Here is a 113,359-nt window from a genome sequence, read left to right on the forward strand (position 1 = left end):
ATGAATCACTTCATAAACCTGACTTACTTTAGTGTGAGACTCTTGATACTTTCGCTATCTGATCCGAGGATCAGCTCGCTTTCATCAAGCGCCCACACTTATCGGCTGTTAATTTTTAAAGAGCATTTCTGCGAGAAACTTCGTGTTTCTCAGCAGCGCTGCGTTTTCAGCAGCAGAGAAGCGAGATTATGAACCGTGTTTCGCAGCTCGTCAACAACTTTTTAAACTACATCGTTGCGACTGCGGGGCTCAACTTCCAGGCCAGCTGTGCGCCTCAGACTCCAGCACACCACCCACCTTGCTTCCCTTCTCCCGCGCCGCGTTTCCGTTAGCGCGAAAGAGGCGTGATTGTAGGCAGCCTCTTCGATCTGCGCAAGGGGTTTCTCAAAAATATAAGGCCCCGCACGCTGCCGCGTGCGGGGCCTTATATATAGAAGCAGCCGAACCGTCAGGCCGCGCGCACCTGGCGCGCGACGATCTCCATATAGTGATCGAGATCCGGCGTCGCCTTGCCTGCTTCCTTCGCCGTATCGTCCCAGCGGCGCAGACGCAGCGCGTCCTCGGCGAATGGGCGCTGCAGGAACGCCGCCGTCTCCTCTTCACTGAAGATGCCGCCCTGCAGCGCGAGGCTGCGCACCGAGTCCGGCGACAGGCTCTCGAAGTAGCCGGCGTCCGTGCGGCACAGGCAGCGCTTCGCGTCGACGTGCAGCCGGATCGGCTCCAGCACCGCGTCGGAAAACAGCGGCCGCAGGAACGGCAGCACGTAATACTGATGCAGATCGTCGATCCCGCGCGCGCTCGGCGTCTCGCCCTGGCGATTCAGCAGATGCCCGAGGTCATGCAGGAATGCCGCCGCGACCAGCGCTTCGTCAGCCCCCGCCTCTTCCGCCAGCAATCCGCTCTGCAATGCATGCTCGAGCTGCGTGACCGGCTCACCGCTATAGGCCACATGGCCATGCTCGCGATACAGCCCGTGGATCTCTTCCATCGTCAATGCCATTCGTTCACTCCCAAGGCAGCGAAAACGTCTTCAGGTTCGTGAAGCTCTTCATGGCCTCCTGAACGCCTTCCTTGTAACCGAGCCCCGAATCCTTGATCCCGCCGAACGGCGACAGCTCGATCCGGTATCCGGGCACTTCCCAGACATTCACCGTGCCGACGTTCAGCTCGTTCACGAACCGCACGACCGCCGCCGTGCTGTCGGTACAGACGCCCGACGACAGTCCGAACGCCGTCCCGTTGCTGATCCGGATCGCGTCGTCGATCGTATCGAACGTGATCACCGGCGATACCGGCCCGAAGGTCTCCTCGCGCACGATCGTCATCGATGGATCGACGTTGTCGAGCACCGTCGGCGCATACAGCGCGCCGCGCCGCACGTTGCCGGTCAGCAGGCGCGCGCCCTGCGCCACCGCCGCTTCCACGCGCGCCTCGAACAACCGCGCCGCGTCCTCGTCGATCACCGTGCCCATTTCGTTGGCGGGATCGAACGGATCGCCGTATTTCCATGCGCGCGTCTTCTCGACGAGCAATTCGGTGAACGCGGGCGCGATCGAGCGCTGTACTAGCATCCGCTTGACCGCCGTGCAGCGCTGGCCCGAATTCCGGTACGAGCCGAGCACGGCCAGCGACGCCGCGCGTTCGAGATCCGCATCGTCGAGCACGATCAGCGGATCGTTGCCACCCAGCTCCAGCACGATGCGGCGGTAGCCGGCCCGCGCGGCAATCGCCTTGCCGATCGCCACGCCGCCCGTAAACGTAATCAGCGACGCATGCGGGTGCGTGACGAGTTCGTCCGCGATCTCGCGCGGCTCGCCGGTCAGCACCTGCAGCATCGGCTCCGGCAGCCCGGCTTCATACAGCAGATCGGCCAGGTAGAACGCCGACAGCGGCACCTTCTCCGACGGCTTCACGATCACGCGGTTGTTGGTCGCGATCGCCGGCGCGATCTTGTGCGCCACCTGGTTCATCGGATGATTGAACGGTGTGATCGCGACGATCACACCGTCGAGCGGCTGCCGCTGCGAGAACACGCGGCGCGCCTTGCCGTGGGGCGTCAGGTCGCACGAGAAACTCTGCGCGTCGTCGCGCAGCGCCTCGACCGCCGCAAACTTCAACACGTCGGCCACGCGGCCGATCTCGTAGCGGGAGTCCTGTTTCGACAGCCCCGATTCGAGCGTGATCAGGTCGGACGCTTCCTCGGTGCGCTCGCGCAACAGTGCGGCCGCACGCTCGAGGATCTGCGAACGCTCGTACCGCGTGAGCTTCGGCCGGTACGCCATCGCGTAGTCGAATGCCGCGCGCACATCGTCGACGCTCGCCAGCGGCGCCGTCCCGACGCGTGTACCCGTGTAAGGGTCCATGACGTCGAGCGTGCGTTCCCGCGTCGCGCGCGTGCCGCACCAGCGCAGCGCCTCCGCGCGAAACGCCGGGTGATCGTGTCGGGGATGAGCCATCATGTCGCGACCCGGTTCAGCACGAAATCGAACACGTCGAAGTTGCGCGGCCGACGCGCAGGATCGGCCGGCTCGATACGGCGATTGAACAGCAGCGGCACTTCCTGCTCCGACACGCCGCCATGCGAACGCAGCGGCACCGTGAGGCCCGACAGATCGTGTTCGCGCTCGCGCGTGCCGAGCGTCATGTCGCGGCGGCCGATCACGACGAGATCGCCGATCCGGTCGGCCGGCAGCTCGAAACGGGCGGCGGCTTCCGCGTTGTCGAGCACGAGTTCGACGCCGTCGAGGTCGCCGACACGCCACATCGCCTCGGCCCGGTCGACGCCCGGCGCTAGATAGATGGTCGCAAACGAGCCGAGCGCGCCGTGATGCACGACGTACGGATCGGTAATCGGCAGGATCACGCGCGCAGCCTGCGCGCCGTACCAGCCGTCGAATGCGTCCTGCAGATAGATGACGTTCGGCCGGCCCGTCGCGGGATCGTGCTTCGCGTTCATCCCGTGGTCGGCCGTCAGCCCGATCGCCCAGCCGAGCGCGTCGAGCTGCGCGAGGTAGCCGTCCATCATCGCGTAGAACGCGTTCGCGCCGGCACTGCCCGGCTCGCACTTGTGCTGCACGTAATCGGTGGTCGACAGGTACATCAGGTCGACCTGACGCGTCTGCGCCAGCCGCACGCCGGCCGCGAACACGAATTCGGACAACGCCGCGCTGTAGACGTCCGGCGACGGCAGGCCGACCCAGTCGAGCACGTCGACGATCCCGTTTTCCGCGAGATTCGCCTGCGCGGCCTTCTCGGCCGAAAAGCAGATGCCGTTCAGCTGCCAGCCGAGCAGCCGGCGCAGCTTGTCCTTCGCCGTCACGACGGCGACCCGCGCACCGGCGTCGGACGCCGCCGCGAGCAACGTGCCGGCCCGCAGGTAGGCCGGGTCGTTCATCATGACTTCGGCGCCGCGCCCGCCGTCGGCGGCCGGATCCCAGAAGTAGTTGCCGCAGATGCCGTGGACCGACGGCGGCACGCCGCAGACGATCGACAGGTTGTTCGGGTTGGTGAAGGTCGGCACGACACAATCGGCGCGCCAGGCCGTGCCTTCCGCGATCATCCGGCCAATGAACGGCGCGACGCCCGCTGCCACCGCCCGTTCGAGATAGTCGTACTCGCAGCCGTCGACGCAGACGACCACGGTCGGCTCGACCGGCAGCCGGTAGTGCCGGCCGTTGACGTCGACGGAACGCCCCGCAAGCCCCGTCGATGCGCCGGCTGCCGACGCTTCGCCAGGCTGGCGCAATGCGAACGCGGCGTTCATGATGCCACCCGCTTGCCGCGCGGCACGCGCGCAGCGATCAGCAGCAGCGCCGCGAGCGACGCGCCGAGCATCAGCAGTGACAGTGCCGATGCCGGAAGGTAATACCCGCGCTCCACCTGGCCGATCACGACGATCGGCACGGTGGCGAAGCCGGGCGGATAAACCGTCAGCGTCGCGCCGAGCTCGCCGAGCGACAGCGCAAAACCGAGCGCGAGGCTCGCGCGCAGCGCCGGCACGAGCTGCGGCAGCAGCACGCGACGCAGCACCATCGCGGGCGGCGCACCGAGGCTCGCCGCCGCTTCGCGCAGCACGGTCAGTTCCGGACGCAGCGCAGCGGCCGCGCAGCGATAGCAGAACGGCAAAATCAGCGCGAGCTGCACGAGCACTACGATTGCCGCCGAGCTCGACAGGTCGACCGGCTTCTGGTGATACGCGATCAGCACCGCGAGCCCGAGCACGACACTCGGCACACCGTTCGGCACCATCACGAGCGCATCGACCACCGCGCCGAGGCCGCGCCGGTCGCGCCCTTCGAGCGCCAGCGCAAGCCACAGCCCGAGGATCGTGCCGACTGCCGACACGCCGAAGCCGATTTCCAGGCTCGTCAGCAGCGCGTCGTATTCCGGCGACCCGAGACGCTCGAACCAGCGCAGGCTGTAGCCGGCCGGCAAAATCGTGCCCGACCACTGCGTCGACACGCTCGACAGCGCGACGACGATGACGGGCAACACGAACAGCCAGAAGCACGCGAACGCGGCCAGCGCGAGCGCCACACGCGACGCATGCTTGAGCACCGTGTCGCCCCAGCCGATCTGGTGGCGCGGCACGGCTTGCCCGATACGAAATTCAGCGGACATCGTTTCCTCCCGTCGCACGCCGGTTCACGCGGCGATAAACCGCATACAGCGCCAGCGACAGCGCGAGCATCACGACCGCGCCGGCCGACGCGGTCGGCAGGTCGAGGTCGACGGTCGCGCTGCTGTAGATCGCAACCGGCAGCGTCACGAGCCGTGCGCTGCCGAGCACGAGCAGAATCCCGAATTCGTTCAACGTCAGCAGGAAACACAGCACGGTACCGGCGGCGATGCCCGGCCACGCGATCGGCAGCACGACGCGGCGCGCCAGCATCCAGCCGGACGCGCCGAGGCTGCGCGCGGCTTCGATCAGCCGCAGGTCGAGCGTCGCGAACGACGCGAGCGTCGGCCGCACGACGAACGGCGTATAGAACACGGTCTGCGCGAGGATCACGCCGCCGATGCCGAACAGGAAATCGAGCGGCGGATTCTCGAGATGGAACAGGTGCTGCAGCGCGATGCTGATCGAGCCTTGCGAGCCGTACAGGAAGATCAGCGTGAACGCGACGAGGAACGACGGGAACGCGACGTACAGTTCCAGGAAACGCGTGACGAGCGATGCGCCCGGAAACGGCTTGAAGAACAGCAGCGCGGCCAGCAGCACGCCGAGCACCGACGCGGTGCCGGCGCTCGCGAACAGCACACCCAGTGTGGTCAGCAGCACGCTGCGCGTATCGGGGTTGCCGAAGAACGTGCGGTACGCGGCGAAACTCAGCCCGTGGTCGCCCGACACGCTCAGCAGCACGAGCCGCACCAGCGGATAGACGACGAGCGGGCCCAGCAGGACGATCGCGAGCGCGGCCAGGTGCAGGTCGCCCATGCGCTTGCGGCGCCGCGCGGCGGCGGCGTGCGCGGCGGCCGACGCGAGCACGTGCGGCGGCAGGCCGGCTTCAGGGCTCGATAAGGACGACATCGTCTGCCTCGCAATGCAGGGAAACGCGCGCACCGCGCTCGGGAGCCGCACCGCGGCCGCGTTGCATCGTGACGCGCACGGGCTCGTCGGGGGCCGCATCGATCGTGACCGCGATCGACAGGTCCGCGCCCTGCCATTCGACGGACGACACCGTGCCGTGCAGCCCGCCCGCGGCCGGCGGCATCAGGGTCAGGCGCTCGGGGCGCACGCAGGCCACCTTGCCGCGCACTTCGTGGCGCGGATCGCCGAGCGGGAAGATCACGTGCGGCGGCAGCAGGTTCGCCGGACCGAGATAGCGTGCGACGTAGCCGTCCTGCGGCGCGTCGTACAGCTGCTGCGGCGTACCGAGCTGAGCAATGTGGCCGTCGCGCATCAGCAGCGCGCGATCGGACAGCACGAGTGCGTCGTCGCGGTCGTGCGTCACGCAGACGACGGTCAGGTTCGGCAGGCGCTCGTGCAGCGCCTTCAGTTCGCTGCGCACCGATGCGCGCAGGTTGGCGTCGAGCGCCGACAGCGGCTCGTCGAGCAGCAGCACGTCCGGCTCGATCACAAGCGCGCGCGCCAGCGCGACGCGCTGCTGCATCCCGCCCGACAGTTGCGCGGGCAGGTGATGGCCCGCATCGCCGAGCTGCACGAGCTTCAGCGCGTCGGCGACGCGGCGCGTCACTTCCGACGACGCCATGCCGCGTGCGCGCAGCCCGAATGCGACGTTCTCGAACACCGTCAGGTGCGGGAACAGCGCGTAATTCTGGAACAGCAGACCGAGGTTGCGCTTGTGCGGCGGCGCATAGGTCAGGTCGCGTCCGGCCACGGTCAGCGTGCCGGTCAGGCCGTCGGCCTTCACGAACCCGGCGATGAAGCGCAGCAGCGTGGTCTTGCCGCAGCCGCTCTTGCCGAGCACGGTCAGAAATTCACCGGCACCGATCGACAGCGACAGATCTTCCAGCACCGTGCGTGCGCCGTAGCGCACGCTCAGGTGTTCGATCTGCACGCCGCCCGGCGCGCCGGACCGCAGCGTTGCCTGCGGTTCGGCGGCGCCGAATGCGCCGGGATGGGTCAGGGTGGTTTCCACCGGGTTCATCCTCTTGCTCACAAATACAGGCGGCGTGCGCCGATCACTTCGGCTTGACGACGTCGAGCTGCTTGCCCGAGCTGCCGATCACGTCCTTCTTCCAGCGCTCGATCCACACCGGCTTCTTCGCCATCACCTGGGTCCAGTCGACCGGGATCAGCTTCACGCCCGCGATCGCCTTCTTGACCGCTTCGCCGTTCTTGCCGGCCAGCGGCACGTCCGTGCGGCCCGGGATGCCGTACATGTCCGGCACCTTCGACTGCACGTCCGTCGACATCAGGTAGTCGATCAGCTTCTTGCCGGCATCCTGGTTCGGGCCGCTCTTGATCAGGCCGATGCCGTACGGGAGCTGGAACGTGGTCGGCTGGTCGCCATCCTTCGCAGCCAGGAAGATCGGCTTGACGGACAGCGCGCCGTGTTCGGCATCGTCGAGGTCCATCTGCAGGTCGCCGTTCGCGACGCTGATTTCGTTACGCGACAGCAGCACGTTCAGGTAGCCCGTGCCCTTCGTGTGGAACTTCACGCTCTGCGACAGTTTCGCGAGGTAGTCGAACGCCTTGTCCTCGCCCATCAGCGACGTCGTCAGGATCAGCACGGCCATCCCGTCGCCGGCGGTGGCCGGGTTCGAGTACGCGACCTTGCCGGCATAGGTCGGCGCAAGCAGATCCGCGAACGTCTTCGGCTGGCTCTTCACGACGTCCGGGTTGATCGCGAACGAGAAGTAGTTGTTCACGAACGTCGCCCACGTGCCGTCCTCGGCCTTCGCGATGGCCGGCACGTTTTTGTAGTTCACGCTCTGGTACGCCTGCAGCAGGCCCATCTGGCCCGCTTGCTGAATGAACGGCGGCAGCGTGACGATCACGTCGGCCTTCGGGGAGTTCTTCTCGATGTTCGCGCGGTTGACGACTTCGCCGCTGCCCGCCGTCACGATGTTGACCTTGACGCCTTCCTTCTTCTCGAAAGCCGGCAGCACATCGCGATAGAGGTTCTCGAGACCGTCTGCCGTATACAGCACGACCGCGCTCGCCGCATGGGCGGGCAGCGCGGCGCCCATCAGACCGGCGACGCTGGCGGCCAGCGCAAGCTTGCGGAACGCGCCGGCAGCGGCGCGCGAGGGTTTCTGCAGTGTCATCTGACTTCTCCGTAGGCGGAACACCAAATGGCCGGGGCACGATCCGGCTCTCCTGTTATCTCTGGGCGGGGCCGCTCGACGGCCCGCCTCGCTGCCGCGCCGAGGTGAGGTTTCGCGCGGCAAGCGAAGGATCACAGCGTTCGATGACAAACCCGTGACGAATGCGGCAATTTCCAAAAAATGACACATTTTGCCAATATCATGCAAGTCATTCAGAAATGCCGCCCGGCGTTTCTTCCGATCTTTGCAAGGGAAAAGCCATGTCCGATCCGATTCTTCTTACGCCCGGCCCGCTCACCACGTCCGCCACAACGCGCCACGCAATGCAACATGACTGGGGCTCGTGGGATGCCGCCTTCAATCAGTGCCGATGCAGGGCAGCGGCACGTTCTCGGTCGAAGCCGCGCTCGGCACGCTGGTGCCGCGTGACGGCGTCGTGCTGGTGCCCGACAACGGCGCGTACTGCGCGCGCATCCTGAAGATCCTCGGCCGGCTCAGTATCGAAGCAATCGCGTTGCCGTTCGGCGAGGACGCGGCCGTCGATCCGGCCGCGCTCGAAGCCGCGTTCGTGCGCGAGCCGCGCATCACGCACGTCGCGCAGGTGCATCTGGAGACGAGCGCCGGCATCCTGAACCCGCTCGACGACATCGCCGGCGTGTGCCGGCGCCACGGCAAGCGGCTGATCGTCGACGCGATGAGCTCGTTCGGCGCGCTGCCAATCAAGCTGGCGGGCAGCGGCATCGATGCGCTGATCTCGGCGAGCGGGAAGTGCCTGGAAGGCGTGCCGGGGATGGGGTTCGCGATCGTGCGGCGCGACGCGCTCGACGCGAGCGAAGGCAACTCGCCGTCGCTCGCGCTCGATCTCCACGATCAGTACGCATACCTGCGCAAGACGGGCCAGTGGCGCTTCACACCGCCGACGCACGTGATCGCCGCGCTGCGCGCCGCGCTCGACCAGTATCTCGCCGAAGGCGGCCAGCCGGCGCGTGGGGCGCGCTATGCGGACAACTGCCGGACGCTGGTCGAATCGATGCACGCGCTCGGCTTCACGCCGTTCCTCGATCCGAGCGTGCAGGCGCCGGTGATCGTCACGTTCCACGCGCCCGACCACCCGGCCTACGATTTCCGCCGCTTCTACGACGCGGTGCGCGACGCGGGCTTCATCCTGTATCCGGGCAAGCTCACGCAGCTCGAGACGTTCCGTGTCGGCTGCATCGGCGCGATCGACTCGAACGATATCCGGCGCGCGGTTGCGGCAATTGCGCAGGCGGTCGAATCGCTCGGCATCGCGGTGCAGCGCGCGTAAGCGCCGTACCACGCCAGCCGGCTCAACCGCCGGCGCGCGCACGCAAAAAAGCCCGGCGGCCTTGCGGCTGCCGGGCTAACGCACAGGATCTGCGTGGAGCCGATGCTTACAGCTCGATCCGCTTGATGTCGCCGACCACGAAGATGTACGACGCGGCACCGATCAGCGCGATCACGCCGATGAACACGAGCGCGCCGACGAACGACCCGGTCGACGCGACGATGAAGCCGACCACGAGCGGCGTGACGATGCCCGCCAGGTTCGCCGCGAAGTTGAAGATGCCGCCCGTGACGCCGAGCAGGCCGTCCGGCGCGATGTCCGACACGAGCGTCCAGCCGAGTGCGGCCATCCCCTGCGCGAAGAATGCGACCGACATGATCGCGATCACGGCCTCGTTGCTCTGTACGTAGTTCGCGAGAATGATCGTCGACGCGAGCAGCAGGCCGGCGATGATCGGCAGCTTGCGCGCGAGGTTCGCGGACTTGCCGCGACGCAGCAACCAGTCGGAGAAGATTCCGCCGAACATCACGCCGACCGACGCGGCGATGAACGGCATCACCGCGAAGAAGCCGATCTTCAGCCAGCCCATGTGGCGTTCGGTGGCGAGGTAGGTCGGGAACCAGGTCAGGAAGAACACGAGCGTCGAGTTGCCGGCGAACTGGCCGAGGCAGATGCCCGCGAGCTGGCGCTTCTTCACCAACTGGCCGACCATCGACCAGCTGAACTTGGCCTGCGCCGGCTTGTCGCCCTTGTCGCCGCTCTTGCGCGCACCATGCACGAGACCGCCGCCCGCCTCGATATAGGCCAGCTCCTCCGAATTCGCACCCGGATGGTTGCGCGGCTCGTGGTAGAACTTCCACCAGACCAGGCCGAACACGATACCAACCGTGCCGACGACCCAGAACAGCGAGCGCCAGCCGAACGCACCCATCAGCGCGAACAGCACCGGGCTGAAGAACGCGAGGCCGATGTACTCGCCGACGGTGTAGGTACCCGTCGCCATCGCACGCTCGTTCTGCGGGAACCACGTCGCGACGACACGGCTGTTGGTCGGGAAGCACGGCGCTTCCGTCACGCCGAGACCGAGCCGGCAAGCGAGCAGCGTCGCGACGCCCGGCACGAAGCCTTGCAGGAACGTGCACAGCGACCACAGCGTCATCGACCAGTAATAGGTGATCTTGCTGCCGAAGCGGTCGAGGAACAGGCCGCCGGGAACCTGCATCGCGACATACGTCCACGAAAACGCGGAAAACATGATGCCCATCACGGCCGCGTTGATGCCGAGCTCCTTGGTGAGCTGCGGCGCAGCCACCCCCAGCACGGTGCGGTCGAGATAGTTGATCATCGTGCCGATCGCGAGCAGCGCGAGAATCTTGTAGCGCGCCGAAGTGCGCCGGACGGTGCCGGACGCCTGCGCCGGCGCGGCGCTCGTGTGGGTGGTGTGCTGCATGGTCGTCTCCTGGTCTCTTTCTGTGTCTGTAAGGGGGTCAGCGCGCGACGAGCGACTGAAAGTGATCGAACATCCGCTCGGCGTCGGGCGTGCGTCCGGTGAAGATCTCGAACGCGTCGACCGCCTGGTAGACGGCCATCCCGCCACCCGGCAGCGTGGCGCAGCCGGCCGCGCGCGCCGCGTGGATCAGTTCGGTTTCGAGCGGGAAGTACACGATGTCGGCCACCCACATGCCCGCGTGGAGCAGCTCGGCCGGCAGCGGCAGGCCCGGATGCTTGGCCATGCCGGTGGGCGTGCAGTGGATCAGGCCCGTCGCGGCGCGCATCGCGCTCGCGAGATCGCCGCCGGGCGCGACCCGGGCCGCGGGAAAGCGCTCCTGCAGTTCGGCCGCAAGCGCGGTGGCGCGCGTGCCGTCGACATCGAAAATCGTCAGTTCGGCCGCGCCCATCTGCAGCGCCGCATGCGCCACGGCCGCGCCCGCACCGCCCGCGCCGAGCTGGACGACGCGTTCGAGCGACGCATCGGGCAACCCGCGGCGGAACGATTTCGCGAAACCCGACCAGTCGGTGTTGTGGCCGATCCGCTTGCCGTCCTTGAACAGCACGGTGTTCACCGCGCCGAGCGCGCGCGCATCGTCCGACAGTTCATCGAGGTGCTCGATCACGCGCTGCTTGCACGGGTGCGTGATGTTCAGGCCGTTGTAGCCCATCCGCTGCGCGGCATCGAGCAGTTGCGGCAGTGCGTCGACGGTCAAGCCGAGCACGTCGAGATCGATGCGCCGGTAGACATAGCCGAACCCCTGGCGGAACCCTTCTTCCTCGTGCATCGCGGGCGACAGCGAGCCGCCGATGCCCTGGCCGATCAGGCCGATCAGAAACGACGGGCGGCTCATCGTGCGGCCCCCTGCGCGAACAGCGTCGCCAGACGCTGCAGCGCGAACACGTAGCCTTCGGTGCCGCAGCCGCAGATCACGGCTTCGGCGAGCGCCGACACGTAAGAATGGTGACGGAACGCCTCGCGGCGATGCACGTTCGAGATATGCACTTCGATCACCGGCTTCGCGATCGCGGAAAGCGCGTCGGCCAGCGCCACCGACGTATGCGTATAGGCGGCCGGGTTGATCACGATGCCGTGCGTGTCGTGACGCGCGGCGTGCAGCCAGTCGATCAGCTGGTGCTCGGCGTTCGACTGGCGGAAGTCGATTTCCAGCCCGAGCGCCTCGCCCGCCGTACGGCAGCGCTGCTCGACATCGGCGAGCGTTTCCGCGCCGTAGATATGGGGCTCGCGCGTCCCCAGCAGATTCAGGTTCGGGCCGTTCAGCACCAGCACCTTGTGCTTGCTCATGGTGATTCTGCTCCTAAAACAGGGGCGGACCGTGACCGGCATCGCCTCGAAAACATCGGGATTTGGCGCTAGTGTGCGCCCGGGAACGCGGGCTGTCTTTTCGGGTTTTCGCTAATTTGTACCACCTAGTTAGTTTGTACAATACGTATCACTAGCCCAGTAAATTCGGGATATGGCGTTCGCCGGAAGTACAACGACTGGTTCATTCAGGGTCGATTCAACCGACGCCATGCCCCGCTCATCCGCAGGAATCGCCCATGCAGCGCTCGATCGCCACCGTGTCACTGTCCGGCACGCTCGCCGAGAAACTCGCCGCCGTCCAGGCCGCAGGCTTCGACGGCGTCGAAATCTTCGAAAACGACCTCGTCTACTTCGATGGATCGCCGGCCGACGTCCGGCGCATGGCCGCCGATCTCGGCCTCGACATCGTGCTGTTCCAGCCGTTTCGCGACTTCGAGGGGGTAAGCGCGGCCCAGCTCGCCCGCAACCTCGACCGGATCAAGCGCAAGTTCGACGTGATGCATGCGCTCGGCACCGACCGCATCCTGGTGTGCAGCAACGTGTCGGCCGACACGATCGCGGACGACGGGCTGCTCGTCGACCAGCTCGGCGCGCTTGCCGAAGCCGCACGGCAGGCCGGCGTGGTCGCCGCGTACGAAGCGCTCGCGTGGGGCCGCGTCGTGAAGCGCTACGGCCATGCGTGGAAACTCGTGAATGCCGTGAACAGCCCGCATCTCGGCCTGGCGCTCGACAGCTTCCATACACTGTCGCTCGACGATTCGCCGGACGCGATCGCCGACATCCCCGGCGACCGGATCGCATTCGTGCAGATCGCCGATGCGCCGAAGCTCGTGATGGACGTGCTCGAATGGAGCCGCCATTTCCGCTCGTTCCCGGGCCAGGGCGACTTCGACCTCGCACGCTTCACCGCGCGCGTGATCGAGTCGGGCTATACGGGGCCGCTGTCGCTCGAGATCTTCAACGACGGCTTCCGCGCGGCGCCGACCGCGATCACGGCTGCCGACGGCCATCGCTCGCTGCTTTATCTGGAAGAACTGACGCGCGAACGGCTCGCGCAGGACGGCCGCGCGCCGGCCGCCAGCCAGCCGCTGTTCGCACCGCCGGCACCGCCCGCGCACGTCGGGTTCCAGTTCATCGAATTCGCGGTCGATGCGCAGGCGGCGGCGACCGTCGGCGAATGGCTCGGCCGGATGCGCTTCCGGCTCGCGGGCCGCCATCGCTCGAAGGACGTGACGCTGTTCCAGCACGGCGCCGCGTCGATCGTGCTGAACGCCGAGCGCGACTCGTTCGCCGATGCGTTCTTCCAGCAGCACGGGCTGTCGCTGTGCGCATCGGCATTCCGCGTCGACGACGCGAAAGTGGCGTTCGAACGTGCGGCCGGCTTCGGCTATGCGCCGTTCTCCGGCCGCGTCGGGCCGAACGAGCGCGTGATGCCGAGCGTGCAGGCGCCGGACGGCAGCCTCGAATACTTCGTCGACGAAGCGCCGAACGCGCCGACGCTGTACGAATCGGACTTCGTGCTGACCGACATCGACGGCCCGAGCGAAGTCGGCCCGCTGACCGGTATCGACCACGTGTGCCTTGCGCTGCCGGCCGACGCGCTCGATACGTGGATCCTGTTCTTCAAGACGGCATTCGGCTTCGAGGCCGAGCGCAGCTGGCTCGTGCCCGACCCATACGGGCTGATGCGCAGCCGCGCGGTGCGCAGCGCCGACGGCTCGGTGCGGATCGCGCTGAACGCGTCGGTCGACCGGCACACGGCGGTTGCCGAATCGCTCGACCGCTACCACGGCACGGGGCTGAACCACGTCGCGTTCCGCACCGACGACATCGTGAAGACGATCGCCGCATTCGCGGCCGACGGCATTCCGTTCCTGCGCATTCCGCCGAACTACTACGACGATCTCGCCGCACGCTATGCGCTGCCGGACGACCTGATCGACACGCTGAGCACGCATCACCTGCTGTACGACCGCGACGAGCACGGCGGCGAATTCCTGCATGCGTATACAGAACTGGTCGACAACCGCTTCTCGCTCGAGATCGTCGAGCGGCGCGGCGGATATGACGGCTACGGGGCGACGAACGCGGCCGTGCGGCTCGCCGCACAGGCGCAGCGCAGGAAATGACGACAGGGCGCTGATCAGGATCAAGGAGCACATCACATTCGCGGCCCGCGGCGACTTCGAAGGGCCGCACCCGCGCGCACCATCGTGGTGAATCTCCCGGGCCGCGCCCCTGCCCGCACGGCTCGCCGCGATCGGGCGGGAAACCGCATTCCATATGGCGTTACATCCGGTAACCCGTACCGCAGCGCAGCATCCCGTCACCCGCCCTGGTTTTAAGAATCGCTTAAGTCTTCGACGGCACCATCCGCAACCAGTACCCGATGGTTATCTCGAAAAGGAGGAAAGCGATGAGCGCCGTAGAAGCACCCGCGGGCCGCCCGGCCGCGCCCCCTGCAAAGAAGACGATGCTGCGCCGCCTGCTCAGTCATCATGAAATCGCGACGCTGCTCGTGCTGCTGCACGCACCGATCGGCGCCAATGCCAAACCCGAACTGCCTGCGCTGCAGGAAGCCGGTCTCGTCGAGATGGTCAAGCTCGACACCGAAACGGCACCCAGCTTCCGGCTGACCGAAGACGGCACCGCCGTCCTGAAAGGGCTCGGCTACCGCTGAGCCGCCGTTTTCATCCCTGTCCCGTTTTCCCGCATCACCCCGATCCCAGCGACCCGCCGGCCCTTTCGGCGTGTCGCGTCACCCTGCCCGCTCCTGCAGCATCAACCGGTATTCCGTCGGCGTCACGCCGACCGTCGCCTTGAACTGGCGCGTGAACGCGCTGTGGTCCGTATAGCCGCATAGCGCCGCGACGTCGGTCACCTTGTCGTGCGTGACGAGCAGCGCGGTGGCCGCATCGAGCCGCGTCTTCAGCAGCACCTGGCGCGGCGTCAGGTGGAACACCTTGTGGAAATAGCGCTCGAGTTGCGCGACCGACATCCCCGCCATCTGCGCGAGATGCTTCAGGTTCAGCGGCTGCACGTAGTGATCCTGGATGTGCTGGACGACGTCGGCGAGCCGGCTGTACGCCGGGTGCGATCCCTCGTGCGCCTTCAGGTCGCGCGAGATGCCCGCGAGGCCGATCACCCTGCCCGCGGCGTCGCGCAGCGGCTCCTTGCAGGTCAGGCACCAGCCCGGCTGACGGCCCGGATACAGGTGCAGCTCGAGTTGGTCCACCAATTGCTGGCCGGCGTTGATCGTCGCCATGTCCTGCTCGAAATAGCTGCGGCCGAAGCGGCGCGGAAACACTTCGTCGGCCGTCTTGCCGAGCAGGTCGCGCTTGTCCTTGTAGCCGCAGCGCATCGCCAGCGTGCGGTTGACGATCGCGTAGCGGCCGCTCGCATCCTTCACGAAGAATGCGACGTCCGGCAGTGCATCGAACACCGGTTCGAGCAGGCGGAAGTGCGCAAGCATCGCGCCGAGATCGGCGTTGTCGGGCTGGTAACGCAACGGTTCGGACAGGCTCATGGGCGGTACGGCAAGCAAGGGCGTCATCCCGGCAACCGCAATGCGAGTGGCAGATGGCGTCGATTATAGAAGCGCCCCTTCGATCGCGTCGCGTCGATCGCAAAGGCGGGCAAGTTGGCGGCGGCCATCGCAACGCGCCGCCGATCGGCCGGCATCGTCACGCGACATACGTTGCGTGCGCAACCACTGCGCCGAGCGTGCGGCGGCCGGCCGCGAATCCGCTTGCGTCGATGCAACCCCCACGCGTGCGCCGGGGCCTGCATGCCGCGCGCGGACTGGCGCGTTCGCATACCGGCACCGCACGCCCGAACTCGCCAGCATAAAAATGCGAACGTGCAGCGTCTTGGCGCGTTTGCGCATTCGGCGTGACGATTTCGGCATATATCAGGGTTATCGACGATATGCCGATATCGTCGCCGGCCGCGCATCGAACGCGCAAGACGCACGCATTTTCGCTATCTAGACTTCGCTTCACGGTCACGAGACGACCTCACGCCGCGGCAGCAATCGGCATGCATGGCCTGCGGCATCGGCCATCAGGTGCGCCGATTTCGGCACAGCCCGGACAGCACGCGGCAAGCGCGCACGGCCCTCGCATCGGCCTGCCGACCGAACCGTCTCGCCCGGTTTACCGGCGCCGGCCCACCAGCCGGCGGCGGCCCAACCACGCCATCAAGGGGAAGTGAAAGTGAAGCTGAAGGTATCGCACGTCGCGCTGGCCGCTGCCTGCGCACTGTCGGGCGCGCACGCCATCGCCGCCGACGTCGTCAAGATCGGTTTCGCCGCACCGCTGACCGGCCCGCAGTCGAACTACGGCACGGACATGCAAAAGGGCGTGCAGCTCGCGATCGCCGATTTCAATGCGACGCGTCCGACGATCGGCGGCAAGCCCGTCACGTTCCAGCTCGACTCGCAGGACGACCAGGCCGACCCGCGCACGGGCACGACCGTCGCGCAGCGGCTGATCGACGACAACGTCCGCGGGATCATCGGACACTTCAACTCGGGCACGAGCATTCCCGCGTCCGACCTGTACGATCGCGCGGGGCTGCCGCAGATCTCGATGGCCACGTCGCCGCAATACACGGCGCGCGGCTACAAGACGACCTACCGGCTGCTGACGAGCGACGCGCAGGCGGGCCGCATCGTCGGCACGTACGCGGTGAAGACGCTGCGCTTCAAGCGCATCGCGATCATCGACGACCGCACGGCCTACGGCCAGGGCATCGCCGACGAATTCGCGAAGGCCGTCGAAGCGGCGGGCGGCACGATCATCAAGCGCGACTTCACGAACGACAAGGCACTCGATTTCTCCGCGATCCTGACCAACCTCAAGGGGATGAACCCGGACGCGATCTTCTACGGCGGCGGCGACGCGCAATCGTCGCCGATGATCCGCAAGATGCGCCAGCTGGGGATGAAGTCGGCGTTCGTGACGGGCGAGATGTCGCGTTCGCCGACGTTCCTGAAGGTCGGCGGCGACGCGGCCGAAGGTGCGATCGTCTACATGGGCGGGCTGCCGAAGGAAAAGATGCCCGGCTTCGCCGGCTACGCGGCACGCTACAAGGCGCGCTTCAACGAAGACGTGATCACCTACTCGCCGTACTCGTACGACGGCACGATCGCGCTGCTCACCGCGATGAAGGATGCGAACTCGACTGACCCGAAGGTGTACACGCCGTATCTCGGCAAGGTGTCGGTCAAGGGCGTGTCGGCCCCCAGCATCGCGTACGACACGAAGGGCGACCTGAGGGATGCGCCGGTGACGATCTACAAGGTCGAGCACGGCGCGTTCAAGCCGGTCGATACGATCGCCGGCAACTGATACGCGAGACCCTGCCCCGCGCGGCGCGTCAGCGGCTCACCGGCCGCCCGCGCCGCGCGCGCTTTTGCGTCTGCGTCTGCGTCTGCGTCGGCTTCGGCTTCGGCTTCGCGATCCGAACCGCTCCCTGGCGCGCGCCCACGCGCGTGCATTTCGCGCTCCTGTAGAATCCCCCCACCCGCTTTGACGCTTCGTCTTCGCCGCGCCCCATCCCGGTGCGGCGGTGCATGTTTCGTGCCTCACCCGGCACGCGCCACGCTTCGACGAGGCAAGCCGCGCCTTGTCAGTCCATGCCGAAAAGCGGGCCCTGGAGACGCAGCACCGACAACTACATTCGAAAACCGATCGTCCTGACCATGCAAGCTTCCGAATTGAGCGGCGTGCCTCGCGCCGCCGAACGCGCGCTCACGCGCAGCGACTACAAGACCCTTGGCCTTGCCGCACTCGGCGGCGCCCTCGAGTTCTACGACTTCATCATCTTCGTGTTCTTCGCGCCGGCGATTGGGCAACTGTTCTTCCCGCACGACATTCCCGACTGGCTGCGCCAGTTGCAGACGTTCGGCATCTTCGCGGCCGGCTATCTCGCGCGCCCGCTCGGCGGCGTGATCATGGCGCACTTCGGCGACCTGTTCGGCCGCAAGCGGATGTTCACGCTGAGCGTGCTGATGATGTCCGTGCCGACGCTGCTGATGGGCCTGCTGCCGACCTACGACACGATCGGCATCCTCGCGCCGGTGTTGCTGCTGCTGTTCCGCGTGCTGCAGGGCGCGGCCGTCGGCGGCGAAGTGCCGGGCGCATGGGTGTTCGTGTCCGAGCACGTGCCGTCGCGCCACATCGGCTATGCGTGCGGCACGCTGACCGCGGGCCTGACCGCCGGCATCCTGCTCGGCTCGCTGGTCGCCGCCGGCATCAACAGCCGTTACTCGACCGCCGAAGTCGGCGCGTTCGCGTGGCGCATCCCGTTCCTGCTCGGCGGCGTGTTCGGCCTGTTCTCGGTGTACCTGCGCCGCTGGCTGCACGAGACGCCGGTGTTCGCCGAGATGAAGGCGAAGAAGGCGCTCGCGGCCGAGATTCCGCTGAAGGCCGTGCTGCGTGACCACGGCCGCGCGGTGATCGTGTCGATGCTGCTCACGTGGATGCTGTCGGCCGCGATCGTCGTCGTGATCCTGATGACGCCCGCGCTGCTGCAGAAGCAGTTCCACCTGACGCCCGCGACGACGCTGTTCGCGAACAGCGTCGCGACGCTGTGCCTGACGGCCGGCTGCATCACCGCGGGTTCGCTCGCGGGCTGGATCGGCGCGAAGCGTGTGCTCGGCATCGGCGGCATCGGGCTGGCCGCGTGCTACTACCTGCTGTTCGCGCAGGTCGCGGCCGACGCGTCGACGCTGCCGCTCTACTACGGGATCGCAGGCTTCATGGTCGGCACGATCGGCGCGGTGCCGTTCGTGATGGTCAAGAGCTTCCCGGCCGTCGTGCGCTTCTCGGGCATCTCGTTCTCGTACAACGTCGCGTATGCGATCTTCGGCGGCCTCACGCCGGTGATCGTGTCGCTGATGATGAAGTCGAATCCGCTCGCACCGGTGGTGTACGTCGCCGCGATCTGCGTGCTCGGCGCGATCGCCGTGCAGTTCTCGAAGGATGCGAAGGACGTGAAGGCCACGCACTGAGCGCCGGCGCGTACGCGCGCTCCATGAACAAAGGGCCGAATCCCGCGACGTGCGGGATTCGGCCCTTTTGTCTTGCTCGGCGCCGTAGCGCGCGTTGCTCAGTTCAGCGCAGCACGCCGTACGACGAACTCGGCCGGCGCAGCGCGTCGATGCTCGCGCCGCCGGCGCCGGTGACGAACAGCAGCAGGAACCCGCCGGCGATCGCGACGTTCTTCCAGAAGTGAATCACCATGTCGTGCTGGACGGCGGCGTTCGTCGCGTCCCAGAAATTGTGCCCGACCATCGCGGTCGCGATCGTGTAGACCGCCAACAGCAACGCGAGCGGCCGTACCTTGTAGCCGACGATCAGCAGCAGGCCGCCGAGCCCCTCTATCGCGACGACGATCGGCGCGACGACCTGTTGATAGGGCACGTTCATCCCGTGCAGATACGCGACGAAGTCGCTGTAGCCGAGCAGCTTCATCACGCCGCCCCACAGGAACAACGCCGCCAGCGCCAGGCGCGCGAAAAAAATGACGCCGGAATCGACGGAACGCGTCATGCCTCTCTCCTCGTATGCAATTCGGCCGTCCGCGCGGGGCGCGCCCGGGCGGTTCGGCGCCGCGCGCCCCTGCGGGGCCCGCGGCAAATGGGCCAGCATAGACAGAGTTTCGGCCGTGTCCAAGAAAAAGGTTGTAGCAAATCTTTACACGGCGGCGGCCGCGAGGCCCGAAGGCGGCGGGATCGAAAGGCGTTTAGCCCGCGTCGCTCAACAACACGCCCTTCTTGAAGATGAAGCAACCGTAGCCGCGCAGCTCGCCGGTGACGATCACCGCGTAAGCCTGCTGCGCGCGCTCGTAGAACGCGAACCGGTCGACACCCGTAAGCGGCACCGCGCGCCCTTCCGCGCGGTCGATCTCGGCCTGCACCTCGCGCTGCACGGGCGGCACCGCCGCCGCATCGCCGACGACTTCCATCCGCCACGCGGGCGTGTCGACGAACGTGTCGAGCGGCAGCACGGACAACACCGCACGCACGACGCGTGCCGAATCCGCGCCGTCGATCCGCAATGCGCGGCCGACCACCGTGTGCTCCGCGACGGATTCCGCCGGGAAGTTTGCATCGCAGATCGCGATTTCGTCGCCGTGGCCCATCGCGCGCAGCGTGTGCAGGATGTCGGCGTGCAGCAGCGGGTCGAGATTCTTCAGCATGTCGGCTAGTCTCCGGGATCAGGAACGAACCGCATAACGTTACCCGATCCCGGTGGCCGCTGCGCGTGCATCGCTCGCGTCACGACGCCGCGGCCGGCATTTCGTCGATGAAGCCCGTCACTGACGCGAGGCGGCCCGACGCGTCGACGGTGCCGAAGTCCGAACCCTTCACGATCGCCGCGCCATCGGGCGACACGAGCGCCCACGAGAAGCGCAGGTGCGGGCCGAACCCGTCGACGTCGGTCGTGCGGCGGAAGCGGAACGCGGGGAAGCGCGCCTGCACGGCCGCGATCATCGCGTCGATGCCGGCGTGGCCGTCGCCGGTCATCAGCGGATCGCGATAGGCCGCGTCGCTCGCGTAGGTCGCGTCGATCAGCGCGCGGCGACGCGCGACGTCGGGTTCGTTCCAGGCGTCGATGTAGCGGTCGATCAGGTCGGCGTGAACGGACGAAGCGGACGATGCGGATTGGGCGGTGTTCATGGCGAGGCTCCTTGGGTCGATGAGAGGACGATGTCGCGAACGTCGCGCGTTGCGTATTGCGTGTTCGCGTGCAGACATCGTCGCCGGCCTCGCGCGAGCGGTCGATTACGTGACAGGTAAGGAATTCGCACCCTCTGCGCGAGAGGTGCTGCGTGCACTGGATCGTGAATTCACCGCCGCAATGACAACGGGCGCCCGAAGGCGCCCGCATCGTTCGGCGGCAACGGCCGCGCGCGTCAGGTCACCGGCGCCGGGTTGAACAGCGTCAGCGCATTCGCGAGCTTCCATTGCTCGGCCCACGTGCGGCGCTTGCCGCTCGCGACGTCGAGCATCAACCGGAACAGTGCCCAGCCCGTGTCCTCGATCGTGGCCGCGCCGGTCGCGATCTGCCCCGCGTCGAGATCCATCAGGTCGTGCCAGCGGCGCGCGAGATCGCTGCGCGTCGCGACCTTGATCACCGGCACCTGCGCGAGGCCGTACGGCGTGCCGCGGCCCGTCGTGAAAATATGCAGGTTCATCCCGGCTGCGAGCTGCAGCGTGCCGCAAATAAAGTCGCTCGCGGGCGTCGCCGCATACAGCAGCCCCTTCTGCTTCGCTCGATCGCCGGGACGCACGACGCCGGCGATCGGCGCGCTGCCCGACTTCACGATCGAGCCCATCGCCTTCTCGACGATGTTCGACAGGCCGCCCTTCTTGTTGCCGGGCGTCGTGTTCGCGCTGCGGTCGACGCGGCCGCGCTGCAGGTAGCGGTCGTACCAGTCCATCTCGCGGATGATCTCGCGCGCCACGTCCTCGTTCGCCGCCCGTGACGTGAGCTGCGCGACACCGTCGCGCACTTCCGTCACCTCGGAGAACATGATCGTCGCGCCCGCACGCACCAGCAGATCGGCCGCGAAGCCGACGGCCGGGTTCGCGGTGAGCCCCGAGAACGCGTCGCTGCCGCCGCACTGCACGCCGACGACGAGATCCGATGCCGGGCACGTCTCGCGGCGGCGGCGGTTGAGCCGCTCGAGATGCGATTCGGCCATCTTCATGATCGAGTCGATCATCGAGTTGAAGCCGACGTGCGCGGCGTCCTGCAGGCACACCACGCCGCCGTTGTCGGTCGCACCGTCGGCCGCGACCGGAATCGTGCCGGGCGGCAGCAGGCGCTCGGGCTGCAGCTTCTCGCAGCCGAGGCTCACGGTCATCACCTCGCCGCCGAAGTTCGGATTCAGGCTGATGTTGCGCAGCGTGCGGATCGGGATGTCGGCGTCGGGCGCGTCGATCGCCACGCCGCACCCGTACGCGTGTTCGAGCCCGACCACGTCGTCGACGTTCGGGTAGCGCGGCAGCAGCTCGTCCTTGATCCGCTTCACCGCGTGCTCGACGACGCCCGACACGCACTGCACGGTTGTCGTGATCGCGAGGATGTTGCGCGTGCCGACCGAGCCGTCGGCGTTACGGAAACCCTCGAACGTATAGCCTTCGAGCGGCGGCAGCGGCGGCGCGGCGCGGGTTGCAAGCGGCAGGTCGTCGAGCCCCGGCGGTTCGGGCATGCGCATCGTGCGTTCGTTGACCCAGCTGCCGCGGCGCAGCTCGACCAGCGCATAGCCGATCACCACGTTGTAGCGGACGATCGGGTCGCCGGCCGCGAGGTCGACCAGCGCAACCTTGTGCCCCTGCGGCACGCCTTCGCGCAACGTCAGCCCGTCGGCGAACGTCGCGCCCTCGGGCAAGCCGCCGTCGTTGACGACGATCGCGACGTTGTCGTCCGGATGCACACGGATATAGAGCGGGGAAGCAGTCATCGGAATTCCTGGAAGCTGTCTGCGATATCGTTAGTCATCATACGACATTCAACCTCAGTCGACGATGCTGCGTAAACCCTTATCCGGAAAGACCCTACCCTTGACCCGCCAGCAAACCGCTTGCGCCGCTCTTTCTTGCGTTGTACGATGACATACAACGACATCGCCAATTCGGCTCGTATGCCGTTCCCGACGAACCAGCACTCGCGCTAGACGGACGACACCCACCATGACTTCACCGCAAGAACTCAAACAGATCATCTCCCACGGCCTGCTGTCGTTTCCGCTGACGGATTTCGACGCCGACGGCAGCTTCCGCCCGTCCACCTATGCCGAGCGCCTGGAATGGCTCGCGCCGTACGGTGCGAGCGCGCTGTTCGCGGCCGGCGGCACCGGTGAATTCTTCTCGCTTACGCAGCGCGAGTATTCGGACGTGATCCGTGTCGCGACGGAAACCTGCAAGGGCAAGGTGCCGATCCTCGCCGGCGCGGGCGGTGCGACGCGCGTCGCGATCGAATATGCGCAGGAGGCCGAGCGCCTCGGCGCGAGCGGCGTGCTGCTGATGCCGCATTACCTGACCGAAGCCAGCCAGGAAGGGATCGCCGACCACGTCGAGCAGGTGTGCGGTGCGCTGAAGATCGGTGTCGTGGTGTACAACCGCGCGAATTCGAAACTGAACGCCGACATGCTCGAGCGCCTCGCCGATCGTTGCCCGAACCTGATCGGCTTCAAGGACGGTGTCGGCGAAATCGAAAGCATGGTGACGATCCGCCGCCGCCTCGGCGACCGTTTCGCCTACCTCGGCGGCCTGCCGACGGCTGAAGTCTATGCGGCCGCGTACAAGGCGCTCGGCGTGCCGGTGTATTCGTCGGCCGTGTTCAACTTCATCCCGAAGACGGCGATGGCATTCTACGAAGCGATCGCGAAGGACGACCACGCCACGGTCGGCCGCCTGATCGACGAATTCTTCCTGCCGTACCTGAAGATCCGCAATCGCCGCGCGGGCTATGCGGTCAGCATCGTGAAGGCGGGCGCGAAGCTCGTCGGCCATGACGCAGGCCCGGTGCGTGCGCCGCTCGTCGACCTGACCGATGAAGAAGCGGCCGAGCTCGACGTGCTGATCAAGAAGATGGGCCCGCAGTAAGCGGCGTTCGCCGGCGGCGCGCGATCTTCATCGGCGCCGCACGCCGGCTCCCCCGCGTGCCGTATCCGCATCACGCAATGGCCGCGCGGCTCGACGAGCCGGCGCGGCCATTGCGTTACATCTGCGCGATCGCGCCGATGATCCGCTGACGCACGCCGGCGAGCGTGCGCTGCGTCTCGTCGATTCCCTTGCGCGCCGCGATCGGCCGGCCGCGCGCGGGCGACTCGGCACCCACGATCTGTTCCAGCACGTCGCGATCGACGACCGCATCGAAGAACCGCCCGACCGTCAACATCGCGTACTGCTTCGCGGTCGCGAGATGCGTGTTGGCCTGCGTCAGTTCTTCGGCGCGCTGCGCACCGTTGGGCTCGTCGATGCTGCGGCGGTGCTTCAGCGCGAACACCACCGCCTCCATGTCGTGCCTGAAACGCTCGACGGCCCTGCCGAAGGTCAACGAATGCGGATCGGAACCCGCGACGGGCCGCCCCTGGTTGATCGTCACATCGAATTCGCTGCCGCCCAGCTCGCGCTGCAGCGCGAACAGCGCGTCGGCCAGCACGCGCCCTTCGCTGTATTCGCCGATCTGGGTACGGACCGACTTCGCGACGTCGCCGATCGCTTTCCACAACCCGGCCGCGAACAGGTGGTCGCCACGTTTGCTGATGTTCATGATGCCGTTCCCTCTTGGTCTTTTTTCTGGATCTCTCAGGTTTCGCCTGCGGGTCGGTCGACCCGGGGCTCCGGTACTGTATGAGAAATTCCGGCGACACGGAAGACGGCGAGATCAACGACCGCCTTTGCCCACACGACGACGCCGGCGCTCGCCCCGGACACCGGACCCTCTATGCCGCCTCGGCACGATCCAGATTCATTGCACCCTCGGGTGCAGGCATCACCATCAGCATCAATTGATGCTTCGATCCTTTCCGGAGGCGCGCCATGCGCACGACCTTGTCCCTTGACGACGCCCTGCTTGCCAAAGCGCAGCAATTGACTGGCGTGACCGAAAAATCGGCCTTGGTGAAAGAAGCGCTGCGCGCGTTGATCGCCCGCGAAAGCGCCCGGCGGCTCGCCCGGCTCGGCGGCACCGAACCTGATCTCGAATCCATCCCGCGCCGCCCGTCGGAGCCAGCATGATTCTTTTCGACGGCTCGCCGCGCATCCTGCCCACTGACGCGGCGAGATCGGCACTACCCAAACCTGCCATGCAAAAAAGGCGGAAGCGGCTCACCGGCCACTTCCGCCTTTTCGTTTGTTGCAACCGGCAAGCACCCAGGCTCACCGGTCGCAATGGATCGCTCCCTCAATCGAAGTGCGTCATCACTCCGCCTTCCCGTCCCGCAGCCGCGGAATCGCGAGCGGATTGCTTTCCTGCAACCCTTCCGGCAGCAGATCGTCCGGGAAATCCTGGTAGCACACCGGCCGCAGGAAACGGTCGATCGCCGTCGCGCCGACCGACGTGACGGCCGGGTTCGACGTGGCCGGGAACGGCCCGCCATGCACCATCGCGTCGCACACCTCGACGCCGGTCGGGTAGCCGTTGACCAGCAGGCGGCCCGCCTTGCGTTCGAGGATCGGCAGCAGCCGGCGCGCGAGCGGCTTGTCGTCGGCGTCCATCTGCAGCGTGGCCGTCAGCTGGCCTTCGAGTGCTTCGAGCACGCGCGCGACTTCGTCGAGATCGCGACAACGCACGATCAGCGACGCCGGCCCGAACACCTCGTGGCTGAACGCCGGCTCGGCCAGGAACGCCTGCGCACCGACTTCGTACAGCGCGCCGCCGGCCTGGCAGTCGGTCTGCGCCGCCTCGCCCGCGCCGATTTCACGCACGCCCGGCAGCTCGGCCAGCTTGCCGCGGCCGTTGCGATACGCATCGGCGATGCCGCGCGTGAGCATCACGCCGGCCGGCTTCTTCGCCAGCGCCTGCGCGGCGACGGTTTCGAAGCGGTCGAGATCGGGGCCGTCGATTGCGAGCACGAGGCCCGGGTTGGTACAGAACTGGCCGACGCCGAGCGTCAGCGAATCGACGAAGCCCGTCGCGATCGCGTCGCCGCGCGCGGCCAGCGCAGCCGGGAACAACACGACCGGGTTGATGCTGCTCATTTCCGCATAAACGGGAATCGGCTGCGGACGCGCGTTCGCGTGCTGCACGAGCGCCATCCCGCCCTGCCGCGACCCGGTGAAACCGACGGCCTGGATCGCCGGATGGCTGACCAGCGCCGCGCCGATCACACGGCCGGGGCCGACCAGCAGCGAGAACACGCCGGCCGGCATGCCGGTTTTCGCGACGGCGGCGCGGATCGCGCGGCCGACTAGCTCGGACGTGCCGAGGTGCGCCTCGTGCGCCTTCACGATCACCGGGCAGCCGGCCGCGAGCGCCGACGCGGTATCGCCGCCCGCCACCGAGAATGCGAGCGGGAAATTGCTCGCGCCGAACACGGCGACGGGCCCGAGCGCGACTTTCTGCAGCCGCAGGTCCGAACGCGGCAGCGGCGTGCGCGCCGGCTGCGCGGGATCGATCGACGCGGCGAGGAAGCGCCCGTCGCGCACGACACGCGCGAACAGCCGGAGCTGGCCGACGGTGCGGCCGCGCTCGCCTTGCAGCCGCGCGACGGGCAGGCCCGTTTCGGCATGCGCACGCTCGATCAGCGCATCGCCGAGCGCGACGATTTCATCCGCGATCGCTTCGAGAAACGCCGCGCGGGCCGCGAGCGGCTGCGTGCGGTACGCATCGAACGCGTCGCGTGCGAGCTCGCACGCGCCGTCGACGTCGGCCTGCGTCGCGACGCCGAACGCCGGGGCCTCGATCGGCGCGCCTTTCGTCGGGTCGAACGCCAGCAAGGTGCCTGCCGAGCCGGCCACCGCTTCGGCGCCGATCAGCATCTCTCCTGTCAGTTGCATGGGATGTGCTCCGTGGTTCGGGAATGGATTGCTCATTGTAGCGCAACAGATACGATGTCTGCCGACAACATCGCATCATTCGCGCCGCCTGCGAAGGCGCCGACGATACACGCGCAAGCCTTGTCCGGCCAGCATATCGCGACTTTCCCACACTGTGACGACGATCCCCAAAGGGAAAACCCGAGGTTTATGAATCCGGGTATTCTCAATAAACTTTCGCTCATGTCATACGACGACGTACATTTAAAGTGAGCAATCAGACCTCCCCTCGCGAGCTGCCGCTCGACCTCGCGCGCACCGCGCGCCGGACCGCCGTGCGCTACTGGATCCTCGCGATGCTGTTCGTCGTCACGACGCTCAACTACGCGGACCGCGCGACGCTGTCGATCACCGGCACGCCTATCCGCAAGGCGTTCGGCATCGATCCGGTGACGATGGGCTACATCTTTTCGGCGTTCAGTTGGGCGTACGTGCTCGCGCAGTTGCCGAGCGGCTGGCTGCTCGACCGCTTCGGCGCGCGGCGCGTGTATGCGGCGAGCATCTTCCTGTGGTCGGCGTTCACGCTGCTGCAGAGCACGATCGGCCTCGGCGGCAGCGCCGCGTTCGCGGTCGCCGCGCTGTTCGCGATGCGCTTCGCGGTCGGCATCGCCGAAGCCCCGGCCTTTCCGGCGAACGCGAAAGTCGTGGCGAGCTGGTTCCCGACCGCCGAGCGCGGCACCGCGTCGGCGATCTTCAACGCAGCGCAGTACTTCGCGGCCGTGGTGTTCTCGCCGCTGATGGCGTGGCTCACGCATGCGTACGGCTGGCACCAGGTGTACCTGTGGCTCGGCCTCGCGGGCATCGCGCTCGCGTTCCTGTGGCTGCGGGTCATGAAGGATCCGGCCGACCATCCGGCCGTGAACCGAGCGGAACTCGAGCATATCGAGCAAGGCGGCGGACTGGTGCGCACCGCCGCGCGCAGCAGCAACGGCGCGCGCTCGGAGGGCAGCCGCGTGGCCGGCTGGTACTACGTGCGCCAGTTGCTGTCGAACCGGATGCTGATCGGCGTGTACCTCGGCCAGTACTGCGTGAACGTGCTCACCTACTTCTTCCTCACGTGGTTCCCGATCTATCTCGTGCAGGCACGCGGGATGTCGCTGCTGAAGGCCGGCTTCATGACGTCGCTGCCCGCGATCTGCGGGTTCCTCGGCGGCGTGCTCGGCGGGATGCTGTCGGACGGGCTGATCCGTCGCGGCGTGTCGCTCACGCTCGCGCGCAAGATCCCGATCGTCGGCGGGATGGCGCTGTCGATGGTCATCATCGGCTGCAACTACGTCGACAGCGAAGTGCTGGTGATCGTGCTGATGGCCGTGTCGTTCTTCGGCAAGGGGATCGGCTCGCTGGGCTGGGCCGTCGTCGCGGATACCGCGCCGAAGGAAGCGATCGGCCTGTCGGGCAGCCTGTTCAACATGTTCGGCAACACGGCCGGCATCGTCGCGCCGATCGCGATCGGCTACCTCGTCGGCGCGAGCGGCTCGTTCAACGGCGCGCTCGTGTTCGTCGGGCTGAACGCGCTCGTCACCGTATTCAGCTATCTCGTGATCGTGAAGGACATCAAACGCGTCGAACTGCGTCATCGCGACGCCTGACGCTCGGCTTCAAGACAAAACGACGGCGGCCGCATAAAACGGCCGCCGTCGTTGCATTCGACCGCCGGTATCCGCGGTCAGATCGACGAATGCGCGACGCGCAGCATGTCGTGCACGCCCGACGTCATCAGTGCAAGGAACGCGAGCAGGCCCACGTAGCAGAGCGCGTACGTCGTCTTCGTCTCGATCGACGTCGCGTAGTAAACGCGGTTCTCCGGCGCGTCGGGGTCGTAGCGCCACGCACGCTTCAGCTGCGGCAGCGCGAGGATCGCCATCACGATCAGCAACGGGCTCGGGCGGTACACGAACAGCGCGATCAGCACCGGCACGCCCGCGAACCAGATGCGCGGCGACAGCACCGCGGTGATCCGCCCGCCGTCGAACGGCGACAGCGGAATCATGTTGAACAGGTTCAGGAAGAAGCCCGTGTACGACAGCGCGAGCAGCAGGTTGCTGTCATAGTGGCGCGCGGCCGCGTAGCAGGCCAGCGCACCGAGCGTGCCGACGAACGGCCCAGCGAGCCCGACGTACGCCTCGGTTTCCGCGTCGTGCGGCATCTCCTTCAGCTGGATCCACGCGCCGACGAACGGGATGAAGGTCGGCAGCCCGACGTCGAGCCCGCGCCGCTGCGCGGCGATGTAATGGCCGGCCTCGTGCACCAGCAGCAGCGCCACGAAACCGGCCGCGAACCGCCAGCCGTAGAACACCGCGTAGACCGCGATCGACGCCAGCATGGTGCCCGCCGACACGAGCACCTTGCCGAGCTTGAGGCCGCCGAAGATCAGCAGCAACAGCTTCGTCATTCCTTGCGCTCCGTGCCGGATGCGTCGGAGACGCTGGATGCCTCGGCGACGGCCGGCACCGCGGCCGCCTTCGGCTTGCGCGCGAAGAAGCGCTTCAACGCCGCGCCGCCGGCCAGCAGTGCGACCGCGCCGATCTTGAAGAACTTCACCGCGAACGCGCCGATCAGCGCGAGCAGGCCGAGTTTCTTCGCGCCGACACCGACGATCAGCGCCGCAAGGCCGTACTCGGCGACGTGGTCGGTCGACTTGTTGAAATCGGCGTAGCGCTTGCCGTCGTTGAAGCGGATGTTCGACAGCAGCTCGTCGGCCGACGCCTTGTATTTCGGCAGATCGGCAAGCGTCGAAGCCATCGTCAGCGACAGGTAGCCGTCACGGCCGAGCACCAGCGTCCGGTAGTTCACGCCGTCGTTCTCGGCGTTCGGGGCCGCGCCCTTGTCGCGGATGATCGCGGACCACACGAGCCGGTGCGTGGCCGCGTCGTAGGCGGGCGCCTTCGCCCAGCCGACCACCTCGGTCTCCGGCAGGCCGCGCTCCTTGCGCCCCGGGTTGTCTTCCTCGGTGCCGGACTGCAGGCTCTTCAGCAGCTCGTCGGGTTTCCAGTCCTTTGCATCGTCATCGCGGATATAGCCGCTCGGCTCGAACGACACGACCGAGATCCAGTCGGCATCGGGATCATCGGGCAGCACGAGGCCGACCAGCTTGGATTCGTCGATCGAGTTGCCCATCGAGCGCAGGTAGCGGCCGGCTTCGGCGGCCGGCACGAACGATTCGCCGGCTTTCAGCTTCAGCACGGCTTCGTGTTTCACGTCGATGTCGGTCGGGCCCTTCACGACCGCGTCGTTGGCGGCCGCGGCGGCGGCCCTCATTTCCACCTGCGCAGCTTCGGTCTGCGCGTGGCCGGTGGTCGCGGCGAATGCAAGCGTCGCCACGCAGGCGAGCCGGACGGCAAGTTTTTTCATTGTTGGATTCCCCTGGAATGCCTTGTCGTAAATATGCACGGCACCGGCCCAGGCGCTTTCAATCGCGGGGCCGGCGTCGTCTCTCAGTTGGCACGGGGGCTATGGTAACGCAGCGCGGTGACACGTCCGGGGAACGGCGAGATGCTTACGTCGCAGGTAATGTCCATGGTGCGCGGGATTGCCTATCATCAGCACCATGAACCCGACCGCCGCCCTCCATTCGCCCTCCCCGTCCGCCGGCCGCGCGCCCGGCGTCGGCCCGCTGCTGCGCACGTGGCGGCAACGCCGGCGCCTGAGCCAGATGGCGCTTGCGCTCGACGCGGAAGTCTCCGCGCGCCACCTGAGCTTCGTCGAATCGGGCCGCGCGCAGCCGAGCCGCGAGATGGTGCTGCATCTCGCCGAGCGTCTCGACGTGCCGCTGCGCGAACGCAATGCGCTGCTCGTCGCGGCCGGCTTCGCGCCGCTGTTCCGAGAACGGCCGTTTTCGGATCCGCAACTGGATGCCGCACGCCATGCGGTCGAAGCGGTGCTGCGCGGCCACGAGCCCTACCCGGCGCTCGCCGTGGACCGCCACTGGACGCTGCTCGCCGCGAACCGGATGCTCGGCGCGCTGGTCGCGCAGGCCGACCCGGCGCTGCTGCAGCCGCCCGTCAACGTGCTGCGGCTGAGCCTGCATCCGGACGGGCTCGCGTCACAGATCGTCAACTGGCACGAATGGCGCGCGCACATCCTGCATCGGCTGCAGCGGCAGATCGATGCGAGCGGCGACCGCACGCTGCACACGCTGCGCGACGAACTCGCCGCATATCCGGCGCCGGCCGGCCAGCCCGACGACACGCAGGCGCGCACCGACTTCGCGGATATCGCCGTGCCGCTGCGGCTGCGCACGGCGACCGGCGAGTTGACGTTCTTCAGCACGACGACGGTGTTCGGCACACCGGTCGACGTGACGCTGTCGGAACTCGCGATCGAGGCGTTCTTCCCGGCGAACCCGGAGACGGTGGACGCGATGCGGGCGCTGGCGGACGCGTTGCCGGCGTAATGCGCGGCTAACCCGCCGCATCCAGAAACGTCACAGCCTGCCCTGTCGGCGCCCCGTTCAACGCGCCGTCGCGCACCACGACCTGCCCGCGCACGACCGTATGCACGGGCCAGCCTGTGACCGTGCACCCGTCATAGGGTGTCCAGCCGCTCACGCTGGCAATCCATTCGTCCCGGATGATGCGACGCGCACGCAAGTCGACGATGCTGAAATCGGCGTCGTAGCCCGCCGCGATCCGCCCTTTCCCCGCGATGCCGAAGATGCGCGCCGGCCCGGCACTGGTCAGGTCGACCAGCCGCGCGAGGCTCAGGCGGCCCGCATGCACGTGATCGAGCATCAGCGGCAGCAGCGTCTGCACGCCAGTCATCCCGCTCGGCGATTGCGGATAGGGCCGGCGTTTTTCATCGCGCGTATGCGGCGCGTGATCGCTGCCGATCACGTCGACCACGCCGTCGCGAACGGCCTGCCACAGCGCATCCTGATGATGCCGCTCGCGCACCGGCGGATTCATCTGCGCGAACGTGCCGAGCCGCTCGTAGCAATCGGGCGCGTGCAGGCTCAGGTGATGCGGCGTGACCTCCACGGTCACGCGATGCCGGTGCCGCGCGAGGAACGCCATTTCGTCGGCGGTGGACACGTGCAGCACATGCAGCCGGCGGCCCGTTTCGGCAGCCATCCCGACGATGCGCCGCGTCGCCGCCAGCGCGCTTTCCTCGTCGCGCCAGCGAGGATGATCCCGCACGTCGCCGCTCGCTTCCACGAGCGCCCGGCGCTCGCGCAACCGCGCCTCGTCCTCTGCGTGCACGGCCATGCGCCGCCGTCCGTTGCGCGCGATCCGGCGCAACACGGCTTCGTCGTCGGCCAGCAGATCGCCGAACGAACTGCCCATGAAGACCTTCACGCCCGCGCAGCCCGGCAGGTTTTCGAGCGCCGGCAGCCATTCGGCGTTCGCGGGCGAGCCACCGATATAGAACGCGTAGTCGCACCACGCACGGCCGCACGCGAGACCCAGCTTGGCCTGCAGATCCTGCGCGGTCAGCGTCAGCGGATGCGTATTGGGCATCTCGAAGATCGTCGTGACGCCGCCGAGCACCGCGCCGCGCGTGCCGGCCTCGAAGGTCTCCTTGTGCGTGAGGCCCGGTTCGCGGAAATGCACCTGGCTGTCGACGACGCCCGGCAACACATGCAGGCCGCCGGCATTCAGCAGGACGTCGGCGCGCCACGTGCCGTGCAACGCACCCAATGCGACGACACGGCCGTCCACGCACGCAATATCGATCTGCTCGGCCCCGTTGGGTGTCATCACCGTGCCGCCATGCACGAGCAGGTCGGCGTGACGTCGCTTCAGCGCGTCGCTCGCGCCTCCTTCACGTCGGTTGCGCTCGTCCATGACTCAGAACTCGTTCTGGATGTGCTTGTAGCCCAGCACCAGCGCATTGTTCGTACGTGCAACGTCCTCGGAGAAATCGCTCGCGTCGGCCGTCACCTGCGGCAACGCGGCGAGATCGGTTTCCGGCCCGATGCGCTCGGTCGAACGCACGTAGAAACCCGGCGGCAGATGACAGCCGTCGACGACCGCGTTGTAGCGCACCACGCAGCCGTCGTCGATGGTGCAGTTGAACAGCACGCTGTTGAAGCCGACGAACACGCCGTTACCGACCTTGCACGGCCCGTGGACGATCGCGCGATGCGCGATCGACGTGTTCTGGCCGATGGTGACGCTCGCGCCCGACTTCGAATGGATCACCACGCCGTCCTGGATGTTCGAATGCGCACCGATCACGATCGGCGCGATCCGGCCGCCGGCATCCGTTTCGTCGGCACGGATCACCGCGTACGGGCCGATGAACACGTTCTCCTCGACGATCACGAGCCCGCACAGAATGGCAGTCGGATCGACGAAGGCGCTCGGGTGAATCTGCGGCAGGTCGCCGCGCGGGTTCTTTCTGATCATCAGGATTCCTGCCTTGAAATGGGGCGGCCGCGCTTGATCCGCTCGAACAGGCCCGGATCGCGCCACTGTCCGGCGATAGCCGGCGCAAACACGATGTCGTCCAGGTCGATGCGACCCATGCGCGGGTTGAATGCATCGTCGCGAAAGCACTGCGCGTAACCGGTCTCGGTCTCATGAACGATGATCGAATGCAGCCGCACGCCGGCTTCGCCGTTCGACATGCGGGTGCAGGACAGCGCCGCATCGACGAGGCGAAAGAACACCCGTGAGAACTGCTCGGCGCTCGGCGACACGGGCAGCAGCACCCAGCGCTCGGAATGCCGGCGCATGCTCTCGACATAGCAAGGATCGTCGTCCGACCACAGCGTCACTGCGTGGTCGAACGCGTCGATCAGGTCGCGCACGTCGCCCTTGAGCAGCCCGAAGTCGTAGATCATCTGCCCATGATCCAGCGCGTGCGCTTCGAGCAGCAGCTCGACGCGATACGAATGGCCGTGGATCGAATGCGAGCAGCGCCGCGTGCTGCAGCCGCGCGCGACGTGCGCGTTCTCGAACCGGAACAGCTTGCGGATCAGCATGCGTCGGCGCCTTCGTGAACCGGCGCGGCCCAGGCCACCGCATCGTGCGGATGCAGGCTTTCCAGATGGCGCACGTGCACGCGCGGGGTCGCATGGTGGCCGTCCAGCGCGGCCTGGACCCGGCGCGCGGCATCCTCGACGAACATCAGGTTGCCGCCGTTCAGCACCGCGAATGCCTGCTCGTCCGCGCGCTTGACGGCCGTCTGCACCGGTGTGCCGAGCGCCTGCTCGATGCGATCGATCAGGTCGATCAGCCCCAGCGTCGCGCCACCGGCGGGCAACGCCACACTGACGACGGCTTCGCTGCGCTGGCTGTGCGGCGTGGCCGCCGTCGCGTGCCGTTTCAGCCACGCGGCGACCGCCGCCGGCTCCACGCGATCGTCGCGGCCGAACGCCGCCAGGAACGCCTGCTCGACCCAGTGCCGCGACAGCGCGGCGGAGCACGGGCACGTCGACGAATAGACGACCGTCACCTGCGCGCGCAGCTCGAACCGGGAGCCGGTCAGCGTCGCGTCGATCCGGACCGGATAGGCCTTCCATCCGGCCAGCCCGTCCGTCACCAGCGCGGCGCGGCGTGCCAGTAGGTCGAAGCGCAATCGTAGCCGCGCGCTGCGCGTGCCGCAGTCGCGATGGCTGTCGACCATCGCGTGCAGCACACGCTGCAGGCCGGCCGGCGACAGCGCCGCGCCATCGCCGAGCCCGTCGAGCAGACGGTACAGCCGCGACATGTGGATGCCCTTCACGTGCGGCGCAGGGAGATCGACCTGCACGTCGGCGCGCGCATGCACGTCGCGCCGGCAGCCGGGCTCGGCCACCGCAACGGGCAGGTCGATGCCCTGCATGCCGACCCATTCGAGCGGGCGGCCGCCCGGCGCGGCATCGGTCAGGGAAATATCGGGAAGGGGTGCGTTCATGCTCGGAATCCGGTGGAGCGCCTTCTCCATCCGGATCGATGCAGGAAGCGCGTTCAGGTCAGGGCCAGTCGCGAAACGGGTTGTCCCACGTGGTCCAGTGTTCGGGGCCGGTGGCCATCTCGGCGTCGGTCAGCAGACACCCGTCGAAGCGCGCGCGCAGCGCGGGCTCGTCCATGTCCATGCCGATCAGCACGAGTTCCTGCCGTGCATCGCCGACGTGCTCGTCCCAGCGCGCACGGATCTGCGCGACGGCTTCCGCGTCCTGCGGCCAGCGCTCGGGCGGCGTGGCCGCCCACCAGTAGCCCGCCGGCCCATGCCGCGCGACCGCGCCGGCCTGCGACCACGAGCCGGCGACGGTGGGGTGGGTGGCGAGCCAGAAGAACCCCTTCGAGCGGACGACGCCCGGCCATTCGCTTTCGACGAGATCGAAGAAACGCTGCGGATGGAACGGCCGACGCGCGCGATAGACGAAGCTGCGGATCCCGTACTCGTCGGTCTCGGGCGTGTGCGTGCCGCGCATCTCCTGCAGCCAGCCCGGCGCGCGCGATGCGGCTTCGAAGTCGAACAGGCCGGTGTCGAGCACGCGCTCGAGCGGCACCTTGCCGAATTCGGCGATCTCGATCCGTGCGCGTGGATTCAAACCGCGCAGCAGCGCGGCCAGCCGCTCGCGCGCGCTTGCGTCGGTCAGGTCGATCTTGTTGATCACGATCACGTCGCAGAACTCGATCTGGTCGATCAGCAGATCGACGACCGTGCGCGCATCTTCCTCGCCCATCGATTCGCCGCGCGACTGCAGGCTGTCGCGCGATGCGTAGTCGCGCAGGAAATTGAACGCATCGACCACCGTCACCATCGTGTCGAGCCGCGCGACTTCGCCGAGGCTGCGGCCGTCCTCGCCTTCGAACGTGAACGTCTCGGCCACCGGCAGCGGCTCCGAGATGCCGGTCGATTCGATCACGAGCTGGTCGAACCGCCCTTCGCGCGCGAGCCGGTCGACCTCGATCAGCAAATCCTCGCGCAGCGTGCAGCAGATGCAGCCGTTGCTCATCTCGACCAGCTTCTCGTCGGTGCGCGACAGCCCCGCGCCGCCGTCGCGCACGAGCGCGGCGTCGATGTTGACCTCGGACATGTCGTTGACGATGACCGCAACGCGCCGGCCCTCGCGATTGTTGAGGATGTGGTTGAGCAGCGTCGTCTTGCCGGCGCCGAGGAAGCCGGACAGGACGGTCACGGGAAGCCGCGTGGACGGGGGGAGTGCGGTGCTCATCGGGCGATTCCGGAAGGAGGGTGGGCGATCATCGAGTGATACATTGTATCGCAACGATATAACATATCATTTCAGACGTCCAGCATGCCGGTTAGGTTTTGTCCGGAGCGGACCGCGCCGCTCCGGCATCACGCCGATTACGCCGTCACGTATAGAGCGACGCCTGCGGCAACTCGCCCGTCAACGCGAACCGGCCCACGTCGCGCAGCCGGTAGTCGAGCGGATCGTGCAGCGTATGCGTGCGCGCGTTCCGCCAGAAGCGGTCGAGGCCGAGCGATGCAGCCGTCGCGCGTGCGCCGCACGCGTCGAACAGCGCCTCGCCGTTCTCGAGCGCCGCGCGCTGCGCGACGATCTTCGCCTCCGATACCGTGAGCGCCACCTCGGCGCGCTCGTCCGCCGTCAGCGCATCCTGCCGCGCCCATGCACGCTGCAACGCGGCGGCCGCGCGATCGGCCAGCGCCGCCGCGGCGATCGCCCGCACACGCATGTCGCCGAAGCGTTGCAGCGTGTACGGATCGTCGCTCGCCTGCGCGACGTCCGACTGAATCCACGGGCGGCCATGCTTTAGCACGTAGTCGCGCGCTTCCGCCAGCGCGCCTTCCGCGAGCCCGACGAACAGGTTGGTCAGCACGAGCTGCGACACGAGCGTGCGTAGCGTCGCGCGTGGTGTCGGCGGCGCCTCGGAACGGTGCAGCACTTCGTCTGCCGCCAGCGCCACGCCGTCGAAGCGCACGCTGCCGCTGTCGGTCTGGCGCTGGCCGATCGGATCCCAGTCTTCGTTGACCGTGATCCCCGTGCGATCGGTCGGCACCACGCCGAACACGGTGCGGCCGGTGTCCGGATCGTGCGCGGACACCGTCATCCGCTGCGAGCCGCGCGTGCCCGAACAGAAGCCCTTCACGCCATCGAGCCGGTAGCCGCCGTCAGGCGTCGCCGTGGCCACGAGCCGCGTGTCGAGCGGATTGACCGCATTGCCCCACCACCATTGCCGCTCGACCGTGCCGCGCAGATAGCGCTCGCGCTGCGCGGCGTTGCCCCACACGTCGACGCTCACCACCTGCAGGCACTGGAACCCGACGAGATGCGCGAGCGCGCTGTCGACGCGCGCGATCTGCCGGATCGCATCGTAGATCTCGGGCCATGCGGCTTCCTGCCCGCCGAACGCACGCGGCACCGCGAGCGTCAGCAGGCCGGCATCAGCGAGCCACTGCTTCTCCCGCGCCGCATGACCGCCCGCGCGGTCGCGCGCGGCGGCCGTGGTGCGCAACGCGTCGATCGCTCGCGCCAGCGCGGCGGGGTCGAAAGCAGGCGTATCGGTATCGGGCGCGAAGGTCGCCGGGCCGCGTGGATCGTTCATGCGACGGCTTCCTGCGCAACCGCTTGGCCCGACAGCGGGACGAGCGCGTCGAGCTGGCGGCCGGTCAGCCGCGACAGGATCTCGCGCCGCCAGTCGTCGTAGATCGCGCGGTATTCGGCGATATCCGCGCCGAACACGTGCGCGGTGTGCGCGTACTCGTCGTGCAGGTAATCGTCGAGCCGCGCCTGCGTTTCCTCGTCGGCCGCGATCACGCGATCGATCAGCGCGTCACGCTCGGCTACCGGCAGCGCCTGCAACGTGTCGAACCACCACTGGACGATCTGCACGCGATGCCACTCCTCGTCCGGCCGGATCCGGTTCTCGCCATGCTCGCGCATCGCGGAATCGCCGATACGGCCGGTCTTGCGCTGAATCCACAGCTTCGCGAGGATGTGCAGCTCGTAATGCCATTCGAACGCGAGAAAACCCGCGACGTCGCGCACCGCGATGTCGCCGATGCGCGCCCAGTGCGCGGCGACGAGCCGGTCGACTTCCGGCAGCGGGTCACGCCCCGTCAGTTCGGTCACGCGTTCGCGGCCGATCACCGCGTGCGCGCCGTCGTCGCCGAGCTGGCGCGACAGGATCAGCTGGAAATGCGGATCGTCGCGGAACAGCGTGTCGATCGCCTTCGCGACGACCTGCACGATGAACAGGTCGTGCGACGCCATCTTCGTGTAGTAGTCGGCGACGGCGGCCAGCTCGTCGCCGTGGCGCGGCTCGCGCGGCGGCGTGGCGAGTTTGTCGGGGAAGTCCGGACGATGGCGTCGCGCCACCTCCAGAAACAGCGCTTCCTCGAATTGTCCGTTCCATTCGCGCGGCGCGCCGATGGGCAAGGTCATAGTGTTCTTTCTCTCAGGATCATGAATGAAGCGAGCAGACGCTTGTGGCGTCGCTCAGGTACGCCGGGTCACGCGTCGGACCAGGCGGTCGCCCGTGATTTGCACGGCCGAGACGAGCGCGATCAGGATCACGATCACGGTCGCCATGACGGTGGTGTCGAAACGCTGGTAGCCGTAGCGGATCGCGAGATCGCCGAGGCCGCCCGCGCCGACGGCGCCCGCCATCGCCGTCGAGCCGATCAGCGCGACGACGGTAATGGTGAAGCCGCCGAGCATGCCCGGCAGCGCTTCGGGCAGCAGCACGTGCCAGACGATGTGGCGGCGCTTCGCGCCCATCGCGAGCGCGGCCTCGATCAGCCCGCGGTCGACTTCGCGCAGGCTCACCTCGGCGATCCGCGCGAAGAACGGGATCGCGGCGATCGACAGCGGCACGACGGCCGCCCAGACGCCGATCGTCGTGCCGATCAGCACGCGCGTGAACGGCAGCAGCGCGACGAGCAGGATGATGAACGGCGTCGAGCGGAACACGTTGACGAGCGCGCCGAGCACCGCGTTCACGCCGCGCCGCTCGTAGATGCCGCCGGGCGCGGTCGTCACGAGGATCACCGCGAGCGGAATGCCGATCAGCGCGGCGATCACGGCCGACGCGGCAACCATCGACAGCGTGTCGCGGATCGCGTCGAGCAGTTCGGGCCACCAGAGGTCAAACATAGCCGAGCACCTCCGCGTGATTCGCGTGGCGGCGCGCGCGTTCCAGCAGCGCCGCCACCGCGCCGCCGTGGGCCGTCGATTGGCTTACGTCGTCCGCACGCGGTGATGCCGCGATCACGAGCCGCCCTTGCGCATGCCCCTGGATGCGCTCGATCCCGCCGTGCAGGAACCGCACCGAGCCGCCGAGCGCCGCCGCGAGCGCGCCGACATCCGGCTCGCCGCCGCTCTCGCCCGTATAGCGGACGTCGAGCACGACCTGCGCGCCTTCAGGCAACGCGGCCTGTTCCGGCAGCGGCTGCACGCGCGCGGCCAGTTCGGCCGGCAGGTCGTGCACGAGCGTGCTGAGCAGCGCGCGCGTCGCGCCGTGGCGCGGATCGCCGAACACGCGCCACACGGGGCCCGTTTCGACGACTTCGCCCTGTTCGATCACCGCGACCGTGTCGCACACCGCGCGGATCACTTCCATCTCGTGCGTGATCAGCACGATCGTCAGCCCTAGGCGGCGGTTGATGTCGGCGAGCAGCGCGAGGATCGACTGCGTCGTTTCGGGATCGAGCGCCGACGTCGCCTCGTCGCACAGCAGCACCTCCGGATCGTGCACGAGCGCGCGGGCAATGCCGACGCGCTGCTTCTGCCCACCCGACAGGCTGGCCGGATACGCGTCGCGCTTCGCGGCGAGCCCGACGAGTTCGAGCAGCGCCTCGACCTTGCGCACGCGCTCGGCCTTTGGCACGCCGGCGATCTTCAGCGGCAGCGCGACGTTCTCGAACACCGTCTTCGCGGACAGCAGGTTGAAATGCTGGAACACCATGCCGGTGCGGCGCCGCAGCGCGACGAGCCCGTCCTCGTCGAGCGCGCCGACATCGACGCCCTGCACGCGCACGCGGCCCGAACTCGGCCGTTCGAGGCCGTTCACGAGCCGCAGCAGCGTCGACTTCCCGGCGCCGCTGCGACCGATGATCCCGAAGACCTCGCCGCGCCGCACGTCGAGCGTCACGTCGCGCAATGCAGCGGCCTGGCCGCGCGGGGTCGCGAACACCTTGCCGACCTGCTCCAGCGACACCGCGGCGGCGCCGGCGCGGGTCGATTCGGCCGACGCGGCCGCTTCGTCATGTGCCGTTGCCTCGTCGCCCGCACGTACTGCCGATATCTCGACGAAACCCAACGTATCGAACAATTGCGTCATCGCTTCGCTCCGTCACGTTCACGCATGCGCGGGATGCGCGGATTCGGCCACGGCGGCCGGACGGTGCTGCGCGCCCGTGTGCCACGCGGGCAGGCGCGGGCCCGCGCCGAACAGCTTCTCGCGCAGCGTCGGCGCGGGATCGTAGTCCTCCTTGTAGACGCCGCGGTTCTGCAACTCGGGCACGACCCAGTCGACGAAATCCTCGAACGACTCGGGCATCACGGTGCGCGTCAGGTTGAAGCCGTCGATGCCGGTCTCGTCGATCCACGACTGCAACTCGTCCGCGACTTGCGACGGCGAGCCGACGATCGGCGCATAGCGGCCGCCGAGCGACATCTGTTCGAGCATGCGGCGCACGGTCCAGGTGCCGGTCGTGCTCTTGCGCGAGATCGCGTCGACGGCCGACTGGATCGAATCGGTCTTCACGTACGATATCGGTTCGTCGAGGCCGTACTTCGCGAAGTCGATGCCGGTCGAGCTCGCGAAATGCGCGAGGCCGGCCTCGGCGCTCGCATAACGCCGGTATTCGTCGAACTTCTCGCGCGCGAGCCGCTCGGTCTCCGCCGTCACGACGCTCACGCCCGCGAAGATCCGGATCGATGCCGGGTCGCGCCCTTGCCGTGCAGCGGCCGCGCGGATGTCGAGTGCGGCCGCGCGCGCGGCGGCCTTGCTTTGCCCGTTCACGAATACGCATTCCGCGTGACGGCCCGCGAACTGGACGCCGCGCGCGGACGAGCCGGCCTGGTACAGCACCGGCGTGCGCTGCAACGACGGCTCGCTCAGATGAATCGCGTCGATCGAATAGAACGGCCCGTCGTGCTTCACGCGCCGCACCTTGCCCGGCTGCGCGAACACGCGCGCCTGCGCGTCGCGGATCACCGCATCGTCGTCCCAGCTCTGTTCCCACAGCTTGTAGACGACGTCCATGTAGTCGTCCGCGCGCTCGTAGCGGTCGTCGTGGCCGATCTGCTGCGCGAGGCCCATCCCGCGCGCCGCGCTGTCGAGATAGCCGGTGACGATGTTCCAGCCCACACGCCCTTTCGTCAGATGATCGAGCGTCGACATGCGGCGCGCGAACAGGTACGGCGGCTCGTAGGTCAGGTTCGCGGTCACGCCGAAGCCGAGATGCCGCGTGACCTGCGCCATCGCCGGCACGAGCAGCAGCGGATCGTTGACGGGCACCTGCACCGATTCGCGCAGCGCGGCGTCCGGGCCGCCGCCGAACACGTCGTACACGCCGACGATGTCCGCGAGAAAGATCCCGTCGAACTTGCCGCGTTCGAGCGTCTTCGCGAGGTCGGCCCAGTAGTCGAGATCGGTGTAGTGCGCGGAGCGGTCGCGCGGATGCGTCCACAGCCCGTGGTTGATGTGCCCGACGCAGTTCATGTTGAACGCGTTGAGCAGGATCTTCTTGCGGTTCGCCGTCGTCATGCCCGCCTCCGTCACCACGCGATCGCGTACAGCGAGCCGAACGCGTTGTCGAGCGCCTTGCGCACGGCCGGCGACTGCTGGTAGATCGCGATGAACTTGCGGATGCGCGGATCGTTCACGCTGTCCGGCCGCACGACCCACTGGATCGCGAAGATCTTGTTCTCGGTGCCGTCGAACAGCAGCGCGCTGTTCGGGTCGGTCGTGCCGGCGAGCTTGATGAAGCTCGGGTAGCCCTGCGCGAGATCAACGTCGTCGAGCGAACGCGCGAGCTGCGACGCTTCGAGCGGAATGATCTTCAGGTGCTTCGGGTTCGACACGATGTCGTGCGTCGTCGCGCGGTAGTCGGCGCCCGGCTTCAGCGTGATGAGCCCCGCGCGCTGCAGCAGCAACAGCCCGCGCCCGCCGTTCACCGGATCGTTCGCGATCGCGACTTTCGCGCCGTCCTTCAGCTCGCTGAAGCTTTTCACCTTCTTCGAATAGAGGCCGATCTTCATGATCGTGCCGGGTGCGATCGACACGAAGTTGTAGCCGCCCTGCTTGTTCGCGTTCTCGAGGAACGGGATGTGCTGGAAGTAGTTGACGTCGATGTCCTTGTTCGCGAGCGCCGCGTTCGGCGTATTCCAGTCGGTGAATTCGACGATCTTCACGTCGAGCCCCTGCGCCTTCGCCTCCTTCGCGGCGACCTTCAGCGCCTCGATCTGCGGGCTGGTCGAGATGCCGACCTTCAGCGGCGCGGTGTCGGCGTGCGCGCCATTGAGCAACACGACGCCAAGCACGGCGGCAGCCAGCAGACGCGCGACGCGGCCGGCGGAAAAGCGGGCGGAAAAAACGGCATGCAGCATGAAACCACTCTCCTGTCCAAAGACGGTATCGACGGATGAGCGACGCCGCGGCGAACGCGCGGGCGTTCTCCGGACAGGGGTCATCGCATCGGAAAAGGATCAGCCGATGATAGAGAGCGGCGCGGGGGCGGTCTACGAAGCGATTGTGCGAAGAAAATCGCGCGCGACGATATGGCGGGCGGCCATGCGGAATCGGGGGCCTGACCGGGCGCCCGGCCGAAATCTCGGCCTGGGCGCCGGGCGAATTCCGAAATCTCGGCCAGCCGAGCGGGTCGCCCTTTCCGCAGACGAAACAAACCCCTTATAAATCAATGCATTAAAAATATTCCGACAGACCGGATTTCTGGCACGTGGGTTGCGTAATAGACGGCACACGATGCCGCGAAGCCATGCAGGCATACCAACATCAGGAGACACGTCTTGCAGACCTCTATCCATACCCCGTCCCATCCGGAGCCGGTTTCCGACGCCGTCGCCGCCCCGCGCGAGCGCTTCTGGCCGGAAGGCTGGTGGAAACTGATGGAAATCCGCATCGGCATCATTCCGCTGCCCGTCTACTTCATCCTGCTCGCGCTGATCGTCGGCTTCTCGGTGACCGGCAAGGTGCCCGGCGAGATCTCGATGGCGATCGCGGTGCTCGCGTTCTTCGGCTTCACCTGCGCGGAACTGGGCAAGCGCCTGCCGCTGCTGCGCAACATCGGCGCGGCCGCGATCTTCGCGACCTTCGTGCCGTCGGCGCTCACGTACTACCACGTGCTGCCCAAGCCGGTGCTGAACCTGACCGTCGAGTTCACGAAGTCGACCAACTTCCTGTACCTGTTCATCGCGTCGATCATCGTCGGCAGCATCCTGAGCATGGATCGCCGCGTGCTGATCCAGGGCTTCGTGAAGATCTTCATCCCGCTCGCGGCCGGCTCGGTCGCGGCCGCGATCGTCGGCACGGCGGTCGGCACCGCGCTCGGCCTCGGCGCGCGCCACACGCTGCTGTACATCGTCGTGCCGATCATGGCGGGCGGCGTCGGCGAAGGCGCGATTCCGCTGTCGATCGGCTATTCGGAACTGATGCACCTGCCGCAAGGCGAGATGTTCGCGATGGTGCTGCCGCCGGTGATGCTCGGCAGCCTGACCGCGATCATCCTGTCGGGCGCGCTCGACATGCTCGGCAAGCGCCTCCCGCACCTGACCGGCAACGGCCGCCTGCAGGTCGGCGAATCGGGCGACATGACGCCCGAGAACGAGGAAATCCGCGGCCACGTCGACGTCTCGCACATCGCGGGCGCCGGCATCACGGCCATCACGCTGTACCTGGTCGGCCTGATGGCGCACAAGCTGTTCGGCCTGCCCGCGCCGGTCGCGATGCTGTTCCTCGCGGTGCTCGTGAAGCTCGCGCGCGCGGTGTCGCCGCCGCTGCAGGAAGGCGCGTTCGTCGTCTACAAGTTCTTCTCGACCGCCGTCACGTATCCGCTGCTGTTCGCGATCGGCGTCGCGATGACGCCGTGGGACAAGCTGACCGCCGCGTTCACGATCGTCAACGTCGTCACCATCGTGTCGACCGTCGCGACGCTGATGGGCACCGGTTTCGTGGTCGGCCGCCTGATGAAGATGTACCCTATCGACACCGCAATCGTGAACGCCTGCCACAGCGGGCAAGGCGGCACCGGCGACGTCGCGATCCTGACTGCCGCGAACCGGATGCAGCTGATGCCGTTCGCGCAGATCGCGACGCGTATCGGCGGCGCGATCGTCGTCACGGTCACGCTGATCCTGATCGCCCACTTCGGATGACGCGCCGCCGCGCGCACCGTCGCGCAGGCCGCTTTGCACGCGCCGCCGCCGGCCTAGCCGGCGCGCGGCGCGTGTCGTTCGGGGCGTCGTTTCGGGCGTCGCGCCGGGCGGACGATTGCGGGCTTCGATGAGGGCGAACGTGCAGAAGAGCTTCAAGGGAATCCCGTGGTGGGGCTGGGCATCGGCCGGCGTGCTGTACGTATGCGTGGCGGCCGCGGCCGTCGATTTCGCGTGGGAACGCGCGATCGACGCGCTCGAGGAAACCGGTGCGCACCGGCTCGACCTGTATGCGTCGAGCCTGAAGAGCGAGCTCGGCCGCTTCGAGATCCTGCCTGGCCTGGTCGCGCGGCAGGACGGTGTGCGCACGATGCTGGAAGCCGCCCCGCATGACGCCCCCGCGCTCGTGCACACGGTGAACACCTACCTCGAAGCCGTGAACCGCGACGCGGGCAGCGGCGCGGTCGACGTGATCGACCTGCAGGGCAACGTGATCGCCGCCAGCAATTGGAACGAGACGCTCAGCTTCGTCGGCACCAACGTGTCGTACCGGCCGTACTTCAAGGACGCGCTCGCGCGCGGCAGCGGCCGCTTCTTCGGCATCGGCACCAACACCGGCGTGCCGGGCGTCTACTTCGCCAGCGCGGTGCGCGACGGCGGCGTGCCGATCGGCGTGGCCGCCGTGAAGATCAGCGTCGATCCGCTCGAATCGGCGTGGCGCGCGCCGGGCGTCGCCGCGATGGTCGTCGACAGCAACGGCGTGGTCGTGATCTCGACCGAACCCGCATGGAAATTCACCGCGCTGCGCCCGATCACCGCACAGCAGCAGCGCGACATCCAGGCGTCGCGCCAGTACGCAGGCCGCACGGTCGACGCGCTGCCGTACCGCCATATCGGCGACCGCAGCGCGGCCGCGTGGTTCGGCACCTTCCCCGATACGCACCACAGCGGCCGCACCACGCGCTATCTCGTGATGTCGCGCCCCGCGCCGCAGGCCGGCGATTCGCTGATGGTGCTGCTCGACATCGCGGGCGCGCGGCGCCAGCAGCAAACGGCCTTCGTGTTCGTCACCGGCGCGTTCCTGATCGCCGCGCTGCTGGCCGGCTACGCGATCCAGCGACGCCGGGCGATCGTCGCGCGACTGAACGCGCAGGACGCGCTGCGGCGCGCGAACGACCAGCTCGAGCTGACCGTCGCACAGCGCACGGCCGCGCTGACGGCCGCGAACGAACGGATGCAGCGCGAGATCGTCGAGCGCGAGCGCACCGAGCAGCGGCTGCGCGCGTCGCAGCAGGAAGTCGTGCATGCGGGCAAGCTCGCGGTGCTCGGGCAGATGGCCGCCGGCCTCACGCACGAGCTGAACCAGCCGCTCGTCGCGATCCGCACGCTGTGCGACAACGCGCGCACGTTCTTCGAGCGCGGTCAGCCCGCGCCGGCGCTCGCCAATCTCGAACGGATCGGCAAGCTCGTCGATAGCATGGCGGTGCTCACCGGCGAGCTGAAGACCTTCGCGCGCAAGCCCGACGTCGAACGCGTCGCGGTGTCGCTGAACGAGGCCGTCGCGCATGCGCGGCTCATCTACGATGCGCGGATCCGCGACGAAGGCGTGCAGCTCGACGTGAACATCGCACCCGGCACAGCCGTGTCGGCCGAATCGAGCCAGTTGCAGCAGGTGATCGTGAACCTGCTCGGCAACGCGCTCGACGCGGTGCACGACGCGCCAGTGCGCCGCATCGTCATCGAGGCCGCCGGGCCGGACGAAGCCGGCCGCGTGCGCTTCACCGTCGCCGACAGCGGCGCGGGCATCGCGCCCGAGGTGCTGCCGCACCTGTTCGAGCCGTTCGTCACGACCAAGCCGCGCGGCCAGGGCCTCGGGCTCGGCCTCGCGATCACGTCGCGCATCGTCGAGGCGTTCGGCGCGAAGATCGCCGCGACGAACCGCGACGAAGGCGGCGCGCAGTTCAGTATCGAATTCGCGGCGGCCACGCTGCAAAGGACAGAGCATGGAAGATGAGATTCGGGTGCTGGTCGTCGAGGACGATGAAAACGTCCGGATCGGCGTCGAGCAGGCGGTAGCGCTTGCCGGCTTCGCAGTGGACGCGTTCGCCTCGGCCGCCGACGCACTGCATCACGTCGCGCCCGGTGCGCCGGTCGTGATCGTGTCGGACGTGCGGATGCCGGGCATCGACGGGCTGCAGCTGCTCGATCGCGTGATGGCCATCGACGCGCAGATCCCGGTCGTGCTGATCAGCGGCCATGCCGACATCTCGACGGCCGTCGGCGCGATGCAGGTCGGCGCGTACGACTTCATCGAGAAGCCGTTCTCGTCGGACGTGATCGCGGGGCGCGTCGCGCGCGCGGTCGAGAAGCGCCGCCTGACGCTCGAGGTGCAGGGGCTGCGCGCGGCGCTGAACAACTGGCAGGGCATCGAGGCGTTCGTGCTCGGCAAGTCGCCCGCGATGGCCGACGTGCGCAAGAAGATCCTGCGCCTCGCCGATACGTCGGTGTCGGTGTTGATCACCGGCGAAACCGGCACCGGCAAGGAACTGATCGCGCGCAGCCTGCACGATTTCGGCGGCCGGCGCGACGCCCATTTCGTCGCGCTGAACTGCGGCGGTTTGCCGGAGCAGGTCTTCGAGAGCGAACTGTTCGGTCATGAAGCCGGCGCGTTCACCGGCGCGATCAAGAAGCGCATCGGCAAGATCGAATGGGCGGACGGCGGCACGCTGTTCCTCGACGAGATCGAGACGATGCCGATTTCGCTGCAGGTCAAGATGCTGCGCGTGCTGCAGGAGCGCGTGGTCGAGCGGCTCGGCGCGAACGAGCTGATTCCGGTCGACTGCCGCGTGGTCGCCGCGTCGAAGGCCGATCTTGCCGAGCTCGCGGCCGACGGCCGCTTTCGCGCGGACTTGCTGTATCGCCTCAACGTCGCGCAGATCGAACTGCCGCCGCTGCGCGAGCGGCGCGAGGACGTGCCGCTGCTGTTCGAGCATTTCGTGCTCGCGGCCGCGCGCCGCTTCGGGCAGCCGGCACCGGTCGTCACGGCTGCGCAGGTATCCGAACTGATGACGCATGCGTGGCCCGGCAACGTGCGCGAGCTGCAGAACGTGGCCGACCGCTTCGTGCTCGGGCTGACCGGCGACAGCCTGCTGTCGTCCGGCGGCACGCCGGCCGCGGGCGGCACGCTCGCGGAACAGCTCGCGTATTTCGAGCGGATGCTGATCGAGGACATGCTGCAGCGTCACAACGGCAACGTTGCGGACGCAAGCGAAGCGCTTGGCATGCCGAAGAAAACGCTCTATCACAAGCTGCGCAACCTGCGGATTCCCGCGCGCGGCGACGCGGCGGCCGATGGCGGCGAATGACGCGAACGAGGACACGCACTCCAGCATGGATCGCATCGACATCACCGAACACGGCCGCGTCACTGGCCACCTGATCCGCGGCGTCACGCACGCGCAGAAGACCTTCCGCCCGAGCGACTGGCCCGAGCGCCTCGCGGGCGTCATCACGCTGTTCGTCGGCGAACGGCGGCCTGGCTATCCGTGCGCGCTGTCGCGGCTCGCGATGCCCGTCGTCGACGGCAACGTCAAATGCCTGTTCGTGTCGGACGAATTGCGCACCGTGTGTGCGGACGCGTTCGATTTCGCGATGCAGTTCGCGGCCGACAACGACCTCCCCGTCGTGCTTCAGACCGCGCCGGCGTTGACCGTGCGCTGACGCGCGGGCCGCTTTCGCGGCTCGCGTACCTGCTTCCCGTTTTCCAAAGGTGCCATGCGCGGATGCGCAGGTCGCCGCACGCCCTTTTCCGGCGTTTCCGGCGCCGCGACCAATCGTTAGACGATTGAAAGCATCGATACCCTTCCCCTTCCGACAAGGGTTTGCGGCGGAGCCATCAATAAAATTGATCGTGACGATGAAAATTATGCGTTTTCCTTGCAGGTCGCCGTGATGCATAGTTGCGTCGTGTTGACGCACCTTTGAGTCTTTCAGATGAACATGCGAATCGAGCCGTCCGTGCTCGCGAACCCCGACCTGCAATTTGCGACGCTTTCGTCAGGCATCAGCCTGCCGTATGTCGAGCGGGGCAGCGGCGCGCCGATGGTGTTCGTGCACGGCTCGCTGTGCGACTACCGCTACTGGGATCCGCAGCTCGCGTCGCTGTCGGCCCACTACCGCTGCATCGCGCCGAGCCTCAGCCATTACTGGCCGGCCGTCGAAGCGGGCATCCAGGACGAGTTCAGCTGGCAGAACCATGTGGATGAGCTCGCCGAATTCATCGACGCGCTCGATCTCGGCCCCGTGCATCTGGTTGGCCACTCGCGCGGCGGCAGCGTCGCGTTCAACGTCGCGCGCCAGCATCCGCATCTCGTCGAATCGCTGACGCTCGCCGATCCGGGCGGCCCGCTGCAACAGCCGGGCGTGCGCGAAGCCGCCATGCCGGCCACCGCACTCGCGCTGCGCACGAAGGCCGTGAACCTGATCGATCAAGGCGAAGTCGAAGCCGGCCTCGAAATGTTCGTCGATTCCGTGAGCCTGCCGGGTGCATGGAAGAAGAGCACGTCGCGCTTCCGCACGATGGCGATCGACAACGCGAGCACGCTGCCGAAGCAGTTGCGCGACCCGCTGCCCGCGTACACGCAGCACACGGCCGGCGACATCGCATGCCGCACGCTGCTGATCGACGGCCAGCGCAGCCCGAAGATGTTCCGCAACAACGTCGACACGCTGTCGCAATGGATCGGCAATGCGCAACGGCAGACCGTCGCCGGCGCGTCGCACGGGATGAACGCGGCGAGCCCCGCCGTGTTCAACCGCTTCGTGCACGAGTTCGTCACCGCGTAAGTGCTCCCGGGCGGCTTCTGCGCCGCCCGTTCTCCTCGCCGTTCAACGACGATGCGGATACACGCCGCATCGCCGCTTCGTCTGGCCGTTATCGGCAGGTCACGCGGACGGACGGCCCGCCCTGCGCAACGACCAGGTCGCGGCCATTGTCGTCGCTGCCTACACCCGTTTCGGTGTATGAGTAGACGGGCTGGTACGTGCCGCCGTCGTAGCGGTAATACGTCGCCTGATGCTCACCCATGCTGATCCGGGCCATCGTCTTGAGGTCGGGCCACCCGTTGCAGGTGGTGTCGAGCACACCAACCGGGCCGTCGTCGATACCCAGCAGCGGTTCGAACCCGCGCTTGCGCGCACGGTACAGCCATTGCTGCGCGTTGACCTGGTTCCCGCTCATCTCGCAGCTCACGAATAGCATCTTGCCGTGCGGGCCGTCGCAGGTTTGCGCGATCACCGCTTCGTCGCCGCATTCGCGGGCAAGTGCTTTGCGTACACGTGTGCCGAGCGGTGCCAGCGCGCGATCGGCACGCGCATCGACCGGAGCGTTCGTGCACAGGCCATTGCCGCGCGGCCACACGGGATGCGCATGCAGGTACAGCGGCGACAGCGCACCGATCACGGCATCCAGTTCGCGATCGAGACATCGCGTGTCCTTGCAGCGCCCGATTGCCCGGTTCTGCGCATCGATCTTCTCGTCGATATTCCACGGGTCGTCCACCACGGCAAGCGTCGCGTACTGGAGAAACCGCGCGGCGAACACCTTCTCCGCCAACGCGGCGATGTCGCAGGTGCCGGGCGGCAGCGCGGCACGCGCGGCGGCAGCCGCCTTCAGCAGTTCGTCATCCGGGTCGTCGCTCAGCTTGCGCACGTCGACGCACGGCTTGAGCAGCAATTGCGTCGAGGCGTAACCGTTATCGGCCTGTTCGCTGCGCGGCAGCACACTCGGCCCTTCCGCTTGCGCGGACGATGCAATGAAGAATGCGCCGGCAAGCCATGCCACGCAGGATATCGACGTCTTTCGAATGCTCATCGGTTTGAACGGCCCGCTCGGGCACATGAGTCGCGACGGAATACCGTCGGGCATGCGGCCCGCACGCCCGAACGATGTTTTGCGCGATTGTAGCGGCTGCCTGCGGACGCGCCGCGCCGTCGCTCACCAGACCGCCGGCTCCGCCTTGCGCGTGACCGTATCCGGCAATCCGAACACGCTGTCGAACGCCCAGTTGTACGTGAACGTGAAGATCGGGAAGAACACGATCAGCACCGCGTCGTACAGGAACGCCTGCAGCAGCGACACGTCGAGCCACCACGCGATCAACGGAATCAGAAACGTCACGAGCGCAACCTGGAAGCCGATCGCATGCAGCACGCGGCGCCCGACCGTGCGCGTCGTCGCCGCGCTTCTGCGCTCCCACGCCTCGAACGCGAGGTTGTACAGGAAATTGACGGTGACACCCGTCGTCGAGATCATCACGCCCATCGCGCCGCTCGTCGCCACGCTCGCGCCGCTCAGCATGCCGAGCACCGACGATGCGATCAGGATGCCGAGCACTTCGAACACCACGACGTAGACTATGCGTCTCTTCCACCCTTGCATGACCATCCACCTTCTATCGAACGAGGTGGCGAGACTATCAGCGGGTAGCGTGTCCGCAAAAGTCAGGTCCTTTCAATTTTTCTGACAGGAGGCCAGTGCATGCTGACCAGCGACCACATCGACATGCTGCTGACCGTCATCGACAAAGGCTCGTTTTCCGCCGCCGCGCGGGCGCTGGGCCGCACGCCGTCCGCGATCAGCATGGCGATCGCGAACCTCGAGGCCGAACTCGACCTCGTGCTGTTCGACCGCGGCACGCGCGAACCGACGCCGACCGCCGCGATGGCCGCGCTGCTGCCCGACGCGCGCTCGATCGCCGAACGGCTGCACGCGCTGCGTGCGCATGCGCAGCACCTGTCGGAAGGCGTCGAGGATACGTTGCGGCTCGGCCTCGCCGCCGAACTCGATGGCGCACCCGTCGCCCGCGCGCTGACGGCCGTCGCCGCGAAATACCCAGCGCTCGCGATCAGCATCGTCACGGCGCCGCAGGACGTGATCATCGATGCGCTGCATCGCGGCGCCGTCGATCTCTGTGTCGCGTATGGTGGGCTCGACCTGCATCCGCAGGAGCAGATCCACGGACTGTGGACCGAGACGCTCGTTGCGGTCGCCGCGCCGAGCCATCCGGCGATCGCCGAATGCGCGCAACCCGAGGCGATCGAGCGGTTGTCGGGCTTCCGGCAGATCGTGATCGCCGATCCCGAGCGGCCGCTGACCGACGTGCGGCCGTTGATCGGCAACCGCACGTGGAAGGTGACCGACATGGCGACCGCAATCGCGCTCGTGAAGGCCGGACATGGCTGGGCGAACCTGCCCGAATCCGTGACCAGCCGATACGTCGCCGACGGCGACCTCGCGCCGCTCGTGTTCGCGAACATCCGCAACGGGCTGTCGCTGCCCGTGTTCCTGAGGCGGCCGAAGCACACGGCGCTCGGCAAGGCGGCCAGCGAACTGGTTCGCGCGCTGCGGGCTGCAGGCGATGAAAAATGACCGGCGTGGCGGCGAGCGCCGCCACGCCGTCGGTCAACGCCGGACAGCTTGACCGTTAGTTGCGATCAGTGCGCTGTCGCCGCCGCGCTCTGGATCGAATCGACGAGCGACGCGTTGTCGTAGCGTCGTCCGGCAATACCCCATCCGCCATCGACCGCATGGACGACGTTCACCCACACCTGCGCGGGCGTCAGCCGCCCACCTGCCCAGCGCAGCACGATCGCCGTCGCCCGTTCGACGAATTGCCGCTGACGGTCGGGCGCCGCGAGCGCCACGGCGGGCAGCTTCAGCTCGACGAACGCGGCGGGTTCCGCGCGTCCATGCACGAAGGTCCGGTTTCGCGGCAGCACGTTGAGCGTGCCCACTACGTTCGGCGCCAGGAACGCATTCCCGGCCAATCCCTCGACTTCCAGCAGCGCATCGGTCAACTCGGCAAACACCGGCCCCTCGTCGTCCGGCGTGAAAACCCCTTCGGATACGGTCAGCGTAATCGGCATTGCACTTTCTCCTGTTCAGGTCATCGGTTGGGTGACGTGATATAAATACCAGTCACTCTCTATACATTAGACACTGATCGCTCTCTATGCAAGATAAAGAGTGATCGCTCTGAAGCGAGCCTGTCATGCGTTATTCCGTCGAGCACAAGCACGAAACCCGTACGCGCATCCTCAATGCCGCGAGCCGGCTGTTCCGCGAGGAGGGGTATGGCGGCTCCGGCATCGGTCCGCTGACGAAGGCGGCGGGCGTCACCAACGGCGCGTTCTACGGCCATTTCAAAACGAAGGGTGAAGCGTTCCGGCAGGTCGTCCTCGATGGCCTCGCCCAGCTCCGGCAAGGCGTCGCGACGCTCAAGGCCGAGCATGGCGCGCGCTGGCCGCGCCCGTTCGCGTCGTTCTACCTCGGTCCGCGGCGCACCTGCGAACTCGGTGAAAGCTGTGCGCTGCCGAGCCTGTCGCCGGAAGTGATGCGCGCCGATGACGAAACGCGCGATGCGTACGAGCAGGCACTGCGGCAGATCGTCGACGAAGTGTCGTCCGGGATGGACAACCCACCCGACGACGATCGCGCGATCGCGTTTCTTGCGCTGCTGTCGGGCGGCGTCACGCTTGCGCGCGCGGTGCGCGATCCCGAACTGGCGCAGCGCATCGCCGATGCGGTCGGCCGCTACGCGGTGGTCATCGCCGAACGCACGGACGTGAAACCGGAGCAACCGGCCTGACCGCCCTGACTGACCGCCAATAAAAAACCCCGATCCGCATCGTCACGGATCGGGGGTTCTTCGATCGACCGCCTGTTTCGGCGAGCCGGTTCGTCAACGCGCCGCCACGTCCTCCTTGACGGACGCCGCATCGCCCACCGCCGTCGGTGCCGGCCCCCATCCGCCGCCCAGCGCACGGATCAGGTTCACGGTCGACACGGCCTGCGCGCCGGTCAACTGGTTCGACTGCAATTGCGACTGCAGCACCGAGCGCTCGCTGTCGATCACGTCGAGATACGCGACCTCGCCTTCCTGATATTGCGTTCGCGACAACGTCGCCGCGCGACGCGACGCGTTGACGGCCGCATCCTGCGCGCGGATCTGGTCGTCGAGCAGGCGCAGGTCGGCGAGATTGTCCTCGACCTCGCGGAACGCGACGAGCACCTGCTGCCGGTAGTTCGCAACCTGCTCGTCGTACTGCGCGCGTGCCTGCTGCACGCCGGCCGCACGGCGCCCGCCGTCGAACAGCGGCAGCGTCAGCGCGGTGCCGGCGAACGGCCCGAGCAGGAACGTGCGGCTCGACCACAGGAACAGGTTGCCGAGCGTCGATGCTTCATAGCCGAACGCCCCCGTGATGTCGAGCTTCGGGAAGTACGCCGACTTCGCGAGGCCGATCCGCGCGTTCGCGGCCGCCATCGCCCGCTCGGCCGCCGACACGTCCGGACGGCGCTCGAGCAGCGCGGACGGCAGGCCCGGCGGCACCTTCACCGCGACCGGCACGATCGGCGTTTCCTTGAACGCGAAATCCGCGGGCGCCTTGCCAAGCAGGATCGCGAGCGCATGCTCGGACGCCGCGCGCCGGCGCGCGACGCCGACCGCATCGGCCTGCGCAGTCGCCAGCTCGTTCTTCGCGCGCGACACGTCGAGCTCGCTGATGTCGCCTTCGTTGAAGCGGCGCTGCACGAGCTTCAGCGCCTGCTCGCGCAACTCGACCGTGCGGCGGTACAGGTCCTGGTCGGAATCGAGCTGACGCAGTTCGAAGTAGTTCTGCGCGACGTCCGCCTGCAGCGCGAGCTGCACTGAACGGAACAGCGCTTCGCTCTGCGCCTGGTCGGCACGCGACGCCTCGACGTTGCGGCCGACGCGGCCGAACAGGTCGGCTTCATATGACACCGTGCCCTGCGCGCGCCACAGCGTCGCGTTGGTCGGGCCCGTGCCCTGCGGCTGGAACTGCGACGCCGACGACAGCCCTTCACGCGTCGGCCCGAAACCGGCGCCGACCTGCGGGAACCACTGCGAGCGCGCCGAACGCGTCGCCGCGCGCGCTTCCTCGACACGTGCGGCCGCGGCCTTCAGGTTCTGGTTCGCGGCGAGCGCCTGCGTCTCGAGCGAATCGAGCACCGGGTCGCCGAACACCTTCCACCATTCGCCGCGATGCGCGCTGTCCGACGGCTCGGCCGTCTTCCACGTGCCGGCCTGTTCGCCGGCGGCAAGCGTCGGCGCTTCCTTGAATGCGGCGGGCGTCGGCGCATCCGGGCGCTTGTAGTCAGGCCCCACCGCGCACGCGGCGAGCAGCGTCGCGAGCAGGGTGCTCGCGGCCGCCACCTTCGCGAAGCGCATCAGGCCATTCGTGTTGTGCAAGTTATTCATCTTCCTGTCCTCAAGCATCCGAAGCCGGCACGTGCTGGGACGGCACACCGTAGCCGGCCGAGTCCTTCCCGGCGACGTGGATCTTGCCGCCCGCGAGCGTGCGCAGCACGACGTAGAACACCGGCGTCAGCATCAGCCCGAACAGCGTCACGCCAAGCATCCCGAAGAACACCGCGACACCCATCGCATGGCGCATTTCCGAACCGGCACCCGTCGACGTGACGAGCGGCACCACACCCATGATGAAGGCGATCGACGTCATCAGGATCGGGCGCAGCCGCAGCCGGCTCGCCTCGATCGCGGCCTCGAGCGGCGTCCTGCCGTCGTGTTCGAGTTCACGCGCGAATTCGACGATCAGGATCGCGTTCTTCGCCGACAGCCCCACCAGCACCATCAGGCCGATCTGCGTGAAGATGTTGTTGTCGCCCTGCGTGAGCCACACGCCCGTCAGCGCCGACAGAATGCTCATCGGCACGATCAGGATCACCGCGAGCGGCAACGTCAGGCTTTCATACAACGCGGCGAGGACGAGGAACACGAGCAGCACGCTGATCGGGAACACGTACATCGCCGAATCGCCGGCAAGAATCTGCTGGTACGTGAGGTCGGTCCATTCGAACCGCACGCCGCGCGGCAGCGTTTCATGCGCGATGCGCTCGATCGCGGCCTGCGCCTGCCCCGACGAGAAGCCCGGCGCCGGGCCGCCGTTGATGTCGGCCGCCGTGTAGCCGTTGTAGCGCACGACCATTTCCGGGCCGAACGTCGGCGTCACCGTGACGAGCGACGACAGCGGCACCATCTCGCCCTTGTCGTTGCGCGTCTTCAACTGCAGGATGTCGTCCGCACGCTGGCGGAACGGTGCATCGGCCTGCACGCGCACCTGGTACACGCGCCCGAAGCGGTTGAAGTCGTTCACGTACAGCGAGCCGAGATACACCTGCATCGTGTTGAACACGTCGGTCACCGGCACGCCCAACTGCTTCGCCTTCACGCGATCGAGATCGACGTTGAGCTGCGGCACGTTGATCTGGTAGCTCGTGAACAACGGGCCAAGCTCAGGCGCCTGCTGCGCGCGCTTGATGAAGTCGTTGGTCGCATCCGCGAGCCGCGCATAGCCGACCGCGCCGCGATCCTCCACCTGCATCTTGAACCCGCCCAGCGTACCAAGGCCGAGCACCGGCGGCGGCGGGAACACCGCGACGAACGAGTCCTTCATCGCGCCGTACTTCTGGTTCAGCGCACCCGCGATCGCGCCGGCCGACAGCGCCTTGCCGTGCCGTTCCGAGAACGGCTTCAGCGTGACGAACACGATGCCCGCGCTCGAGCTGTTCGTGAAGCCGTTCACCGACAGCCCCGGGAACGCGACCGCGCTCTCGACACCCGGCTGCTTCAGCGCGATCGAGCCCATGTCGCGGATCACCTTCTCGGTGCGGTCGAGCGACGCACCGTTCGGCAGCTGCGCGAACGCGATCAGGTATTCCTTGTCCTGCGCGGGCACGAAGCCGCCCGGCACGACCTTCGACACGAGCACGGTCGCGCCCACCAGCACGAGGTACACGCCGAGCATCAGCGTCTTGCGCGACAGCACGCCGCGCACGCCGCGGCCGTAGTTCTCCGCACCGCGATGGAACACCTTGTTGAAGCCGCGGAAGAAGCCGCCGAGCACGCGGTTCATCACGCGCGTGAGCCAGTCTTCCTTGTCGCCGTGACCCTTCAGCAGGATCGCGGACAGCGCCGGCGACAACGTCAGCGAGTTGAACGCCGAGATCACCGTCGAGATCGCGATGGTCATCGCGAACTGCTTGTAGAACTGGCCGGTCAGGCCCGACATGAACGCGAGCGGCACGAACACGGCGACGAGCGTCAGCGCGATCGCGATGATCGGCCCGCTCACTTCCTGCATCGCCTTGTAGGTCGCCGCCCGCGCGTTCATCCCGCTCTCGATGTTCCGCTCGACGTTCTCGACCACCACGATCGCATCGTCGACGACGATCCCGATCGCGAGCACCATCCCGAACAATGACAACGCATTGATCGAATACCCGAACGCGAGCAGCAGCGAGAACGTGCCGATGATCGACACCGGCACCGCGATCAGCGGAATCAGCGACGCGCGCCAGGTCTGCAGGAACACGATCACGACGATCACGACCAGCGCGATCGCTTCGAGCAGCGTGTGCACGACGGCCTTGATCGACGAACGCACGAACTGCGTCGGGTCATAGACGATCTTGTAGTCGACGCCCGCGGGCATGTCCTGCTTCAGCTCGGCCATCGTCTTGCGCACTTCGTCCGAGATCTGCAGCGAGTTCGCGCCCGGCGACTGGTTGATCGCCATCGCGACGGCCGGCTTGTTGTCGAGCAGCGAGCGCAGCCCGTATTCGGATGCGTCGAGCTGGATCCGCGCGATGTCGCGCAGGTGCGTGACGCCGCCGTCCGGCGTCGTCTTCACGACGATGTCGCCGAACTCGTCTTCCGTCTGCAAGCGACCGCGCGCGTTCACCGACAACTGCAGCGGCGTACCCGGCAGCGACGGCGACGCGCCGATCACGCCGGCCGCGACCTGCACGTTCTGCTCGCGGATCGCCTGCACGACGTCCTCGGCCGACAGCCCGCGCTGCGCGACCTTCTGCGGATCGAGCCACACGCGCATCGCGTAGTCGCCCGAACCCCACAGCTGCACCTGGCCAACGCCCTGGATTCGCGACAGGCGATCCTTCACGTTGATCAGCGCGTAGTTGCGCAGGTAGGTCATGTCGTAGCGGTTGTCCGGCGAGATCAGGTGGACCACCATCGTCAGCGTCGGCGAGCTCTTCACCGTCGTGATGCCGAGCCGCTGCACGTCTTCCGGCAAGCGCGGCAGCGCCTGGTTCACGCGGTTCTGCACGAGCTGCGTGGCCTTGTCCGGATCGGTGCCGAGCTTGAACGTGACGGTGATCGTCATGTTGCCGTCGCTGTTCGCCTGCGACTGCATGTAGAGCATGTCCTCGACGCCGTTGATCTGCTCTTCAAGCGGCGACGCGACCGTCTCGGCGATCACTTTCGGGTTCGCGCCCGGGTACTGCGCCTTCACGATCACGGACGGCGGCACGACTTCCGGATATTCGGAGATCGGCAGCAGGAACATCGCGATCACCCCGCCGAGCAGGATGATCACCGATAGGACTCCTGCAAAGATCGGCCGGTCGATAAAGAATTTGGAAATGTTCATGTGTGGCTCTGTCTGGTTGAACGCGGATACGAAGCGGCGGGCCGCTTACGAATCCGCCTTCGCCGGGGCGGCCGGCTTCGCGTTGCCCGCCAAAGGCGCGGACGGCGCGTCACCGCCCGTCATCGGGACCATGTGCGGCTTCACCTGTTCGCCGGGGCGCACGCGTTGCGTACCGTTCACGACCACGCGATCGCCGGCGGAGAGCCCGCTCACGATCACGCGCCGGTTGCCGTGCTGCATCCCCTGCTGCACTTCGCGGTACGACACGCGGCCTTGCTGGTCGACGACGAACACGAATTTCTTGTCCTGGTCGGTGTTGATCGCCGCGTCGTCGACAAGCAGTGCCTCGTGCGGCGCGCTGCCGCCCACCTTCACGCGTGCGTAGAGGCCCGGGACGAGCGCGCCATCGGCGTTGTCGAAGCGCGCGCGTACGCGGATCGTGCCGGATGACGTATCGAGCCGGTTGTCGACCGAGTCGATCTCGCCGCTGCGCGAGTAGCCGGTTTCGTTCGCGAGGCCGAGCTCGACCGGCACCTTGCGGCCGCTGCGCGCGCCGTTGATGTATTGCAGGTAGGTCTGCTCGTCCGCGTCGAACGATGCGTAGATCGGCGACACCGACACCAGCGTCGTCAGCGGTGCGGCCGCTGCGCCGGCCGACACGACATTGCCGAGCGTGATTTCCGCGCGCGACACGCGGCCCGACACAGGCGCCGTGATCCGCGTATAGCCGAGGTTGATGCGCGCCGTTTCCAGCGCGGCTTCGGCGGCCTTCAGGTTCGCCGTCGCCTCGCGGGCCGCATTCTGCTTCTCGTCGTAGTCGCGCTTCGCGATCGCGTTGTCGCCGATCAGCCGCTGCGCGCGCTGCCAGTCGGTCTGCGCGTAGCCGTTGCGCGCCTGCGCGGCCGCGAGCTGCGCGGCCGCACGGTCGGTTTCGGCCTGGTACGGGCGCGGGTCGATCACGAACAGCACGTCGCCCTTCTTCACGAGCGCGCCGTCCTTGAAGTTCACCGCGACGATCGTGCCCGACACCTGCGGGCGCACGTCGACTTTCTCGACCGCCTCGAGGCGGCCCGAATAACTCTGCCAGTCGGTCACGGTCTGCGGCACGACGGTCGCGACGTCGACTTCGGGCAGCGGTGCTGCCGCTTTCTCCGGTGCGTTCGCGTTCACGCGCATCGCGCCGAACGTTCCGAGGCCGACGACGGCGAGCGTCACGATCGCCGCTGTCGCGATTCGGGAACGGGAGGTGCGTAGGATGGCCATGTGGATCTCCAGTAAACGTGGATTGGTTTTGGTTATTCGGAACGATTCGGCTGGCGCGCCTGGAAGCGGCACTGGAAGAAGCGCACGGCTTCCTCGAAGGCGGCTTCGTGCGTCGCGAGCGCGGCGTGCGTGATGTCCGGATAGCGGATCACCTGCGTGAGCACGCCCGACGAGATCAGGCAGCCCGCATATTTCTCCGCCTCGACGTGCAGCACGTCGTTCTGCGCGGTGACGACGAGCGTCGGCGGCAGCCCCGCGAGGCGCACCGATTCGAGCGGCGCCGCATACGGGTGCATGCGTTGCGCGGCCTGCGGCAGATACGCGCGATAACAGGCCGCGCATTCGCGCGGGGTGATGTCGGAGGCGAGGCGATCGGCGTCGCCGATGCGCGTCATGCTCGGGTCGAGCATCGGCCCGAACAGCGCCTGCGCGACGATCGACACTTCGCCGCGATCGCGCGCGATGAACGCGAGGCAGTTCGCGAGCTGGCCGCCCGCGTCATGACCCGCGACACCGATCTTCTTCGGGTTGCCGCCGAACGCGCGGGCGCGCGTCGCGGCCCACACGGCAGCGCGATACGCATCCTCCGGCGCGGCCGGAAAAGGGAAGGCCGGCGCGAGCGAATAGTCGACCGACACTACGAGCGCTGGTAAGCGTTCTGCTAAAAAACGCGCGGCGAAATCGGCGTCTTCGAGCGAACCGCGGACGAAACCGCCACCGTGGAAATAAAGCACTACTGGCAGCCCGGTCTTGTCCGGGCGGCGGTAGAGGCGCAGCACGATGTCCTGCGCGTAGCCGGGAATTTCCACTTCGGCGACCGTCAGCGCCGCGCCCGCCGTGGCTTGCGCGGGTAATGCGGCCTTCAGGAATTTGCTGAATTCAGAAGCGTCCATGACGATGCAGCATCCATTTCGAGATGGAACGAATTCTGGGTCCGGCAGACATTGGGATAAATGCCTATAATCCGGCAACACAATTCAACGCCCCCGAACAATCCGAGGCTGCGTTTACCCACGAGGTAGCGCAGCCTTGTCGTTCCGGAGGCTCATTAGATTGCGGAGGTTGTGATGGACCGGCTTCAGGCCATGCAGGTGTTTACTCGCGTCGTCGATACAAGCAGCTTCACCAAGGCAGCAGAAACGCTCAGCTTGCCGCGAGCGTCCGTCACGACGATCATCCAGAATCTCGAAGCATTCCTCGGTGTGCGGCTGATGCACCGGACCACGCGCCGGCTGTCGCTCACGCCGGACGGCGCCGCGTACTACGAACGATGCGTGCGGATCCTCGCGGACGTCGAGGAAACCGAGGCGAGCTTCCAGGCGAACAACCGGAAGCCGCACGGAAAGTTGCGTATCGACATGCCGGGTTCGATCGGGCGGCTGCTCGTGATTCCGTCGCTGTGCGAATTTCATACGCGCTATCCGGACATCGACCTGCAGCTCGGCCTGTCCGACCGGCCGGTCGACCTGCTGCAGGAAGGGGTCGATTGCGTGATCCGCGTCGGCGCCCTGCAGGACTCGTCGCTCGTCGCGCGCCGGGTCGGCCTGTTCGAATGCGTGACGGTCGCGTCGCCCGACTATCTCGAGCGCCATGGCGAACCGCAGACGATCGACGACCTGAGCCAGCACAAGGCCGTCAACTACTTCTCGAGCCGCACGGGCCGCACGATCGACTGGACCTTCCTGATCGAAGGCAAGGAAGTCGAGATGAAGATGGAGGGCATCGTGTCGGTGAACGACGCGGATGCGTACGTGACCTGCGGGATCGAAGGCTTCGGCCTGATCCAGCCGCCGCTCTTCATGGTGCTGCCGCATCTGCGCGAAGGCCGGCTCAAGGAAGTGCTGCCGGGCGTCAAGCCGCTGCCGATGCCGATCTCGGTCGTCTATCCGCACAGCCGCCATCTGTCGCCGAAGGTGCGCGTGTTCGTCGACTGGATCGCCGAAGTGTTCGATCGCTGCCCGCTGCTGAGCGGCAAGGGCAGCCTCGACGCGACGTGCAGCAAGCGCACGTTCGAGGAAGCCGAACGCGCGCCGGCACTCGACACGCCGGTCATCAACGAGTGGGTCGCGTGATGAATGGGCGAGCGGCCCGTGGACACCTCGTCACGCGCCCGCCCCTGACACCGTATCCCGCCTTGCATTCATCTGCCTGACGCACGCATGCGGCGGGGCCGCTTCGCCCGCGCCAGCGCTCTCGCCGTACCGACGCGCTGCCCGCGCACCAGCCGCCCGCAGTGACGGTCGACCGTGCCGATCTGGTTGCTCAGGAACGCAATCGTCTGTTCAATGCCGCCGCGTACGCTCGAATGGGCATGCGCGAGTAACTGGTATTCCGCCATCAACGCCTGCACGAGCAGCCGCCGGCGCTGCACGAGCGCCTGAACCTGCTGTAGCCCGGGACCGGCCAACGGCTCGGCAAAGCGGGGATTCGACGATACGTCGTCGAGCACGTTCGCCAGTTCCGTCAGCACGCGCGCATGCGCCCCTTTCCCTTCGAGCGGCAACTCGGTCGCCCGCGCGATGAACGCGCGGGCCTGATGCAGCTGCACGACCGCCACCGGCAGACGCGCGGCCTGCAGCGCGCAGGCGGCTTCGCATTCGCGGCCGCCGGCCGCTTCCAGCAAAACGAGCGCCGGTGACCACTCGGCGATCGTATCCACCAGCGATTCAATGCCGAACGTCTCGTTCCGGTAGCCGAAGATCGCATGCAGCGACGACGCGCAGACTTCGAGAACCTCCCGCGTCACGCCGATTCCCACGCACACGCGCTCTGGCACATCGGCTTCGTCGCCCGACCAGGTCACGCCCGCGCTCATCCGCGCACCCTGGCCGCCCGCAGCGAACCGCGACTTCGACGTTGACAGCAACAACTGTCACAATCAAAATGTAAGCTTGAATGGGACCGGTTCCATAGGCGGCCGCGGTACGATTTTCGTGGTGGCGCGGCCGATCTCCGTCCAGGTACACGGGCCCGCATCCGATCAGCTCCGGAACTGAAACGGCATCCTGCTCCGTTGGCCCCATCGACGGTAACACCATCTTTTTTCCACGATTTCATGCTTTGGATTCCTCATCTTCTGGCTGCCCCTTCGATAGCGCATCAATCAGAAATCGGGTGCGATCCTGACCGCGCAGCCATGCCGGTTCCCGGCCCGCACCCGACCATGACTGCCCCGTCTGGGGATTGAAGTATTTCACCTGGCGCTTCTTGCCCTGAACACCGGCCTGGGCAGGAAACACCTCCTTCGCGGTGAATCCGAATTCCTGGACACAGCGCCGGATTTCCAGCAGAACCGTGGCCGCAATCGCAAGCCGCTCCCGATCCAGTTGCTCCTCGAGCAGCGCTTTCTTTTCCATGAATGACTTGTATATCAGCATGATCTCCCTCACGAATTGCCTATTTCTTCAGATGACCTGTTCATCGAATCTCCCGCCCGACATCCCTTCGTTCCAATGCGTCGGCGAAGCAACGACAAATTCCAATTGATATGGATTACTAAAATATTAAGGCACAAGCCGCCAGGCTTCCAGACACAAGCCTCCCGCGTTCAGAATCGTTGACAATTCCCCGAATAGAACGCATGCGAACATGCGTCGCAGATCGTCGTCGATGCGCAGCTTCATGCCGGCCGCGAACCTCGCTTCATCCACGTTCGCTCAGCGCGATCTCATTACTCGAGACAACCGACCCCTCCGACAACATGGACGTTCTATATTTGGAGGACGACACGACGTATGTCGACCTCGTCACCTCGATACTAGGCAAGGCCGGATACAACGTGCATTCCGTCGCCAACGGTCATCAGGCCGTTCGCCATCTCGAAAGCTCGGTCGTCGATCTGCTGATCCTCGACTGGGAGGTGCCCGGCATGACGGGCTTCGAAGTACTCAAGTGGACCCGCGAGCGCATCGGTGGCGCGCTGCCGATCCTGTTCCTGACGATCCGTGCCGAGGAACACGCGATCTTCTCCGCGATCAATGCGGGGGCCGACGACTACATGGTCAAACCGGTCAATCATTTCGAACTGCTGGCGCGCATCAACGCGTTGCTGCGTCGCGCGTATCACGGCGGCGACATCCGGCAGGACACCCTGGACATCGGCGCCTATCGGGTCGACACCAGAGCGCGGGAGATCTGGGTGAACGGCACGCCGGTCAAGCTGACGCCGCGAGAATTCGACCTCGCGGTCCTGCTGTTCAGCAACTTCGGCCGCATCATGCCGCGCGACGCGCTGATCCGTTCGTTATGGGGGCGCGACATGGCCGGCTCGTCCCGCAGCCTCGACACGCACATCTACCGGCTGCGCACGAAACTGGCGATTCAGCCGTCGAACGGCGTGCGGCTCTGCGCCGTCTACACGCTAGGCTACCGAATCGAAGCGGTTTGACGGCGCGCCGGTTCGACGAGCCGCGCGCCGTCGCGTCCGCCGCCGTTCCACGACGCGAAAGGGACTGTTTCGCCCGCAGCGATAATCGCGCGGAGCCCGCGCAAAGCACGCGTCGCGCTCGTCCTCCCCTTTCAGGACGGGGATTCCACACCGGCCGTCCATCCCATGACGCGGGTAGGGACAACGATTGTTCTGCGCCAGCGACAATTCAATTCACTGAAGCACCATTTATCGCAATCCAGCCGGCTCTTAGAGTAAACCCTGTCGCGCACTTCCATGCGCATCGAACAGACAGGAGTTCCATCATGAACCGACGCGGCCTTTTCTCCGCCCTCGCCATCGCTCTCGCCGTGTCCGCCCCGGCCTTCGCCGATTCGGGTACGCCGCATGCCGGCGACTACGGCAACACGTCGTGGTACTCGCAGCACTCTGGCCCGCGTACGCGCGCCGAAGTGAACGCGGAAGTCGAGCAAGCGCGCAAGGACGGCACGCTCGCCTACTTGCGCAAGGCCAATTCGTATCCGCAAGGGCTCGAACTGGCGCAAGGCCCGTATCGCTCGACGCCTGAAAGCAACCAGCTCGCCGGCGGGGGCCGGTAAACGCGCAACGCCGCGCAACGGGTTGCCCCGCGCGCGGCGTTTCGAGTCATCCATCGACGACTCGCCGAGTCAGTCAGTTAGATAGTTAGTTGCAGGAGCACATGATGAACGATCAACTCCCTTCGCCGCTCGATCACTGGGACGACACCACGCCGGTGTGGACGCCGTTCCGTTCGGCCCCGCATTCGCATTGACGTTGACCGCCGGCTGAGCTTGCGTCCGGCAATTAACGACGCGGCACGCCGTCGCGCCATTCGCCCCAGTGCGTGACGATGTCCTGAACGAGCGGATTGCCCGCGCGATACAGGTTTTCGGTTGCCGGGGCGAAGCCGCCCTGATCCGCGTAGTTCAGCAGGTTGTCGGCACTCGTCTGCCCCGCATACGGCCGGTCGAAATCGGACCCCGTGCGCAGCACCGCCACGCGCGACAGGTCGACCCGCTTCACGCTCGCCGCGCGCTTGAGCGCTTCATACGTCGCGTTGTCTTCCTGCGCGGTCATGCAGTACGTGCCCTTGCCGTCGGTCAGGATCTTCGTCCACTGGCGCGCGCGCTCGCCGATCAGCGTGCCCGAGAACCACGTGTTGCCCGATGACGTATCGCACTGGATCACCGTCGGCGGCCGGTTCGCCGGCGCGTAGTTGAACTTCGCACGTGCAGCCTGCGCCTGCGCGCTGTCGGCGAGCACGACGTTGCGCGACAGCGCGACCGCGGCGTCGGTCAGCTGCGGGTTGAGCTGGAACACCTCGGTGCGATAGTCGAGCGGCGGCTTGTCGTTCGGGCTCTTCGTGTTGATGCCGAGGAAGCCGGTATTCCAGCCGGCCGGAATCTCGCGTGCATCGAGCTCCCACTGCAGGCTGAAATCGACCAGGTATTTCGACCAGGCGGCCGAACCGACCGTGCCTTGCGCGGGGTCGACACCCGCGATGCCGGAGATCAGGAAGTACGTGCGGCGCAGATCGAAGCGCTGCGAGAACGTGAGCGCCATGATCGTCGCCGACGCGTTCGCATAGCCCATGCCGGTCGTGACCACGCATACGTCCTGCTTGTTGCAATGCACGTTCGGGTAGTCGGGCGACAGGCCGGGCACGGCGATGTCGCGCCACGGGCCGATCCGGTCGAGCCAGGCCTGGCCCTCCGGACCGAACATCGTGATGATCATGACCTTGACCGGGCGGCCCTGTGCACCGGTCTCGGCGAATGCATTGTTGCCCGCGTTGTTGCCCTGGTTGTCCTGCGCGATCGACGGCGCGGTCGCACAGGCTGCGAGCGAGAATGCAGCGGCGGAAAGAATGGAGCGAGTCAGCATCGGCGTTCCTTGTTTCGATGATGTTGGGTGAGAACGGCTCTCGTAGACTGCGCGTCGGAGTATAGAACGGGCGTGCCCGATGCGGAACCCGACTACGAAACGGCGACGGTGCGTCGGTGCGGGTCTGGTACACGCGGGAATGACGAAGGAAATGGTCTCCGCGCGTCGACATACCATCAGGAATACTATCCGGTTGCTCGGCACCGACACGTCAATCGAACCTGCACGCGTGTAACCCGGCAAACCACTACAACCGCGCCAGCCCCGCCACGCCGTAACCCAGCACGACAAGCGCCGCAACCACATGGCTCGCGGCGAGCAGCCCCGGCGACTTCACGATCCGGCCGATCATGCTGCCGCCGAATGCGAACACGAGCTGCCCCGCGAGGCTGCCGGCAAACACGCACGCGGCACCGAGCAGCCAGTGCCGATGCGCACCGGCGGCAGCCGTTGCATAGCCGTAGAACAACAGGATCGTGAGCGGGTTCGCCAGCGTGACGAAGAACATCGATGAAAACGGCCGGCTGCCTGGCGGCCGCGCATCACCGTCGAGCGTGCGGCGGCGATCCCGCAGCGCCTGCCACAGCATCCGCGCGCCCATTGCGAGCAGCACGAGCGCGCCGACCAGGCGAAACAGCGACAGATGTGCGGCGAGCGTGCTCGCGAGCATCGCGCCGAGCGTGAACGCGACGACCGCATAGCAGCCGTCGGCCGTCGCGACGCCCACCGCCGCGCGCACACCACTCGCGGTGCCGGCGCGCATCCCGTAGTTCGCGATCATCAGCGCGACGGGCCCGACCGACAGCGCGATCATCAGCCCGAACAGGAAGTCGTTCATCGGTCGTCGATACCTTCTCGATGGAAGGCATCGATTCTAGCGACCGCAAAAAAATCCTGTATGCCGCTTGAGCGTCATGCGACGTCGACGCGTGCTGGCCCGTCCACCATCTCGCCGATCACGCCCGCGCGGTCGAAGCCGTCGGCACGGAAGCACGCGAGCACGTCGTCGACGGCCTCGGGTGCGCACGCGACCAGCAGGCCGCCCGACGTCTGCGGATCGGTCAGCAGCGCCTGCGCGACGGGCGGCAGCGTAGCGGCCAGCTGGACGTCCGCGCCATACGCGGCCCAGTTGCGGCCCGACGCGCCGGTAAACACGCCATCGGCGACGAACGCCTCGACGCTCGCGAGCCACGGCAGCGACGCATAGTGCACGCGCGCGGTGAGGTGTGCGCCACGTGCCAGCTCGAGCGTGTGGCCGAGCAGCCCGAAGCCCGTGACGTCGGTCAGCGCATGCACGCCCGGCAGCGCGGCGAGCTCGGCGCCCGGCCGGTTCAGCTTGGTGGTCGTCGCGACCATCTGCGCGTAGCCCGCGGCATCGAGCTGGTTCTTCTTCAGCGCGGCGGACAGCACGCCGACGCCGAGCGGCTTGCCGAGCACGAGCACGTCGCCCGCGCGTGCAGCTGCGTTGCGCTTCACGCGCGACGGGTGCACGACGCCGATCGCCGCGAGCCCGTAGATCGGCTCGACCGAATCGATCGAATGGCCGCCCGCGACCGGAATGCCGGCATCCGCGCACACCGATTCGCCGCCGCGCAGCACGGCCGCGATCGTCTCGTGCGGCAGCACGTTGATCGGCATCCCGACCAGCGCGAGCGCGAGGATCGGCTTGCCGCCCATCGCGTAGACGTCGGACAGCGCGTTGGTAGCCGCGATGCGGCCGAAGTCGAACGGATCGTCGACGATCGGCATGAAGAAATCGGTGGTCGCGACGATCGCCTGCTCGTCATTGAGGCGATAGACGGCCGCGTCGTCGGACGTCTCGGTGCCAACCAGCAGATCCGGGAACAGCGCGGGCGGCGTCGCGCGCTTCAGCAGCTCGGACAGCACGCCCGGGGCGATCTTGCAGCCGCAGCCGCCCCCGTGCGACAGGCTCGTGAGGCGCGGAACGGCAGGCTGGGCTTGGGTGGCTTCGGTCATGGTCGGCATCCGGTGAATAACAACACGCCATTATCGACAATTCCGTGCGAGCGCGCCCGATACCCACATAATGACGGCGCCCCTCCGCTCCCGCCCCTGTCCGCCTCTTCGTCCATGGACCACCTCTTCATCGGCCTCGTGCTGTGCTCCGCGTTGCTGCATGCCATCTGGAATGCCTTCCTCCACGTCAGCGAAGACCGGCTCGTCCAGCTCGGCACGATGTCGCTGCCGTATTTCGTGTTCGGCGTCGCCGGCGCCGCACTGCTGCCCGCGCCGGCGCCCGCCGCATGGCCGTATATCGCCGGGTCGGCCGTGCTCGAGGTCGCGTACTGCTTCACGCTGGCGCGGGCGTACCGCAGCGGCGAATTCGGGCAGATCTATCCGATTGCACGCGGGATTTCTCCGCTGCTCGTGTCGGTGCTGGCGCTCGCGATCCTGCACGAGCGGCCGACGCCGTTCGGCTTCGCGGGCATCGCGCTCGTGTCGTTCGGCATCATGTCGCTCGCACTGCGACGCGGCTTCCGGTTCTCCGGCGAAGGCGTGCCGTTTGCGCTGCTCACGGGCGTGTTCATCGCCGCCTATTCGATCTGCGACGGCATCGGCTCGCGCGTATCCGGCAGCGCGCTCGGCTACATCGCGTGGGTGTACGTACTGTGGAGCGTGCCGCAGTTCGTGCTGGTCTGCGCGGTGCGTGGCGGCCCGCGCGCGGTGCTCGGCTCGCGCACCGCGCTCACGCAGGGCGCGATCGCCGGCACGATCTCGCTCGCGGCGTACGGGATCGTGATCCTCGCGTACCGGTACTTGCCGGTCGGGACGGTGTCGGCGCTGCGCGAAACGAGCTCGATCTTCGCGGTCGCGATCGGCTGGCTCGTGATGCGCGAGCGGCCCGGCGCGCAGCGGCTTGCCGCGTGCGCGCTGGTGGTGGTTGGCGCGGCGCTGATCCGGCTGTAGCCGGCGCGCGGATCCGCGTCGGGCTGCCGCCATTCTCGACGCTGCTCGCACGGGCTAACGTGATGCCGGCGTCTGCGGCGTGGATCGGTATCGAGGTTCCGGAGGCCGCAAGCGGCGGATTCCCCCCGCACTGCGGAGAGATCGATTCCGCCAGCCCCGACAGCAAACATCAGGAAGCAAGGCTGCAATCGAGCACGCCGCTCAGGCCACCTCGACCACCCGGCCAAACGCCCGCTCGTCGATCGCCTCGGCGAGCGTCGCGAACGCGGTCGCGATCTCGTCCTCCGGCACGCACGCATACCCGAGCAGCAACCCCGACGCCGCACGTTCGCGGTCCGCGTAATACCCGGACAACGGTCGCACGACGATATTGCGTTCGAGCGCGGCCTGCGCGACCGCGCGATCGTCGACGCCTGCCGGCAACTGCGTGACCAGATGCAGCCCCGCATCGCTGCCGAGCGCGTGCAGCGTGTTGCCGTAGCGCTGCGCGACTGCGTCGAGCAGCACCTCGCGGCGCTGCCCATACAACGTACGCATCTTGCGGATATGCGACACGAAGTGCCCTTCCGCGATGAATTCGGCCAGCACCGCCTGCTGCAGCAACTGCCCTTCGCGATACAGCTCGGCACTGGCGGTCGCGAAACTTTCCGCGAGCGGCTCCGGTGCAACCAGGTAGCCGACCCGCAGCCCCGGGAACAGCGTCTTGCCGAAGCTGCCGACATAGATCACCTGCCCGGCCGTATCGAGCCCCTGCAGCGACGCGAGCGGCCGGCTGCCGTAGCGGAATTCGCTGTCGTAGTCGTCCTCGATGATCCAGCAGCCGTGCTGGCGCGCGTATTCGAGCAGCATCCGCCGCCGCGCGAGGCTCATCACCATCCCGAGCGGATACTGGTGCGACGGCGTGACGAGCATCAGCTTCGGCGGTTCGGCAAGATCGGCGGCCGATGGCGCGATGCCTTCGTCGTCGACCGGAATCGGCCGCGTCGTCAGCCCCGACACGTTCAGCACGCTGCGCACGCCCCAGTAGCACGGATCCTCGGTCCAGATCGCGTCGCCCGGGTCGGTCAAGAGCCGCACCGCGAGGTCGATCGACTGGTGGATCCCGGTCGTGATCACGATCTGCTCGGGCGTGCAGCGCACCGAGCGCGACGTGCGCAGGTAGTCGGCCAGCGCCTCGCGCAGCAGCGCGAGCCCGCCGCCCGGCGCGTAGGTCAGCAGGTCGGGACGCAGGCGCCGCCAGTACTTGTTGTGCAGCCGCGTCCACACGCGCGCCGGAAATCGCGACACATCGGGCACGCCCGGCATGAACGCGCCGCCCTGCCGCTTCGACACGCCGGCGCCTTCGACGAGCCGCGTGCCGCGCGCGGACAGCCGCCGCGCGGAGGCCTGCACGAGCGCCGGGCGCGCGGCGGCCGCGTCGGGCGGCGCGCCGACGATCTCGTCCGGCGCGCTGTCGGCGACGAACGTGCCGCGGCCGGTCGCCGAGTTCACGTAGCCTTCGAGCGCAAGCTGTTCGTAAACCTGCGTGACCGTGTTGCGGGCGATCCCGAGTTCGGCGGCCAGGAGCCGCGACGACGGCACGCGCGTGCCGGCCGGCAGTTCGCGCGACAGGATCGCCTGTTGCAGCAGCCGGTGAAGCTGCCGGTAGATCGGCTGTTCGCCGCCGCGCACGAGGCGCTGCGCCAGCCAGTCCGACAACACGCTCGCGCGCATGATTGGCTCCTGAATATTTATTGAAATGGCTCTGATTGCCAGAGCCAAATGTGATTATAGTCGCCTCCATGGGCTGTCGAAGCGCCCGATTTTCACCTCACCGGAAAGAACATCAAGGAGATGACCGTGAAGAATGCCGACCTGCAGGCCCGCAAGAACGCCGCCACCCCGCGCGGCGTTGGCGTGATGTGCGATTTCTACGCAGCCCGCGCCGAGAACGCGGAACTGTGGGATGTCGAAGGCCGCCGCTTCATCGATTTCGCCGCCGGCATCGCGGTGCTGAACACCGGCCACCGCCACCCGAAGATCGTCAAGGCGATCGCGGATCAGCTGAACAACTTCACGCACACCGCTTACCAGATCGTCCCGTACGCGTCGTACGTCGAGCTGGCTGAGAAGATCAACGACCGCGCGCCGGGCGATTTCCCGAAGAAGACCGCGTTCTTCACGACCGGCGCCGAAGCCGTCGAGAACGCGATCAAGATCGCGCGTGCAGCGACCGGCCGTCCGGGCGTCATCGCCTTCTCGGGCGGCTTCCACGGCCGCACGATGATGGGCATGGCGCTGACCGGCAAGGTCGCCCCGTACAAGCTGAACTTCGGCCCGTTCCCGGGCGACGTGTTCCACGCCCCGTACCCGAACGCCGTGCACGGCGTGACGACCGCCGACTCGATCAAGGCGATCGAGATGCTGTTCAAGGCCGACATCGATCCGAAGCGCGTCGCCGCGATCATCTTCGAACCGGTCCAGGGCGAAGGCGGCTTCAACCCGGCGCCGGCCGAGTTCGTGCGCGCGCTGCGCAAGATCTGTAACGAACACGGCATCCTGCTGATCGCCGACGAAGTGCAGACGGGCTTCGCGCGTACCGGCAAGCTGTTCGCGATGCAGCACTACGACGTGCTGGCCGACCTGATCACGATGGCGAAGAGCCTCGCGGGCGGCATGCCGCTGTCGGGCGTCGTCGGCCGTGCGGACGTGATGGACGCGGCGGCTCCGGGCGGCCTCGGCGGCACGTACGCGGGCAACCCGCTGGCCGTCGCGTCGGCGCACGCGGTGCTCGAGATCATCGACGAAGAGAAGCTGTGCGAGCGCGCGACGCAACTCGGCGACGTGCTGAAGGCGAAGCTGAACGCGCTGCAGGCCGACGTGCCGCAGATCGCCGACGTGCGCGGCCCGGGCGCGATGATCGCGGTCGAGTTCCTGAAGCCGGGTTCGGGCGAGCCGGATGCGGAATTCACGAAGCGCGTGCAGACGCGTGCGCTCGAGCGCGGCCTGCTGCTGCTCGTGTGCGGCGTGTACTCGAACGTCGTGCGCTTCCTGTTCCCGCTGACGATCCCGCAAGCCGTGTTCGACGAAGCGCTCGTGATCCTCGAGGAAGTGCTGAAGGAAACGGTCGGCGTGCCGGCCTGAGTGTCCGCCGACTTCATCAACTGAATATGCCGCCGCCGTCTTCATGACGGCGGCGGCCGTTTCATCCGTCCTTTTCGAAGCAGGTGATTCATATGAGCACTGTGCAGGAAACCCTGGCACTGAAAGACCCGTCGCTGTTCCGTCAGCAGGCGTACGTCAACGGCGAATGGCAAGGCGCGACGAACGGCGAGACGTTCGAAGTCCGCAACCCGGCGACGGGCGGCCTGCTCGGCACGGTGCCGGCGATGGGCACGGCCGAAACGCGTCACGCGATCGAAGCCGCGAACGCCGCATGGCCGGCGTGGCGCAAGAAGACCGCGAAGGAACGTGCGGTCGTCCTGCGCAAGTGGCACGACCTGATGATGGAAAACGCCGACGATCTCGCGCTGATCCTGACCACCGAGCAGGGCAAGTCGCTGGCCGAAGCGAAGGGCGAGATCGGCTACGCGGCATCGTTCCTCGAGTGGTTCGCGGAAGAAGGCAAGCGCGTGTACGGCGACACGATTCCGACGCCGGCGAGCGACAAGCGCATCGTCGTGACGAAGGAAGCGATCGGCGTGTGCGCGGCGATCACGCCGTGGAACTTCCCCGCGGCGATGATCACGCGCAAGGTCGGCCCGGCACTCGCGGCGGGCTGCCCGATCGTCGTGAAGCCGGCCGAGGCGACGCCGTTCTCGGCGCTCGCGATGGCCGTGCTGGCCGAGCGCGCGGGCGTGCCGGCCGGCGTGTTCAGCGTCGTCACGGGCGACCCGAAGGCGATCGGCGGCGAGCTGACGTCGAACCCGATCGTGCGCAAGCTGTCGTTCACGGGCTCGACGCCGGTCGGCCGCCTGCTGATGTCGCAGTGCGCGGCGACGGTCAAGAAGGTGTCGCTGGAGCTCGGCGGCAACGCGCCGTTCATCGTGTTCGACGACGCCGATCTCGATGCGGCCGTGCAGGGCGCGATCGCGTCGAAGTACCGCAACAGCGGCCAGACCTGCGTGTGCACGAACCGCTTCTACGTGCATGAAGCCGTGTACGACCAGTTCGCGCAGAAGCTCGCGGCAGCCGTCGGCCAGCTGAAGGTGGGCCGCGGCACGGAGCCGGGCGTCACGCAAGGTCCGCTGATCAACGAAGCCGCCGTGTTGAAGGTCGAGGCGCACATCGAGGACGCGCTCGCGAAGGGTGCGACCGTCGTGACGGGCGGCAAGCGCCACGCACTCGGCCACGGCTTCTTCGAGCCGACCGTGCTGACGGGTGTCACACCGGCGATGAAGGTCGCGAAGGAAGAGACGTTCGGGCCGCTCGCGCCGCTGTTCAAGTTCGGCAGCGACGACGAAGTGATCCGCCTCGCGAACGACACCGAGTTCGGCCTGGCCGCCTACTTCTACAGCCGCGACATCGGCCGCGTGTGGAAGGTGGCGGAAGCGCTCGAATACGGGATGGTCGGCGTGAACACGGGCCTGATCTCGAACGAAGTCGCGCCGTTCGGTGGCGTGAAGCAGTCGGGCCTCGGCCGCGAAGGCTCGCACTACGGCATCGACGACTACGTCGTGATCAAGTACCTCTGCCTCGCCGTCTGACGGTTCGGGGCCTGCCGCTTCGGTGACAGGCCCTGACCGCCCGGCCGGAACCGGGCGGTCCGACGCGGGCCGGTACCCCTCTCCGCCGTGCCCGCGTCATCTCCCCCTCCTCTCCTCCCCCTTTTCCTTTCCCTTCCTCCTCACCGTTTCACGGGACCGCGATCACCGCATCGGCTTTGGTCGAACGGCTGACCACCGTCATCGCGCCACACCAGGCCCGCCACGCCCCTCCTCTCGCACAAAGCCGAAAAACGAAAGCCATCCCGACATCGGTACAAGCCTGCACCCACCAACCTTTCAAATTTGATACGATTCAATTTCATTTTGAAAGATTTCGGGATGCCGGACCGAGGTTGCCGGCGCCCGGCGCGAACGTGGTTCGACCGACTGCGCACCAGGCGCAGGCGGTCGTCGTGGTTCTTCGAGCCACGCTCAACGAGGATGCTGTTCATGGAAAGCCACGTAGGATCAACGTGCCTGCGCGCCCAACTCAAGCGGGGGCTGCTCGAGATCAGAGTCGACGCCGCCGCCCTGCCCCCCGCGAACCTGTTCGGTTTCGCGGAGCGCCGGAATCCCAAGCGAGCATTCCTCTTCGTATCCAAGGTCCTGGGCCGCCACATCCCGGTGCGCCCGTCGATCATGGCGGCGAGCTTCGAGCGCCTCGCGGCCGGAATTCCGGCGGACCTGCCCGGACCGGTACTGGTAATCGGCATGGCCGAAACCGCAGTGGGCCTCGGTGCCGGCGTGCACCGCGCCTATCGTGCGGGCCGCCCTGACAGCGTGTACCTCACCAGTACCCGTCATCCGCTGGGTACCCGCGTCTTTGCTCGATTCGAGGAAGAACACAGCCATGCGAGCGCTCATCTGATCCACTTGCCGGTCGATCCCGAGATTCGTGACCTGATGCTGAAGGCTCGATCGCTGATCCTGGTCGATGACGAAGCCTCCACCGGCAAGACCTTCCTGAACCTGCACCGCGCGCTGGTCGAAGCAGGTCTGAGCAACGTCCAGCGAGTGGTGACCTGCGTCCTGACGGACTGGACTGCCGGTGCCGCTCGTCACGCCATCGGGGAACCGGTCACCGCGGTATCGCTGCTGACCGGCGCCTACCAGTTCCACGAGGATCAGTCCGCGCCCCTCCCGGACATGCCGAACGTCGGTACCGTTTCCATGGGCGAATGGCCTCTCTCGCCCTGCAATGACTGGGGACGTCTGGGCGTTCGGGATGTGGACGACACGCTCGCGCCGGACGTTCAGGTCCAGCCCGGCGAGAAAGTCATTGTCGTCGGTACCGGCGAGTTCGTCTGGCGTCCTTTTCTGCTGGCGGAACGCCTGGAGCGATCTGGCGCGGATGTCCACTTCAGCTCGACCTCGCGGTCCCCCATCGCCCTGGGCCACGCCATCGAGCACGCGCTGTCGTTCCCCGACAACTACGGCCTCGGTATTCCGAACTTCCTCTACAACGTGAAGCCCGGTCAGTTCGACCGGGTCCTGATCTGCACGGAAACCCCCGCCCAGGCACTCCCTGTGGAACTCGTCGACGCACTGAACGCAGAGGTGATTGTCGATGAGCGGTAACCGTCCCCTGGCATTCGTCGACCTCGACGACACCCTGTTCCAGACCGCCCGCAAGATGGCGGAAGGTGTCCCGCGCACGGCAGCCACGCTGGACGTGCACGGTCAGCCAAACGGCTTCATGGACCCGGTCCAGCACGCGTTCATCACGTGGCTGCTCGCCACCGCCGACGTCGTTCCGGTCACCGCGCGCAGCGTGGAGGCATACGGCCGCGTCATGCTTCCCTTCACCGAAGGCGCAATCTGCTCGCATGGCGGCGTCATGCTCCGCCCCGACGGGTTACGCGATCGAAGCTGGCATGGGCGAATGGCCGAGGCCCTCCAGAGCGTTCAGGACCGACTGCCGGCACTGTGCGAGGCCACGCTGGCGATCGGCAGGGAACTCGGCTACTCACTCCGCGGCTGGGTGGTGGAAGAAGAAGGCTTGCGCCAATACGTCGTGGTCAAGCACAACGCGTCCGACGACGCGGTGCTCGCCGAGGTGCTGGCCGGCGTTCGGTCCCGGCGCATGGTGGACGGCATGCACGTTCACGCCAACGGCAACAACCTCGCCTTCCTGCCAACGGGGCTGACCAAGCGCGCGGCCGTTCAGGAGTGGTTGCGCCGCGACCGTGAGAGCCACGGCGAGCGACCGGTCCTGGGCTTCGGCGACAGCATCACCGATCTGGGGTACATGGACCTCTGCCACATGTGGGCGACACCGGCGCGCAGCCAGCTTGCGAATTGGGTGACGGGGACGATCCATGGGTAATCGCCTCGCGAGCCTGAACACCGTCGGCAGCGGCAGCTATGCCGCCGAAGACGTGCACTTCCTTCTGCAACACGTGCGGATGAGCGTCACCGACGTCGAGGAGAAGGAGCGTCTGATTCAGACGAATCAAAAACACTACTCGGAAATGATCGGCCTCGAGCAGGCGCCCTCCGACGTGCACAAGCGCCTTTATGCCCGCGCGCTGCTGCAGAACGGCGCCCGCATGGCTTCGGATGTGCAGTCCCTGGCGATGGCGCTGAGTGCCGCCTACACCGGGCCGGACATCGCCCTGGTCTCGTTTGTTCGCGCCGGCCTGCCGCTTGGCGTGCTGCTGCGCCGGGCACTCGTGGAGATGGGGCGCGACGCCCGCCACTACGGGATCAGCATCATTCGCGATCGCGGGATCGACACGGTTGCGCTGGAAGCCATCATCCGGCTGCATGGCGCCGAAAACATCGTCTTCGTCGATGGCTGGACCGGCAAGGGTGCCATTTCAGGCGAGCTCGCACGGACCCTCGCGGACGACACGCGCTTCCCCGAAGGTCCGCGCCTCGTGGTTCTGGCCGATCCTTGCGGCCGCGCGTGGCTGGCGGCCTCCGCGCAAGACTGGACCATTCCGTCCGGCATTCTCGGCGCAACCGTTTCCGGGCTGGTGTCCCGCTCCATCTGGCCGACTCAAGGCGGCCTGCATGGTTGCGTAGTCTACGAACACCTGCGCGAACACGATGTCACGCGCGAGTTCATCGACAGGATCGACGCCGAACGTCGGGCCCTGGCAGACGCCCGACCTGCCGCTCCATGGACCAACGATCAGCGACTGACGCTCCAGGCGTCCGCGGACAACGTGGTGTCCGCGTTGGCAACCCGCTTCGACATCGGCAACCTGAACCGCGTGAAACCGGGTATCGCCGAGGCAACCCGAGCGATCCTGCGCCGTGTGCCGGATCGCGTGCTGGTACGTGACCGCAATGACAGCGACGTTCAGTTGCTGCTGCACCTCACCGAACGCGCGGGCGTGACCGTCGAGGAAGCGGGCGCCGATCTGGGTCCGTACTGCGCGGTCACAATCATTCGGAGCGCGAATTGATTAAGACCATCTCTCCGTTCGCCCTCGGCGCGACGCTGTACATGCCGGCCACCCGCAGCGACATTCTGGATGTGGTTTCCGGCACCAGGCTCCCGGAGCTGCGCTCGCTGGTGGTCTGCCTGGAAGACGCGGTGGCGGCAATCGACGTCGACAGTGCGCTGGCGAACCTGCGGGCGCTCCTCATGAACATCGATGCCCGGGGAGGGCGCGCCGAATCCGGTCCCTTGCTGTTCGTTCGGCCACGTGACGCCGCGATGGCGGCGGTACTGAACGACTGGCCGCTGATGAAGCACGTCGACGGGTTCGTCGTACCCAAGTTGACGCTGCGATCCCTTTCATCGTGGGAAAACGCGGTGAGTCATCCTGACCTGTACCTCATGCCGACACTGGAGACGGCCGACGTTTACGACCCGGGCGCAATGGTAGAGCTTGGCTCGGCCCTGAAGGCGAACCTGAACCGACGCATCATCGCGCTGCGAATCGGCGGCAACGACCTGATGGGCTGTCTTGGTCTGCGGCGCAATCCGGCCACCACGCTCTACAGCACGCCCCTCAGCTACGTGATTCCCATGCTTGCCGGAATCATGGGGGCCCAGGGCTTTGCCCTGACCGCGCCCGTCTTCGAGCAACTCGCCACGCCCCATCTCCTGAACGAGGAGCTGGAACTGGACATCGCTCATGGCCTGGTAGGGAAGACGGCCATTCACCCGAGCCAGATCCGCATCATCCAGGAGGCACTGCGCGTGAGCCTCGAGGACTTCAACTGCGCCACGCTGATCGTCAACGAGGCGGCCCCTGCCGTTTTCAAGCACAACGACGCGATGTGCGAGCCGGCAACCCACTACAAGTGGGCGGTCAACATCCTCGAACGCGCCAAGTGGCACGGCGTGAAGCCCACCGCCCCGAGTAATGGCGAGCACGGCGTCCGACTGGCGGAGGCCGGCTGATGAGCGTGGAAATGCGTGAGGCTGCCCTCAAAGGCGCACGGTCTACTGTCCGCCGGCTCGATGTCGGCCGAGCAGCAGCAGCGACCCGCATCCGGACCGCGAGTGAGCGGCTGCCGCGCAACACGATTCATGGCGACGCTTTCCCCGTGTGGCGGCAATCCCGCTCGCGGTTTAGCAAAGCCGGGGACTCTGGAATGTGACTCCGTCCGATCCCTCACACGAACACTGAACACCGAACACTGAAGATCAACAAGGAGCGTAAAGATGGCACTCACCCTGAGCAAGAATCAGAGCATCTCGCTGGAAAAAACCGCGGGCCGTGACTTGACCTCGATTAGTCTGGGCCTGGGTTGGGACCCGGTAAAGTCCGGCGGCTTCTTCTCCAAGATGCTGGGCGGCGGCAGCAACGACATCGACCTCGATGCTTCCTGCATCCTGCTGGACGGCGACATGAAATCCGTCGACCTGGTCTGGTTCCGACAACTGGAATCCAGGGACGGCGCCATCGAGCACTCCGGCGACAACCTGACGGGTGAAGGTGACGGCGACGATGAAACCATCCATGTCGACCTGCAGCGCCTGCCGGGCACCATCCAGCACCTGGTGTTCACCGTGAACAGCTTCCGCGGTCAGACGTTCGACCAGGTCGAAAACGCCTACTGCCGCATCCTCGACGACTCCCAAAACAAGGAGCTGGCGCGCTTCAACCTGGCGGAGAAAGGTCGCCACACCGGTGTCGTAATGGCCAGCCTCAGCCGTGGCGGCGGCGGCTGGGAATTCAAGGCGATCGGCCAGTCCACCCACGGCCGCACCGCGGACGATCTCGTCAATCTGGCGATCCAGGCGGTGCGAGCATGACGACACTGGTACCTGGCGGCAATGCGCCGGTGGCCACCGGTCAATTGCGCGTGGACATCAACTACGCGCCGATTCCAGGCGCGGAGATCGATATCTCCGCATTCGCGCTCACCGCTGCCGCGAAAGTCCGAGGCGATGGCGACATGTGCTTCTACGGCCAAACCAGCGTCCTGGGCGGCGCGGTTCAGTTGACCGCCACGACGGCCGGCCGGGCAACGTTCACCGTGGATCTCGCTCGGATCGACCCTGCCGTCGAGAAAGTCGCGCTCACCGCGACCATCCACGAGAACAAGGCGACCTTCGATCGCGTTTCGATGCTGGCACTGGCCGTGACGGGAGGGATCGAGGCGCAGATCCCGACTGCCGGGATGAATGAGACTGCGCTGATCCTCGGGGAGTTTTACCGCCGTCAGGACGCATGGAAGTTCCGCTGTGTCGCACAAGGCTTTGCGGGCGGCCTGGAGCCGCTGGCCAAGCACTTCGGCGTCGACGTTGCCGCGCCTTCCGGTAGCCCGACGCAGAGCCCTCCCGCGCCGACCCCGGCGCCCGTACCGGCGCCGGCGCCCGCACCGGTCCCGCCTGGCGCACCGGCGTCCACGATCCGACTCAGCAAAGTCACGCTCGACAAATCACGCCCCAGCATCAGTCTGGAGAAGACCGCTGCCGGCTTCGGTGAAATCAAGGTGAACCTGAACTGGAACCAGGGTACGAGCGGCCTGCTCGGCGGCTTCCTGGGAAAACGCGGTGCCATCGACCTGGACCTGGGTTGCCTGTTTGAAATGCAGGACGGACTCAAAGGGGCCGTGCAGGCGCTCGGCAAGCGTTTCGGCGATCTGCGGGCGGAACCCTACATCCAGCTGATGGGAGATGACCGTACCGGCTCGGTTGCCGATGGCGAGTGGCTTCGCATCAATGGGCAACAGTGGAACAAGATCGAACGCATCCTGATTTTCGCGTTCATCTACGACGGCGCGCCGAACTGGAAGGCAACGGATGGTGTCGTCACCATTTTCGTGCCCGGCCAGTCCGAAATCGAAGTTCGCATGAATGAGGAGGGCGGCCGCCACGGCATGTGCGCGATTGCCCTGCTTGAAAACGTGAACGGGGCCGTCAAGGTCTCTCGTCGAGTCGACTTCCACCCCGGACACGAGGAAATGGATCGTGCCTACGGCTGGGGTATGCGCTGGAAAGCAGGCTCCAAGTAACCCATGACCCGGCGGGGCCGTCCGGCCCCGCTCACTGAGAGAAAACACATGCTCGACTGGCTGAAAACCAACGCGGCCAAAGCCCGCGAAACCTTGACCATCGAAGTCGCCAAATTCAAGAACCGAACGTTCATGGAGGCGACCGCCAATGCTTGCGCGCTGATCTCCGCCGCGGATGGCGAGATCAAATCCGAAGAGAAGCTGAAGATGGTCGGCTTCATCAACAACTCCCCGGAATTGAAGGTCTTCAACCTGAACGACGTGATCACGGTGTTCAGCGACGCCTGCGGCAAGTTCGAATTCGATTTCCAGATCGGCAAGGCCGAGGCGCTGAAGGCCATCGGCAAGATCAAGGGCAAGGACGGCGAAGCACGTTTGCTGGTGCGCGTGGCCTGTGCCATCGGCGCATCCGACGGCCATTTCGACGACAAGGAAAAAGCGGCTTGCCGCCTGATTTGCCTGGAGCTCGGCTTGAACCCGGTCGACTTCGAACTGTAGGAAACCGAAACGTGGAAACGACACACATTGGCTTCCCGCCGTTGACCATGGCGGTATTCGTCGGCCTGGCGCTGGCCGCCCTGCTGCTGGACATGGTTACCCACCGCGACGACAAGCCGGTCACCCTCGCCCGGGCGTCCATCTGGTCGGTATTCTGGGTGGCCATCTCCCTTGCATTCGCCGGCTTCCTGTACGTGCAGCACGGCGCGGAAGTGGCCAGCCTGTTCCTGACCGGTTATGCACTCGAGAAGGTCCTCTCCGTCGACAACCTGTTCGTCTTCATGGCGATCTTCGCCTGGTTCAAGGTCCCGGACGGCTTGCGTCACCGCATCCTGCACTGGGGCATCATCGGGGCCATCGTATTCCGTGGTGTCTTCGTCGTCATCGGTACCGGCCTGCTGGCATTCGGACCCTGGGTCGAGATCGTCTTCGCGCTGATCGTGGCGTGGACCGCCGTCATGATGCTCAAGGACGGTGACGACGATGACGAGGCGAAGGATTACTCGCAGCATCTTGCTTGCCGCTTCGCGAAAAAGCTCTTCCCCGTATGGCCCAGGCTGCACGGCCACCACTTTTTCGTGAGCCGCAAGCAGCTCGAGTCGGAAGTACGGACGGCCGAGCGGGACATGAGCCTGGCGGCCAAAGGCGGCCTTTTCGCTACGCCGCTGTTCCTCTGCCTGGTCGTGATCGAAGTGTCCGACGTCCTGTTCGCGTTCGACTCGGTCCCGGCGGTCATCGCAGTCAGCCGTGAACCCCTGATCGTCTACTCGGCGATGCTGTTCGCCATCCTTGGCCTCCGCACGCTGTATTTCGTTCTGGAAGCGCTGAAGCGCTACGTGGTGCATCTGGAAAAGGCCGTGATCGTATTGCTGTTCTTCATCGCGGCGAAGCTGGGCCTGAACGCGACCGACCATCTGTTCCACCACGGTATCAGCATCTCCCCGAACACCAGCCTGCTCATCGTACTGGTGGTCCTGGCAATCGGAATCCTGGCCAGCGTGATCTTCCCGAACAAGGAAGACGCGCAAGCCGAAAATCAGTAACCCGTCACAACCCAAAGGAGCTGTTTTCATGGCACTGACTCTTCAAAAAGGCGGCAACCTCTCCCTGTCCAAAACCGACCCGAGCCTGACCAGAATCCTGGTTGGCCTGGGCTGGGACCCGCGCGCAACCGATGGTGCCGAGTTCGATCTGGACGCCAGCGCCTTCCTGCTGGGGGCCAACGGCAAAGTCCGCGGTGAAGCCGACTTCATCTTCTACAACCAGTTGCGCAGCCAGGAGGGCTCCGTCGAGCATACCGGCGACAACCGTACCGGCGCGGGTGACGGCGATGACGAAGTCATCAAGGTCGACCTGAGCCGCGTTCCGGCCGACATCGACAAGATCGCCTTCACGGTCACCATCCACGACGCCGAAGCGCGCAAGCAGAACTTCGGCCAGGTCAGCAATTCGTTCATCCGTGTCGTGAACGAGATTTCCGGCGCCGAGGTGGTCCGCTACGACCTGGCGGAAGACGCCTCCACCGAAACCGCGATGATCTTCGCGGAGTTGTACCGCAGCAACGGCGAGTGGAAATTCCGCGCCGTGGGCCAAGGCTACGCCGGCGGCCTGCGTGCCCTGGCCAACGGCTACGGCATGAACTTCTGAACGGTCTCCTCACCTGAACAAGGAATCACACCATGGCTGTAAGTCTGTCCAAAGGCGGTAACGTCTCCCTGTCGAAAGAGGCCCCGGGCCTGAGCGAAATCGTCGTCGGCCTGGGCTGGGACCCGCGCGTCACCGACGGCACCGAGTTCGACCTCGACGCCTCGGTCTTCGTCACCGGTGAAAACGGCAAAGTCCTGAACGACGCCAGCTTCATCTTCTACAACAACAAGAAGTCCGCGGACGGTTCCATCGAGCACCTGGGCGATAACCGTTCCGGCCAGGGCGATGGCGATGACGAGCAGGTCAACGTGAAGCTGGCCGGTCTGGCGGCCGACGTGAAGAAGCTGGTCTTCGCCGTCACGATTCACGATGCCGAAGCCCGCAAGCAGTCATTCGGCCAAGTGAGCAACGCCTATATCCGCGTCGTCAACAAGGCCGACGGCAAGGAAATCGCCCGCTACGACCTGTCCGAAGACGCATCGACCGAAACCGCCATGATCTTCGGCGAGCTGTATCGCCACAACGACGAGTTCAAGTTCAAGGCGATCGGACAAGGTTTCGCGGGTGGCCTGAAGCCGCTGGCAGAAGCTCACGGTGTGAGCATCGGCTGATCCGAAAGGCAGGAAAATCCGTGGTTTGACCGATCACGCCGTTCAGTTCGCAACTGAACGGCGTACACCACGCGTGAGGTCGGTCGAAATGCGTGAAGGCCAACGAGGCAAGCCACGCTCACCGAAACACGTTCACCGCATCCACCAGCCGCGTCGCCTGCTGCTTCAGGCTTTCCGACGCCGCCGTGCTCTGCTCGACCAGCGCCGCGTTCTGCTGCGTGATGTTGTCCAGGTGCACCACCGCCTGGTCGACCTGCGACACGCCCGTGCTCTGCTCGACCGTCGACGAGCTGATCTCCGCGATCAGGTCCGACACGCGCTTCACCTGCGCGACGATGTCCTCCATCGTCTTGCCCGCCTCGTCCACGCGCCGCGCGCCCGATTCGACGCGCTCGACGCTCGCGCCGATCAGCGTCTTGATCTCCTTCGCCGCATTCGCGCTGCGCTGCGCGAGTGCCCGCACTTCACCCGCGACCACCGCGAAACCGCGCCCCTGCTCGCCTGCGCGTGCCGCTTCCACGGCCGCGTTCAGCGCAAGGATGTTGGTCTGGAACGCGATGCCGTCGATCACGCCGATGATGTCGGCGATCTTGCGCGAGCTGGCCGTGATGTCGCTCATCGTCGCGACGACCTCGCCCACCGCCTGGCCGCCGCGTCCGGCCGCCTCGCTCGCCGACATCGCGAGCCGGTTCGCCTGCAGCGCGGTCTCCGCGTTGCTGTCGACGGTCGCCGTCATCTCGGCCATCGATGCGGCCGTCTCCTGCACGCTCGACGCCGCCTGCTCGGTGCGCGCGCTCAGGTCGTTGTTGCCCTGCGCGATCTCGTTGCTCGCGCGCTGCACGTTGTGCACCTGCTCGCTGACGTCGTCGACGAGCCAGCGGAACATCAAACCGAGCTGGTTGATCGTGCGCAGCGTCATGCCGATCTCGTCGACACGGTTCATCCGCACGCCGCGCCGGCTTTCGCCGGTCGCGACGTTCAACGCCTGGTCGTGCAGCCGCTTCAGCGGACGCACGATCTGCGCGTCGAGCCACAGGCCGGCCGCCGCCGCCACGCCGACCGTCACGCCGGCAAACGCCGCGAGCGCGCCGCCCACCAGCCCGCATGCCCAGCCCGCGCCAACGACCGCCGGCGCGAGCACGCACAGCGCCGAGTGCACGCGCGCGCGCACCGACATCGTCTGCGACAGCGACGCGATGCGCAGCAGCCCCGTGCGGATCACCAGCCCCTTGTGGAACCGGCGCTGGCCGGCCTTGCCTTCGCGGAACGCGCGATACAGCGCATCGGCGGCCTCGGACTCGTCGTGCGGCGCCTTCGTCCGCACCGACATGTAGCCTTGCGGCTCGCCGTTGCGCATCACGGGAATCGCGTTCGCACGCACCCAGTAGTGATCGCCGTTCTTGCGGCGGTTCTTCACCAGCGCGGTCCACGGCTCGCCGCGCCTGAGCGTCGCCCACATGTCGGCAAACGCTTCGCGCGGCATGTCCGGGTGGCGCACCGCGTTGTGCGGCTGGCCGACGAGTTCCTCGTTCGTGAAGCCGCTCACCTGTGCGAACGTCGTGTTGGCGTAGGTGATGATGCTGTCCGCGTCGGTCGTCGACATCAGCGTGACGTCGTCGGGAAAATCGAATTCCTGTTGGGTAACGGGCTGGTTATTGCGCATGCAAGGCTCCGAAAAGCGGATCTGACGTCCGCGTCGCGCTGACTTCACGCTCAGTAGCCGAAAAACGGTTTATCGCTTTACGACGGTTTTCATCTTACTGTCGGCATATTGGGGAAAAACCTTACCCTTTCTTCGCATAAAATATTCAATTCGGCGGTCACCATGATTTCGATCAAATAATCCGGCAATATTCGCCGCGCGTGTTCATCCACATGTCACGCCACGCTGCCCGGTCAACCCGTGCGGCAGGACAATGCGTATCGGCCGTTGCACACGGCGAAACGATTCCGTCTATCCTGCTCCATTCAACCGGTATTCGAATTCGATGAAAAAGGAATTGCACGAACTGAATCGGCTGTCGTGGAATACGGCGACAGTCGCGCATAACAGCCATAAAGGCGATCAGGCCGTATTTTTTCGCGCAGGCGGCTCGACGCTCTTTCCGGAAGAACGCGAACTGCTCGGCGACGTCAGCGGGCTGCGGCTCCTGCACCTGCAGTGCAACGCGGGGCAGGACACGCTGAGCCTCGTGCGCGACGGCGCGGACGCGACGGGCGTCGACATCTCCGACGAAGCGACCGCCTTCGCACGGCAACTGTCGGCCGACGCAGGCCTGCCCGCACGCTTCGAGCGCGCCGACGTGCTCGACTGGATGCCCGAGGCCGCGGCGCGCGGCGAACGCTTCGATCGCGTGTTCACGTCGTACGGCGCCATCTACTGGCTGTCCGACCTGAACGCATGGGCGCGCGGGATCGCCGCGCTGCTCGCGCCCGGCGGCCGTTTCGCGATGGTCGAGTTCCATCCGTTCGCACTGTATTTCGACGAACACTGGAAGCCGCACTACGACTATTTCCAGACCGACGCGACCGAGGAGCCGGCAGGTGTCGGCGATTACGTTGCCGTATCCGGCACGGGGCTCGGCGCACAGCACGACCATCCGGGCGTCGTCGATTTCGCGAACCCGCATCCGAGCTACGAGTTCATGTGGGGCATCGGCGAAGTCGTGAACGCGCTCATATCGGCCGGGCTCGCGATCGACCGCCTGACCGAATATCCGTATGCAAACGGCTGGAAAGGCTTCGACCGCATGCGCGAGCTCGACGGCCGCCGGATGGTGCCGCCCGACGGCATGCCGCGCCTGCCGCTGATGTATGCGATCGCCGCGCATCGGGAGGCCGCATGACGCGCCGCACCGCCGCCGAACGCGACGCACTGTCCGCCCGCCTGCTCACGCGCGACGACGTGCCGCTCGTATGGACCATCGACCGGCGCGAAATCATCGAGCACCTGTATGTGCTGCGCGACGGCGTGCTGCATCTGGTGCCCGAGTTCTACGACGTCCGTGGCTGGCCCGACGGCGAAGCCGACCACTACACGCCGATCCTGCTCGACTGCCACGATCGCGGCGGCTGGTGCGTCGGCATGTTCGACGGCGCGCGGCTCGTCGCGGCGGTCGTCGTCGACAGCCAGCCGCTCGGCCCGCACGGCGACATGCTGCAGTTGAAGTTCCTGCACGTGAGCCACGACTGGCGCGGCTGCGGGCTCGGCGAGCAGCTCTACCGCGCGGCCCGTGAGCAGGCGCGCGCGATGGGCGCTGCGCGCCTGTATGTGTCGGCGACGCCGTCGCAGAACACGATCGACTTCTACCTGCGGCTCGGCTTCACGGTCAGCGCATCGCCCGACCCGGCGCTGTACGCGCTCGAGCCGGAAGACATTCATCTGGAAGCGCCGACGGCCTGACGCACCGGCGCGCGGGTGAAGCGTAGAATTTCCCGCTTTGCCACGGCCGCCATCGGCCATCGCGGCATCACGGAGAGCGAAATTGCAGAACGAAGCGCAGCCGCAAGCCATGCCGAAAATCCTCGTCAGCATGTGCGTGGTCGGTCATCCGGTCCGCTACAACGGCTCGGCCAGGACCGCCGCACACGAGGCGCTCGAACGGTGGCAGCGCGAAGGGCGCCTCGTGCCCGTCTGCCCCGAACTGGCCGGCGGCTTCAGCGTGCCGCGCCCGCCCGCCGAAATCGCCGGCGGCGAATCGGGGCAGCGGGTGCTGTCGGGCGCCGCGCGCATCGTCGACGTGAACGGCAACGACGTGACGGCGCCGTTCGTGTCCGGCGCGCACACCGCGCTGGCCCTCGCGCGCGCGCACGATTGCCGCTTCGCGATCCTGGCCGACGGCAGTCCGTCGTGCGGCAGCACGTTCATTTATGACGGGAGTTTCGAGAACCGGCGGCACGCGGGCGCCGGTGTCACGGCGGCGTTGCTGCGCGAGCATGGCATCGAAGTGTTCGCGGACACCGAGATCGACGCACTCGATGCGCGCCTCGAGCAGTTGTCGCAGGCCGGTTAACGACGATGCGCGGCACGAGAACCCTCGTGCCGCGCATCGATTCGGATAGCGCGAAGCGGCGCGTGCGCTGCCGCTTCGCCGCGAGACGCAGGTCAGACGCGTTCGATCGCGATCGCGATGCCCTGGCCGACGCCGATGCACATCGTGCACAGCGCAAAGCGGCCGTTCGTGCGATGCAGCTGATACATCGCGGTCGTCACGAGACGCGCGCCCGACGCGCCGAGCGGATGGCCCAGTGCGATCGCGCCGCCGTTCGGGTTCACGCGCGGATCGTCGTCAGCGACGCCGAGCATGCGCAGCACCGCGAGACCTTGCGACGCGAATGCCTCGTTCAGCTCGATCACGTCGAACTGGTCGATCGTCATCCCGAGCCGGGCGAGCAGCTTCTGCGTGGCCGGCGCGGGGCCGATGCCCATCACGCGCGGCGCGACACCCGCCGTCGCGATACCCAGCACGCGTGCGCGCGGCGTCAGGCCGTAGCGCTTCGCGGTTTCCTCGTTCGCGAGCAGCAGCGCGGCGGCGCCGTCGTTGACGCCCGATGCGTTGCCGGCCGTCACCGAGCCGTCCGGGCGCACGACGCCCTTCAGCTTCGCGAGCGTTTCGAGCGACGTCTCGCGCGGATGCTCGTCGCGCGACACGACCAGCGGATCGCCCTTCTTCTGGGCAATCGTGACCGCGACGATTTCCTCGGCCAGCGTGCCGTCCTGCTGCGCCCGCGCGGCCTTCTGCTGGCTGCGCAGTGCGAACAGGTCCTGATCGGCGCGGCTGATGTTGTAGTCGACGGCGACGTTCTCGGCCGTCTCCGGCATCGAATCGACGCCGTGCAGCTGTTTCATCAGCGGATTGACGAAGCGCCAGCCGATCGTCGTATCGTAGATGTCGGCCTGCCGCGCGAACGCGCTCGCGGCCTTGCCCATCACGAACGGCGCGCGCGTCATGCTCTCGACGCCGCCCGCGACCATCAGCGCGGCCTCGCCGGACTTGATCGCACGCGCGGCCACGCCGACCGCATCCATCCCGGAACCGCACAGGCGGTTGATCGTCGAACCCGGCACGCCCTGCGGCAGGCCCGCGAGCAGCGCCGACATGCGCGCGACGTTGCGGTTGTCCTCGCCGGCCTGGTTCGCACAGCCGTAGATCACGTCGTCGATCGCCGTCCAGTCGACGTCGCGGTTGCGCTCGACGAGCGCCTTGAGCGGCACCGCGCCCAGGTCGTCGGCGCGCACGCCGGACAGTGCACCGCCGTAACGCCCGATCGGCGTACGGATCGCATCACACAGAAAAGCTTCGGTCATCAGTGTCTCCGGTCCCAGGACAGGCTGGGGGAATGAACAGGGCGCGCCCCTTGCATTGCCCGTCGGGATGCGCTTAAATGTTCTATATACGAACATAAGATCGTGTATCGAACGTTCAACGCATCATAGGGAGTGCGGGGACGACCTGTCAAGCGCGCGGTCCGCCGCGCGGTTGGCGTGTCAGGCCCCATGCGCTATCTTCTCGGCTGCACGATATTCCAGGCGCTCATGACAACCGAAGACACTCAGACGAAACCCGGCGACTCCTATGTCCAGTCGTTCGCGCGCGGCCTTGCGGTGATCCGCGCGTTCGACGCGGCCCGTCCGGAGCAGACGCTCACCGAGGTCGCCTCGGCCACCGGGCTCACGCGCGCAGGCGCGCGCCGGATCCTGCTCACGCTGCAGACGCTCGGCTACGTCGAGGCCGACGGCCGGCTGTTCCGACTCACGCCGAAGATCCTCGAACTCGGCTTCGCGTACCTCACGTCGATGCCGTTCTGGAATCTCGCCGATCCCGTGATGGAGCAGCTGTCCGCGCAGATCCACGAAAGCTGCTCGGCGGCCGTGCTCGACCGCACCGAGATCGTCTACGTGCTGCGCGTGCCGACCCGCAAGATCATGACGATCAACCTGTCGATCGGCAGCCGGCTGCCCGCGTACTGCACGTCGATGGGCCGCGTGCTGCTGTCCGCGCTCGACGACGCCGAGCTCGACGAGACGCTCGCGCAAAGCGGCATCCGCGCGCATACGCCGCGCACGATCACCGATCTCGGCGAACTGAAGGCGGCGATCGCGCAGGTGCGCCAGCAGGGCTGGGCGGTGGTCGACCAGGAACTCGAAGTGGGCCTGATGTCGTTGTCCGCGCCGATCCGCAACCGGCGTGGGCAGATCATCGCGGCGATGAACATCAGCGGCAACGCGCAGCGGCATACCGCGAAGCAAATGGTGAAGGAGTTTCTCGGGCCGCTGCAGCAGGCCGCGCAGACGGTGTCGGAGCTGGTGGCGCGGCGGGGGTGAGCGCGAGCCGTCACGCAACGCTTCGGCCTCGTGGAACCCGCGCGCCTGGTCGTCCTGGGCCGACAGCAGCCCGCACATAGGCGGACCACGGTGGCGTGAAGCGCTGCGCCTGTTCGTCGAGCCTTCTCGACTGTACCGGTGCCGGGGACGATTCGCCAGACACTGTCTGGCGGATTGGCGTGGTTAAGAAGAATGATCGGTTCTGCTGCAAGTTCCGACGACCGAACCCAAGACCGTCCCAATGTGTCCAGCTCAATTGTCGTATCAGCGATACGACAATCTGCTCGTCCGGAAAGGTGACGGCAATCTGCACCACGCGGCGAAAATTCTTCACGGCGAGGCCACCGCCGTCATCTTCCGTCAACGGCGCCGACATCGGCGTGCTGCCGAACCGTCGTCGCAGTGAAATAAAAAAACGGGCGACACAGGCCGCCCGCCAAACTCCAATCGCTCTGCAACATCTTTCTTTCAAAACACGGAGCGAACTCCGCGTCGCTCAATTTACGGGCATGCGTACGCCCGATCAATTTGACAGGAACGAAATTGCGTTCCGAATCCGTCGGACAAAGTATCGTCACGCGCCGAGCAACATCCCCTTGCGCACCGGCACCGTGCCCGTCACGCGGCCGAGCGGCGCGCCGGCCGTCACGAAGCGGATCGCGCGGCGCATGTAGAACACGCCGTCGGTCGCGCTCGAGATCGTCGTGACCGCATCGGTCAGCGGATCGACGATGTCGAACAGCGGATCGCCCGCACGGATCGTCGCGCCGATCGCCGCACGGTGCACGAGTATCCCGCTCACCGGCGCATGGAACTGCTCGCTGCCGGCCAGCGGCGTGGCCGGCGCGGCGAGCGGCGGTAGTGGCTTGCGTTCGCCCTGCACCGCGCCGCGCCACACGAGATAGTCGACGAGCGCATCGGCGTCGCGTTCCGCATAGTCGTACGTCACGTCACGCTGGCCGCGGCACTCGATCGTCACGGCCACGGTGCCGGCCGCCATCGGCGTCCCCGCCGGCAAGTGCTGCCGCAATTGCGACCACAGCAGGTGATGCGCATCGTCGAACGCGTGCCCGCCCGAATCCTCGGCAAGCAGCGACACTTCCGAGCCGAGATACCGCGCGAGCGGCTCGACTTCCGGCCATGCGGTATCGCTCGTGTACACGTGCATCACGGCTTCGAGCGAACAATGCAGGTCGATCACGACCTCGGCATCGAGCGACAGCTTCAGCAGCGCAAGCTGCAGCGCATCGAATTCGGTGCGCGGCGCGATTTCGTCGAGCGCCGCGCCGACGCATTCGCGCACGATCGCGCGATTGCGTTCGCCGTCGTCGCCTAGCCGGTCACGCGCACGCGCGGCGATTTCCGCAAGCGGCAGGAAGCCACGATTGAAGTTGCGGCCGCTCGCCAGGTCGAAACGGCCGATGAACTGCCCGAGCAGATGATGATTGAGACCGATCGGATTCGCGACCGGCACGAGCACGATCTCGGCCGCGAGCCGGCCGTCGGCATCAAGCTGTGCAAGACGCTGCTTCAGCACGAACGCCGCGAGCATCGCGGGCGTCTCGTCCGCGTGCAGCGCGGCCTGCAGGTAGATCTTGCGGCCGGTGTCGGCCGGCCCGAAATGAAAGCTCGTCAGCGTGCGCTGCGTGCCGATCGACGGCGACAGGAGCGGCATGGTGCGAATCTGCATCGATGGTCTCGAACGAAATGAAAACGAAGAAGCGGGTGAAACGTCGAGGTGGCTCGGCGCTCAGTCGCCGTACGGGTTGAAGTCGAAATACTTCCTGGCGATCCGGTCGTACGTGCCGTCCTTCAGCATCGATGCGATCGCGCCGTCGATCGACACCTTGAGCGCCGTATCCGACTGCCGCATGCCGATGCCGACGCCGCGATCGCCCATGTCGAGCGGCGCGCCGACGAACGCGAAGCCCTTGCCCTTCGGCGTGCGCAGGAAGCCGTAGTCGGCTTCCACCGTGCCGAGCAATGCCGCGTCGAGGCGGCCGTTGACGAGATCGGCGAACACGTCGTCCTGGCTCTTGTACGGCACCACGCTGACGCCGGCCGGCGCCCAGTGCGCGAGCGCCCACGATTCGAACTGCGTGCCCGACTGCACGCCGACGCGCTTGCCCGCAAGCGACGCGGTCGTGCTGTCGACGCCGCTCCCGGGCCGAGCGACGAGCCGCGACTTGAAGCGGAACAGCTTCGACGAGAACAGGATCTGCTTCTCGCGCTTCTCGGTGATCGCCATCGACGACAGGATCGCGTCGATCTTGCGCGCCTGCAGCGCGGGAATCATCCCGGAGAATTCGAGCTCGACCCACTGGCAGCGCAACTGCGCACGGCGGCAGATCTCGTTGCCGAGATCGACGTCGAAGCCCTTCAGGCTACCGTCGGGCGCCTTCGAATCCATCGGCGGATAGGTCGGATCGATGCCGAGGCGCACGGGGCGCGTATCGAGTGCGTGCGCGGAACCGGCCGCGAACGCAAGGCATAGGGAAACGAGCGGCAGGAAGGTACGTTTCATGGTCGACGAAGGCGGGACGATGGGCAACCGGCACGAGCCGGACTGCCTGCGATCGTAGTGCGCACACGCCGCCGCCGGAATCGCCCGCTGCCTTATCATGATCACTTTTCCCGATCACCGGCCCCGCGCTTGCCCATGGCGTTCACGCTCTCCCAGCTCCGCATCTTCCAGGCCGTCGTCGAGCACGGCAGCCTGCGCGCCGCCGCACGCGCGCTCGACCTCGCGCAGAGCGGCGTCACGCAGCAGTTGCAGGGCCTCGAGGCGACGCTCGGCGCGACGCTGTTCACGCGCACCAATCGCGGGATCGTGCCGACGGCCGTCGGCCAGCGGCTGCTCGCGCGCTCCGGTTCGATCCTCGGCGAATGCGAACAGGTCGAGCGGGAAATCCGGCAACTGAGCGGCGCGTACGAAGGCACCGTCACGCTCGGCCTCGTGGCCGAGCCGCTGATCGACGCGTTCGCGCCCGTGTTGAGCGCGTTCCGCGCGCGCTTCGACAAGGTCGACGTGCACCTGCGCACCGGCACGTCGCGAATGATGATCGGCTGGCTGCGCGAAAGCGCGGTCGATTTCGCGATCGCGCTGGTCGCGAAACAGACCGACACGACCGATCTCGCGGTCACGCCGCTGCGTACGTCGGCGCCGGTGATCGTGTGCCGCAACGGGCACCCGGCGATGCATGCGCAATCGCTCGCCGAACTGGCCGACTATGGATGGGTGTCAACGCGCTCGCCGAACCTGAGCGCCGATCCCGTCGTCAACCGGCTGCTCGCATACTTCGACGTACACGGCCTGCCGCCGCCGAAAATCCTCGCCACCGTCGAAGGGATGTTCGAGACGCTGCAACTCGTCACGCAGACCGATTGCCTCGCGCTCGAAACCGAAGCCGTGACGCGGCACGGGCCGTTTGCCGGCGCGCTCGCGAAAGTGCCCGTGCGCGAGCAGGCCGAATCGCAGGACATCTGCCTGCTGCAGCGCGCGGCCGTGCCGCTGACGCCGGCCGCCCAGGAACTCGCGACGATGCTCGCGTCGTACTTGAGGGTGGTGCGCGGGCGGTGAGCGCGTATCGCCGCTTGCCGCGCGTCGTGCTGCGCTGCGCCGCGCGTCAGTCGATCGAATCGCGCGCCGTCTCGCGCAGCATCGCCACCGCGATCAGCGACAGCACCACGCACGCGGCCACGTAGCCGGCCGGCGCGAGCTTGCTGCCGGTCGTCTTCACGAGCCACGTCGCGATCAGCTGCGCGGTGCCGCCGAAGATCGTCACCGCGAGCGCGTACGCGATCGAGATGCCGGTCGCACGCACGTGGCGCGGCAGCGACTCGCACATCAGCGCCATTTCCGACGCCGAGCCGAGCGAATAGAACAGCAGCATCAGCGCGGTCAGCGGCAGGATCACCGACAGCGTCGGGTGATGATTCATCAGCCAGAACGCCGGGAACAGCAAGGCGACCAGCACGCCGCGGCCGACGAAGATCGGCAGGCGCCGGCTGCCGAGCCTGTCCGACAGCCAGCCGAACAGCGGACACGTGACCAGCATCACGCAGCCCGATGCGACGCCGACGAACATCGACAGCTTCATCGGCAGGCCAAGCGTATGGATCGCGTAGGTCGGCATGTAGAACGTCAGGATGTAGGTCGACACCGTGCCGCCCATCACCGTGAGCATCAGCAGCAGCACCGTGCGCGTGTGCTTCGAGAACAGCTCGTGCAGCACGCCGCGTTCGATGCCGTGATGGCGGTCGCCGGGCGCATCGTCGGCGAGCCGGCGGCGCAGGTACATGCCGACCGGTGCGATCAGCACGCCGACGAGGAACGGCAGCCGCCATCCCCAGCTCTCCAGCGCGTCCTTCGTCATCGTGTTCGACAACAGCGCCGCGAAGCCCGAGCCCATCAGCGCCGCACCACCCTGCGTCGCGAGCTGCCAGCTCGCGCGGAACGCACGGCGCGACGTGCCGCCCTGTTCGAGCAGCGTCGAGGTCGCCGCGCCAAATTCGCCTCCCTGCGAGAAGCCCTGCAGCAAGCGCGCGAACACGACTAGCAGCGGCGCGGCCACGCCGACCTGCGCATAGGTCGGCGCGATCGCGATCAGGCCCGTGCCGAGCGCCATCAGCATGATCGTCAGGTTCAGCGCGGCCTTGCGCCCCTTGCGGTCCGCGTAGACGCCGAGCACGACGCTGCCGAGCGGCCGCGTGAAGAAGCCGGCGGCGAACGTCGCGACCGACAGCAGCAGCGACGTGGTCGGGTCGCTCGACGGGAAGAACAGCTTGCCGATCAGCACCGCGAAGAAGCCGTACACGGTGAAATCGAAGAATTCCAGCCAGTTGCCGATCACGGCCGCGGCGATCGCACCGCGCCGCGTGACGGCCGGCTCGCCGCGCGTGTCGGTGGCGGTGGCTTCGGCCGGCCCGGGGTGCAGCGCGAGATGGTCTTTCTGCATCGCTATCCTCTCTTCTCAATGCGGCCGGAAGCGCCGGCCGCGTGCCGCCGCTGCGATCACTGACCGAGGTAACGCTCCACCAGGCGCGTCCAGAACGCCGCGCCGATCGGCAGATTGCGATCGTTGAAGTCGTATTTCGGGTTGTGCACCATGCAGCCGTCCTCGCCTTCGCCGTTGCCGAGCCGCACGAACGAGCCCGGCCGCTGCTGCAGCATGAACGCGAAATCCTCGCTGCCCATCAGCAGGTCGGTCTGCTCGACCACGTGCGCGTCGCCGACGAGTTCGCGCGCCACCTGTGCGGCGAAATCCGTTTCGGCATCCGTATTGACGACGACCGGATAACCTTCGATGTATTCGACGTGCGCGGTTGCGCCATAGCTCGCGGCCTGCGTTTCGGCCAGCTCGGTGATGCGGCGCTTGAGCAGCGCGCGCACTTCCGGGCTGAACGAGCGCACGCTGAGTTCGAGGCGCGCGCCGTTCGGGATGACGTTGTTCGCGGTGCCCGCGTGCATCGAGCCGACCGTGACGACCGCCGGCTGCGACGGGTCGACGTTGCGCGCGACGATCGTCTGCAGCGCCATCACGATGCTCGCCGCGACGACCACCGGATCGATCGTCAAGTGCGGACGTGCCGCGTGGCCGCCGACGCCTTCGATCGAGATGATCGCCTTGTCGCCGGCCGACATGAACGGGCCGCGCCGCGTGAGGAACACGCCCGGTGCCGCGCCCGGATGGTTGTGCATGCCGAACACGGCATCGCACGGGAAGCGTTCGAACAGGCCATCGTCGATCATCTTCTTCGCGCCGCTGTCGACGCCGTGCTCTTCCGCCGGCTGGAAATACAGGTGCACGGTGCCGGAGAAGTTGCGGGTCTTCGCGAGGTGCTGCGCGGCGCCGAGCAGCATCGTCGTGTGGCCGTCGTGGCCGCACGCGTGCATCTTGCCGTGCGTGCCGCTCGCGTAGGGCAGCCCCGTCGCCTCGATGATCGGCAGCGCATCCATGTCGGCGCGGATGCCGATGCTGCGCGTGCCGTCGTCCACGCGCAGCGTACCGACCACGCCCGTCTTGCCGACCCCGCGCGTCACCTGCCAGCCCCACTGTTCGAGCTTCTCGGCCACGAGCGCGGCCGTGTCGTGCTCCTCGTAGGCGAGTTCGGGGTGGTGATGGATGTGGTGACGGATCTCGCGCAGCCCGCCGGCGGCGGGCATCAGATCCTCGACTTCGGTGAATCGGGTATCGGTGGTCATCAAGGGGCTCCTGCCGTTCGTCTGCGCACGCCAAGGATGCGTGCGGGAAAGCGAGCCACTATATCCAGCCGATATCGGTTCAATAAGAGGTCAGTTCAAAAACCCCGTGAGGGGGCTGTTTACTTCCTCGGCGAGCTGTTAACCTTGGGCACCAGAACAACGGAAGCCCAAGGATGGAAGCGCCGATCATTGACGACGAACTGTGGATACTGATCGAACCATTGCTGCCGCCCGCGAAGCCTCGTGCGAAGAGCGATCCTGGTCGTCCGCGCGTTTGCGATCGTGCGGCGCTCAACGGCATCCTGTTCGTGTTCAAAACGGGAATCCGCTGGAACCACTTGCCGACTCGGCTGGGCTTCGGCTCGGGCGCAACTTGCTGGCGGCGATTGAACGACTGGCAAAAGGCTGGTGTATGGGACCAACTGCACGAGTTGCTGCTCGACAAGTTGCGTGCGGCCGGCCAGATCGATCTGTCATACGCTGCGGTCGATTCGTCGTCCGTGCGCGCCGTTGGGGCGGGCGAAAAACTGGCCCGAACCCCACGGATCGTGCGCGACCCGGTTCCAAGCACCACATCCTCGTAGACGCCAACGGCGTTCCCGTCGTCGCGATCCTGACCGGCGCGAACGCCAACGACGTCACGCAGTTGCTGCCGCTCGTTGATGCAATTCCGCCGATTCGCGGTGTCCGTGGCCGACCACTTCAGAAGCCCGGCGTCGTCTACGCCGATCGCGGCTACGATTCCACACGACACCGACGTGCGCTGCGTGAGCGCGGCATCAGGCCCGTGATCGCGAAGCGCCGGACCGAACACGGCAGCGGGCTCGGCAAGTATCGTTGGGTGGTCGAGCGTACGCACTCCTGGCTCCATAATTTCCGTCGTCTACGCACGCGCTTCGAGCGACGTGCCGACATTCACGAAGCATTCTTGAAACTTGGCTGCTCGCTCGTCTGCTGGAACGTCTTCAGGCGAGCTGAGCAAGGTTTTTGAACTGGCCTCTAAGATACGGAATTTTTCACCGTGATAAGGTTTGTTAATCAGGGTTAATCCGGGGATTGCGCCCCCGGATAGTAATAAGAGAAGCCCGGTTCCTCACTGTTGACGATCGAATCCCGCTGTTGCATCCAGCTCGCAAGCTCCGGGTAAGCGCTCCATTCCTGCGTTATCGGGACACGCACATCGCTCGTATACCCGTCGTCGCTCTGCACATACCACGCGACGGGGCGGTTGGCCGCGATCGTGTGAAAGCCCGGATCGACCGACTTGCCGCGCATCAGCGGGTACAACCGCTGCAATGCGTCGGTGACCTGCTGAATCAGCGGTGCCTCCATCTGCCGGCCGTCGCTGCGCGTGAACTGCGCACCCGGTCCGCACGAATAGAACAGGATCGGCTTTTTGCCGTCCCACCCCGCGCCGATGATCAGTGCCGCCTCCTGTTCGGGAGTCAGTACGTTGCCCACGGAATTGAGAAACCCCTTCGGGCCTGCATGTTGATCGACGCCGAAATAGCCCGGCGGCACAGGCAGCAACAATGGGTTGCGCCTGCCGGATTCATCGACGCCGAGCAAGCGGTTCTCCGGGTAGCTATCGAAGGCGTTGATGTACACGGCGAGATCGGCTTCTCGAGGTGGATAGCTCGGCAGTTGCGTGCGGCCGCCGCCCGCCCGCGCGTTGATCACGTCGACGAGTTGGCCGTTCCAGTTACGAATCAGCGGCTCGTTCATGTCGAAGCCGGCCGGGTACATGACCGACACGCTGCCTGCGTAATCGCGCATGAAATCCGCCCGCCAACCGTTCGCAGTCGAATCCATCCCGGTCGGATTCTCGGCCGCCCCGAGCCGCAGCGTCGCGACGACTCGGCCCGAATCGTCGACGATCGCGACGGCGGGATTGACAGGATCGCTGCCGCCTTTCGTGCCGATGGCCACGTAGCGCGTGCCGGCCAGCCGACCGCCGCTGCTTGCCAGCGCCGAAATGAACGCGTCCATCAGGTCGCCGTTCTGGCGCACGGCGTCGTGTACGACCCAGCCACCCGTCTTCTCGTCGATCTCGATCGCCGGCCACGTGGTCGCACGCCCCGAATGCTTATACGTGAAGCGGATCGGCTTCGTGTAGCCGCCATTGACCTCGATCTCGATCGGATACTCCAACGGCCGCCCGGCCTTGATCGTCCCGATCACCGCCGCTGGCGGCACCGTGCCGTCCGCCGCTATCCCGCGCTCATCGACGATTGCAATGCCGTGCGTCGACGTGGCGTTGCCGAACGTTCGCGCGTCAAACAGGGACTGGCTGGTGAGCGGTTGACCGAGACCGGGCAAGGTACCCGGGGGGAGCGAGACAAGGGTCAAACCGCTCTGCGCCGGGTTCTCGCTATCCCGCGCAAGCACGACGTAAGTCGCGTGGTCGATGCTGCCTTGCGAACCCAGCACGTTCGACAGGACATTCGCCAGTTCAACGGGATTCCGGCGGGTCGCGTCGGGAACCGTATAACTGCGTGTCGGCGGTATGGCCGTGCCCGGCCGCGCGGTGATCCATGAGTCTGCGGGGTGATACGCGCGCAACGGCGCATCGCTGTCGTCGACGCCGTTGGCGCGCGCGACGCCGAAACCAAGTGCCGTCAAGCCTGCCGAACTCGCCAGGCTCAGCCAGTCCTGTGCCGTCACCGGCTTGCCCGCCAGCGCCGCGTGCGTCAATACCGCCGCCTGTTGCGCCATCGCCGTGCCGTTCGTGACCATTGCCGCGCCGCCCAGCAGCCTGGACGTCGTGCTGCCCTGCCACGCCTGCATGATCTCCGCGAAGGCCGCCGTGCCCTGCATCCTGCCCTCCGTAGCGGTCGTCGCACGCGTCAACCACTGCGCCGGCAGCGTGTCGTCGAACGTCGTCACCGCTCGCATGCCGTTTACCGCCGCCAGCGCCTGCACGTTCGCGAACTGCTGCGCGTTCGTGCCTCGCGCCACGGTCGTCACCCGTGCCACGTCCGCATAGGCGCTCGCCCCCGACGCAAGCCGGTCGCCGATCGTCGCTGCCCGCGCGACTGTCCCGAATCCGCTCGCCGCCCCGCCGGACAGGTTCGCCGCCAGGCCCAGCCAGTTCACCCAATCGCCCCGTCCGCGCGCCGTCGACAGCTGCTTCGCCGCGTTGACCGTGCCGACCGTTGCGCTCCATGTGAGGTAGGCATCGGCAGCTTCCGACATCAGCGCGAACCACAGCGGCGCCGTCTCCGGCGCCGCCGCCAGCGCCAGCACACCTGCCGCCGCCGTCCCCGCGATCTGCAGGTCCGCGCCCCACCGCTCCCACCAGCCCATATCAGGCTTGTAGTCGACGAAGTACGCGGCATCCGTCAGGTCCTGCCCCTGCGCGTTCACCACCCAGTGCGGCTGCGCGATCATGAAACCCTTCGCGAAACCCGTGTGCGACTGCCAGTCCGCGTACCCGTGGCGTGCGGTTGGATCGGCCGGCCCCACGTCGACCAGCCCGCCGTTCGCCGAGAGCCCCTCCAGCAGCGTGAACGGCGTGCCCTTCTGATCCTGGCTTGGCCGGCGGCTGTTCCACCACTCGCCCGCCAGCGACGCGAGCGTCACCGGCGCGAGCCCGCTCGGCGTGCGCACGCCCTCGCCCTGCTTCAGGTTGTCGACCGCCTGACCCAGCGTCGTCTTGTGGCCGCTCGCGTCGAACACCGTCTCGTTCGGGTCGTACAACGCGAACGTCCCGTCGGACAGCGCCTGCTCCTGCGCGAGCGTCGTCGGCATGCGCGCCACCGTCACGCCGTAGGCGGACCCGGCCGCATTCAGCAGCGCGGCGTCGCTGCCGAGCGTCTGCATCCCGTCCGGCAACGGCAGCCCCACCAGACCGCCGCCCGTGCTCACCGCCGGGCCCGCACCCGGCACGTACGCCGCATCGGTCGGCAGCGCCGATTGGCCCGGCGCGCTCACGCTCACGCCGGCGGCCGGCTTGCCCGTGTCCTGGTACCCGGTCTCGCGGGCGATCTCCTTGCCGAGCGGATCCATCGCATCGTCGCCCAGCATGTCCCGCGCGAGCTGCATCGGCTGGTCGTGCTTGCGAAGGCCGCCGAAGCCGAGATCCTCGCCCCACACCACCGAACCGCCCTTGCTGATCACCCGGTGCTGCGGGTTGAGCTTCGAATCGCGGCTTTCTCCACCGAAGGTCGGATCGTCGCGCGTCACCATCGTCTCGAGCGCGTGGCGCAGATCGGTCATGTCCTGGTTCTGCGCGCCGCCCGCCCACCAGTAGATGCGCGAAACCTGCGTCGGGTCGTTCGCGTTGCGCGTCCACGCAACCAGTTGCTCAGGCGAAAAAACCGGCTGCGTTCCCCCCGCGCCGAACATCTGATGCACGAGTTGCGCGGACAGGTCCGTACTGCCGCTTCCCTGCACCAGGTCGGCGAGCAGCCCGAGCTTGTCCGCATCGCGCTTGCGGGACCGCACCTCGTCTTCGATCGTCGCAAACAGCTGCTGCATGGCCGGATCGCCCGCCACGGCGTCCTTCAGTTGCGCGTAGATCACCGTCGACTGGTACTGCTGCAGCAGCGAGCCGGCGGCGTGCAATCGCGCGTTCACATCCGCGCCGGCGTCGCCGTTGGCCGGACAGACCCACGGCGGCGCGGCAGCGCCGGCGATGCTCGCGAGCGCGGCCTTCCCGAGATTGCCGACGAACGCGTCGCCCATCACCTGCTGATAGAGCCCGGGATCGGCCTGCTGCAGTCCGGCCGTCTCGGCGGTCAGCGTCTGCGCGGCGCTCACGTTGCCGGCGGAAGGATCCGCGCCGGGCGGCGTCGCCAACCGCTGGGCCGCCTGTACGCGGCCGATGATCTGCAGCGCGTCGAGTCCGCGCTGCCACTGCTGGAGCACCGCGCCGTCTGCCGGCGCATCCTGCCCCGGCGCCGCCTGAATTTGCTGCGCGAGCGCGATCTGAGCCTTCCACAGCGTGTCCACGTACGCCGGGTCCGATTGCCAGCCGCTGTCGTTCGGTGCACGCCCCGCCGCCGCATCGAGCGCCGCCGACAGTGCCGCGTGATACTGCGTGAGCGCGGTGCTCGCCGCGTCCCGCGCATGGCCATCTTGCGGATTCGCGGCGGCGCCCGCCTGCGCACGCTGCCACGCGTCATACGCGTGCTGCGCCTGCGCGATCAGCCCGTCCTTGCCATTGAGCGCCGCCAGGTCCGGCTTGATATCCTGCGCCCAGCCCGGCACCGCCGGCCGGCCGTCGGATGCCGGCGTGCCATCGACCGTCCGCGCGATCAGCGCGGGGTCGAGCACGTTCGCCGGGCCGGGCGCGCTGCCGTCCGGCGCCTGCTTCATCGCATCGAGCTGCTGCGCGGCCAGTTTCATCGGGTCCTGGCTCGGATCGCCGAGGTACTGCTGCATGATGTCCTGCTGCCCGGCGCGCACCGTTAACGCCGCCTGCACCAGCGTCGATTCGGACGCCGGCGTGCCGCCGAGCCACGCACGCGTGAGCACGATGGCCTCGCGCATCGTCATGCCGTCGTTCACGAGTCGCTGCATGTAATCCGCTGCGCGCCCGCCGTCCATCAGCGACGGGATCTGCTGCTGCGTGGCGAGCGTACTGCCGTCGGCCAGCGTACCGCCCCGCAGCGCGTCCGCGGCAGTCACCAGCGTATTCGCATCGAACAGCTGATCGCCCGACAGCTCGCCCGCCGCCCGTTCGATCGGATCCTGCGGCCCGTTCGCGTTGCCGTCGGCATTCGTCTGGCTGTCGGCCCGCGCCTGCTCGACGATCGCGGCCTGCGCCCAGGTCGTGTCGCCGATCGCCGCGTTCGCGAGCGCCCCGTTCCGGTCCGTCGCGGCCCTGGCCGCATCGAGCGCCTTCTGCAGCGTCTGCGCATTCACGGGGCCGCCGCCCAGTTGCGCGTCGAGCGCTGCCTGTGCCTGCGCGAGTGCACTGGCGTCGGCCGGCCGGACCGACACCGTTGCCGCCGTGGACGACGGTTTGAGCCCCGTGTACTTTTCGAGCGTCCCGGCGAGTTCGCTCGTCGGCGCTTCGTCGATGAGCGCCTGGTAGACCGCGGTCGATCGGTTGTGCTGCGGGTCGTGCAGGAACGTGAGCGACTGGAACGGGTTGCTCAGCGCCTCCGTGCCGCCTTCGTCGAGTTGCGTCTGTTGCTGCTGCAACTGCGTGCGCAGCGCGTCGACCTCCGGCCGGGTCGCCGCGTTCCGCGGCCCGCCGGCGTCGTCGATGATGCGCGCGAGTGGTCCGTAGTACGTATCGTCGCCGCGCGACGCATCGATGTGCTGGATCACGTCGGGCCCTTGCCGGATCAGCCCGTCGATCTTGCCCTGCATCTGCGTGAACAGCGCCTGCGCCAGCTCGGGCGACGCCTGCGCGAGCGGATCGAGCAGGTTCGCGATGCCCTGCAGGTTGTCCGGCACGCCGACCGCGCGCAGGGTGTGCTGCGTCGTATCCGATGCGAGCGTGTCGTGCAGCAGCGCCGGGAACAGCACCGTGCCCCGGTAGCCCGACAACGCCGTGCCCTCGGCGGTCAGCGTTGCCTGCGCGCCGGCGCCCTGCACGCCGGTAATGTCGCCGAACGCCGCGTTCTCCAGCACCGCCGTGCGCGGATCGCTCATCACCTGCTGGTACAGCGCGTCGGTCGGCGATACGCCCGCAAGCTGCTGCGTGAGCACCTGCGCGGCCTTCAGGTTCGCGGCCCCGTTCGCGTTCGCGCTTGCGGGCGCGGCCTCCATCGCATCGAGCACTTCGCTCGCATCGAGCGCGGTCGACAGGTCGCCCGCGGCGGGCCCGTGCATGCCGGCCGCCGTATTCGCCGCCAGCACCGCCCGCTCGGCGAACCAGCGCCGGTTGCGCTGCGACGGATCGGTCGCCCAGTCCGCCGTGCCGGTCGTGCCCGCCGCCGGCCGGCCGGCCGCGTCGTCGAGCTCGGTGCTCAACGCTGTGTGATAGGCGCGCCAGTCGGCCGCGATCTGCGCCGGGGCCGCGTGAGCGGCAGTGTCGTGCTGCAGCGACGTCCAGATGGTGTCCGCCCGCGTCGCGTCGGACGCAAGCGCCGGCGACGGCGCCGCGGTCGTCTTCAGCGCGGCAAGCGCGGCGCGCTGGTGCGCATCGTCGAACAGATGCAGGCTCGCGACCTGCCGTGCGGCATCGCCCAACACGTCGCCCTGGCTCGCATCGGCGCCGTGGGCGAGTGCGTCTCCCTGAATCGTCAGCGCCGCTTCATCGAGCACCGTCTCGTTCTGCGTCGAGCCGCCAAACTGCACGCGCGCGGCGTTGACCGCCTCCGACCACGTGAGCCCGTCGTTCAGCCCCGCCTGGATCGCGCCGCGCGCATCGACGAGGCTCACGGCTGGCGCCGTGCTCGACGGGACCGCGGATGCGGTCGGGAGCGCGCCGTTCGACAGCGATCGGGCGGCAGCGTCGAGCGTGTCCTGATCGAACTGGTGCGTGAGCCCGACTTCGCTCTCCGCCTCCCCGATCGGATCGACGCCGGGGGACGTCGCTCGGTGATGGATCGCGTCGTACTGCGCCTGCAACAGGATCGCCGCGCGTGCGAGCGCGTCCGCCGCGCTCGCCGCATCCTTTTCGCGGAGCTTTCTGAGCGCGTCGGCAAGCGACGCGCCGTTCGACGGGGGCTGATCGCCGAGCTGCGCCTGCAGGCCCGCTTTCGCCGTCGCTGCCCCTGCCGCCGCCGCCGTGGGCGGCGGCGGCAGGGGCAGCGACGGCGGTTCGTAGTGCAGCGACGCAACGCGTCCGTCCGGTCCGATCAACATGCGGCCCCCTCTCGATGAAATCGCTTTTCCCGCAGCGTCCATGCTAGGGGAAGCCTCGCGAGCGCCCATCCGCCCACTTCGTAGTTTCGAGTGGCTGCTCGGTAGGGACGCAACGCCGCGCATCTCGACACGGGGGCTGCCTACGCGGCCATACCCGGCAAGGCCGCAAGCCACCGCGGTGCGTGTCGATCGCGCGTGCCGATACAACGACGTCGTGCCCGCGCCTACTGCCCCCGACCAGTAAGCGCTTACCCCAAATGAGGGTGGACACGGGTGCCGGATCAATGTCGGCGAGGCCAACGCCGTCTGCGCGCCATTGATTTTTGAGACGAACGGTCTATCAGTCGCCCATGGACCTGCGAACTGATCCGCCTCGCCGCCGCGGCAGGCCACCGAAACAGCCCGGGGACCTCGTCGCCACAGGGGACATGCTGCTGCGCACCGCGGTCGCCGTAGTGAGTACGGCAGCGCCGATCTCGAGGATGTTCATCATCGATACCTTCCGAAAAATCGAGTGAGCCGGTTCAAGCGCCGGTCCCGGCATCTGCCACGTAGCGCGGAGCGGCCTTGGCGTTGGCGAACTGGGGAGTGAGTGCGCGGCGGGCCGCTTCCCATTGCGTCCAGCCGTCGCCGTCGTGCAGCGTCGGGATCGTCACGAGCTCGCCCTGATCGAGGCCCGCAAGCGCGGCATCCACCAGGTCGTCGGCCGTCATCGTGCTGGCGGCCTCCTTCTGCTTCGCATAGCCGGCCACATCCCAGAACTCGGTCGCCGTCGCCGCAGGCAGCACGGTCTGCACGCGCACGCCCTTGTCCGCCAGGTCGCGCTGAAGTGTGTGACCGAAACTCAGCACATACGACTTCGATGCGCTGTAAACGCCGTTGAGCAGTTCGGCCGCGATACCCACGACCGAGCTGATGTTGATGATGGTGCCCGTGCCCTTGCCGGCGAACACCGGTGCGACGGCGTAAGTCAGGCGCGTGAGCGCGGTGATATTCAGATTGATCATCGACTCCATCGCATCGACGTCGCTGTCGAGAATCGACGCGACCGAGCCGATTCCCGCATTGTTCACCAGCATCGTGATGCTGCTGTTCTCGCGCAGGATGCCTTCGATCTTCGCGAGCGCGGCCTTGCCGTTCAGATCGGCGGCGACGGTCTCGACCGAGCGGCCGGTTTCGGCCATGAGGCGGCGCGCGAGCGTGCTCAGACGGTCCTGGTTACGCGCCACCAGGATGAGGTCGTAGCCGCGTTTCGCGAGGCGGTCTGCGTAAATGGCGCCGATGCCAGCCGATGCGCCGGTGATCAGCGCGGTGCCTTTCGTGGACGTGGTCATGATTTTTCCTTTCCGTGAATTGAGCCGACCGGGTGTCGGTTCGTGGAACGAATTCTGGCTTCGACTGAACTCATCCTCAATGTCATATATGCAATGATTCATGCCATCCGCGCGCTGACCGGAAACCTTGCGGATTCGTCCTTTGGAAGAGGCCTCCGATTACCCAAAATCGCTGCTGTAGTTGGCTCCGCACGGCGCTTTGCTTCCTGAAGGCGGCCGCGCGCAATGCCAGCTGACGACACGCCGCCGCAGCCCGTGACGATGTCCGTTTTATGCTAGATTCAATTGATCAGGACACCCACATGGCGGACGTCATGCACACCATAGGGCTCGTTGTTTACCCAAATTTCCAGTCGCTCGCGCTCGCGGTGGCGAGCGTGTTCGAATATGCGAACCTGCTCCGCGGCGAGGAGGTGTATCAGTTCCGGATCGTGTCCGAGCACGGCGGCGCGGTCATGTCGTCGCAGGGGTTTTCGGTCAACACCGAACCGCTGGCCAAAGCGGGATATGACACGCTGATCGTCGCCGGCGACAACGAATGCCGGCTTCCGTCGGCGACGCTGGTGGACTTCCTGCATCGCGCGCCCTTCCACTCGCGGCGCATTACGTCGATATGTACGGGAGCCTTCGTCCTCGCGGCCGCCGGGCTCCTCGACGGGAAACGGGCCACGACGCACTGGTATCACGCGCGGGACTTCAAGAAGCAATATCCGAACGTGCAGCTCGACGAAGATCGCATCTTCGTCGTAGACGGTCAGTTCTGGACTTCGGCCGGCATGAGCGCCGGGGTGGATCTCGCCCTCGCGATCGTCGAAAGCGACTTCGGGCTGGAAACGGCACGCATGGTCGCGCGCAAGCTCGTGCTGTACCAACGGCGCGGCGGTGGCCAGTCGCAATTCTCGACCTTGCTGGAACTGAACGCGCGATCGGACCGCGTGCAAATGGCGCTGACCTACGCGAGCGAAAACCTGGCGAGCGATCTGTCGGTGGAACGCCTGGCAGAGGCGGCACGTTTGAGCCCGCGCCAATTCAGCCGCGTGTTCCGGGAGGAGACGGGGCAATCCCCCGCCAAGGCGGTTGAGCGGCTGCGCATCGAAGCCGCCCGCCTGATGATGGAAACGACGCGCCACCCGATCGAAATCATTGCGAGAGAAACCGGCTTCGGCGACCGCGAGCGCATGCGCCAAGCATTTCTGCGCGCGTTTGGGCAACCCCCGCAGACCATACAGCGAGCCTCCGGGGTTGCGCCGCTCATGAACTAGGACTGGTTGAACCAATCGGCGGACAGGTACGCGCCGTCTTGCTTGCCCAAACCGTGAGCGCTCGCTTCGCCCATCGCGAATGACGAGCGGGTCTCCGTCGATGAAGTGCCAGGGCTGCAGGCAGCTAGCGGTCCTGGCGGAAAATCTACTGCTCGCCGGGCGCCCACTCCGGACTATAGCCGCCAAGCGCCGGGTGGTACATTTCATCGCCGGAATGCTGCGTGAATTCGACATTGAGCCGATCCTCGCGCAAGCCGAGTATCTCCACGCAATGCGCGCAAAGTGCCTGCGCCACTTCCATGCGCTGCCCGGGCGGGCGACCCCGTCGGATATCCAGCATCATCACGGCAACCGGGACAGGCGCTTCGCCGGCCTCGGCAATACGCCAGACACCGCCTTGCCCCAACTCGCGGATCGCGACGCTGATACGCCGAATATCGACCGACATCATCCGCGCATAGGTCTCGCTCATTTTGGCGGCGAGCGATTGCTTGGTTTCCACCGAATAGTGGTCGTTCACGTCCAGTTGCAGATAGGGCATGGTATTCAGGATTCCGGGTGATTGATCGAACGCGTGCGGCATCGGCCTGTCCAGATACCGTCAGCCGATTCTGGCACCCGGCTCGCCGTCCTCACAATGTCGAATGAGCAATGATTCCGGACACTGGTTCAAAAACGACGCATGTTCGCGGAGGAGTCTCGCGACAGCCTCCCCGCGCTATGCAAATCCATACAGCTTCGCCGGGTTCGTGACGAATATCCGTTGCTGCCAGTCCGCACTCCCGATCCAGCCGGCGATCACGTCCAGCAAGCTTGCATCGTCCGGCTTGTCCGTCTTCTCCGTCGGGTGCGGCCAGTCGGTGCCCCACAGCATGCGCTCCGGCGCCATGTCGATCAGCGCCTTCGCGACCGGCGCGACATCGTCGTAGGCAGACGCGCCCGTCTTGCTGTCGACGTACGGCCCCGACAACGTGATCCACGTATGGCCCTTTTCGACGAGGCGTTGCGCGGTGCGAAACGCGGCCGACGACAGGCCACCGGGCTGCGGCACATGCGCGATATGGTCGATGACGAGCGGACAAGGCAGCACCGCAAGATGACGCTCGAGCTCCGGCAGCCGCGCGCCCTGCACCACCAGCTCGATATGCCATCCAAGGTTTGCGATGCGCGCGGCGAGTGGCGCCAGCATGTCGAGCGTCGTCGCGCCCGGATAGCTCAGGTTGAACCGGATCGCACGGACGCCGCCACGATCGAACGCCAGAAGTTCGTCGTCGCTCACGGTGCCGTCGACGACTGCCACGCCGCGCGCGTCGCCGCCGAACTGCGCGAGCGCCGCCAGCGTGCAGCGGTTGTCCGTCCCGTATGTCGACGGCGTCACGACCACGTTGCGCTTCACGCCGATCCGCGTCTGCACGCTCCGGTATTGCGCGACAGTCGCATTCGGCGGGCGCAGCGTCGTGCCCGGCGCGACCGGAAACCGATCGTCGTAGATGTGCATGTGACAGTCGATCGCCCCTTCGGGCAACTGGAACGCCGGCCGCTCGGTGCCGCTCGACCACGCTTCGTCGGCCGCGGCCAGCCTCGGCAATGCAGCCGAAGCCAGCGTGGCGCCCGCGATCCTGAGGAATTCGCGTCTCGCGATGCGCGCCATGATCAGATGGTCTCCGTCTTGCCAACCAGCTTGCCCGCCGAATGATTGCGCGTAAGCAGCAGCAGCGTCGCGACGCTCACGAGCGTGAGGATCGCGAGCGGCATCAACGCGAGCGCGTAGCTGCCCGTCGCCGCCTTCACCCACCCGTACACGTTCACCATCAGCCCGCCGCCAAGCAGGTTCGCGATCGCATTGACCGTCGCGAGCCCGGCCGCCACTGTGCTGTTGGACAGCATGTCGGTCGCAAGCGCCCAGAACGGGCCCTTGAACGAATACGCGCCGACCAGCACCGCGCAGAGCATGCAGACCGTCGGCAGCAGCGATCCGCTCAGCGACGTCGCGAACAGGCCCACGCCGATCAGCAGCATCGGCACGACCGTGTGCCAGCGCCGTTCGCCGACGCGGTCCGAGCGACGGCCCCAGTAGACCATCAGGACGGAGGCCACCGCGTAAGGCACCGAATTCAGCAGGCCGGTCTCCATGACGGTCAAGCCGAACGACTTCAGCAGTTGCGGCTGCCACACGGAGAGCGTGCTGCCTGCCGCGGAAGCGCACGTGTCGACGAGCGCGAGGCACAGCACGTAGCGGTTGCGGAACAGCTGCGTGAGCGGCAGCGACGGCACCTTCTTGCGCGTCTTGTGGCCGGCGGCCAGCGCGGTCGTGAGCCATGCGCGCTCGTCGTCGTCGAGCCACCTCGCGTCGTCCGGCTTGTTCGTCAGCACGAACAGGCACGCGATGCCGAGCAGCACGGTCGGAACGCCTTCGAGGATGAACAGCCAGTGCCATCCGCGCAGGCCCCAGACGCCGTCCATCTGCAACAGCAGCGCGGAGATCGGCGAGCCGATGAAGCTCGCGGCCGGAATCGCGACCATGAACGTCGCGACGATCCGCGCACGATACTGCGCGGGAATCCAGTACGACAGATAAAGCAGCACGCCGGGGAAAAAACCGGCCTCGGCCGCACCCAGCAGGAAACGCAGCACGTAGAACGTCGTCGCGTTGTGCACGAGCGCGGTCGCTGCCGACACGATGCCCCACGTGATCATGATCCGGGCGATCCAGATCCGCGCGCCGTATTTCTGCAGCGCGAGATTGCTCGGCACTTCGCAAAAGAAGTACGAAATGAAGAACAGACTGCTGCCGAAACCGAACACCTGCGCCGACATCCCGAGGTCATGGTTCATCTGCAACGACGCCATCCCGACGTTGCCCCGGTCGATGAAGGCAAGCAGGTAGCAGATCATCAAAAAGGGAATGAGTCGCCAGACGACCTTGCGTATGGTCCGGCGCTCGATCGCGGACGCTTCCATGAAACCGGTGTGCATGTTGTCTCCGTTTATTGTGCGCCTGAGCGCGTTTCTGTGAACCGTTGCCACGCGATGACCGCGATGACGCCGCAGGCGAGCACGGCGGCCATGGCGGCGAAGGTGTGTCGCACGCCGAGCGCCTCGGATGCGCTGCCGACGAGCAGATAACCGAACGGCATCGTGCCGTTGTAGGCCATGCCATACATCCCGACGAGCCCCCCGCGCACGTGATCCGGACACTGGCGCTGAATGGTCGCGTTCGTCGACGTGGCCGCGAACGTGAGGCTGAAGCCGAGTACATAGAACGCGGGGATCGATCCCGCCGCATCGGTGGTCGCGGCCAGCACGGCCAGCGCGCCGACGGCCGTCCACGGCGCATACGCGATGAACCGGTGCGAGGCGCGCGGCCCGAACGCCGACGACAGCAGCACCGCCGCGCTCAACGACCCGGCGCCGGCGCACGCGAAGAACACGCCGGTAAAGCGCGCCGCGTCGTGAAAGCCCTGGTCCGCGAGCAGCGGCACGAGCGTCTGGTAGCTGCCGGCAAACAGGCCGATGCACGCGAGAATCGGCAGATAGCGGGCCGAGAACGCATCGGACAGCACATAGCCGACCGCGTCGCGCAGGCCGCTCTCCGCGCGCGACGGGCGGTCCGCCGACGCCGTCCGGATCGACCGCACGCACGCCGCCATGAAGCACAGCGCGAGCGCATAGATCGCAAACGACGTCCTGGGGCCCAGCGTCGGATAGACGAAGCCGGCGATGGTCGGGCCGACCATGCGCCCGACGTTGTAGACCATCGTGTTCATCGCGACCGCGTTGGACGTGTGCGTCGCATCCTGCAGGCTCGTCAGCAGCAGCACCTGCCGCGCCGGCGTTTCCACCGCGCTCGACACGCCGATCGCCAGCGCATGCGCGAGGATCAGCTTCACGCCGAGCAGGCCGAGCAGCGACAACGTGAAGAGGCTGCCCGTCAGCAGCAGCGACGTCGTCAGCACGCATAGCGTCACGCGGCGCGCATTGGCCGAGCCGATGCGCGAGCCCGCCACCGGCGCGACGATCAGCTGCGGCCCGTACAGCAGGAAGTTGAGCAGCGCGAGGATCGCCGCCGAGCCGGACAGGTGATAGATCAGCAGATTCAGCGTGACGTTCTGCGTCCAGCTGCCGAGCACCGACGCGACCTGCCCGCTCAGGTAGCGCCGCAGCGACGCCTCCGACAGCGCGGGAAACAGCCTGTTCACCCACCCCGCTTGCGTTGCCACGTTCATGACAGCGCCTTTCCGCGCGTCTCGGGCGCGAACAACACGACCGCGGCCGCGGCGATGAACGCGACGATCGTCGTCGCGAGCCCGAGCACGAACCCGCCCGACGTCGACGCCAGCGAACCAATGACCAACGGCGCGATGAAACCGCCGAGCCGACCGCCGTTGTATGCGAGACCCATGAAGAATCCGCGCGACGCCGTATTGCCGATGATCTCCGCGAGGAACGGGCCGGCACCCGCGAAGATGCCGTTCACGCTGAAGCCGGTCAGGAAGATCGCGGTCATCAGCAGCAACGGATTCGCCGACACGATGTATACGCCGACGGCCAGCGCACCGACCAGCAGGTACGCCAGGAACATCGGCCGCCGGCCGAGCCGGTCGACCCATGCCGAGAACAGCAGGAACCCGGCGATCGCACCGAACTGCAGCGCCAGCACGAACTTCAGGCTATGCACGAAGTCGAGGTGCTTCACCGTGACGAGGAACGTCGGCGTCCACGTGAATACACCCCAGTAGAGGTACTGCAGAAAGAAGATGAAGCAGAAGGCGGTGAGCAGGCCGCGCACGTTCAGCTTCTCGCGACTTGCCGTGTCGAGCTTGCGGGCCTGCGACTTCGCGTGCCTGCGTTCGAGCCAGATCGGCGATTCCGGCGTCTTGCGCGCGACCCAGAACAGAATGAAGAACGGCGACGCGCCGATCAGGAACAGCAGGCGCCAGCTGTCGCCGGCCAATCCGCCATGCGCGGCGCCGACGATGCCCGAGATCGCGATCGCGAGAATCGCGCCGATCGGCAGGCCCATCTGCATCAGCGCGCCGCCCTTGCCGCGCCGGCTCGGGTGCCAGGTCTCCGCGATGAGCGCCGCGCCGGCGGTCCAGGTTCCGCCCATGCCGAGCGCGCCGAAAAAGCGCAACGTGGCGAACGAGTGCGCGTCGGGCGCAAATGCGATCAGGCCGGAAAACAGCGAGTAGATGCCGACGCAGAGCAGCGCGGTGCGCACGCGCCCGATCCGGTCCGACACGAAGCCGAACAGAATGCCGCCGACGATCTGTCCGGCCGCCGTGACGCTGGTGAACATGCCGAGCTGCGCCTTGCTCAGCCCGAACTGCAACGCGAGCGTCGGCAGCAGCAGCGACAACAGGAACGAATCGTAGCTCTCGAACGTCCAGCCGAGCCCCGCGAGCGACAGCGAACGCCACTCGATACCGGTCACGCGCGTGAACCCTTTTTCCGCGGCTGCGGAATCGATGTCCTGCGCCGCCACGGTTGCACTCGTCTTCATGGGTTGTCTCCGGGAATCGCGACGCGATACGTCGAGGCGGCCGTCCGGCCGAACAGCGCGGCCTTTTCATCGGCCGACATCGCGGACGCGAGTCGCTTGAAGGCGTTCCACAGCACGCGATAGCTGAACATCCCCTTGTCGACGGGGAAGTTGCTTTCGAACATGCAGCGATCGACGCCGAAAAGCTCGACGCAAGTGTCGAAATACGGCTGCCACGCGGCCGCCAGTTCCTGCGACGACGGCGGCAGGTCGCGCGCGGCGAAGTCGAAACCGAACACGGTCATGCCCGCGCCGCCGAGCTTCATGCGCGTGTTCGGCAGCGCGGCGAGACGCGCGAGTTGCCATTTCCATTGCGCATGGACTTCCGCGCGCCGGCCGGCATGCGGGCCCACGCCGAGCGGACCGCCGAAATGATCGATGACGACGGTGACGTCCTCGCATGCGCGCGCGAGTTCGTACAGGTCGTCGAGCTGCGTGTGATAGACCCACGCGTCGAGCGACAGCCCGTAGCGGCCCAGCGTCGTCACGCCCCGCCGGAAAGCCGGGGCCGACATCCGGTCGCGCGGCGGCGTCACCGGGCTCGACCGCACGTCGGGGCTCGCATGCCACGCGAGCGGATTGCGAATCCCGCGCAGTCGCCCGCCGGACACCTGCAGCATCGTGTCGAGCACCGCATCGAGTTCCGCGCCGAGCGACAGATCGGCGCCGCCGACGATGGCCTCACAGCACCGCGCGGAACCGTATGCGCCGCTGTCGAACGTCGCGGCGACGCCGCTCGCGAATTCCACTTCGCCCACCGGCTTGAACGCCTCTGGCCCCCTTGCACGCAACATCGATCGACACTGCACGTAGACCGTCGACACGACCCGATGTCCGCTGTGCACGTCCGCACCGAACTCGTCCGCGAGATAGCGACCGGTCTGTCGGTCCCACAGGTGGTGATGGGCGTCGACGATGGCCAGCTCGGGTTCGAGCACCGGCTCGTCGCGCAACGCGAGCCACTCGGGCCTGACGGGAAGATGGGGTGCGAGAACGGTCTGCATCGCAATCGCCTTAGAACTTCTGGCGCATGCCGATCACCACGCCCGTCTGGTTGTGATCGGATGCGACCGTACCGTAGCCGTTCACGCCGAGCGCGGAGCCACCCTTGTTGCGCGCGAAACCGGCCGTCGCATAGATATCGGTGCGCTTCGACAGCAGATAGTCCGCACAGAGCACGGCGAGCCACGGGTCGGCGCTGGTCGAATGCACGTCCTGGTAATAGGCGGTTGCCGTGACCACGAACGCCGGGGACACCGCGTATTGCGCGCCGGCCCAGTACAGGTTCGCCGCGCTGGCTTCGGCGCCGTTCGCGACACGGATCGGGTTTGCCGGCAGGAACGCGTTCGACGCATGGAGGTAGCGATAGCCGGCGAATCCCTTGACCGGTCCGATCGCATACGACGCGGCGGCCGTCGCGCGACGCTCGGTGCCCGTGTTCGTCGCAACGGTGTTGCTGTTGCGCTGCTCGTACGACACGCTCGCGGCGAGCGGCCCTTGCGCGAAAGTCAACGCCCCGCTGAAGAAGCGGCCGGTGAGTTGCGCGCCCGGCACCTCGGCGCCGTACCCGGTGTCGTAGCGGGTGCTATACATGGCCTGCGCCGTCAGCGGACCGAACACGCCGGTGTACTTCGCCGAATTGTCGATACGCGCGGCCGCCGCGTAGTCGAGTGACAGCAACGAGTACCGCGACGACGCGCCCATCGGGTCGAACGCCACGGCCTGTTCGTAGAAGAGCGAATTCTGGCGGCCGAACGTCAACTGCTGGCCCCGGTACGCCAGCCCGACCCACGCCTGCCGGCCGAAAATTCGCGACGTCGTGGCGGCGTTCGAACCGAGGCCTTTCGTCGACTGCGCAGTCGTGCCGTCATTGATGTTGAAGCCGTTTTCCAGCTGGAAAATGGCCTTCATGCCGGCGCCGAGATCCTCGACGCCCTTCAGTCCCCAGCGCGAACCGGACAGATTGCCCGACACCTCGCGCGTCTGCGCGCCGCCGGTGCTCGTGTTGTTGATGTGCTCGATGCCGACGTCGGCAATGCCGTACAGCGTGACGCTGCTTTGTGCATATGCGGCGCCACACCACAAGGTCGCGCTGGCGACTGTAACGGCGCCGAGGGCGAAGCGGGGTTTCGGGCGGGCATTCTGGCTGGCCTGATTCGACAACATGGAGTCTCCAAACTGTTTTTTATGGGTAGGTCTGACGAAGGGAAATTCAGGTCTTGCGGGCTGCGGGCGCTTCGCCGGCGCCCGAGCCCGGATCGCCGAGCCACGCGATGGTCAACGCGCCGAGCAGCAACACACCCGACACGGCGATGAGCGGCGCGGTGAAGCCGCCGGAGAATTGCTTGAGCGCGCCGATCATCGACGGCCCGACGAAGCCGCCGAGATTGCCGACCGACACGATCAGCGCGAGTCCGCCCGCGGCGGCACGGCCGGTGAGGAATCCCGACGGGATAGCCCAGTACGTCGCCTGGAATGCGAGGATCCCGCTCACCGTGACGCACAGTGCGATCAGCTTGAAGGCCGGCGCATGAATGAAGGCGCTCGCGCACAACGCCACGGCGGCAACCGCCAGCGCACCGGCGACATACGGAATGCGGTTGATCGCGCGATTGGCGATGCGCGCCCACCAGAGCATCACGCAGGCGCCGATCGCATACGGAATGGCCGTCAGCCAGCCGACCACTGCGTGTTCGACGCCGAACTGCTTGATGATCTGCGGCATCCACAAGCCGACGCCGAGCGAGCCGACGATCCCGCAGAAGTTGACGAACGCGAGCACGAACACGCGCCAGTTCGTCATCGCGTCGCGCAGTGTGCTGCCGTGCTTCGCGCCGATGTCGCGCTGCTCGAACGCGAGGCGCTTCGCGAGTGACGCCTTCTCTTCGTCACTGAGCCACGCGGCTTTCTCGGGACGGTCGGCCAGCACGAACAGGCACGCGATGCCGAGCATCACGGCCGGAACGCCTTCGATCAGCAGCAGCCACTGCCAGCTGCGCAGCCCGTGCAGGCCGCCGAGTTCGAGCAGCGCACCGGAAATCGGCGAGCCGATCATGTTCGCGACGGGGATGCCGACGAGGAATGCGGCCGTCACCTTCGCGCGCCACTTGCCGGGAAACCAGTGCGTGAAATACAGGTAGATGCCGGGCGTAAACCCCGCCTCGGCGAGCCCGAGCAGAAAGCGCGCCGCCGCAAAGCTCTTCGGTCCGACGACGAACGCCGTCGCCATCGAGAACAGGCCCCACGTGATCATGATTCTCGCGATCCACACGCGCGCCCCGACCTTCTGCATGATCAGGTTGCTCGGAATCTCGAACAGGAAGTAGCCGATGAAGAACAGGCCGGCACCGACACCGAACTGCTCGGCCGTCAGACCGAGATCCTTGTTCATCGTGAGCGCGGCAAAACCGACGTTGGTCCTGTCGA

Annotated in this window: 99 protein-coding genes and 2 pseudogenes (1 of these 101 cut by a window edge); 40 read left to right on the forward strand and 61 right to left on the reverse strand. The window is 66.9% G+C overall.

The genetic code is table 11. The features are described from left to right. Positions 1-448: 448 nt before the first annotated feature. Genes CFB50_RS31305 through phnS form a run of 7 tightly spaced genes read right to left on the reverse strand, consistent with a single transcriptional unit; the run spans position 449 to position 7,734 of the window. The gene (locus tag CFB50_RS31305; RefSeq protein ID WP_089448466.1) at positions 449-1,000 is read right to left on the reverse strand and encodes a phosphonate degradation HD-domain oxygenase; all 552 of its coding nucleotides are present in this window, start codon (positions 998-1,000) and stop codon (positions 449-451) included. A gap of 4 nt (positions 1,001-1,004) precedes the next feature. Next, complete coding sequence (gene phnY / locus CFB50_RS31310) at positions 1,005-2,459, reverse strand: phosphonoacetaldehyde dehydrogenase (protein WP_089448467.1); 1,455 nt, start codon at positions 2,457-2,459, stop codon at positions 1,005-1,007. Continuing rightward, a complete protein-coding gene (gene phnA, locus CFB50_RS31315; protein ID WP_179254255.1) occupies positions 2,456-3,763 on the reverse strand; it encodes a phosphonoacetate hydrolase in 1,308 nt (435 codons plus the stop codon). The genes phnY and phnA overlap by 4 nt, the downstream gene beginning before the upstream one ends. Continuing rightward, positions 3,760-4,620, reverse strand: coding sequence for a 2-aminoethylphosphonate ABC transport system, membrane component PhnV (phnV, locus tag CFB50_RS31320; RefSeq protein WP_059487360.1), 861 nt, complete (start codon positions 4,618-4,620; stop codon positions 3,760-3,762). The genes phnA and phnV overlap by 4 nt, the downstream gene beginning before the upstream one ends. Then, a complete protein-coding gene (locus tag CFB50_RS31325) occupies positions 4,610-5,530 on the reverse strand; it encodes a 2-aminoethylphosphonate ABC transporter permease subunit (protein ID WP_069252528.1) in 921 nt (306 codons plus the stop codon). Before CFB50_RS31325 ends, phnV begins: the two co-directional genes overlap by 11 nt. Next, positions 5,508-6,611, reverse strand: a complete 1,104-nt coding sequence (phnT, locus tag CFB50_RS31330) for a 2-aminoethylphosphonate ABC transport system ATP-binding subunit PhnT (RefSeq protein WP_011353963.1) — start codon at positions 6,609-6,611, stop codon at positions 5,508-5,510. The genes CFB50_RS31325 and phnT overlap by 23 nt, the downstream gene beginning before the upstream one ends. Positions 6,612-6,645: 34 nt before the next feature. Further along, positions 6,646-7,734, reverse strand: coding sequence for a 2-aminoethylphosphonate ABC transporter substrate-binding protein (gene phnS / locus CFB50_RS31335; RefSeq protein ID WP_089448468.1), 1,089 nt, complete (start codon positions 7,732-7,734; stop codon positions 6,646-6,648). A 260-nt stretch (positions 7,735-7,994) separates the two neighbouring features. Here phnS and CFB50_RS31340 point away from each other — a divergent pair. Continuing rightward, positions 7,995-9,040: pseudogene (locus tag CFB50_RS31340) on the forward strand (2-aminoethylphosphonate--pyruvate transaminase). A gap of 106 nt (positions 9,041-9,146) precedes the next feature. Here the strand turns inward: CFB50_RS31340 and CFB50_RS31345 are convergent. Genes CFB50_RS31345 through aroQ form a run of 3 tightly spaced genes read right to left on the reverse strand, consistent with a single transcriptional unit; the run spans position 9,147 to position 11,834 of the window. Then, positions 9,147-10,490, reverse strand: a complete 1,344-nt coding sequence (locus CFB50_RS31345; protein WP_089448469.1) for an MFS transporter — start codon at positions 10,488-10,490, stop codon at positions 9,147-9,149. A gap of 37 nt (positions 10,491-10,527) precedes the next feature. Then, a complete protein-coding gene (locus CFB50_RS31350; RefSeq protein ID WP_089448470.1) occupies positions 10,528-11,382 on the reverse strand; it encodes a shikimate dehydrogenase in 855 nt (284 codons plus the stop codon). After that, the gene (aroQ, locus tag CFB50_RS31355; RefSeq protein WP_089429019.1) at positions 11,379-11,834 is read right to left on the reverse strand and encodes a type II 3-dehydroquinate dehydratase; all 456 of its coding nucleotides are present in this window, start codon (positions 11,832-11,834) and stop codon (positions 11,379-11,381) included. Before aroQ ends, CFB50_RS31350 begins: the two co-directional genes overlap by 4 nt. A 257-nt stretch (positions 11,835-12,091) precedes the next feature. Here aroQ and CFB50_RS31360 point away from each other — a divergent pair, with 257 nt between their 5' ends. Together CFB50_RS31360 and CFB50_RS31365 are read left to right on the forward strand one after the other, a co-directional pair. Further along, the gene (locus CFB50_RS31360) at positions 12,092-13,984 is read left to right on the forward strand and encodes a bifunctional sugar phosphate isomerase/epimerase/4-hydroxyphenylpyruvate dioxygenase family protein (RefSeq protein ID WP_089448471.1); all 1,893 of its coding nucleotides are present in this window, start codon (positions 12,092-12,094) and stop codon (positions 13,982-13,984) included. A gap of 287 nt (positions 13,985-14,271) precedes the next feature. After that, positions 14,272-14,535, forward strand: coding sequence for a hypothetical protein (locus CFB50_RS31365; protein ID WP_039367795.1), 264 nt, complete (start codon positions 14,272-14,274; stop codon positions 14,533-14,535). 78 nt (positions 14,536-14,613) lie between these two features. Here CFB50_RS31365 and CFB50_RS31370 read toward each other — a convergent pair whose 3' ends face one another. After that, positions 14,614-15,408, reverse strand: coding sequence for an AraC family transcriptional regulator (locus CFB50_RS31370; protein ID WP_089448472.1), 795 nt, complete (start codon positions 15,406-15,408; stop codon positions 14,614-14,616). A 661-nt stretch (positions 15,409-16,069) separates the two neighbouring features. Between CFB50_RS31370 and CFB50_RS31380 the strand changes: the two genes are divergently transcribed. After that, positions 16,070-17,206: a branched-chain amino acid ABC transporter substrate-binding protein gene (locus tag CFB50_RS31380; protein WP_089433550.1), complete on the forward strand. Its 1,137-nt coding sequence runs from the start codon at positions 16,070-16,072 to the stop codon at positions 17,204-17,206. Between the two features lie 353 nt (positions 17,207-17,559). Beyond that, a complete protein-coding gene (locus CFB50_RS31390; RefSeq protein WP_069252538.1) occupies positions 17,560-18,870 on the forward strand; it encodes an MFS transporter in 1,311 nt (436 codons plus the stop codon). Between the two features lie 103 nt (positions 18,871-18,973). Here CFB50_RS31390 and CFB50_RS31395 read toward each other — a convergent pair whose 3' ends face one another. The 4 genes from CFB50_RS31395 to garD form a co-directional block, all read right to left on the reverse strand. Next, complete coding sequence (locus CFB50_RS31395) at positions 18,974-19,411, reverse strand: DoxX family protein (protein ID WP_089448475.1); 438 nt, start codon at positions 19,409-19,411, stop codon at positions 18,974-18,976. Positions 19,412-19,604: 193 nt separating this feature from the next. Next, on the reverse strand, positions 19,605-20,060 hold the full coding sequence (locus CFB50_RS31400; RefSeq protein WP_069252540.1) for an RbsD/FucU family protein: 456 nt from the start codon (positions 20,058-20,060) through the stop codon (positions 19,605-19,607). A 79-nt stretch (positions 20,061-20,139) separates the two neighbouring features. Then, the gene (locus CFB50_RS31405) at positions 20,140-20,541 is read right to left on the reverse strand and encodes a nuclear transport factor 2 family protein (protein ID WP_069252541.1); all 402 of its coding nucleotides are present in this window, start codon (positions 20,539-20,541) and stop codon (positions 20,140-20,142) included. 236 nt (positions 20,542-20,777) lie between these two features. Then, positions 20,778-22,331, reverse strand: a complete 1,554-nt coding sequence (gene garD / locus CFB50_RS31410; RefSeq protein WP_089448476.1) for a galactarate dehydratase — start codon at positions 22,329-22,331, stop codon at positions 20,778-20,780. 229 nt (positions 22,332-22,560) lie between these two features. Between garD and kdgD the strand changes: the two genes are divergently transcribed. After that, complete coding sequence (gene kdgD / locus CFB50_RS31415; RefSeq protein ID WP_089448477.1) at positions 22,561-23,475, forward strand: 5-dehydro-4-deoxyglucarate dehydratase; 915 nt, start codon at positions 22,561-22,563, stop codon at positions 23,473-23,475. A gap of 115 nt (positions 23,476-23,590) precedes the next feature. Here kdgD and CFB50_RS31420 read toward each other — a convergent pair whose 3' ends face one another. Continuing rightward, complete coding sequence (locus CFB50_RS31420; protein WP_069252543.1) at positions 23,591-24,145, reverse strand: hypothetical protein; 555 nt, start codon at positions 24,143-24,145, stop codon at positions 23,591-23,593. A gap of 269 nt (positions 24,146-24,414) precedes the next feature. On the opposite strand from CFB50_RS31420, the gene CFB50_RS31425 reads away from it, so the two are divergent. Further along, a complete protein-coding gene (locus tag CFB50_RS31425) occupies positions 24,415-24,612 on the forward strand; it encodes a type II toxin-antitoxin system VapB family antitoxin (protein ID WP_069252544.1) in 198 nt (65 codons plus the stop codon). Positions 24,613-24,795: 183 nt separating this feature from the next. Here the strand turns inward: CFB50_RS31425 and CFB50_RS31430 are convergent, their stop codons facing one another. After that, positions 24,796-26,373 carry an aldehyde dehydrogenase (NADP(+)) gene (locus CFB50_RS31430; protein WP_089448478.1) on the reverse strand — a complete coding sequence of 526 codons (1,578 nt, stop codon included), beginning with the start codon at positions 26,371-26,373 and terminating at the stop codon, positions 24,796-24,798. 248 nt (positions 26,374-26,621) lie between these two features. Here CFB50_RS31430 and CFB50_RS31435 point away from each other — a divergent pair, with 248 nt between their 5' ends. Next, positions 26,622-28,001: an MFS transporter gene (locus CFB50_RS31435; RefSeq protein WP_069252546.1), complete on the forward strand. Its 1,380-nt coding sequence runs from the start codon at positions 26,622-26,624 to the stop codon at positions 27,999-28,001. 77 nt (positions 28,002-28,078) lie between these two features. Here CFB50_RS31435 and CFB50_RS31440 read toward each other — a convergent pair whose 3' ends face one another. Beyond that, entirely contained in the window at positions 28,079-28,804 is a 726-nt protein-coding gene (locus CFB50_RS31440) for a site-2 protease family protein (RefSeq protein ID WP_069252547.1), read from the reverse strand. Beyond that, the gene (locus CFB50_RS31445; protein WP_089448479.1) at positions 28,801-29,763 is read right to left on the reverse strand and encodes a DUF2167 domain-containing protein; all 963 of its coding nucleotides are present in this window, start codon (positions 29,761-29,763) and stop codon (positions 28,801-28,803) included. Before CFB50_RS31445 ends, CFB50_RS31440 begins: the two co-directional genes overlap by 4 nt. Positions 29,764-29,959: 196 nt before the next feature. Here CFB50_RS31445 and CFB50_RS31450 point away from each other — a divergent pair, with 196 nt between their 5' ends. Then, positions 29,960-30,805, forward strand: coding sequence for a helix-turn-helix domain-containing protein (locus tag CFB50_RS31450; protein WP_089448480.1), 846 nt, complete (start codon positions 29,960-29,962; stop codon positions 30,803-30,805). A gap of 7 nt (positions 30,806-30,812) precedes the next feature. On the opposite strand, the gene CFB50_RS31455 is transcribed toward CFB50_RS31450, so the two are convergent. The 11 genes from CFB50_RS31455 to CFB50_RS31505 form a co-directional block, all read right to left on the reverse strand. Further along, positions 30,813-32,195: a dihydroorotase gene (locus tag CFB50_RS31455; RefSeq protein WP_089448481.1), complete on the reverse strand. Its 1,383-nt coding sequence runs from the start codon at positions 32,193-32,195 to the stop codon at positions 30,813-30,815. Positions 32,196-32,198: 3 nt separating this feature from the next. Then, positions 32,199-32,759 (reverse strand): gamma carbonic anhydrase family protein, encoded by a 561-nt coding sequence (locus CFB50_RS31460; protein WP_089448482.1) that lies wholly within the window; start codon positions 32,757-32,759, stop codon positions 32,199-32,201. After that, on the reverse strand, positions 32,759-33,337 hold the full coding sequence (locus CFB50_RS31465; protein ID WP_089448483.1) for a 6-pyruvoyl trahydropterin synthase family protein: 579 nt from the start codon (positions 33,335-33,337) through the stop codon (positions 32,759-32,761). The genes CFB50_RS31460 and CFB50_RS31465 overlap by 1 nt, the downstream gene beginning before the upstream one ends. Continuing rightward, positions 33,331-34,251, reverse strand: coding sequence for a GTP cyclohydrolase FolE2 (gene folE2 / locus CFB50_RS31470; RefSeq protein WP_089448704.1), 921 nt, complete (start codon positions 34,249-34,251; stop codon positions 33,331-33,333). Before folE2 ends, CFB50_RS31465 begins: the two co-directional genes overlap by 7 nt. A 58-nt stretch (positions 34,252-34,309) precedes the next feature. After that, positions 34,310-35,518 (reverse strand): zinc metallochaperone GTPase ZigA, encoded by a 1,209-nt coding sequence (gene zigA, locus CFB50_RS31475; protein WP_089448484.1) that lies wholly within the window; start codon positions 35,516-35,518, stop codon positions 34,310-34,312. Positions 35,519-35,663: 145 nt separating this feature from the next. Beyond that, the gene (locus CFB50_RS31480; protein WP_089448485.1) at positions 35,664-36,875 is read right to left on the reverse strand and encodes an acyl-CoA dehydrogenase family protein; all 1,212 of its coding nucleotides are present in this window, start codon (positions 36,873-36,875) and stop codon (positions 35,664-35,666) included. Further along, positions 36,872-37,714, reverse strand: a complete 843-nt coding sequence (locus CFB50_RS31485) for a hypothetical protein (RefSeq protein ID WP_089448486.1) — start codon at positions 37,712-37,714, stop codon at positions 36,872-36,874. Before CFB50_RS31485 ends, CFB50_RS31480 begins: the two co-directional genes overlap by 4 nt. Before the next feature lie 54 nt (positions 37,715-37,768). After that, entirely contained in the window at positions 37,769-38,425 is a 657-nt protein-coding gene (locus tag CFB50_RS31490) for a methionine ABC transporter permease (protein WP_046546161.1), read from the reverse strand. Continuing rightward, on the reverse strand, positions 38,418-39,611 hold the full coding sequence (locus tag CFB50_RS31495) for a methionine ABC transporter ATP-binding protein (protein WP_089448487.1): 1,194 nt from the start codon (positions 39,609-39,611) through the stop codon (positions 38,418-38,420). The genes CFB50_RS31490 and CFB50_RS31495 overlap by 8 nt, the downstream gene beginning before the upstream one ends. A gap of 18 nt (positions 39,612-39,629) precedes the next feature. Beyond that, positions 39,630-41,042, reverse strand: coding sequence for an LLM class flavin-dependent oxidoreductase (locus CFB50_RS31500; RefSeq protein ID WP_089448488.1), 1,413 nt, complete (start codon positions 41,040-41,042; stop codon positions 39,630-39,632). A gap of 11 nt (positions 41,043-41,053) precedes the next feature. Beyond that, positions 41,054-41,884: a MetQ/NlpA family ABC transporter substrate-binding protein gene (locus CFB50_RS31505; protein WP_089448489.1), complete on the reverse strand. Its 831-nt coding sequence runs from the start codon at positions 41,882-41,884 to the stop codon at positions 41,054-41,056. 420 nt (positions 41,885-42,304) lie between these two features. Here CFB50_RS31505 and CFB50_RS31510 point away from each other — a divergent pair, with 420 nt between their 5' ends. The 5 genes from CFB50_RS31510 (at position 42,305) to CFB50_RS31530 (ending at position 48,511) form a co-directional block, all read left to right on the forward strand. Beyond that, positions 42,305-43,669, forward strand: a complete 1,365-nt coding sequence (locus CFB50_RS31510; protein ID WP_069252559.1) for a 2-hydroxycarboxylate transporter family protein — start codon at positions 42,305-42,307, stop codon at positions 43,667-43,669. Positions 43,670-43,796: 127 nt separating this feature from the next. Continuing rightward, positions 43,797-45,680, forward strand: coding sequence for a sensor histidine kinase (locus CFB50_RS31515; RefSeq protein ID WP_089448490.1), 1,884 nt, complete (start codon positions 43,797-43,799; stop codon positions 45,678-45,680). Beyond that, entirely contained in the window at positions 45,670-47,031 is a 1,362-nt protein-coding gene (locus CFB50_RS31520) for a sigma-54-dependent transcriptional regulator (protein ID WP_089448491.1), read from the forward strand. Before CFB50_RS31515 ends, CFB50_RS31520 begins: the two co-directional genes overlap by 11 nt. Before the next feature lie 25 nt (positions 47,032-47,056). Beyond that, a complete protein-coding gene (locus tag CFB50_RS31525; protein ID WP_089448705.1) occupies positions 47,057-47,386 on the forward strand; it encodes a DUF3579 domain-containing protein in 330 nt (109 codons plus the stop codon). A gap of 273 nt (positions 47,387-47,659) precedes the next feature. Beyond that, positions 47,660-48,511 carry an alpha/beta fold hydrolase gene (locus CFB50_RS31530; RefSeq protein ID WP_089448492.1) on the forward strand — a complete coding sequence of 284 codons (852 nt, stop codon included), beginning with the start codon at positions 47,660-47,662 and terminating at the stop codon, positions 48,509-48,511. 88 nt (positions 48,512-48,599) lie between these two features. Here the strand turns inward: CFB50_RS31530 and CFB50_RS31535 are convergent, their stop codons facing one another. Both CFB50_RS31535 and CFB50_RS31540 read right to left on the reverse strand, forming a co-directional pair. Next, positions 48,600-49,508, reverse strand: a complete 909-nt coding sequence (locus tag CFB50_RS31535; protein ID WP_217481553.1) for a hypothetical protein — start codon at positions 49,506-49,508, stop codon at positions 48,600-48,602. Between the two features lie 153 nt (positions 49,509-49,661). Next, positions 49,662-50,105 carry a PACE efflux transporter gene (locus CFB50_RS31540; protein ID WP_089448706.1) on the reverse strand — a complete coding sequence of 148 codons (444 nt, stop codon included), beginning with the start codon at positions 50,103-50,105 and terminating at the stop codon, positions 49,662-49,664. A gap of 99 nt (positions 50,106-50,204) precedes the next feature. On the opposite strand from CFB50_RS31540, the gene CFB50_RS31545 reads away from it, so the two are divergent. Beyond that, a complete protein-coding gene (locus tag CFB50_RS31545) occupies positions 50,205-51,095 on the forward strand; it encodes a LysR family transcriptional regulator (protein WP_089448494.1) in 891 nt (296 codons plus the stop codon). A gap of 65 nt (positions 51,096-51,160) precedes the next feature. On the opposite strand, the gene CFB50_RS31550 is transcribed toward CFB50_RS31545, so the two are convergent. Beyond that, positions 51,161-51,592, reverse strand: coding sequence for a Tautomerase enzyme (locus tag CFB50_RS31550; protein ID WP_089448495.1), 432 nt, complete (start codon positions 51,590-51,592; stop codon positions 51,161-51,163). A gap of 125 nt (positions 51,593-51,717) precedes the next feature. On the opposite strand from CFB50_RS31550, the gene CFB50_RS31555 reads away from it, so the two are divergent. Beyond that, positions 51,718-52,314 (forward strand): TetR/AcrR family transcriptional regulator, encoded by a 597-nt coding sequence (locus CFB50_RS31555; RefSeq protein ID WP_089448496.1) that lies wholly within the window; start codon positions 51,718-51,720, stop codon positions 52,312-52,314. Between the two features lie 93 nt (positions 52,315-52,407). On the opposite strand, the gene opcM is transcribed toward CFB50_RS31555, so the two are convergent. Genes opcM through CFB50_RS31575 form a run of 4 tightly spaced genes read right to left on the reverse strand, consistent with a single transcriptional unit; the run spans position 52,408 to position 59,310 of the window. Further along, positions 52,408-53,943, reverse strand: a complete 1,536-nt coding sequence (gene opcM / locus CFB50_RS31560; RefSeq protein ID WP_089448497.1) for a multidrug efflux transporter outer membrane subunit OpcM — start codon at positions 53,941-53,943, stop codon at positions 52,408-52,410. A 10-nt stretch (positions 53,944-53,953) separates the two neighbouring features. Beyond that, positions 53,954-57,154 (reverse strand): multidrug efflux RND transporter permease subunit CeoB, encoded by a 3,201-nt coding sequence (gene ceoB / locus CFB50_RS31565; RefSeq protein WP_046546174.1) that lies wholly within the window; start codon positions 57,152-57,154, stop codon positions 53,954-53,956. 45 nt (positions 57,155-57,199) lie between these two features. Continuing rightward, positions 57,200-58,417, reverse strand: coding sequence for a multidrug efflux RND transporter periplasmic adaptor subunit CeoA (ceoA, locus tag CFB50_RS31570; RefSeq protein WP_089433383.1), 1,218 nt, complete (start codon positions 58,415-58,417; stop codon positions 57,200-57,202). A gap of 32 nt (positions 58,418-58,449) precedes the next feature. After that, a complete protein-coding gene (locus CFB50_RS31575; RefSeq protein WP_069252570.1) occupies positions 58,450-59,310 on the reverse strand; it encodes an alpha/beta hydrolase in 861 nt (286 codons plus the stop codon). A gap of 174 nt (positions 59,311-59,484) precedes the next feature. Between CFB50_RS31575 and ceoR the strand changes: the two genes are divergently transcribed. Continuing rightward, positions 59,485-60,489: a putative multidrug efflux transcriptional regulator CeoR gene (gene ceoR / locus CFB50_RS31580; RefSeq protein ID WP_089448498.1), complete on the forward strand. Its 1,005-nt coding sequence runs from the start codon at positions 59,485-59,487 to the stop codon at positions 60,487-60,489. A gap of 68 nt (positions 60,490-60,557) precedes the next feature. Here the strand turns inward: ceoR and CFB50_RS31585 are convergent, their stop codons facing one another. Both CFB50_RS31585 and CFB50_RS31590 read right to left on the reverse strand, forming a co-directional pair. Next, positions 60,558-61,286: a hypothetical protein gene (locus CFB50_RS31585; RefSeq protein WP_089448499.1), complete on the reverse strand. Its 729-nt coding sequence runs from the start codon at positions 61,284-61,286 to the stop codon at positions 60,558-60,560. A gap of 184 nt (positions 61,287-61,470) precedes the next feature. Beyond that, positions 61,471-61,773: an H-NS histone family protein gene (locus tag CFB50_RS31590; protein WP_235986525.1), complete on the reverse strand. Its 303-nt coding sequence runs from the start codon at positions 61,771-61,773 to the stop codon at positions 61,471-61,473. Positions 61,774-61,997: 224 nt separating this feature from the next. Between CFB50_RS31590 and CFB50_RS31595 the strand changes: the two genes are divergently transcribed. Beyond that, entirely contained in the window at positions 61,998-62,804 is an 807-nt protein-coding gene (locus tag CFB50_RS31595; protein WP_235986524.1) for a response regulator transcription factor, read from the forward strand. Positions 62,805-63,109: 305 nt separating this feature from the next. Continuing rightward, positions 63,110-63,403 (forward strand): DUF4148 domain-containing protein, encoded by a 294-nt coding sequence (locus CFB50_RS31600; protein WP_069252573.1) that lies wholly within the window; start codon positions 63,110-63,112, stop codon positions 63,401-63,403. Positions 63,404-63,629: 226 nt separating this feature from the next. Here the strand turns inward: CFB50_RS31600 and CFB50_RS31605 are convergent, their stop codons facing one another. The 3 genes from CFB50_RS31605 to selD all read right to left on the reverse strand — a co-directional run bounded on the left by CFB50_RS31605 (position 63,630) and on the right by selD (position 66,686). Next, positions 63,630-64,709: a purine-nucleoside phosphorylase gene (locus CFB50_RS31605; protein ID WP_011353903.1), complete on the reverse strand. Its 1,080-nt coding sequence runs from the start codon at positions 64,707-64,709 to the stop codon at positions 63,630-63,632. A 247-nt stretch (positions 64,710-64,956) separates the two neighbouring features. After that, positions 64,957-65,547 (reverse strand): LysE family translocator, encoded by a 591-nt coding sequence (locus CFB50_RS31610; RefSeq protein ID WP_089448501.1) that lies wholly within the window; start codon positions 65,545-65,547, stop codon positions 64,957-64,959. A gap of 74 nt (positions 65,548-65,621) precedes the next feature. Next, the gene (selD, locus tag CFB50_RS31615; RefSeq protein ID WP_089448708.1) at positions 65,622-66,686 is read right to left on the reverse strand and encodes a selenide, water dikinase SelD; all 1,065 of its coding nucleotides are present in this window, start codon (positions 66,684-66,686) and stop codon (positions 65,622-65,624) included. A gap of 114 nt (positions 66,687-66,800) precedes the next feature. Here selD and CFB50_RS31620 point away from each other — a divergent pair, with 114 nt between their 5' ends. After that, entirely contained in the window at positions 66,801-67,637 is an 837-nt protein-coding gene (locus CFB50_RS31620; protein WP_089448502.1) for a DMT family transporter, read from the forward strand. Between the two features lie 201 nt (positions 67,638-67,838). Here the strand turns inward: CFB50_RS31620 and pdxR are convergent, their stop codons facing one another. Further along, positions 67,839-69,350, reverse strand: a complete 1,512-nt coding sequence (gene pdxR, locus CFB50_RS31625) for a MocR-like pyridoxine biosynthesis transcription factor PdxR (RefSeq protein ID WP_089448503.1) — start codon at positions 69,348-69,350, stop codon at positions 67,839-67,841. A gap of 126 nt (positions 69,351-69,476) precedes the next feature. Here pdxR and CFB50_RS31630 point away from each other — a divergent pair, with 126 nt between their 5' ends. Then, positions 69,477-70,760 (forward strand): 4-aminobutyrate--2-oxoglutarate transaminase, encoded by a 1,284-nt coding sequence (locus tag CFB50_RS31630; protein ID WP_083266220.1) that lies wholly within the window; start codon positions 69,477-69,479, stop codon positions 70,758-70,760. 92 nt (positions 70,761-70,852) lie between these two features. Then, positions 70,853-72,322: an NADP-dependent succinate-semialdehyde dehydrogenase gene (gabD, locus tag CFB50_RS31635; protein WP_021156413.1), complete on the forward strand. Its 1,470-nt coding sequence runs from the start codon at positions 70,853-70,855 to the stop codon at positions 72,320-72,322. A 140-nt stretch (positions 72,323-72,462) separates the two neighbouring features. On the opposite strand, the gene CFB50_RS39145 is transcribed toward gabD, so the two are convergent. After that, positions 72,463-72,774 (reverse strand): hypothetical protein, encoded by a 312-nt coding sequence (locus CFB50_RS39145; RefSeq protein ID WP_144020725.1) that lies wholly within the window; start codon positions 72,772-72,774, stop codon positions 72,463-72,465. Here CFB50_RS39145 and CFB50_RS31640 point away from each other — a divergent pair. The 10 genes from CFB50_RS31640 to CFB50_RS31685 all read left to right on the forward strand — a co-directional run bounded on the left by CFB50_RS31640 (position 72,773) and on the right by CFB50_RS31685 (position 81,501). Then, the gene (locus CFB50_RS31640) at positions 72,773-73,900 is read left to right on the forward strand and encodes a phosphoribosyltransferase domain-containing protein (protein ID WP_089448709.1); all 1,128 of its coding nucleotides are present in this window, start codon (positions 72,773-72,775) and stop codon (positions 73,898-73,900) included. The two genes, CFB50_RS39145 and CFB50_RS31640, sit on opposite strands and share 2 nt — an antisense overlap. Next, positions 73,890-74,648, forward strand: a complete 759-nt coding sequence (locus CFB50_RS31645) for a trehalose phosphatase (protein WP_089448504.1) — start codon at positions 73,890-73,892, stop codon at positions 74,646-74,648. The genes CFB50_RS31640 and CFB50_RS31645 overlap by 11 nt, the downstream gene beginning before the upstream one ends. Continuing rightward, the gene (locus tag CFB50_RS31650) at positions 74,641-75,735 is read left to right on the forward strand and encodes a cysteine protease StiP domain-containing protein (protein WP_089448505.1); all 1,095 of its coding nucleotides are present in this window, start codon (positions 74,641-74,643) and stop codon (positions 75,733-75,735) included. Before CFB50_RS31645 ends, CFB50_RS31650 begins: the two co-directional genes overlap by 8 nt. Then, positions 75,732-76,682: an HpcH/HpaI aldolase/citrate lyase family protein gene (locus CFB50_RS31655; protein ID WP_235986523.1), complete on the forward strand. Its 951-nt coding sequence runs from the start codon at positions 75,732-75,734 to the stop codon at positions 76,680-76,682. The genes CFB50_RS31650 and CFB50_RS31655 overlap by 4 nt, the downstream gene beginning before the upstream one ends. Before the next feature lie 264 nt (positions 76,683-76,946). Further along, entirely contained in the window at positions 76,947-77,540 is a 594-nt protein-coding gene (locus CFB50_RS31660) for a TerD family protein (protein WP_089448506.1), read from the forward strand. Next, positions 77,537-78,745: a TerD family protein gene (locus CFB50_RS31665; RefSeq protein ID WP_089448507.1), complete on the forward strand. Its 1,209-nt coding sequence runs from the start codon at positions 77,537-77,539 to the stop codon at positions 78,743-78,745. The genes CFB50_RS31660 and CFB50_RS31665 overlap by 4 nt, the downstream gene beginning before the upstream one ends. A 48-nt stretch (positions 78,746-78,793) precedes the next feature. After that, positions 78,794-79,243 (forward strand): tellurite resistance TerB family protein, encoded by a 450-nt coding sequence (locus tag CFB50_RS31670; protein ID WP_089448508.1) that lies wholly within the window; start codon positions 78,794-78,796, stop codon positions 79,241-79,243. Between the two features lie 11 nt (positions 79,244-79,254). Next, the gene (locus CFB50_RS31675; RefSeq protein WP_089448509.1) at positions 79,255-80,286 is read left to right on the forward strand and encodes a TerC/Alx family metal homeostasis membrane protein; all 1,032 of its coding nucleotides are present in this window, start codon (positions 79,255-79,257) and stop codon (positions 80,284-80,286) included. A gap of 28 nt (positions 80,287-80,314) precedes the next feature. Beyond that, a complete protein-coding gene (locus CFB50_RS31680; protein ID WP_089448510.1) occupies positions 80,315-80,890 on the forward strand; it encodes a TerD family protein in 576 nt (191 codons plus the stop codon). A gap of 32 nt (positions 80,891-80,922) precedes the next feature. Then, positions 80,923-81,501 (forward strand): TerD family protein, encoded by a 579-nt coding sequence (locus tag CFB50_RS31685; RefSeq protein ID WP_089448511.1) that lies wholly within the window; start codon positions 80,923-80,925, stop codon positions 81,499-81,501. A gap of 118 nt (positions 81,502-81,619) precedes the next feature. Here the strand turns inward: CFB50_RS31685 and CFB50_RS31690 are convergent, their stop codons facing one another. Continuing rightward, entirely contained in the window at positions 81,620-83,164 is a 1,545-nt protein-coding gene (locus CFB50_RS31690) for a methyl-accepting chemotaxis protein (RefSeq protein WP_089448512.1), read from the reverse strand. A 325-nt stretch (positions 83,165-83,489) separates the two neighbouring features. On the opposite strand from CFB50_RS31690, the gene CFB50_RS31695 reads away from it, so the two are divergent. The 3 genes from CFB50_RS31695 to CFB50_RS31705 all read left to right on the forward strand — a co-directional run bounded on the left by CFB50_RS31695 (position 83,490) and on the right by CFB50_RS31705 (position 85,514). Then, the gene (locus CFB50_RS31695) at positions 83,490-84,347 is read left to right on the forward strand and encodes a class I SAM-dependent methyltransferase (protein WP_089448513.1); all 858 of its coding nucleotides are present in this window, start codon (positions 83,490-83,492) and stop codon (positions 84,345-84,347) included. Next, on the forward strand, positions 84,344-84,904 hold the full coding sequence (locus tag CFB50_RS31700) for a GNAT family N-acetyltransferase (RefSeq protein WP_089448514.1): 561 nt from the start codon (positions 84,344-84,346) through the stop codon (positions 84,902-84,904). Before CFB50_RS31695 ends, CFB50_RS31700 begins: the two co-directional genes overlap by 4 nt. 109 nt (positions 84,905-85,013) lie before the next feature. Then, complete coding sequence (locus CFB50_RS31705) at positions 85,014-85,514, forward strand: DUF523 domain-containing protein (protein ID WP_373452984.1); 501 nt, start codon at positions 85,014-85,016, stop codon at positions 85,512-85,514. 92 nt (positions 85,515-85,606) lie between these two features. Here CFB50_RS31705 and pcaF read toward each other — a convergent pair whose 3' ends face one another. Then, the gene (gene pcaF / locus CFB50_RS31710; RefSeq protein ID WP_089448516.1) at positions 85,607-86,809 is read right to left on the reverse strand and encodes a 3-oxoadipyl-CoA thiolase; all 1,203 of its coding nucleotides are present in this window, start codon (positions 86,807-86,809) and stop codon (positions 85,607-85,609) included. Positions 86,810-87,037: 228 nt separating this feature from the next. Here pcaF and CFB50_RS31715 point away from each other — a divergent pair, with 228 nt between their 5' ends. Further along, positions 87,038-87,826 (forward strand): IclR family transcriptional regulator, encoded by a 789-nt coding sequence (locus tag CFB50_RS31715; RefSeq protein ID WP_039367952.1) that lies wholly within the window; start codon positions 87,038-87,040, stop codon positions 87,824-87,826. A 6-nt stretch (positions 87,827-87,832) separates the two neighbouring features. Here CFB50_RS31715 and CFB50_RS40650 read toward each other — a convergent pair. From CFB50_RS40650 to CFB50_RS31730, 3 genes and pseudogenes are all read right to left on the reverse strand, one after another. After that, positions 87,833-88,166: pseudogene (locus CFB50_RS40650) on the reverse strand (hypothetical protein); the annotation flags it as partial. A gap of 234 nt (positions 88,167-88,400) precedes the next feature. Then, on the reverse strand, positions 88,401-89,516 hold the full coding sequence (locus tag CFB50_RS31725; protein WP_089448517.1) for a succinylglutamate desuccinylase/aspartoacylase family protein: 1,116 nt from the start codon (positions 89,514-89,516) through the stop codon (positions 88,401-88,403). 60 nt (positions 89,517-89,576) lie between these two features. Further along, on the reverse strand, positions 89,577-90,350 hold the full coding sequence (locus tag CFB50_RS31730; RefSeq protein WP_089448518.1) for a transporter substrate-binding domain-containing protein: 774 nt from the start codon (positions 90,348-90,350) through the stop codon (positions 89,577-89,579). Positions 90,351-90,485: 135 nt separating this feature from the next. Between CFB50_RS31730 and CFB50_RS31735 the strand changes: the two genes are divergently transcribed. Further along, positions 90,486-91,406 (forward strand): LysR family transcriptional regulator, encoded by a 921-nt coding sequence (locus tag CFB50_RS31735; RefSeq protein WP_089448519.1) that lies wholly within the window; start codon positions 90,486-90,488, stop codon positions 91,404-91,406. A 46-nt stretch (positions 91,407-91,452) separates the two neighbouring features. Here CFB50_RS31735 and CFB50_RS31740 read toward each other — a convergent pair whose 3' ends face one another. Continuing rightward, positions 91,453-92,784, reverse strand: coding sequence for an MFS transporter (locus tag CFB50_RS31740; RefSeq protein WP_089448520.1), 1,332 nt, complete (start codon positions 92,782-92,784; stop codon positions 91,453-91,455). 56 nt (positions 92,785-92,840) lie between these two features. Beyond that, positions 92,841-94,031, reverse strand: coding sequence for a M20 aminoacylase family protein (locus CFB50_RS31745; RefSeq protein ID WP_089448521.1), 1,191 nt, complete (start codon positions 94,029-94,031; stop codon positions 92,841-92,843). Between the two features lie 173 nt (positions 94,032-94,204). On the opposite strand from CFB50_RS31745, the gene CFB50_RS40285 reads away from it, so the two are divergent. Further along, positions 94,205-94,615, forward strand: a complete 411-nt coding sequence (locus tag CFB50_RS40285) for a transposase (protein WP_256978861.1) — start codon at positions 94,205-94,207, stop codon at positions 94,613-94,615. Beyond that, positions 94,507-95,022 (forward strand): IS5 family transposase, encoded by a 516-nt coding sequence (locus CFB50_RS40290; protein WP_256978984.1) that lies wholly within the window; start codon positions 94,507-94,509, stop codon positions 95,020-95,022. The genes CFB50_RS40285 and CFB50_RS40290 overlap by 109 nt, the downstream gene beginning before the upstream one ends. A gap of 53 nt (positions 95,023-95,075) precedes the next feature. Here CFB50_RS40290 and CFB50_RS31755 read toward each other — a convergent pair whose 3' ends face one another. Together CFB50_RS31755 and CFB50_RS31760 are read right to left on the reverse strand one after the other, a co-directional pair. Further along, complete coding sequence (locus CFB50_RS31755; protein ID WP_144020726.1) at positions 95,076-101,864, reverse strand: hypothetical protein; 6,789 nt, start codon at positions 101,862-101,864, stop codon at positions 95,076-95,078. A gap of 455 nt (positions 101,865-102,319) precedes the next feature. After that, complete coding sequence (locus CFB50_RS31760) at positions 102,320-103,129, reverse strand: SDR family NAD(P)-dependent oxidoreductase (protein ID WP_089448523.1); 810 nt, start codon at positions 103,127-103,129, stop codon at positions 102,320-102,322. A 314-nt stretch (positions 103,130-103,443) separates the two neighbouring features. Here CFB50_RS31760 and CFB50_RS31765 point away from each other — a divergent pair, with 314 nt between their 5' ends. Further along, complete coding sequence (locus CFB50_RS31765) at positions 103,444-104,391, forward strand: GlxA family transcriptional regulator (RefSeq protein WP_089448711.1); 948 nt, start codon at positions 103,444-103,446, stop codon at positions 104,389-104,391. A 145-nt stretch (positions 104,392-104,536) separates the two neighbouring features. On the opposite strand, the gene CFB50_RS31770 is transcribed toward CFB50_RS31765, so the two are convergent. From CFB50_RS31770 to CFB50_RS31805, 8 genes are all read right to left on the reverse strand, one after another. Beyond that, on the reverse strand, positions 104,537-104,932 hold the full coding sequence (locus CFB50_RS31770; protein ID WP_039350098.1) for a tautomerase family protein: 396 nt from the start codon (positions 104,930-104,932) through the stop codon (positions 104,537-104,539). Between the two features lie 177 nt (positions 104,933-105,109). Further along, a complete protein-coding gene (locus tag CFB50_RS31775; RefSeq protein ID WP_089448524.1) occupies positions 105,110-106,042 on the reverse strand; it encodes an amidohydrolase family protein in 933 nt (310 codons plus the stop codon). A 2-nt stretch (positions 106,043-106,044) separates the two neighbouring features. After that, positions 106,045-107,367 (reverse strand): MFS transporter, encoded by a 1,323-nt coding sequence (locus tag CFB50_RS31780; protein ID WP_089448525.1) that lies wholly within the window; start codon positions 107,365-107,367, stop codon positions 106,045-106,047. A gap of 11 nt (positions 107,368-107,378) precedes the next feature. After that, positions 107,379-108,617, reverse strand: a complete 1,239-nt coding sequence (locus CFB50_RS31785) for an MFS transporter (protein WP_089448526.1) — start codon at positions 108,615-108,617, stop codon at positions 107,379-107,381. Next, positions 108,614-109,894 carry an MFS transporter gene (locus CFB50_RS31790; protein WP_069252601.1) on the reverse strand — a complete coding sequence of 427 codons (1,281 nt, stop codon included), beginning with the start codon at positions 109,892-109,894 and terminating at the stop codon, positions 108,614-108,616. The genes CFB50_RS31785 and CFB50_RS31790 overlap by 4 nt, the downstream gene beginning before the upstream one ends. Then, positions 109,891-110,937 (reverse strand): amidohydrolase family protein, encoded by a 1,047-nt coding sequence (locus CFB50_RS31795; protein WP_089448527.1) that lies wholly within the window; start codon positions 110,935-110,937, stop codon positions 109,891-109,893. The genes CFB50_RS31790 and CFB50_RS31795 overlap by 4 nt, the downstream gene beginning before the upstream one ends. 10 nt (positions 110,938-110,947) lie before the next feature. Beyond that, a complete protein-coding gene (locus CFB50_RS31800) occupies positions 110,948-112,099 on the reverse strand; it encodes a porin (RefSeq protein ID WP_089448528.1) in 1,152 nt (383 codons plus the stop codon). Positions 112,100-112,145: 46 nt separating this feature from the next. Continuing rightward, a protein-coding gene (locus CFB50_RS31805; RefSeq protein ID WP_089448529.1) for an MFS transporter crosses the window boundary here: on the reverse strand, positions 112,146-113,359 show its 3' portion. 166 nt of this gene lie beyond the right edge of the window; the window shows 1,214 of its 1,380 coding nt (coding positions 167-1,380); its start codon lies beyond the right edge, outside the window — the gene reads right to left on this strand; the stop codon is at positions 112,146-112,148.

Origin of the sequence: Burkholderia sp. AU33423, from assembly GCF_002223135.1 — a bacterium.
GTDB classification, from domain to species: domain Bacteria; phylum Pseudomonadota; class Gammaproteobacteria; order Burkholderiales; family Burkholderiaceae; genus Burkholderia; species Burkholderia lata_D.

Excerpts from the sequence above, each read along its gene's own strand:
- gabD (WP_021156413.1), top strand. The coding sequence starts at position 70,853 with ATGAGCACTGTGCAGGAAACCCTGGCACTGAAAGACCCGTCGCTGTTC.
- CFB50_RS31520 (WP_089448491.1), top strand. The coding sequence starts at position 45,670 with ATGGAAGATGAGATTCGGGTGCTGGTCGTCGAGGACGATGAAAACGTC.
- CFB50_RS31305 (WP_089448466.1), bottom strand. The coding sequence starts at position 1,000 with ATGGCATTGACGATGGAAGAGATCCACGGGCTGTATCGCGAGCATGGC.
- CFB50_RS31800 (WP_089448528.1), bottom strand. The coding sequence starts at position 112,099 with ATGTTGTCGAATCAGGCCAGCCAGAATGCCCGCCCGAAACCCCGCTTC.
- phnS (WP_089448468.1), bottom strand. The coding sequence starts at position 7,734 with ATGACACTGCAGAAACCCTCGCGCGCCGCTGCCGGCGCGTTCCGCAAG.
- CFB50_RS31455 (WP_089448481.1), bottom strand. The coding sequence starts at position 32,195 with ATGGACGAGCGCAACCGACGTGAAGGAGGCGCGAGCGACGCGCTGAAG.
- CFB50_RS31770 (WP_039350098.1), bottom strand. The coding sequence starts at position 104,932 with ATGCCCTATCTGCAACTGGACGTGAACGACCACTATTCGGTGGAAACC.
- CFB50_RS31555 (WP_089448496.1), top strand. The coding sequence starts at position 51,718 with ATGCGTTATTCCGTCGAGCACAAGCACGAAACCCGTACGCGCATCCTC.
- CFB50_RS31450 (WP_089448480.1), top strand. The coding sequence starts at position 29,960 with ATGAACCCGACCGCCGCCCTCCATTCGCCCTCCCCGTCCGCCGGCCGC.
- CFB50_RS31600 (WP_069252573.1), top strand. The coding sequence starts at position 63,110 with ATGAACCGACGCGGCCTTTTCTCCGCCCTCGCCATCGCTCTCGCCGTG.
- CFB50_RS31735 (WP_089448519.1), top strand. The coding sequence starts at position 90,486 with ATGGCGTTCACGCTCTCCCAGCTCCGCATCTTCCAGGCCGTCGTCGAG.
- CFB50_RS31790 (WP_069252601.1), bottom strand. The coding sequence starts at position 109,894 with ATGAAGACGAGTGCAACCGTGGCGGCGCAGGACATCGATTCCGCAGCC.
- CFB50_RS31460 (WP_089448482.1), bottom strand. The coding sequence starts at position 32,759 with ATGATCAGAAAGAACCCGCGCGGCGACCTGCCGCAGATTCACCCGAGC.
- CFB50_RS31705 (WP_373452984.1), top strand. The coding sequence starts at position 85,014 with ATGCCGAAAATCCTCGTCAGCATGTGCGTGGTCGGTCATCCGGTCCGC.
- CFB50_RS31515 (WP_089448490.1), top strand. The coding sequence starts at position 43,797 with ATGAGGGCGAACGTGCAGAAGAGCTTCAAGGGAATCCCGTGGTGGGGC.
- CFB50_RS31390 (WP_069252538.1), top strand. The coding sequence starts at position 17,560 with ATGCAAGCTTCCGAATTGAGCGGCGTGCCTCGCGCCGCCGAACGCGCG.
- phnT (WP_011353963.1), bottom strand. The coding sequence starts at position 6,611 with ATGAACCCGGTGGAAACCACCCTGACCCATCCCGGCGCATTCGGCGCC.
- CFB50_RS31610 (WP_089448501.1), bottom strand. The coding sequence starts at position 65,547 with ATGAACGACTTCCTGTTCGGGCTGATGATCGCGCTGTCGGTCGGGCCC.
- phnY (WP_089448467.1), bottom strand. The coding sequence starts at position 2,459 with ATGATGGCTCATCCCCGACACGATCACCCGGCGTTTCGCGCGGAGGCG.
- CFB50_RS31360 (WP_089448471.1), top strand. The coding sequence starts at position 12,092 with ATGCAGCGCTCGATCGCCACCGTGTCACTGTCCGGCACGCTCGCCGAG.
- CFB50_RS31395 (WP_089448475.1), bottom strand. The coding sequence starts at position 19,411 with ATGACGCGTTCCGTCGATTCCGGCGTCATTTTTTTCGCGCGCCTGGCG.
- kdgD (WP_089448477.1), top strand. The coding sequence starts at position 22,561 with ATGACTTCACCGCAAGAACTCAAACAGATCATCTCCCACGGCCTGCTG.
- CFB50_RS31740 (WP_089448520.1), bottom strand. The coding sequence starts at position 92,784 with ATGCAGAAAGACCATCTCGCGCTGCACCCCGGGCCGGCCGAAGCCACC.
- pcaF (WP_089448516.1), bottom strand. The coding sequence starts at position 86,809 with ATGACCGAAGCTTTTCTGTGTGATGCGATCCGTACGCCGATCGGGCGT.
- CFB50_RS31325 (WP_069252528.1), bottom strand. The coding sequence starts at position 5,530 with ATGTCGTCCTTATCGAGCCCTGAAGCCGGCCTGCCGCCGCACGTGCTC.
- CFB50_RS31685 (WP_089448511.1), top strand. The coding sequence starts at position 80,923 with ATGGCTGTAAGTCTGTCCAAAGGCGGTAACGTCTCCCTGTCGAAAGAG.
- selD (WP_089448708.1), bottom strand. The coding sequence starts at position 66,686 with ATGACCGAAGCCACCCAAGCCCAGCCTGCCGTTCCGCGCCTCACGAGC.
- CFB50_RS31465 (WP_089448483.1), bottom strand. The coding sequence starts at position 33,337 with ATGCTGATCCGCAAGCTGTTCCGGTTCGAGAACGCGCACGTCGCGCGC.
- CFB50_RS31495 (WP_089448487.1), bottom strand. The coding sequence starts at position 39,611 with ATGACGCAATTGTTCGATACGTTGGGTTTCGTCGAGATATCGGCAGTA.
- CFB50_RS31785 (WP_089448526.1), bottom strand. The coding sequence starts at position 108,617 with ATGAACGTGGCAACGCAAGCGGGGTGGGTGAACAGGCTGTTTCCCGCG.
- CFB50_RS31530 (WP_089448492.1), top strand. The coding sequence starts at position 47,660 with ATGAACATGCGAATCGAGCCGTCCGTGCTCGCGAACCCCGACCTGCAA.
- CFB50_RS31620 (WP_089448502.1), top strand. The coding sequence starts at position 66,801 with ATGGACCACCTCTTCATCGGCCTCGTGCTGTGCTCCGCGTTGCTGCAT.
- CFB50_RS31670 (WP_089448508.1), top strand. The coding sequence starts at position 78,794 with ATGCTCGACTGGCTGAAAACCAACGCGGCCAAAGCCCGCGAAACCTTG.
- CFB50_RS39145 (WP_144020725.1), bottom strand. The coding sequence starts at position 72,774 with ATGAACAGCATCCTCGTTGAGCGTGGCTCGAAGAACCACGACGACCGC.
- CFB50_RS31550 (WP_089448495.1), bottom strand. The coding sequence starts at position 51,592 with ATGCCGATTACGCTGACCGTATCCGAAGGGGTTTTCACGCCGGACGAC.
- CFB50_RS31730 (WP_089448518.1), bottom strand. The coding sequence starts at position 90,350 with ATGAAACGTACCTTCCTGCCGCTCGTTTCCCTATGCCTTGCGTTCGCG.
- CFB50_RS31400 (WP_069252540.1), bottom strand. The coding sequence starts at position 20,060 with ATGCTGAAGAATCTCGACCCGCTGCTGCACGCCGACATCCTGCACACG.
- CFB50_RS31775 (WP_089448524.1), bottom strand. The coding sequence starts at position 106,042 with ATGGCGCGCATCGCGAGACGCGAATTCCTCAGGATCGCGGGCGCCACG.
- CFB50_RS31725 (WP_089448517.1), bottom strand. The coding sequence starts at position 89,516 with ATGCAGATTCGCACCATGCCGCTCCTGTCGCCGTCGATCGGCACGCAG.
- ceoB (WP_046546174.1), bottom strand. The coding sequence starts at position 57,154 with ATGAACATTTCCAAATTCTTTATCGACCGGCCGATCTTTGCAGGAGTC.
- CFB50_RS31700 (WP_089448514.1), top strand. The coding sequence starts at position 84,344 with ATGACGCGCCGCACCGCCGCCGAACGCGACGCACTGTCCGCCCGCCTG.
- CFB50_RS31500 (WP_089448488.1), bottom strand. The coding sequence starts at position 41,042 with ATGACGACGGCGAACCGCAAGAAGATCCTGCTCAACGCGTTCAACATG.
- CFB50_RS31420 (WP_069252543.1), bottom strand. The coding sequence starts at position 24,145 with ATGAACATCAGCAAACGTGGCGACCACCTGTTCGCGGCCGGGTTGTGG.
- CFB50_RS31690 (WP_089448512.1), bottom strand. The coding sequence starts at position 83,164 with ATGCGCAATAACCAGCCCGTTACCCAACAGGAATTCGATTTTCCCGAC.
- opcM (WP_089448497.1), bottom strand. The coding sequence starts at position 53,943 with ATGAATAACTTGCACAACACGAATGGCCTGATGCGCTTCGCGAAGGTG.
- aroQ (WP_089429019.1), bottom strand. The coding sequence starts at position 11,834 with ATGAGCAAGCACAAGGTGCTGGTGCTGAACGGCCCGAACCTGAATCTG.
- CFB50_RS31660 (WP_089448506.1), top strand. The coding sequence starts at position 76,947 with ATGGCACTCACCCTGAGCAAGAATCAGAGCATCTCGCTGGAAAAAACC.
- CFB50_RS31695 (WP_089448513.1), top strand. The coding sequence starts at position 83,490 with ATGAAAAAGGAATTGCACGAACTGAATCGGCTGTCGTGGAATACGGCG.
- CFB50_RS31445 (WP_089448479.1), bottom strand. The coding sequence starts at position 29,763 with ATGAAAAAACTTGCCGTCCGGCTCGCCTGCGTGGCGACGCTTGCATTC.
- CFB50_RS31480 (WP_089448485.1), bottom strand. The coding sequence starts at position 36,875 with ATGAACGATCCACGCGGCCCGGCGACCTTCGCGCCCGATACCGATACG.
- phnV (WP_059487360.1), bottom strand. The coding sequence starts at position 4,620 with ATGTCCGCTGAATTTCGTATCGGGCAAGCCGTGCCGCGCCACCAGATC.
- folE2 (WP_089448704.1), bottom strand. The coding sequence starts at position 34,251 with ATGAACGCACCCCTTCCCGATATTTCCCTGACCGATGCCGCGCCGGGC.
- garD (WP_089448476.1), bottom strand. The coding sequence starts at position 22,331 with ATGACTGCTTCCCCGCTCTATATCCGTGTGCATCCGGACGACAACGTC.
- CFB50_RS31605 (WP_011353903.1), bottom strand. The coding sequence starts at position 64,709 with ATGCTGACTCGCTCCATTCTTTCCGCCGCTGCATTCTCGCTCGCAGCC.
- pdxR (WP_089448503.1), bottom strand. The coding sequence starts at position 69,350 with ATGCGCGCGAGCGTGTTGTCGGACTGGCTGGCGCAGCGCCTCGTGCGC.
- CFB50_RS31645 (WP_089448504.1), top strand. The coding sequence starts at position 73,890 with ATGAGCGGTAACCGTCCCCTGGCATTCGTCGACCTCGACGACACCCTG.
- CFB50_RS31490 (WP_046546161.1), bottom strand. The coding sequence starts at position 38,425 with ATGTTTGACCTCTGGTGGCCCGAACTGCTCGACGCGATCCGCGACACG.
- CFB50_RS31715 (WP_039367952.1), top strand. The coding sequence starts at position 87,038 with ATGACAACCGAAGACACTCAGACGAAACCCGGCGACTCCTATGTCCAG.
- CFB50_RS31525 (WP_089448705.1), top strand. The coding sequence starts at position 47,057 with ATGGATCGCATCGACATCACCGAACACGGCCGCGTCACTGGCCACCTG.
- ceoR (WP_089448498.1), top strand. The coding sequence starts at position 59,485 with ATGGACCGGCTTCAGGCCATGCAGGTGTTTACTCGCGTCGTCGATACA.
- CFB50_RS31795 (WP_089448527.1), bottom strand. The coding sequence starts at position 110,937 with ATGCAGACCGTTCTCGCACCCCATCTTCCCGTCAGGCCCGAGTGGCTC.
- CFB50_RS40285 (WP_256978861.1), top strand. The coding sequence starts at position 94,205 with ATGGAAGCGCCGATCATTGACGACGAACTGTGGATACTGATCGAACCA.
- CFB50_RS31425 (WP_069252544.1), top strand. The coding sequence starts at position 24,415 with ATGCGCACGACCTTGTCCCTTGACGACGCCCTGCTTGCCAAAGCGCAG.
- CFB50_RS31595 (WP_235986524.1), top strand. The coding sequence starts at position 61,998 with ATGCGAACATGCGTCGCAGATCGTCGTCGATGCGCAGCTTCATGCCGG.
- CFB50_RS31640 (WP_089448709.1), top strand. The coding sequence starts at position 72,773 with ATGGAAAGCCACGTAGGATCAACGTGCCTGCGCGCCCAACTCAAGCGG.
- CFB50_RS31680 (WP_089448510.1), top strand. The coding sequence starts at position 80,315 with ATGGCACTGACTCTTCAAAAAGGCGGCAACCTCTCCCTGTCCAAAACC.
- CFB50_RS31405 (WP_069252541.1), bottom strand. The coding sequence starts at position 20,541 with ATGAACACCGCCCAATCCGCATCGTCCGCTTCGTCCGTTCACGCCGAC.
- CFB50_RS31590 (WP_235986525.1), bottom strand. The coding sequence starts at position 61,773 with ATGGAAAAGAAAGCGCTGCTCGAGGAGCAACTGGATCGGGAGCGGCTT.
- CFB50_RS31755 (WP_144020726.1), bottom strand. The coding sequence starts at position 101,864 with ATGGGCGCTCGCGAGGCTTCCCCTAGCATGGACGCTGCGGGAAAAGCG.
- CFB50_RS31370 (WP_089448472.1), bottom strand. The coding sequence starts at position 15,408 with ATGACGCCCTTGCTTGCCGTACCGCCCATGAGCCTGTCCGAACCGTTG.
- CFB50_RS31440 (WP_069252547.1), bottom strand. The coding sequence starts at position 28,804 with ATGACGAAGCTGTTGCTGCTGATCTTCGGCGGCCTCAAGCTCGGCAAG.
- CFB50_RS31575 (WP_069252570.1), bottom strand. The coding sequence starts at position 59,310 with ATGGACGCTTCTGAATTCAGCAAATTCCTGAAGGCCGCATTACCCGCG.
- zigA (WP_089448484.1), bottom strand. The coding sequence starts at position 35,518 with ATGAGCACCGCACTCCCCCCGTCCACGCGGCTTCCCGTGACCGTCCTG.
- CFB50_RS31350 (WP_089448470.1), bottom strand. The coding sequence starts at position 11,382 with ATGAGCCGCCCGTCGTTTCTGATCGGCCTGATCGGCCAGGGCATCGGC.
- CFB50_RS31540 (WP_089448706.1), bottom strand. The coding sequence starts at position 50,105 with ATGCAAGGGTGGAAGAGACGCATAGTCTACGTCGTGGTGTTCGAAGTG.
- CFB50_RS31760 (WP_089448523.1), bottom strand. The coding sequence starts at position 103,129 with ATGACCACGTCCACGAAAGGCACCGCGCTGATCACCGGCGCATCGGCT.
- CFB50_RS31485 (WP_089448486.1), bottom strand. The coding sequence starts at position 37,714 with ATGACCTTGCCCATCGGCGCGCCGCGCGAATGGAACGGACAATTCGAG.
- phnA (WP_179254255.1), bottom strand. The coding sequence starts at position 3,763 with ATGAACGCCGCGTTCGCATTGCGCCAGCCTGGCGAAGCGTCGGCAGCC.
- CFB50_RS31745 (WP_089448521.1), bottom strand. The coding sequence starts at position 94,031 with ATGACCACCGATACCCGATTCACCGAAGTCGAGGATCTGATGCCCGCC.
- CFB50_RS31345 (WP_089448469.1), bottom strand. The coding sequence starts at position 10,490 with ATGCAGCACACCACCCACACGAGCGCCGCGCCGGCGCAGGCGTCCGGC.
- CFB50_RS31780 (WP_089448525.1), bottom strand. The coding sequence starts at position 107,367 with ATGCACACCGGTTTCATGGAAGCGTCCGCGATCGAGCGCCGGACCATA.
- CFB50_RS31545 (WP_089448494.1), top strand. The coding sequence starts at position 50,205 with ATGCTGACCAGCGACCACATCGACATGCTGCTGACCGTCATCGACAAA.
- CFB50_RS31765 (WP_089448711.1), top strand. The coding sequence starts at position 103,444 with ATGCACACCATAGGGCTCGTTGTTTACCCAAATTTCCAGTCGCTCGCG.
- CFB50_RS31505 (WP_089448489.1), bottom strand. The coding sequence starts at position 41,884 with ATGCTGCATGCCGTTTTTTCCGCCCGCTTTTCCGCCGGCCGCGTCGCG.
- CFB50_RS31365 (WP_039367795.1), top strand. The coding sequence starts at position 14,272 with ATGAGCGCCGTAGAAGCACCCGCGGGCCGCCCGGCCGCGCCCCCTGCA.
- CFB50_RS31665 (WP_089448507.1), top strand. The coding sequence starts at position 77,537 with ATGACGACACTGGTACCTGGCGGCAATGCGCCGGTGGCCACCGGTCAA.
- ceoA (WP_089433383.1), bottom strand. The coding sequence starts at position 58,417 with ATGGCCATCCTACGCACCTCCCGTTCCCGAATCGCGACAGCGGCGATC.
- CFB50_RS31650 (WP_089448505.1), top strand. The coding sequence starts at position 74,641 with ATGGGTAATCGCCTCGCGAGCCTGAACACCGTCGGCAGCGGCAGCTAT.
- CFB50_RS31430 (WP_089448478.1), bottom strand. The coding sequence starts at position 26,373 with ATGCAACTGACAGGAGAGATGCTGATCGGCGCCGAAGCGGTGGCCGGC.